The sequence below is a fragment of the Spirosoma sp. 209 genome, assembly GCF_002006735.1.
Taxonomy (GTDB): domain Bacteria; phylum Bacteroidota; class Bacteroidia; order Cytophagales; family Spirosomataceae; genus Spirosoma; species Spirosoma sordidisoli.
On record NZ_MVEC01000016.1, the window covers coordinates 1 to 115,343 of the forward strand.

Annotated in this window: 101 protein-coding genes, 1 other RNA gene and 1 pseudogene (1 of these 103 running past the window's edge); 55 read left to right on the forward strand and 48 right to left on the reverse strand. The window is 55.4% G+C overall.

Features of this window, described 5'->3' with window-relative positions; translation table 11 throughout:
* Positions 1-207: pseudogene (locus tag B1C80_RS28795) on the forward strand (IS110 family transposase); the annotation flags it as partial.
* Positions 208-630: 423 nt separating this feature from the next.
* Here B1C80_RS28795 and B1C80_RS21825 read toward each other — a convergent pair.
* The 4 genes from B1C80_RS21825 to B1C80_RS28455 form a co-directional block, all read right to left on the reverse strand.
* Entirely contained in the window at positions 631-1,038 is a 408-nt protein-coding gene (locus tag B1C80_RS21825) for a hypothetical protein (RefSeq protein WP_077923346.1), read from the reverse strand.
* Positions 1,004-1,252 (reverse strand): helix-turn-helix transcriptional regulator, encoded by a 249-nt coding sequence (locus B1C80_RS21830; protein ID WP_077923347.1) that lies wholly within the window; start codon positions 1,250-1,252, stop codon positions 1,004-1,006. The genes B1C80_RS21825 and B1C80_RS21830 overlap by 35 nt, the downstream gene beginning before the upstream one ends.
* A 3-nt stretch (positions 1,253-1,255) precedes the next feature.
* A complete protein-coding gene (locus tag B1C80_RS21835; protein WP_077923348.1) occupies positions 1,256-1,783 on the reverse strand; it encodes a DUF2975 domain-containing protein in 528 nt (175 codons plus the stop codon).
* Between the two features lie 124 nt (positions 1,784-1,907).
* A complete protein-coding gene (locus B1C80_RS28455; protein ID WP_161492802.1) occupies positions 1,908-2,141 on the reverse strand; it encodes a hypothetical protein in 234 nt (77 codons plus the stop codon).
* 481 nt (positions 2,142-2,622) lie between these two features.
* Between B1C80_RS28455 and B1C80_RS21845 the strand changes: the two genes are divergently transcribed.
* From B1C80_RS21845 to B1C80_RS21865, 5 genes are all read left to right on the forward strand, one after another.
* Positions 2,623-3,387 (forward strand): LytTR family DNA-binding domain-containing protein, encoded by a 765-nt coding sequence (locus B1C80_RS21845; protein WP_077923349.1) that lies wholly within the window; start codon positions 2,623-2,625, stop codon positions 3,385-3,387.
* Positions 3,388-3,512: 125 nt separating this feature from the next.
* Complete coding sequence (locus tag B1C80_RS21850; RefSeq protein ID WP_077923350.1) at positions 3,513-6,329, forward strand: pitrilysin family protein; 2,817 nt, start codon at positions 3,513-3,515, stop codon at positions 6,327-6,329.
* A 164-nt stretch (positions 6,330-6,493) separates the two neighbouring features.
* The gene (locus B1C80_RS21855) at positions 6,494-7,924 is read left to right on the forward strand and encodes a leucine-rich repeat domain-containing protein (protein ID WP_077923351.1); all 1,431 of its coding nucleotides are present in this window, start codon (positions 6,494-6,496) and stop codon (positions 7,922-7,924) included.
* 119 nt (positions 7,925-8,043) lie between these two features.
* Complete coding sequence (locus tag B1C80_RS21860) at positions 8,044-8,967, forward strand: EamA family transporter (protein WP_077923352.1); 924 nt, start codon at positions 8,044-8,046, stop codon at positions 8,965-8,967.
* 18 nt (positions 8,968-8,985) lie between these two features.
* Complete coding sequence (locus B1C80_RS21865; RefSeq protein ID WP_077923353.1) at positions 8,986-9,591, forward strand: DJ-1/PfpI family protein; 606 nt, start codon at positions 8,986-8,988, stop codon at positions 9,589-9,591.
* Here B1C80_RS21865 and B1C80_RS21870 read toward each other — a convergent pair.
* A complete protein-coding gene (locus B1C80_RS21870) occupies positions 9,588-10,382 on the reverse strand; it encodes an SDR family NAD(P)-dependent oxidoreductase (RefSeq protein WP_077923354.1) in 795 nt (264 codons plus the stop codon). The two genes, B1C80_RS21865 and B1C80_RS21870, sit on opposite strands and share 4 nt — an antisense overlap.
* A gap of 7 nt (positions 10,383-10,389) precedes the next feature.
* The gene (locus tag B1C80_RS21875; protein ID WP_077923355.1) at positions 10,390-12,096 is read right to left on the reverse strand and encodes an IlvD/Edd family dehydratase; all 1,707 of its coding nucleotides are present in this window, start codon (positions 12,094-12,096) and stop codon (positions 10,390-10,392) included.
* A 475-nt stretch (positions 12,097-12,571) separates the two neighbouring features.
* On the opposite strand from B1C80_RS21875, the gene B1C80_RS21880 reads away from it, so the two are divergent.
* The 11 genes from B1C80_RS21880 to B1C80_RS21930 all read left to right on the forward strand — a co-directional run bounded on the left by B1C80_RS21880 (position 12,572) and on the right by B1C80_RS21930 (position 25,207).
* Complete coding sequence (locus B1C80_RS21880; RefSeq protein ID WP_236648883.1) at positions 12,572-13,474, forward strand: helix-turn-helix transcriptional regulator; 903 nt, start codon at positions 12,572-12,574, stop codon at positions 13,472-13,474.
* 73 nt (positions 13,475-13,547) lie between these two features.
* Positions 13,548-13,901, forward strand: a complete 354-nt coding sequence (locus B1C80_RS21885; RefSeq protein ID WP_201723580.1) for a SnoaL-like domain-containing protein — start codon at positions 13,548-13,550, stop codon at positions 13,899-13,901.
* A 394-nt stretch (positions 13,902-14,295) separates the two neighbouring features.
* A complete protein-coding gene (locus B1C80_RS21890) occupies positions 14,296-14,916 on the forward strand; it encodes a class I SAM-dependent methyltransferase (protein WP_077923356.1) in 621 nt (206 codons plus the stop codon).
* 140 nt (positions 14,917-15,056) lie between these two features.
* Positions 15,057-16,655, forward strand: a complete 1,599-nt coding sequence (locus B1C80_RS21895; RefSeq protein ID WP_077923357.1) for a hydrolase — start codon at positions 15,057-15,059, stop codon at positions 16,653-16,655.
* 409 nt (positions 16,656-17,064) lie between these two features.
* Positions 17,065-17,550 carry a hypothetical protein gene (locus B1C80_RS21900; protein WP_129601546.1) on the forward strand — a complete coding sequence of 162 codons (486 nt, stop codon included), beginning with the start codon at positions 17,065-17,067 and terminating at the stop codon, positions 17,548-17,550.
* Between the two features lie 135 nt (positions 17,551-17,685).
* Positions 17,686-19,791, forward strand: a complete 2,106-nt coding sequence (locus B1C80_RS21905; protein ID WP_077923359.1) for a sensor histidine kinase — start codon at positions 17,686-17,688, stop codon at positions 19,789-19,791.
* Positions 19,792-19,796: 5 nt separating this feature from the next.
* On the forward strand, positions 19,797-20,537 hold the full coding sequence (locus tag B1C80_RS21910; RefSeq protein ID WP_077923360.1) for a LytTR family DNA-binding domain-containing protein: 741 nt from the start codon (positions 19,797-19,799) through the stop codon (positions 20,535-20,537).
* Between the two features lie 10 nt (positions 20,538-20,547).
* Positions 20,548-21,762 carry an amidohydrolase family protein gene (locus B1C80_RS21915; RefSeq protein WP_236648884.1) on the forward strand — a complete coding sequence of 405 codons (1,215 nt, stop codon included), beginning with the start codon at positions 20,548-20,550 and terminating at the stop codon, positions 21,760-21,762.
* 53 nt (positions 21,763-21,815) lie between these two features.
* Positions 21,816-22,328 (forward strand): SgcJ/EcaC family oxidoreductase, encoded by a 513-nt coding sequence (locus B1C80_RS21920; RefSeq protein WP_161492803.1) that lies wholly within the window; start codon positions 21,816-21,818, stop codon positions 22,326-22,328.
* 517 nt (positions 22,329-22,845) lie between these two features.
* Positions 22,846-24,165, forward strand: coding sequence for a sulfatase-like hydrolase/transferase (locus B1C80_RS21925; protein ID WP_077923362.1), 1,320 nt, complete (start codon positions 22,846-22,848; stop codon positions 24,163-24,165).
* A 43-nt stretch (positions 24,166-24,208) separates the two neighbouring features.
* On the forward strand, positions 24,209-25,207 hold the full coding sequence (locus B1C80_RS21930; RefSeq protein ID WP_077923363.1) for an ABC transporter substrate-binding protein: 999 nt from the start codon (positions 24,209-24,211) through the stop codon (positions 25,205-25,207).
* Positions 25,208-25,458: 251 nt separating this feature from the next.
* On the opposite strand, the gene B1C80_RS21935 is transcribed toward B1C80_RS21930, so the two are convergent.
* On the reverse strand, positions 25,459-28,134 hold the full coding sequence (locus B1C80_RS21935) for a permease prefix domain 2-containing transporter (RefSeq protein WP_236648885.1): 2,676 nt from the start codon (positions 28,132-28,134) through the stop codon (positions 25,459-25,461).
* 3 nt (positions 28,135-28,137) lie between these two features.
* Positions 28,138-28,473, reverse strand: coding sequence for a PadR family transcriptional regulator (locus B1C80_RS21940; RefSeq protein ID WP_077923364.1), 336 nt, complete (start codon positions 28,471-28,473; stop codon positions 28,138-28,140).
* A gap of 715 nt (positions 28,474-29,188) precedes the next feature.
* Between B1C80_RS21940 and B1C80_RS21945 the strand changes: the two genes are divergently transcribed.
* Entirely contained in the window at positions 29,189-30,034 is an 846-nt protein-coding gene (locus B1C80_RS21945) for a DUF1206 domain-containing protein (protein WP_077923365.1), read from the forward strand.
* A gap of 67 nt (positions 30,035-30,101) precedes the next feature.
* Here B1C80_RS21945 and B1C80_RS21950 read toward each other — a convergent pair whose 3' ends face one another.
* From B1C80_RS21950 to B1C80_RS21960, 3 genes are all read right to left on the reverse strand, one after another.
* Positions 30,102-30,884 (reverse strand): hypothetical protein, encoded by a 783-nt coding sequence (locus B1C80_RS21950; RefSeq protein WP_236648886.1) that lies wholly within the window; start codon positions 30,882-30,884, stop codon positions 30,102-30,104.
* Positions 30,885-31,131: 247 nt separating this feature from the next.
* Positions 31,132-31,455 carry a nuclear transport factor 2 family protein gene (locus B1C80_RS21955; protein WP_077923367.1) on the reverse strand — a complete coding sequence of 108 codons (324 nt, stop codon included), beginning with the start codon at positions 31,453-31,455 and terminating at the stop codon, positions 31,132-31,134.
* 63 nt (positions 31,456-31,518) lie between these two features.
* Entirely contained in the window at positions 31,519-32,307 is a 789-nt protein-coding gene (locus B1C80_RS21960; protein WP_077923368.1) for an SDR family oxidoreductase, read from the reverse strand.
* 128 nt (positions 32,308-32,435) lie between these two features.
* Between B1C80_RS21960 and B1C80_RS21965 the strand changes: the two genes are divergently transcribed.
* Positions 32,436-32,795, forward strand: a complete 360-nt coding sequence (locus B1C80_RS21965) for a helix-turn-helix domain-containing protein (RefSeq protein ID WP_077923369.1) — start codon at positions 32,436-32,438, stop codon at positions 32,793-32,795.
* Positions 32,796-33,277: 482 nt separating this feature from the next.
* On the opposite strand, the gene B1C80_RS21975 is transcribed toward B1C80_RS21965, so the two are convergent.
* Positions 33,278-33,910, reverse strand: coding sequence for an HAD-IA family hydrolase (locus B1C80_RS21975; RefSeq protein WP_077923371.1), 633 nt, complete (start codon positions 33,908-33,910; stop codon positions 33,278-33,280).
* A complete protein-coding gene (locus B1C80_RS28460) occupies positions 33,907-34,050 on the reverse strand; it encodes a hypothetical protein (RefSeq protein ID WP_161492804.1) in 144 nt (47 codons plus the stop codon). Before B1C80_RS28460 ends, B1C80_RS21975 begins: the two co-directional genes overlap by 4 nt.
* Positions 34,051-34,199: 149 nt before the next feature.
* Here B1C80_RS28460 and B1C80_RS28465 point away from each other — a divergent pair, with 149 nt between their 5' ends.
* Positions 34,200-34,358, forward strand: a complete 159-nt coding sequence (locus tag B1C80_RS28465) for a hypothetical protein (protein WP_161492805.1) — start codon at positions 34,200-34,202, stop codon at positions 34,356-34,358.
* A gap of 22 nt (positions 34,359-34,380) precedes the next feature.
* Positions 34,381-34,749: a hypothetical protein gene (locus B1C80_RS21980; protein ID WP_077923372.1), complete on the forward strand. Its 369-nt coding sequence runs from the start codon at positions 34,381-34,383 to the stop codon at positions 34,747-34,749.
* A 111-nt stretch (positions 34,750-34,860) separates the two neighbouring features.
* Here the strand turns inward: B1C80_RS21980 and B1C80_RS21985 are convergent, their stop codons facing one another.
* The 3 genes from B1C80_RS21985 to B1C80_RS21995 all read right to left on the reverse strand — a co-directional run bounded on the left by B1C80_RS21985 (position 34,861) and on the right by B1C80_RS21995 (position 37,749).
* Positions 34,861-35,040 carry a hypothetical protein gene (locus B1C80_RS21985; RefSeq protein ID WP_077923373.1) on the reverse strand — a complete coding sequence of 60 codons (180 nt, stop codon included), beginning with the start codon at positions 35,038-35,040 and terminating at the stop codon, positions 34,861-34,863.
* 108 nt (positions 35,041-35,148) lie between these two features.
* Complete coding sequence (locus B1C80_RS21990; protein ID WP_077923374.1) at positions 35,149-36,540, reverse strand: DUF4932 domain-containing protein; 1,392 nt, start codon at positions 36,538-36,540, stop codon at positions 35,149-35,151.
* A gap of 366 nt (positions 36,541-36,906) precedes the next feature.
* Positions 36,907-37,749 (reverse strand): S1 RNA-binding domain-containing protein, encoded by an 843-nt coding sequence (locus B1C80_RS21995; RefSeq protein WP_077923375.1) that lies wholly within the window; start codon positions 37,747-37,749, stop codon positions 36,907-36,909.
* A 155-nt stretch (positions 37,750-37,904) separates the two neighbouring features.
* Between B1C80_RS21995 and B1C80_RS22000 the strand changes: the two genes are divergently transcribed.
* The 5 genes from B1C80_RS22000 to B1C80_RS22020 all read left to right on the forward strand — a co-directional run bounded on the left by B1C80_RS22000 (position 37,905) and on the right by B1C80_RS22020 (position 43,019).
* Entirely contained in the window at positions 37,905-38,834 is a 930-nt protein-coding gene (locus B1C80_RS22000) for a YEATS-associated helix-containing protein (RefSeq protein ID WP_077923376.1), read from the forward strand.
* Between the two features lie 144 nt (positions 38,835-38,978).
* Positions 38,979-39,737: a lytic transglycosylase domain-containing protein gene (locus tag B1C80_RS22005; protein ID WP_077923377.1), complete on the forward strand. Its 759-nt coding sequence runs from the start codon at positions 38,979-38,981 to the stop codon at positions 39,735-39,737.
* A 501-nt stretch (positions 39,738-40,238) separates the two neighbouring features.
* Positions 40,239-41,051 (forward strand): ABC transporter permease, encoded by an 813-nt coding sequence (locus B1C80_RS22010; protein WP_077923378.1) that lies wholly within the window; start codon positions 40,239-40,241, stop codon positions 41,049-41,051.
* 92 nt (positions 41,052-41,143) lie between these two features.
* Positions 41,144-41,890 (forward strand): ABC transporter ATP-binding protein, encoded by a 747-nt coding sequence (locus B1C80_RS22015; protein WP_077923379.1) that lies wholly within the window; start codon positions 41,144-41,146, stop codon positions 41,888-41,890.
* Between the two features lie 118 nt (positions 41,891-42,008).
* Positions 42,009-43,019 carry an MlaD family protein gene (locus B1C80_RS22020; protein WP_077923380.1) on the forward strand — a complete coding sequence of 337 codons (1,011 nt, stop codon included), beginning with the start codon at positions 42,009-42,011 and terminating at the stop codon, positions 43,017-43,019.
* 3 nt (positions 43,020-43,022) lie between these two features.
* On the opposite strand, the gene B1C80_RS22025 is transcribed toward B1C80_RS22020, so the two are convergent.
* The gene (locus B1C80_RS22025) at positions 43,023-43,934 is read right to left on the reverse strand and encodes a hypothetical protein (protein ID WP_077923381.1); all 912 of its coding nucleotides are present in this window, start codon (positions 43,932-43,934) and stop codon (positions 43,023-43,025) included.
* Between the two features lie 97 nt (positions 43,935-44,031).
* Here B1C80_RS22025 and B1C80_RS22030 point away from each other — a divergent pair, with 97 nt between their 5' ends.
* The 3 genes from B1C80_RS22030 (at position 44,032) to B1C80_RS22040 (ending at position 48,127) form a co-directional block, all read left to right on the forward strand.
* Positions 44,032-44,694 (forward strand): outer membrane beta-barrel protein, encoded by a 663-nt coding sequence (locus B1C80_RS22030; RefSeq protein ID WP_161492806.1) that lies wholly within the window; start codon positions 44,032-44,034, stop codon positions 44,692-44,694.
* Positions 44,695-44,732: 38 nt separating this feature from the next.
* The gene (locus tag B1C80_RS22035) at positions 44,733-45,815 is read left to right on the forward strand and encodes a serine hydrolase (RefSeq protein WP_077923383.1); all 1,083 of its coding nucleotides are present in this window, start codon (positions 44,733-44,735) and stop codon (positions 45,813-45,815) included.
* Positions 45,816-45,949: 134 nt separating this feature from the next.
* Entirely contained in the window at positions 45,950-48,127 is a 2,178-nt protein-coding gene (locus B1C80_RS22040) for a glycoside hydrolase family 20 zincin-like fold domain-containing protein (RefSeq protein WP_077923384.1), read from the forward strand.
* A 13-nt stretch (positions 48,128-48,140) separates the two neighbouring features.
* Here the strand turns inward: B1C80_RS22040 and B1C80_RS22045 are convergent, their stop codons facing one another.
* A complete protein-coding gene (locus tag B1C80_RS22045; protein WP_077923385.1) occupies positions 48,141-48,881 on the reverse strand; it encodes an EcsC family protein in 741 nt (246 codons plus the stop codon).
* Between the two features lie 109 nt (positions 48,882-48,990).
* On the opposite strand from B1C80_RS22045, the gene B1C80_RS22050 reads away from it, so the two are divergent.
* The gene (locus tag B1C80_RS22050) at positions 48,991-49,719 is read left to right on the forward strand and encodes a murein L,D-transpeptidase catalytic domain family protein (RefSeq protein ID WP_077923386.1); all 729 of its coding nucleotides are present in this window, start codon (positions 48,991-48,993) and stop codon (positions 49,717-49,719) included.
* On the opposite strand, the gene B1C80_RS22055 is transcribed toward B1C80_RS22050, so the two are convergent.
* From B1C80_RS22055 to B1C80_RS28910, 8 genes are all read right to left on the reverse strand, one after another.
* Positions 49,689-50,903, reverse strand: coding sequence for a L,D-transpeptidase family protein (locus tag B1C80_RS22055; protein ID WP_077923456.1), 1,215 nt, complete (start codon positions 50,901-50,903; stop codon positions 49,689-49,691). The two genes, B1C80_RS22050 and B1C80_RS22055, sit on opposite strands and share 31 nt — an antisense overlap.
* Before the next feature lie 120 nt (positions 50,904-51,023).
* Entirely contained in the window at positions 51,024-51,263 is a 240-nt protein-coding gene (locus tag B1C80_RS22060) for a hypothetical protein (protein WP_077923387.1), read from the reverse strand.
* A gap of 59 nt (positions 51,264-51,322) precedes the next feature.
* Positions 51,323-53,974, reverse strand: a complete 2,652-nt coding sequence (locus B1C80_RS22065; protein WP_077923388.1) for a YncE family protein — start codon at positions 53,972-53,974, stop codon at positions 51,323-51,325.
* 135 nt (positions 53,975-54,109) lie between these two features.
* Positions 54,110-55,786: a RagB/SusD family nutrient uptake outer membrane protein gene (locus B1C80_RS22070; protein ID WP_077923389.1), complete on the reverse strand. Its 1,677-nt coding sequence runs from the start codon at positions 55,784-55,786 to the stop codon at positions 54,110-54,112.
* An 82-nt stretch (positions 55,787-55,868) separates the two neighbouring features.
* Positions 55,869-58,922 carry a TonB-dependent receptor gene (locus tag B1C80_RS22075; protein ID WP_077923390.1) on the reverse strand — a complete coding sequence of 1,018 codons (3,054 nt, stop codon included), beginning with the start codon at positions 58,920-58,922 and terminating at the stop codon, positions 55,869-55,871.
* A 402-nt stretch (positions 58,923-59,324) separates the two neighbouring features.
* Positions 59,325-59,930 carry a fasciclin domain-containing protein gene (locus tag B1C80_RS22080; protein ID WP_077923391.1) on the reverse strand — a complete coding sequence of 202 codons (606 nt, stop codon included), beginning with the start codon at positions 59,928-59,930 and terminating at the stop codon, positions 59,325-59,327.
* A gap of 225 nt (positions 59,931-60,155) precedes the next feature.
* Entirely contained in the window at positions 60,156-62,564 is a 2,409-nt protein-coding gene (locus B1C80_RS22085) for a gliding motility-associated C-terminal domain-containing protein (RefSeq protein WP_236648887.1), read from the reverse strand.
* A gap of 139 nt (positions 62,565-62,703) precedes the next feature.
* Positions 62,704-62,829 carry a hypothetical protein gene (locus tag B1C80_RS28910; protein WP_255376586.1) on the reverse strand — a complete coding sequence of 42 codons (126 nt, stop codon included), beginning with the start codon at positions 62,827-62,829 and terminating at the stop codon, positions 62,704-62,706.
* A gap of 500 nt (positions 62,830-63,329) precedes the next feature.
* On the opposite strand from B1C80_RS28910, the gene B1C80_RS22090 reads away from it, so the two are divergent.
* Positions 63,330-63,797 (forward strand): peptidylprolyl isomerase, encoded by a 468-nt coding sequence (locus B1C80_RS22090; RefSeq protein ID WP_077923392.1) that lies wholly within the window; start codon positions 63,330-63,332, stop codon positions 63,795-63,797.
* A gap of 92 nt (positions 63,798-63,889) precedes the next feature.
* A complete protein-coding gene (locus B1C80_RS22095) occupies positions 63,890-64,846 on the forward strand; it encodes an L-threonylcarbamoyladenylate synthase (protein WP_077923393.1) in 957 nt (318 codons plus the stop codon).
* Between the two features lie 462 nt (positions 64,847-65,308).
* Here the strand turns inward: B1C80_RS22095 and B1C80_RS22100 are convergent, their stop codons facing one another.
* Positions 65,309-66,721, reverse strand: coding sequence for a BNR-4 repeat-containing protein (locus B1C80_RS22100; protein ID WP_236648888.1), 1,413 nt, complete (start codon positions 66,719-66,721; stop codon positions 65,309-65,311).
* Between the two features lie 343 nt (positions 66,722-67,064).
* Here B1C80_RS22100 and B1C80_RS22105 point away from each other — a divergent pair, with 343 nt between their 5' ends.
* Positions 67,065-69,152, forward strand: coding sequence for a PAS domain-containing protein (locus B1C80_RS22105; RefSeq protein WP_077923395.1), 2,088 nt, complete (start codon positions 67,065-67,067; stop codon positions 69,150-69,152).
* A 25-nt stretch (positions 69,153-69,177) separates the two neighbouring features.
* Here B1C80_RS22105 and B1C80_RS22110 read toward each other — a convergent pair whose 3' ends face one another.
* Positions 69,178-70,128, reverse strand: a complete 951-nt coding sequence (locus tag B1C80_RS22110; RefSeq protein ID WP_077923396.1) for a 1-aminocyclopropane-1-carboxylate deaminase/D-cysteine desulfhydrase — start codon at positions 70,126-70,128, stop codon at positions 69,178-69,180.
* Positions 70,129-70,184: 56 nt separating this feature from the next.
* Between B1C80_RS22110 and B1C80_RS22115 the strand changes: the two genes are divergently transcribed.
* The 3 genes from B1C80_RS22115 to B1C80_RS22125 all read left to right on the forward strand — a co-directional run bounded on the left by B1C80_RS22115 (position 70,185) and on the right by B1C80_RS22125 (position 74,139).
* A complete protein-coding gene (locus B1C80_RS22115) occupies positions 70,185-71,222 on the forward strand; it encodes an RluA family pseudouridine synthase (protein WP_077923397.1) in 1,038 nt (345 codons plus the stop codon).
* A gap of 67 nt (positions 71,223-71,289) precedes the next feature.
* Positions 71,290-71,742 carry a GNAT family N-acetyltransferase gene (locus tag B1C80_RS22120; RefSeq protein WP_077923398.1) on the forward strand — a complete coding sequence of 151 codons (453 nt, stop codon included), beginning with the start codon at positions 71,290-71,292 and terminating at the stop codon, positions 71,740-71,742.
* 183 nt (positions 71,743-71,925) lie between these two features.
* The gene (locus B1C80_RS22125) at positions 71,926-74,139 is read left to right on the forward strand and encodes a transglycosylase domain-containing protein (RefSeq protein WP_077923458.1); all 2,214 of its coding nucleotides are present in this window, start codon (positions 71,926-71,928) and stop codon (positions 74,137-74,139) included.
* Here the strand turns inward: B1C80_RS22125 and B1C80_RS22130 are convergent.
* From B1C80_RS22130 to B1C80_RS22160, 7 genes are all read right to left on the reverse strand, one after another.
* Positions 74,136-74,552 carry a response regulator gene (locus tag B1C80_RS22130; protein WP_077923399.1) on the reverse strand — a complete coding sequence of 139 codons (417 nt, stop codon included), beginning with the start codon at positions 74,550-74,552 and terminating at the stop codon, positions 74,136-74,138. The two genes, B1C80_RS22125 and B1C80_RS22130, sit on opposite strands and share 4 nt — an antisense overlap.
* 136 nt (positions 74,553-74,688) lie before the next feature.
* Entirely contained in the window at positions 74,689-75,366 is a 678-nt protein-coding gene (gene trmD, locus B1C80_RS22135) for a tRNA (guanosine(37)-N1)-methyltransferase TrmD (protein WP_077923400.1), read from the reverse strand.
* Positions 75,356-75,940, reverse strand: coding sequence for a ribosome maturation factor RimM (rimM, locus tag B1C80_RS22140; RefSeq protein ID WP_077923401.1), 585 nt, complete (start codon positions 75,938-75,940; stop codon positions 75,356-75,358). The genes trmD and rimM overlap by 11 nt, the downstream gene beginning before the upstream one ends.
* 110 nt (positions 75,941-76,050) lie before the next feature.
* A complete protein-coding gene (locus B1C80_RS22145; protein ID WP_077923402.1) occupies positions 76,051-76,620 on the reverse strand; it encodes a 30S ribosomal protein S16 in 570 nt (189 codons plus the stop codon).
* Positions 76,621-76,789: 169 nt separating this feature from the next.
* An RNA gene (gene rnpB, locus B1C80_RS22150) (RNase P RNA component class A) lies at positions 76,790-77,173 on the reverse strand.
* 42 nt (positions 77,174-77,215) lie between these two features.
* The gene (locus B1C80_RS22155) at positions 77,216-78,640 is read right to left on the reverse strand and encodes a DUF4403 family protein (RefSeq protein ID WP_236648889.1); all 1,425 of its coding nucleotides are present in this window, start codon (positions 78,638-78,640) and stop codon (positions 77,216-77,218) included.
* Entirely contained in the window at positions 78,612-79,667 is a 1,056-nt protein-coding gene (locus B1C80_RS22160; RefSeq protein ID WP_077923404.1) for a Smr/MutS family protein, read from the reverse strand. The genes B1C80_RS22155 and B1C80_RS22160 overlap by 29 nt, the downstream gene beginning before the upstream one ends.
* Positions 79,668-79,927: 260 nt before the next feature.
* Here B1C80_RS22160 and B1C80_RS22165 point away from each other — a divergent pair, with 260 nt between their 5' ends.
* Positions 79,928-82,375 carry a helix-turn-helix domain-containing protein gene (locus B1C80_RS22165; RefSeq protein WP_077923405.1) on the forward strand — a complete coding sequence of 816 codons (2,448 nt, stop codon included), beginning with the start codon at positions 79,928-79,930 and terminating at the stop codon, positions 82,373-82,375.
* Between the two features lie 60 nt (positions 82,376-82,435).
* Here the strand turns inward: B1C80_RS22165 and B1C80_RS22170 are convergent, their stop codons facing one another.
* Together B1C80_RS22170 and fabG are read right to left on the reverse strand one after the other, a co-directional pair.
* Positions 82,436-84,565 carry a hypothetical protein gene (locus B1C80_RS22170; protein ID WP_077923406.1) on the reverse strand — a complete coding sequence of 710 codons (2,130 nt, stop codon included), beginning with the start codon at positions 84,563-84,565 and terminating at the stop codon, positions 82,436-82,438.
* 75 nt (positions 84,566-84,640) lie between these two features.
* Positions 84,641-85,387: a 3-oxoacyl-[acyl-carrier-protein] reductase gene (gene fabG, locus B1C80_RS22175; RefSeq protein ID WP_077923407.1), complete on the reverse strand. Its 747-nt coding sequence runs from the start codon at positions 85,385-85,387 to the stop codon at positions 84,641-84,643.
* 218 nt (positions 85,388-85,605) lie between these two features.
* Here fabG and B1C80_RS22180 point away from each other — a divergent pair, with 218 nt between their 5' ends.
* On the forward strand, positions 85,606-86,355 hold the full coding sequence (locus B1C80_RS22180) for a phosphatidylinositol-specific phospholipase C/glycerophosphodiester phosphodiesterase family protein (RefSeq protein ID WP_077923408.1): 750 nt from the start codon (positions 85,606-85,608) through the stop codon (positions 86,353-86,355).
* A gap of 63 nt (positions 86,356-86,418) precedes the next feature.
* On the opposite strand, the gene B1C80_RS22185 is transcribed toward B1C80_RS22180, so the two are convergent.
* Together B1C80_RS22185 and B1C80_RS22190 are read right to left on the reverse strand one after the other, a co-directional pair.
* Complete coding sequence (locus B1C80_RS22185; protein ID WP_077923409.1) at positions 86,419-88,950, reverse strand: ATP-dependent Clp protease ATP-binding subunit; 2,532 nt, start codon at positions 88,948-88,950, stop codon at positions 86,419-86,421.
* Positions 88,951-89,105: 155 nt separating this feature from the next.
* Positions 89,106-89,747, reverse strand: coding sequence for a WbqC family protein (locus B1C80_RS22190; RefSeq protein ID WP_077923459.1), 642 nt, complete (start codon positions 89,745-89,747; stop codon positions 89,106-89,108).
* A 122-nt stretch (positions 89,748-89,869) separates the two neighbouring features.
* Between B1C80_RS22190 and B1C80_RS22195 the strand changes: the two genes are divergently transcribed.
* From B1C80_RS22195 to B1C80_RS22220, 6 genes are all read left to right on the forward strand, one after another.
* Positions 89,870-90,742, forward strand: a complete 873-nt coding sequence (locus B1C80_RS22195) for a lysophospholipid acyltransferase family protein (RefSeq protein WP_077923410.1) — start codon at positions 89,870-89,872, stop codon at positions 90,740-90,742.
* A 28-nt stretch (positions 90,743-90,770) separates the two neighbouring features.
* Positions 90,771-91,796 carry an aminotransferase class V-fold PLP-dependent enzyme gene (locus B1C80_RS22200; RefSeq protein ID WP_077923411.1) on the forward strand — a complete coding sequence of 342 codons (1,026 nt, stop codon included), beginning with the start codon at positions 90,771-90,773 and terminating at the stop codon, positions 91,794-91,796.
* 22 nt (positions 91,797-91,818) lie between these two features.
* Positions 91,819-92,394, forward strand: coding sequence for a MarC family protein (locus tag B1C80_RS22205; protein WP_077923412.1), 576 nt, complete (start codon positions 91,819-91,821; stop codon positions 92,392-92,394).
* Positions 92,395-92,402: 8 nt separating this feature from the next.
* On the forward strand, positions 92,403-93,095 hold the full coding sequence (locus B1C80_RS22210) for a 16S rRNA (uracil(1498)-N(3))-methyltransferase (protein WP_077923413.1): 693 nt from the start codon (positions 92,403-92,405) through the stop codon (positions 93,093-93,095).
* A 36-nt stretch (positions 93,096-93,131) separates the two neighbouring features.
* Entirely contained in the window at positions 93,132-93,791 is a 660-nt protein-coding gene (locus tag B1C80_RS22215) for a DUF4159 domain-containing protein (protein ID WP_077923414.1), read from the forward strand.
* Between the two features lie 108 nt (positions 93,792-93,899).
* Positions 93,900-94,712, forward strand: coding sequence for an acyl-CoA desaturase (locus B1C80_RS22220; protein ID WP_077923415.1), 813 nt, complete (start codon positions 93,900-93,902; stop codon positions 94,710-94,712).
* Positions 94,713-94,778: 66 nt separating this feature from the next.
* Here B1C80_RS22220 and B1C80_RS22225 read toward each other — a convergent pair whose 3' ends face one another.
* Genes B1C80_RS22225 through B1C80_RS22235 form a run of 3 tightly spaced genes read right to left on the reverse strand, consistent with a single transcriptional unit; the run spans position 94,779 to position 98,090 of the window.
* Positions 94,779-95,306, reverse strand: a complete 528-nt coding sequence (locus tag B1C80_RS22225; RefSeq protein ID WP_077923416.1) for a 5'(3')-deoxyribonucleotidase — start codon at positions 95,304-95,306, stop codon at positions 94,779-94,781.
* Positions 95,303-96,784 carry a dihydrolipoamide acetyltransferase family protein gene (locus B1C80_RS22230; protein WP_077923417.1) on the reverse strand — a complete coding sequence of 494 codons (1,482 nt, stop codon included), beginning with the start codon at positions 96,782-96,784 and terminating at the stop codon, positions 95,303-95,305. Before B1C80_RS22230 ends, B1C80_RS22225 begins: the two co-directional genes overlap by 4 nt.
* 52 nt (positions 96,785-96,836) lie before the next feature.
* Entirely contained in the window at positions 96,837-98,090 is a 1,254-nt protein-coding gene (locus B1C80_RS22235; protein WP_077923418.1) for a competence/damage-inducible protein A, read from the reverse strand.
* Between the two features lie 145 nt (positions 98,091-98,235).
* On the opposite strand from B1C80_RS22235, the gene B1C80_RS22240 reads away from it, so the two are divergent.
* From B1C80_RS22240 to B1C80_RS22275, 8 genes are all read left to right on the forward strand, one after another.
* Complete coding sequence (locus tag B1C80_RS22240; protein ID WP_077923460.1) at positions 98,236-99,006, forward strand: DUF4197 domain-containing protein; 771 nt, start codon at positions 98,236-98,238, stop codon at positions 99,004-99,006.
* Positions 99,007-99,026: 20 nt separating this feature from the next.
* Positions 99,027-99,377, forward strand: a complete 351-nt coding sequence (gene gldC / locus B1C80_RS22245; protein ID WP_077923419.1) for a gliding motility protein GldC — start codon at positions 99,027-99,029, stop codon at positions 99,375-99,377.
* 72 nt (positions 99,378-99,449) lie between these two features.
* Positions 99,450-100,607, forward strand: coding sequence for a thioredoxin family protein (locus B1C80_RS22250; RefSeq protein ID WP_077923461.1), 1,158 nt, complete (start codon positions 99,450-99,452; stop codon positions 100,605-100,607).
* A 153-nt stretch (positions 100,608-100,760) separates the two neighbouring features.
* Entirely contained in the window at positions 100,761-101,318 is a 558-nt protein-coding gene (locus tag B1C80_RS22255) for an RNA polymerase sigma-70 factor (RefSeq protein ID WP_077923420.1), read from the forward strand.
* Between the two features lie 12 nt (positions 101,319-101,330).
* Positions 101,331-102,332, forward strand: coding sequence for a FecR family protein (locus B1C80_RS22260; protein WP_077923421.1), 1,002 nt, complete (start codon positions 101,331-101,333; stop codon positions 102,330-102,332).
* A 38-nt stretch (positions 102,333-102,370) separates the two neighbouring features.
* Complete coding sequence (locus B1C80_RS22265; RefSeq protein WP_077923422.1) at positions 102,371-105,793, forward strand: TonB-dependent receptor; 3,423 nt, start codon at positions 102,371-102,373, stop codon at positions 105,791-105,793.
* Between the two features lie 20 nt (positions 105,794-105,813).
* Positions 105,814-107,244, forward strand: a complete 1,431-nt coding sequence (locus B1C80_RS22270) for a RagB/SusD family nutrient uptake outer membrane protein (RefSeq protein ID WP_077923423.1) — start codon at positions 105,814-105,816, stop codon at positions 107,242-107,244.
* Between the two features lie 24 nt (positions 107,245-107,268).
* Positions 107,269-108,930, forward strand: coding sequence for an FAD-dependent oxidoreductase (locus B1C80_RS22275; RefSeq protein WP_077923424.1), 1,662 nt, complete (start codon positions 107,269-107,271; stop codon positions 108,928-108,930).
* A gap of 11 nt (positions 108,931-108,941) precedes the next feature.
* On the opposite strand, the gene B1C80_RS22280 is transcribed toward B1C80_RS22275, so the two are convergent.
* From B1C80_RS22280 to ispG, 4 genes are all read right to left on the reverse strand, one after another.
* Positions 108,942-109,496 carry a tetratricopeptide repeat protein gene (locus B1C80_RS22280; RefSeq protein ID WP_077923425.1) on the reverse strand — a complete coding sequence of 185 codons (555 nt, stop codon included), beginning with the start codon at positions 109,494-109,496 and terminating at the stop codon, positions 108,942-108,944.
* Between the two features lie 65 nt (positions 109,497-109,561).
* Positions 109,562-109,912, reverse strand: coding sequence for an MmcQ/YjbR family DNA-binding protein (locus B1C80_RS22285; RefSeq protein ID WP_077923426.1), 351 nt, complete (start codon positions 109,910-109,912; stop codon positions 109,562-109,564).
* Positions 109,913-109,930: 18 nt separating this feature from the next.
* Entirely contained in the window at positions 109,931-110,119 is a 189-nt protein-coding gene (locus tag B1C80_RS22290; protein ID WP_077923462.1) for a DUF6728 family protein, read from the reverse strand.
* A 77-nt stretch (positions 110,120-110,196) separates the two neighbouring features.
* Positions 110,197-112,230: a (E)-4-hydroxy-3-methylbut-2-enyl-diphosphate synthase gene (gene ispG / locus B1C80_RS22295; RefSeq protein WP_077923463.1), complete on the reverse strand. Its 2,034-nt coding sequence runs from the start codon at positions 112,228-112,230 to the stop codon at positions 110,197-110,199.
* Positions 112,231-112,504: 274 nt separating this feature from the next.
* Here ispG and B1C80_RS22300 point away from each other — a divergent pair, with 274 nt between their 5' ends.
* Positions 112,505-112,837: a hypothetical protein gene (locus B1C80_RS22300; RefSeq protein ID WP_077923427.1), complete on the forward strand. Its 333-nt coding sequence runs from the start codon at positions 112,505-112,507 to the stop codon at positions 112,835-112,837.
* Between the two features lie 26 nt (positions 112,838-112,863).
* Here B1C80_RS22300 and aroQ read toward each other — a convergent pair whose 3' ends face one another.
* Positions 112,864-113,286: a type II 3-dehydroquinate dehydratase gene (aroQ, locus tag B1C80_RS22305; RefSeq protein ID WP_077923428.1), complete on the reverse strand. Its 423-nt coding sequence runs from the start codon at positions 113,284-113,286 to the stop codon at positions 112,864-112,866.
* Between the two features lie 98 nt (positions 113,287-113,384).
* On the opposite strand from aroQ, the gene xerD reads away from it, so the two are divergent.
* Together xerD and B1C80_RS22315 are read left to right on the forward strand one after the other, a co-directional pair.
* Complete coding sequence (gene xerD / locus B1C80_RS22310) at positions 113,385-114,290, forward strand: site-specific tyrosine recombinase XerD (RefSeq protein ID WP_077923429.1); 906 nt, start codon at positions 113,385-113,387, stop codon at positions 114,288-114,290.
* Positions 114,291-114,359: 69 nt separating this feature from the next.
* Positions 114,360-114,926 (forward strand): pentapeptide repeat-containing protein, encoded by a 567-nt coding sequence (locus B1C80_RS22315; protein WP_077923430.1) that lies wholly within the window; start codon positions 114,360-114,362, stop codon positions 114,924-114,926.
* Positions 114,927-115,014: 88 nt separating this feature from the next.
* Here B1C80_RS22315 and B1C80_RS22320 read toward each other — a convergent pair whose 3' ends face one another.
* Positions 115,015-115,343, reverse strand: partial view of a hypothetical protein gene (locus tag B1C80_RS22320; RefSeq protein ID WP_077923431.1) — the 3' portion only. The gene runs 223 nt beyond the window's last position; 329 of the gene's 552 nt are visible here — the last part of the coding sequence; its start codon lies beyond the right edge, outside the window — the gene reads right to left on this strand; the stop codon is at positions 115,015-115,017.

Genomic DNA, 115,343 nt, shown 5'->3' on the forward strand with positions numbered 1-115,343 from the left:
CGGGTCTATGAACGGAGCGGCATCAAGATGAAAGCCTACGTGGCGGTTCAGAAGCGGTTGCTGCTGATGGCCTACGCCTTGTGGCGTCACGGGGTCGCTTACGACCCTTTGTATTTAGCGAACCGAACTGGTCAGGCAAAAAAAATAGTCCCGACCGGCGGGACTACCCAGGATCAAGTGGCCGAAGCCGAGTTGTCCTACTTGTAGTCCAAAGATATGAAAATAATCCTAACGTAAAACTTGACTTTCACGACAGTACCAGCAGGAGTTTACCCCGCCGAATGGGCTCCCCCTTTAGGGGGCTGGGGGGTGTAAAATTGGCTGTCTGAGTGGTTTTAACGGCTTAACCGACTTGCCCAAACACCTCCGGGAGACCGGGGTTAGTTTGTTGAGCCAATGAAAGTCAGAAAACGCCTGCCCAGCCTGCGCTAAAAACTGATGTTTCCTGTCCTTCCCCTTGGTGAGTTGCGACCTGAGGTCGTCAAACTCAGCTCCTGAGCTCGGCGGGGCCGTTTCTGAATGTAATCAGCGTGTTCATCGAATCGTCAGGTTGTCTTGTTTGTCTTGTACTGTGGGGCATTTGCGTTGGCTACCAGCACACGCCAGATTAGTGGCCGTTCTGCCTCCAGATTAGTACATCCTGTCGGCAGGCCCTATGACGGCTTGTCGTTCCAACCAGACCAGGCCACCAATCACCAGTATCTCCAGCGCGAAATACGCGAGACCCAGCCCCGTCAGGTCGCCGTAACGCCAGATAACCAGGCCCGCCGTAACGCAGCAGTACACCCCGTTCGCTACCGATAGAATAGCCATCAGGAGCCGCCAGCGCAGGCCGGCGAACCAGAAGCAACAGGCCGAGTACAGTGCCAGGCCAGAGGCTGGTGCAGCCAGCCCCCGCAGGATAGACGCTGGCATCCCGATGTATTTTTCGAGGGGTATCAGGACGGCCAGCAGCGTACATACCGTCAGGCACGCTCCCAGGCTGTCAAACAGAAACAGCCGCTTAGGGTTTCGGATACGTTTGCGGAATGGTTGCATGCGGCTGCTCATCTTTCTGAAACTCCAGAATATCACCCGGCTGGCAGTTCAGGGCATGACAGATGGCTTCGAGTGTGCTGAACCGGATGGCTTTGGCCTTGCCTGTTTTCAGGATAGACAGGTTTGATACCGTCAGATCGACCCTGGCAGACAGTTCGTTGAGCGACATCTTCCGTTTAGCCATCATGACGTCGAGGTTTATATTGATTGGCATGTACTATACAGTCAGGTCGTTTTCGGTTTGCAACTCGGTGCCTTTCCTGAAGACGATGGCAATGATGTAGATGACCCCGGCAAAGAACAGTATCTCGCCCGCCCCATAATTGGCAGGTATGTCAACACCCCGTTTCATCAGCCAGTCGCTGCTTCCGTTGGCAATCATAGCCAGAATACCAGCGCCCAAAGCCGTATGACTGATGGCTGCAATTAGCGTGCTAATGTCGGGGTTGAACGGTTTGGCGAGGTCGAACTTCATAAAGATTTTGACCACCAGATAAGCGATGTAGGCTTTCAGGCCATTCAACGCGATAATCAGCAAGGCCATATGGACGTAATACCACAGGTTGTAGTTATAGAGTTCCGATAAATTCAGGCCCATGTAGAGGTCGCGGGTCCCGGCCGGACTCACGAAGAGGCTAACGGAAAACGAAAACAGGAGGGCACCGGTTTTGATACAGAGACCAATGAAGATGATCCAGAAAAGCACATTCATGATTTTCAGAACCGTTATGTTCGTGGTTGACATTTGCGCTTATGGTTGATTAGGCAGCAAGTATCACTAATCATTTATTGATAAACAATAAAAATTTGATGAATGGCAATTAATTTAGATAGGCGTTTTATTTGAAGGTGGTAACCTGACTGGGAATTTATGGAAAGGACTGGTGGTGCGGTCGGATATCAATTACCAGCGATACGCCGGTTTGTCGGGCGGGTTTAACCAGCCGTATGCGCTCTGAAACGCCAGCCTTACCCAGCGGCTGTTCAAGCGTCAGAACGGCGAGCTGAAGCGGTCGGTCTTCGGCCTGCTTAATCAGAACAACAGCATCAGCCGGACCTTTTCGGAAACCTACCTGGAAGATAAAGGGAATGAAGACAACCACAAACTAAGGTCACTTGCAGTCTGGGTGATAACCCATAGTTGCAACCCCCGGCCGGGAACCAATCGATAAGATGACCCGAAAAGCTGCATTAACGATTTCACGTCAAGACCATGCGTATAAGAACTGAAAACACTGTATCAGATCGTATAAAATAAATAAGCACCCGACGTGCGTAGAGGATACAGTCCAAGGCCGTTTCAGGTGCTCATTCTAATAAGGCGATGCCCACAAAAAAGTTCAAGAGTCTGAACCAATCAATCGCTATTATGTAGTTTGGCAACGGCAAAGGGCTATTTGAAAGATAAAACTGAGTACACTGAAGGTTGTAGAATTATACATAACTCATTTAAACTTAATATCATTGCCTGTGCCTTTCTTCAGGAGTACACGTTACTCGGCGGATGTACGCGGAGCGACGCTCTTCCCAGAAACCGGTTAGTTTTGCAGCCAGAATCACGCCCCCGAAGCCGCTCGAAACGGTATGACAATCCTCCTCATTGAAGACGAACCACTGGTAGCCCGCCAGCTGCTGAAGCTGGTTAGCCAGGCCGAGCCAGCCGCCCGAATCGATGGGCCCCTCGGCAGCGTAGCCAGCGTGGTAGATTACCTCAGCCAGCACCGGCCCGACCTGATCATTGCCGATATTCAGTTGTCGGATGGGGTCAGTTTCGACGCCTTTCAGCAGGTGAACTTGAGCGTGCCCGTCATCTTCACCACCGCGTATGACGAATACGCCATCCGCGCCTTTAAGCTCAACAGTCTCGATTACCTGCTCAAACCCATCGATCCCGACGAGCTGGCAAACGCGCTGGCCAAATACCACCGCTGGCAACCGACAGGGGCCGATTTTGCGACCCATTTTCAGTCGTTCCTGAGCCAGCTCAACGCCCCCGCCCAGCCCACCTTCAAACGCCGGTTCACGGCCCACTACCTGCGGCAGATCATATCGATACCGGAAGAACGGGTCATCTGCTTCACCCGCGACGAGCTGATTTACCTCTACACAACCGACGGTCAAAAACTGGTAACCGACTACCGCACGCTGGACGAACTGACCGACCTGGTCGACCCCGCCTGTTTTTTCCGGGCCAACCGGCAGTTCCTGGTGAGCCTGCAGGCCGTGGCTGGCTACCGGCCCCACCATACCGGCCGCATCGAAATCATGCTGAAAAAACCGGGCGATCAGCTCGAACTGCAGGTCAGTAAAGAGCGGGCCGCCAGCTTCCGCCAATGGTTTGAGGGCTGATTGTCGCTTCAGCCTTACCGTTCATCCATTTTTTGGAAAAACCAGCACAAAACCGTTGACAAGGGTGTGACATCATCGTAACTATACAGATAGTTTTCACACTACCCAACTAACTGGTTTTCTCTATGACTACGCTTACTAAACGGGTTTACCGGGGGCTCCTCTCGGCCACCCTGCTGGCCGGTAGCCTGTTGCCCGCATCGGCTCAGGACAAACCGGCCGCTGTAGCCCTGCCTGCCGGGGTTACCAAAGGCGCTTCTGTGGAAGGCATTACCGAGTATACGCTCAAAAATGGCCTCAGGGTGCTGCTCTTTCCGGACCCGTCGAAGCCGACGATTACGGTAAACATTACCTATCTCGTGGGCTCCCGACACGAAGGCCTGGGCGAAACCGGTATGGCTCACCTGCTGGAACATATGGTTTTCAAAGGATCGACCAAACACCCCAACATTCCGCAGGAGCTGACGGCCCACGGCGCCCGCCCCAACGGCACCACCTGGCTCGACCGAACCAACTACTTCGAAACGTTTTCGGCCACCGACGAGAACCTGAAGTGGGCGCTGGACCTCGAAAGCGATCGGATGGTCAACTCGTTCATCAAGAAAGAAGACCTGGCTACCGAGTTTTCAGTGGTTCGTAACGAATTCGAGATGGGCGAAAACTCCCCCCAAAACGTGCTGAACGAGCGGGTGGTCTCCTCGGCCTACCTCTGGCACACCTACGGCAACTCGACCATCGGTAACCGCTCCGATATTGAAAAAGTACCCATCGAGAACCTCCAGGCTTTTTACAAGAAGTTTTACCAGCCCGATAATGCCGTACTGGTGGTAGCGGGTAAGATCGATGAAGGCAAGACCCTGGCGCTGGTCAACGAGTACTTTGGCCCTATTCCGCGCCCAACCCGGGTGCTGCAGCCAACCTATAGCATCGAACCGGTGCAGGACGGTGAACGGGCGGTAACCCTCCGGCGCGTGGGCGATACCAAAGTTGTGTCGGCCCTCTACCACATCATGCCTGGCTCGCACCCCGACTACCCGGCCATGGACGTGCTGACCGATCTGCTGACCAACGAGCCATCGGGCCGGCTGTACAAAGCCCTCATCGAAACCAAAAAAGCGTCGCAGCAGTACGGCTATTCGTTTACGACCAAAGACCCCGGCTACGTGTATTTCGCCGTCGAGATGCTGAAGGAGAAGTCGATCGAAGACGCCCAGGCCGCGCTGCTCAGCACCCTCGATTCGGTAACGATCAAAGCGCCCACCAAAGAAGAGGTGGAGCGGGCCAAGGCCAAACTTCTGAAAGACGTTGAGCTGAGCTTCAAAAGCGCCGAACGCGTAGGGCTGGCCATGAGCGAATACATCGCTACCGGCGACTGGCGGCTGGGCTTCCTCTACCGCGACGCCCTCGAGAAAGTGACGCCTGCCGACGTACAGCGGGTGGCCAAATTCTATTTCAAACCATCTAACCGCACCATCGGCCAGTTTATTCCGGAACCCAATCCGGATCGGGTCGAGGTACCCAACGCGCCGGATATTGCGGCCATGGTCAAGGATTACAAAGGCCGGGCACTGGTGGCCCAGGGAGAAGCCTTCGATCCCTCTCCGACCAACATCGACGGGCGGACGCGCCGGTCCGAGCAGCCCAACACGATCGAGCTGGCCCTGCTGCCCAAATCAACCCGTGGCAATGAAGTGAACGCCCGGCTCACACTGCGCTACGGCGACCAGAAAAGCCTGGCTAACAAAGGCACGATTTCGGCCCTGACAGCCTCCATGCTCGACAAAGGCACCACCACCCGCAGCCGTCAGCAGATCAAAGACGAACTCGACAAACTGAAGGCTCAGGTGAATGTGTTCGGGGGCGGCAACCAGGTTAACGTGGTCATCAAGACTACCAAAGAAAACCTGCCCGCCGTAGTGAAACTGGTCAGCGATGTGCTGAAGAATCCGGTCTTCGATGCCAACGAGTTCGAAAAGCTCAAGCAGGAACAGCTGGCCGGCATCGAGTCGCAGCGGTCCGAACCCCAGGCGCTGGCTTTCACCGCTTTCCAGCGGCAGATGAACCCCTACGCCAAAGATGACGTCCGCTACACGATGACACCCGACGAAGAGGTAGCCGCTATCAACGCCACCAAACTCGATGATCTGAAGCAGTTTCACAAAGACTTCTACGGGGCTCAGAACGCCACCATGGCCGTTGTTGGCGACTTCGACGAGGCTGCGGTGAAGAAGATGGTCAACAGTGAACTGGGCACCTGGAAAGCGAAGAAGACCTTCAGCCGGCTGGTATCGCCTTATAACGACATCAAACCAACGCCCCAGACCATCGAAGCACCCGACAAGGCAAATGCCCTGATGGTGGCCGGGGTTAACATCCCGCTGCGCGACGACGATCCCGACTACCCGGCGCTGGTACTGGGTAACTACATCCTGGGCGGGGGTTTTCTGAACTCCCGGCTGGCCGTTCGGATCCGGCAGAAAGAAGGGATCAGCTACGGCGTTGGTTCGCAGCTGCAGGCCAACCCGCTCGATAAAACCGGCATGTTCATGACCTACGCCATCTACAACCCGGAAAACGCCGAACGGCTCGAAAAGGCCTTCCGCGAAGAGCTGGACAAGGTGGTTAAAGACGGCTTTACGGCCGACGAGATTCAGGCGGCCCGGTCGGGTCTGCTCCAGTCGCGGGTGGTGTCGCGGGCGCAGGACCCATCGCTGGTGGGCACGCTCAACAACTACCTGTACCTCAATCGCACCATGGCCTGGGATGCCGATTTCGAAAAGAAAATGGAATCACTGACGCCTGAGCAGGTGAACGCAGCCATGAAAAAGCATATCGACCCGGCTAAAATATCCATCATCAAGGCCGGTGATTTTGCCAAGGCCGCTAAAAAGATTGCCGAACAACAGCCAGCATCGTCGGTAGGCAGCGGCAAGAAAAACTAATCGATAGCTTCCAGCCCCCCTGGTCTCAACAGCCGGTGGGGGTTCAGTAAAGACCGGATTCCTGACCAGAAACGCGAATACAAAGTAGATGGTGTGGAATCCGGTCTCTTTTTACATCAAACAAACTAAAAATATCGTTATATACCTAAACTTTCCGTTGTTCCATGAAAGCCATTTCGCTGATTGCTCTTTTCTGCTGGCTGGCGCTGACCGGGCAGGCGCAAACCCGGGTTGTTTTACTCCGCGACACCACCCGGCTGGGCCTGCCCCTAACCGAGCTGACGATGAAATACCCACCTGCCCTGGCCCGAAAACCCGGCGAGAAAGGCTTATTTGCGCAGCAACCCAAACGGTTCATCGACTCGCTTACCCGGGCAACGAGACAACTGTTCCAGTTTGGAGAAACCAATAAAAAGCGCTTACCGGTGCCGGGCATCATACTGCAAACCCGCGAGTTCGTCAACCCCGACGGCACCTATGCCTGGGTGTTCTGTTCGTTTCCGACTCCGGAGCTGACCGCCCGGCAGGAAGAACAGCTACTTGACGTTCTGCAGGAGTATTACGGTAAAAATCGATTTCCGCTCCGGACATCGACCGGGTTTCGCTGGGAGAGCGTACTGCAGGTAGGACACGTACCGGACAGGCGCACGGTTCGCCGGGGGGCCGGTATCATCAGCACACTCGAAGCCGCCGGGCAAACAACCCGCCCCGACACGGTAACCATGCTGGCGTTTAACCAGCTGAACCTGAAAACGATTCCGGCGGTGGTGTACCGCTTCCCGAAACTGAAGGAGCTGGACCTGTCGAAAAATAGCCTGACCGCACTGCCCGCCCGCCTGACGGCCGACATCCCCAGCCTGCAGCGGCTGAGTGTACTGTATAATGCCATTCCGGACGATAGCGTATTCATGACGCCCAATAAACACCTGATTTCGCTGAATCTACAGGGAAACAAGCTGACGCGTATACCAGCCTCCGTGCGCCAGAACAAACGGCTCGAAAGCCTGTGGATGGGCAACAACCAGCTGGCCAGCCTGGACGTGCAGCTGCTGAAAAGCCTGCGCCGGCTCAACGACCTGAACCTGTATAACGCCGGCCTGACTCGGCTGCCCAAACAGATTCGTCGGCTGAAACACATCCGGGTACTGGATCTGTACTACAACAAGTTCACCCAACTCCCCCGCCAGATCAGCCGGATGAAACGACTCGAACAGCTCGCTCTATCGCATAACGACCTGACCGAGCTGCCGGCCTCGCTGGCCCGACTCCGACGGCTGCAGGTGCTGTTTGCGCACCATAACCGCATCAGCCAGCTCCCCGCCGACTTTGCCCGGCTAAGTAAGCTGCGCGTTCTAGACCTTAGTTACAACTGGATAACGGTGGCTCCGCCCGTGCTGGCCGCGCTCCCCGCGCTGGAAGAGCTCGATCTCAGTAACAATAACCTACAGGAATTCCCGACAGTACTCACGCAGATCAGGTCGCTTCGGAAAGTGTATTTAAGCAGTAACCCGATGTTTGGGACAGAAGCGATGAAAAGCCCGTACGCGGGGCAGATCCGGGAGCTCCAGGCCAAAAACAAGGAAGTTTTTTATTAAACCCTAATTAAACCTTATCCTGATTTTATTAGACGGAATGAAGAAATCATGAATAATTGAGCCGACGGGGATAAAAAAAACGGGCGCTGGCTGTTACACCTGCAGTAAGCCGCCCCATTATGCAAGTTTCTACAACGCCAGTACCTGCTGCCTCGAATCGAACCACCCTCTGGATTGCGCTCGTTACCGTTTACATCCTCTGGGGGTCGACCTACCTCTTTGTTCATTTCATGACGGAGCGTATGCCCCCGCTCTACATGGCCGGTATGCGGTTTGTAGCAGCAGGCACCTTACTCTATGGCTACGCCCGACTGTCAGGCGCGCCCCGCCCTACCCTGTCGAACTGGCGGGCCACCGGCCTGTTGGGACTCCTCTTCCTGACCGTAGCCAACGGCGCCATCGGAACGGCGCTTCACTACCTGCCAACGGGCCTGACCGCGCTGCTGGTAGCCACATTGCCCGTCTTTGTACTGGTCCTGAACTGGTTGTTTTATGCGCGGGCACGGCCCACCAGGCAGGCGCTGGCGGGTTCGGCGCTGGGTTTATTGGGGGTGGTCATCCTGTTTCAGCCGGGCAAACTGGTTATTCCCGGAGGCTCTGACGGGCTGCTGATCGGGCTGTGTATGACCATGATTGCCAACACCGGCTGGGCGTTCGGTACCCTGCTGACCCCGCGGGTCAACATGCCGGCCTCGTCGGCCCTATCCAGCGGCATGCAGATGCTGACGGGCGGAACGGTGCTGATTCTGGCAGCCCTGGTCGTTGAACCGATATCGTTGCTCAGCATTCTCGACGCCCCGCCCAAGGCCCTTTACTCGCTGGTTTATCTGATCATATTCGGGTCGATCGTTGGCTTTTCGACCTTTTCGTGGCTGGCGCGTAACGCTCCGCCTACGCTGGCCTCGACCTACGCCTATGTGAACCCCATCGTGGCCATGTTGCTCGGCGCAGCGTTTGCCGGGGAAGCGATCTCCTCGCAGTCGCTGATGGGGGCGGCCGTTATTGTGGCCGGTGTCGTTCTGATTACACTTGGAAAAAAATAACCCGTCAGCCCACCCACTATGCGTAATGTAGCTATCCTTCTCTTTAATGAAATCGAGGTACTCGACTTCGCGGGCCCCTTCGAAGTGTTCGGTGTCGCCGATCGTAAAGCCGACCCGAAACCATTCCAGGTATACACTGTGGCGCAGCGGGGCCCCGTTTACGCCCGCAATGGCCTGTCCATTAACCCGTCCTATCTGCTCAATGACCACCCCAAACCCGACCTGCTGATCATTCCGGGCGGGGGTGGCTACCAGACCGACGGTACGCCCTTCGGTACCCGGCGGGAAGTCGATAACCCGGCGGTTGTGAACTGGATCCGGCGGCAGGCTGCCAGGGCCGAGCTGGTCCTTTCGGTCTGTACGGGCTCCCTGCTCCTCGCCAAAGCGGGTTTACTCGACGGCCTTTCCGCGACAACACACTACCTGGCTCTGGATAGTCTGGCGCAGTTATCTCCTACGACCACCGTACAACCCGCCGACCGCTGGGTCGACACGGGCCGTATTATCACGTCGGTAGGCATATCAGCGGGCATCGACATGTCGCTGTACGTAGTTGGGCGTCTACTGGGTAAAGACGTCGCCGACGAAACCGCCCGGTACATGCAGTACGACCACTGGGTCTAAACCGGCGGAATACCGACACTCGTCCAGCCACCATCGACCACCAGACTCTGGCCCGTAATATGGCGCGACATCGGCGAAACCAGAAACAAAGCCGCCTGGGCAATATCCTCGACCGTGGCCGGGCGCCCCATGGGGGTAATCCGTGACCAGATCGGGACATAGGTCGGATCGTCGAGGGTCCGTTCGGTCAGGGTTGCGCCGGGGGCAATCGCGTTGACCGTAATGCCCAGGGGCGACAGGTCAATGACGAGTTGTCGGGCCAGCATTTCGAGGCCGGCCTTGGTCATGCTGTACACCGGCAGGCCCGGGTGCCCCAGATGCCCAACCACCGACGACATGAACAGGATACTGCCCCCCGGCCCCCGAACGCCATCGGACTGCCTCCGCATCTGGCTGGCAGCCGCCTGCGCCAGGAAAAAACTACCCCGCAGGTTCAGGTTTACAATTGTCTGAAAGGCATCGGGCGTGGTGGTAAAAATGTCGCCGAAGACAGTGATGCCAGCGTTGGCAATGGCGATATCGAGCCGCCCAAACGTAGCCACGGCCGTTTCGACCAGTTGATGGATAAACCCGACCTCCGATGCGTCGCCGGCGTAGGCTATACACCGTCCGGCCCGGGCCTGATCCCGGCGGCTGGCTTCGGTAAGTGCTTCGGCGGCCTGCCGGGCCAGCGCTTCATCGAAATCGTTCAGCACCACGTTGGCCCCCTGGCTAACCAGCGCCCGGGCAATGGCAAAACCGATGCCCGTACCGGCACCGGTAATTACGGCGGTTTGTCCAGAAAAAAGCATAGGCCCGTTAATGCGAATCGCGACGAACCTCGCTACCCGAACCGCCCCGTAAAAAGTCAAAATCGGCGCCTTCGTGCGCCTGGGTCACGTGGCGAATGTAGAGGTTTACGTAGCCCCGGTCGTAGCCAAGATTGATGGGCTTGAAATGAACCAGCCGGGCTGCCAGCTCCTGGTCGGAGACGTGCAGGTGCAGGCTTCGGTTGGGCACATCGAGGGTGATCAGATCCCCCTGCTGGACCAGCGCCAGATTACCTCCCACGGCCGCTTCGGGCGAGACATGCAGTACAACCGTACCGAAGCCCGTTCCGCTCATCCGCCCGTCCGAAATCCGGACCATATCGTGTACGCCCAGCGCCAGAATTTTTGCCGGCAGCTGCATGTTCCCTACTTCGGGCATACCCGGATACCCACGGGGCCCCACGTTTTTGAGCACCAGCACACTGTCGGGATCGACGTCCAGGTCGGGGTCGTCGATGCGGGCTTTGTAGTCGTCGATATCTTCGAACACCACGGCCCGGCCCGTATGCTGCATCAGGTGGGGCGAGGCCGCCGAGGGCTTCAGCACAGCGCCGTTGGGACAGAGGTTGCCGCGCAGCACGGCTACCCCCGATTCGGGTTTGAAAGGCTGGTCGATGGTGGCGATAACGGCCGGGTCGTAACACTGCGCATCGGCACAGTTCTCCCCGATTGTATGGCCGTTGACCGTGATAGCGTCGGTATGCAGGTACTGACGAAGTTCGTGCATCACCGCGGGCAACCCACCGGCATAGAACAGATCCTCGACAAAGTGCTCGCCCGAGGGTTGCAGGTTGGTCAGCAGCGGAATTTTGGCCGACAGCCGGTCGAAGTCGTCGACCGTCAGGTCGACCCCTACCCGGCCGGCAATGGCCAGCAGATGCAGAATAAAGTTGGTCGATCCGCCCAGGGCCGCGTTGACGACAATGGCATTCTCGAACGCCTGGCGCGTCAGGATATCGGATGGTTTGATATTCTCGCGGGCCAGTTCTACCGCCCGTACACCGGTCATGTGGGCCAGTACCTTCCGGCGCGAGTCGGCGGCCGGAATCGTGGCATTGTCGGGCAGGGCCAACCCCAGCGACTCGACCATGGCGGCCATCGTGCTGGCGGTACCCATAACGGCACAGTGGCCCTGGCTGCGGGCCATGCTGGCCTCGGCTGCGATGAAGTCGCTCTGGCTCATCTCGCCCATTTTGTAGGCTTCGGCAAACCGCCAGAGGTCGCTGGTACCAATCTTCTGACCCCGGAACCGCCCGGCCAGCATCGGCCCGCCCGACACGACCATTGTTGGAATATCGACCGAACAGGCTCCCATCACCAGCGAGGGTGTCGTTTTGTCGCAGCCGCACATGAGAATGACCGCATCGAGCGAGTTGCCCCGGATGCTTTCTTCAACGTCCATGCTGGCCAAGTTGCGGAACAGCATGGCAGTCGGCTTGATCTGGCACTCGCCCAGCGACATCACCGGAAACTCGAGCGGAAATCCGCCTGCTTCCCATACGCCCCGTTTGATGGCTTCGGCCAGCTCCCGGAAATGGGCGTTGCAGGGGGTCAGTTCAGACCAGGTGTTACAGATTCCTATAACGGGTTTCCCCTCAAACTCGTGGTGCGGAAAACCCTGGTTTTTCATCCAGGCACGATATATAAAGCCGTCTTTACCGGTACGGCCAAACCAGTCTTGCGAACGAAGCGGCATGAGTTGACTAGGTAAGTTGCAGTGTACTGTTGGTGGGTAAAGCTAAGATGAATCCGGTTTTACTACGAACCCAAACCGATGATTTTTCCTAAACAACTATACTATGGACGTAGTACCCATAGTTTGACAACCAGATTAAGAAACACCATCGCATGAGCCAGCAGCAGGAAACGTATCATGACTATGGCCGCAAAGACGGTCAGTTTATCGGGCGGTTCTGGGAGACGTATGAGGGGCTCAACCAACCCTGAAGGCTGGGCAAACAGCGCGGTCCCTATCCGCGGCAAGCGGATAGTATGTCTTAGGGAATTGACCTGTCAGAAGCGGCCGACCGACCGGGGCATACTAATTCACGCGTCAAGGCAGAATATATCGTCTCGCTAATCCGCTCGTATCGAACGCATTGGCTATCCGGCTGGTTGTAGACGTTAGTCTGCTCCTGTATCGAACCAGTCAACCTGCAACCGACAAACCCGTGAATGCGCTTTTCCCTTTTTACGCCATTGGCCATTTTATCAATCAGCCCGCCAACCCGACCCAGTTTGAAATTACCCGGTTCGACACGATGGACGAGCCGGACGTGGACGACATTCATAAGCACACCTTCTACGAAATAATCTGGATTGAACGTGGCGAAAGCCGACAGGTGATCGACTACCAGGAATACGCGATGCGCGCCAATTCGCTATTTTTTATATCCCCTGGCCAGCTTCATTCGTTTGAGGAGTGGAAACCCGTGACCGGCGGCACGATTATGTTTACGGCCGATTTTTTTCTGCTCAATCATAGCAATCCCGACCGGCTTTTTGAGTTGAGTTTCCTGGATAATTTTTACGCCAACCCCTGCTTGCTGCCCGACCCGGATAGCTACGCCGAAATTAAACACACCATTGACCTGCTCGTGGCCGAACACCGCCGGGCCGACCGGTCGCTGCCCATTTGCCAGTCGCTGCTACACGTGCTGTTGCATCAGGTTCAACGGTCGATCAATACCCAGACCGGACAGGCCGTTTCTAAAAGATACTTTGTCATCTATAAAAACTTCAGAAATCTGGTCGATGCGCATTTTCTGGAAAATAGCACCGCCAGCACGTATGCAGCCCGGCTCAACATCACCCCGCACCACCTCAACGAGGTCACTAAACGCATAACCGGCAAAACCGCCACCGAAGTCATTCGGTCACGCAGCATTCTGGAAGCCAAGCGGTTATTAACCTTTACCGATCAGTCCGTTGCCGAGGTAGCCGCCAGGCTTAACTACTTCGATGGTTCCTACTTCGCCAAACTCTTCAAAGCTGAAGTGGGTCTGTCGCCCACGGCGTTCAAAGCCTCAGCACAGGCCATTGCCCGGGGAAAATCTCCGAATCCTACTCAATAAGTGCGGTTTTGTGTTACCTGGTCCGCCCCACCCTGCTGCACCTTTGTAGCATACATTTAACCGCATAAACAGGATGATGACGGAATCACAAATTACAACCGCCGTTGATGAACTCATTGCGCTGGTAGCTGAGGGCAAACCCATGGAAGCCTTTGCCAAGTTTTACCACGACGACATCGAAAAGACCGATCTGGATGGGGTAACTCACCAGGGAAAAACCCGGATTGATAAAATGGGCCACCAACAACTTGCCGACATTGTTATGGTGCGGGATTTCAGCGCCGTTGGCCGGATCGTTAAGGGCAATCGTAGCTTTATCGTCTGGTCGGTCGACCTCGACAACACCAGCGGGCTGCTAAAGGCGGTGGAAGTGGCCATTCAGGACTGGCAGGATGGTAAAATTATTCGGGAGCGGTATTTCGCCTAAGTCATTACCCGTCGGCGGCCGCTTGTTGGAGGGCGGCCACCGACGGGTACAGCCCCGACTGCCTATGGAACAGAAGGCATGGTTCATCACCGGAATGTCCAGCGGTCCGGGTCAGGCGCTGGCGCAGGACGTGAACCCGCCGGGCATCCGGGCAACGATTCGTGGAACCGGGGCCTTTCCGAACCAACGTCGTCAGTGCTGGATTTGGGCTGGCCACCGTCATTTTTTACGACGAATGAGGTGTTCAATCCGGCTCCTGCACCGAAACGGTGAACGACTTGAAGAACCAGGCTGAATCCGATTTCACGACGAACCCGAACCGATGATTTTTCCTAAACAACTATACTAGACACATGGTACACCTAGTTTACAAACTAGTAAGAAACGTTATACCATGAGCCAGCAGAAGGAGACGTATCACGACTATGTCATCAAAGACGGTCAGTTTATCGGACGATTTGACGAGATGTATCAGCAGTTCGACCAGCCCTGGATGCAGGATAAACAGCCCAACCCCTATTCGCGGCAGGCTGGCATTCTGCACCTCAAACAGTTCGGGATTCAGTCGGTGCTGGAGTGTGGCAGCGGCCTGGGGTACTACTCCCAGGAGATTTACCGGCAAACGGGCATTATTCCGCAAGGGATCGAACTGTCAGAAACGGCCGTCAGCCGGGCAAAGAGCCTGTTTCCGCACCTTTCGTTTACGGCTGATCGGGTCGAGAACCTGGCCCGGTACCCTCAGGTCGACGCTATCCTGTTTGCCGAACTGACCTGGTACGTGCTGCCGCAGTTATCGGACCTTTTCGCCATCATGGCCGAACACTTCCCCGGCAAATACTTTATCAACAACCTGGTCTTCTATAAAAATACCCAGCGCTACGGAACCGAGTACTTTACCAACCTGCGCGAGTTCATCGACTACGTACCTTTTCCGGTGGTCGGTTATTGCGAAGCTACTACCGAGAAGGACACCACGATCGAAACCTCGTCCATCTTCCGGATCGAGCCTAAATAAGCAGGCAGCGGAGCCAGTGCGTTGGAACCGGCGACGGCCTGTCGTTAACGTAATAGAAAGGTAACGATGACTTTGTAGCATAATTGGGGGGTTTTGGGCTATTTGCAAAAGTTTACACTTTACCCAATACACCCCTTTTTATGCTTCAATTACTAAAATTAAAACACCTGCTGTTAACGGGTGGCCTTACGAGTGCCTTTATTTTGGGTTGCCAGCCGGTTCAGGACCCTTCGCTGCTACCGGCCAGCCATCCGCTCAGTGGCGCCAGAGCGCTGGCCGTTTCTCTCACGGAAGGGTTTGACGTGGGCACGACCAGCCCCAAAACGGCCTATGACGTGTCGCCAGCCGGCTCGGCCAGTGGCGATAACGTGACGCTTCAGGCTAAATCCTGGAATCTGTACGATGGGGTTATCGGCAACCTGAGTGCCGACAAGCGGGTGGGCTCGTGGTCGGCCCGTCTGCGCAACACCGGCAGGCTAACCATGCTCTTCGATCAGTCATCGGGCATCAGTACGGTCAGTGTCAAACACGCGACCTACGGCACCGATGCGGCCAGCCAGTGGGGACTCTGGTACTCCACCAATGGCGGAAGCAGCTGGACCCAGGCCGGTGGGGCTATTACTACAACCGCTTCGTTACAGACCCAGACGTTTACCCTGAACGTGTCGGGAACGGTTCGGATCGAATTCAGGAAGCTTTCGGGGTCAACGAACCGTATCAATCTCGACGACATCGTCATCAATGACTATAGCGGGGGCGGAACCCCTCAACCGGGCACGGGCAAAAAATTCCTGTTCGACGCCAGCAAACGCGAAAACGCCGGGAATGCCGACTGGCAGATCGACGCCGACGGCACTGAATCGGTACCGACCTATACGGGTGGTACCACCGTCGAGACCAAAGCCCAGCGCTTCCCCACGCCTTCCTATACCGGCATTACCTCGTCGACGCCCGAAACGTACTGGAAAGGCGGTATGTCGGCCTGGGCGGTAGAGCTGGTCAAACGGGGCAACCTGGTCGAATCGCTGCCGAACGGCACGGCCATTACCTATAACAACACCAGCAATGCGCAGGACCTGAGCAACTACGATGTGTTCGTCGTGGTCGAGCCGAACCGGCTGTTTACGGCCAGCGAGAAAACGGCCATCATGAATTTCGTAGCCAACGGCGGTGGGCTGATGATGGTAGCGGATCATACGGCTCCGTCGCTGACCGGAACCGACCCCAACGGGTACCTCCCCTCCGACCGCGATGGCGACGGCTACGATTCACCCCGCGTCTGGAATGATCTGATGACCAACAATGGCATCAACAACAACCGGCCATTCGGCTTCACCGTCGACTACGTTGACATTGACGAACAGCCAACGACCCGGGTTTATACCGGCAGCAACGCCAACGCCCAGAAAGTACTGGCAGGGGTAGCCGGAACGGCCTCGAAGCTGGCTTTTTATGCCGGAACCACCGCCACCCTCTACCCAACTAACAATGCCACCGTTCAGGGGCTCTTCTGGCGGATGAGCCGTACCGTAGGCAGCACCACGGGCGCCATGGCCCTGCTCTCGACCTACGGCAGTGGCCGGATCGTATTCGTAGGAGACAGCTCTCCGTCTGACGATGGTACCGGCGATACGGCCGATAATCTGTTCAACGGCTGGTCGGGTGATGCCCCCTCCGGCTACACCTCCCACCCCGCGCTCCACATCAACGCGTCGCTCTGGCTGGCAAAACTGCAATAAACATACACCATACCTGAGCCGGTCCGGCATTTGACAGGACTGGCTGGACAGCGAAAACCTTTCGCGTTTAGTACCGTACGGCCTGAGCCGCGCGCGACTAACCGGAAGGTTTTCTTGCGTTCAAACGCGCCGAAAAAGCCTGGACCCGCCACCATCGATCAGTTACCCCCGGCTGATCAATGTGCGTTTCCGGCACGGTGAGCGCTTCTGGTACCGTATCGGGTTTGGCAGCAATTACCTGACTATCAGTTAACCGGCAAACAGGCCCACTTAGTAAACGAACGCCCCCAGCGGCTCGATGCGGCTTTTCCAGGCTTGTCAGGTGCCTTTACTTTGGGGTTAACAAACGCTCAACGCAAAGCGTCGGGCCGCAACGAGTCATTCTTTTTATCACGTCAACGAAAGCATCATGAAAAACAGATTCACAGGCCAACTGCTCCTGCCAGGCGTATGTGCATTGCTGTTCATCCTGGTTAGCTGCGAAAAGGAAGACACCCCCGTATCGGTCACCTACGAAGGGACATACACCACGACGAACGAGTTGCTCAATCCGGCGCCAATGCTGAAGCAGCGAACAACCGGAACCTCGCCCGCCAGGCCGCTCGACATTGCCCGGTTTGTCGCTACGGCTACGATTACCATCACGCCCCCTCCTCCCTTCGCCGTAGGGGGGGAAGCTACCTTTTATGCCGACAACGGCGATACGTTCACAACCACATTCAAGGGCACATCTACTCCCAATTCTGACGGCACATCAACCGTTGCCGTAACCCACACCATTGCCGGCGGAACCGGCAAATTCCGGAAAGCCAGTGGCTCTTTTGTCGGCAATGCCATAGCCAACCCGGCTAAACCGGCGGGCGAAATTACGTATAAGGGAATGATAACCTACTGAACAGACACCGCCCTTGACCAGACAATAATAAACTCGCAATCAGTAGGTTATTACCAATTATTACAGTAAACTAGATACGATTTTCGCGCAGCTGATCGAGTAGTTCCCTAACTGTTCCTCTAACTACGACTATGTATGCGAACTAGCCTGACCCTGCTGCTGCTGATACTGACGATACGGGGCTGGTCGCAAACAGCCGGCATCGATCGGCTACGGCGGGCGCTGCCAACCCTGGAAGGCCGGGCGCGGGCCGACAGCCTCAACGCCATGGGCTGGGCCTTTACCTTTTACGCCGTACATGCCGACTCGGCGCTTACATATGCGCGGCTGGCTTATGAGCAGTCTGTACGTACTGACTATCTGAAAGGGCAGGGCGTCGCCTTACTTACGCAGGGCGACGTAGCAGGTCGCTTGCTGGCCGATTATAAGCGCATGGTTCGCCGGAGCGAACAGGTCATCAGGTTACTGAACAACAAGAACGAACCGACCACGCTGTCGAGAGCGTATTACCTGCTGGCCATTGCGCGGGGGAGCCTCGGACAGTATAAGCAGGGCCTGCAAGCCGCCTTTCACGCCCGGCAGCTGGCCCTGGCCGCTCAGGATAAATCGGCTTTGGGCTGGGCCATACAGGCAACGGGCTATCAGTACTGCAAACGGGGTCAATACTGGAAAGGCTTTGAAAACCTGATTGAATCCCAGAAAATAGGCAAAGAGCTGAAAGACTCGGCGCTGACGGCGGTTTCGCTGGCGTTCATCGGGCGGTCGTTCAACCGGGTAGGCGACCCGCAGAAGGCGCTGGATTATTACCACCAGAGTTTGCCCTACTTCACGCCGTTTCTGTTGCTCTGGCCCCATCTGGAAGACATGGCCTACGCCCACCTGCAACTCCGTAACTACGACTCGGTGCTGTATTATCAGCAGAAACACCTGCGGAACCTGGCAGTACTGACCACCGACGAGGCCGTTCGGAACAAGTTCAGGGCCTACGTGTGGGGCTATTCGGTGGAGGTGCAGCTGGCCCGTCATCAATATGAGCAGGTCCTGGCCGATGTGTTGCCCCTGCTGGATGGCCTGCGCCAGAAGCGGGATGTGATACCGCTGATGCAATCGTTGCTGACGGTAGCCCGCGTATACGAGGGGAAACAGAAGTATCCGATTGCCCTGCGTTACGCCCGCGAACTACGCCAAACCGCTTCCCAGACGGCCAATCAACAGTACCTCAAAGATGCCAATGGACTTATGGCGTCCCTGTTCGAGCGGCTAAAGCGACCCGACAGCGCCTACGTGTACTTCAAGCAGTATACGATCATCAACGATTCGCTGGCTACCCGTCAGTTTGCTCAGCGGACGGCTTTGTACCTGGCGGCTGGGCAGGCCGAAAATCGTATCCGGCTGTTAAAGCAGGACAAAGCGCTGAAGGAGCAGCAACTGGTGGTAAAGCAACAGGAGTTGCAGCGGCAAACGCAGTCAACGACTATGCTGGCGGGCGGGTTACTGGCGCTGTTTGTGTGTTCGCTGCTGGTGATTCGAACGATAACCCTCAAGCGAAAAAACGAAGCCCTGCGCTACGAGCAGGCCCAGTCGAGCCTCAAACGCAAGGCCCTGGAGCTGGAGATGCAGGCTCTGCGCACCCAGATGAACCCTCATTTTATTTTCAATTGCCTGAGCGCCATCGATAACCTCATTCAGACCGGACAGCCTGACCGGGCCACTACCTACCTGGCCCGGTTCGCCAAACTGATTCGGCTGGTGCTCGACAGCTCCAAGAATAATCGGGTTCACTTTCAAAAAGATTTCGATACGCTGCGCCTGTACCTGGAGCTGGAACAGTTCCGGTGCAACCATAAATTCAGCTATTCGCTGACGGCTGATCCGGAGCTGATGGAAGGCGATTACAACGTGCCGCCGTTACTTATCCAGCCTTTCGTGGAAAACGCGATCCATCACGGTCTGCTCAATAAGCATGACAATTGTCGCCAGCTGGATATTGCCGCGCAACTGAGGGATGAATACATCATTTATTCGGTAGTCGATAATGGTATTGGCCGCACCCAGGCCGCCCGGCTGAGGGAGCTGAACCGACCCGGTCACCAGTCGTATGGCATCCAGATTACGCGGGAGCGCATTCAGCTTCACAACCGGCACAGCCGTTTGGCCGATGTTCAGATCACCGACCTGGAAGAAAACGGTAGACCAGCAGGTACCAAAGCAGTCGTAAGGATTAGTAGTGCTGAACCCTAAAGGCTATGCTGAACGCCATACTGATTGACGACGACCAGAGCAACCTGAGTTCGCTGGGTGAAAAGCTGGGTCGACATTGTCCGCAGATCCGAATCGTAGCCCGTTGCGATAACGCCCGGGATGGGCAGCAGGCTATTGATCGCCTGCAGCCGGATGTGGTGTTTCTGGACATCGAGATGCCGGTGATGAACGGCTTTTTGATGCTTCAGCACGTATCGTACCGACAGTTCGCGCTCATCTTCGTCACGGCCTATGACCACTACGCCATCAAAGCCATTCGGTACAGTGCCCTGGATTACCTGGTAAAACCGGTGGACATCGACGAGCTAAAGGCGGCCGTCGCTAAAGCCGAAGCAAACCGGACAAACCAGTCGGCCGAATCGCAGGTACAACTGCTGCTGGAATACGTACAGAAGAAACAACCCCGGCGTATCGGCATTCCTACCTTCGAGGGTCTGCAATTCGTCAACATCGATGACATTATTTACCTCGAAGCCAGCGCAAACTATACGTACATCCACCTGACAGGCTCCCTTACGTTTCTGGTGAGCCGCACCCTGAAAGAGTTTGACGAGTTACTGCCCACCGAAACATTCCTGCGTATTCACCACGCCCACATGATTAACAAGTCGTTCGTGGAGCGATACATCCGGGGCGATGGCGGTCAGGTGGTGATGAGCAACGGAGTAACGCTCGACGTGGCTAAACGAAAAAAAGCGGAGTTTCTACAGGCCATCAGTTTTTAACCAAACGACTATGTCTACCAAACCAAACGAAGGGAGTGCGCCGGTCAATCGCCGGACCGTACTGGCTCAGCTGTCGGCGCTTGCTACCGCTGGCGGGTGGCCCGAACCGGCCGGGGATCGTCCCTCTGGTGCCCAACGAAGAGCGGTCCCGGTTGTCGAAAAGCGGGTACGAAAGATTGCTACCGAAGAAGCGTTCATGATTCCCGAAATAGCTACGGCCGTGCGCGACCTGGCCAAACGGGGTGGCTCGAACCTGGATCTGAAACTCCTCAGCGCAATTTACGGCACCCCCGACCTGATGGCCTCCAAAGATCAGACGCAGGCGCCCCCTCCGGTGTCGAACCGGGACGCCAGTTCACGGCTGATGCTGCCCAAGCTGCTGGACCTAGATGCCGGTCGCCTGGCCGATATGGACGCGAACGGGGTCGACATGCACCTGCTCTCGCTGGGACTACCGGGTGTGCAGATGTTTGAGCCCGATCAGGCGGTGGGCCTGGCCCGGCTGGCCAACGACCGGCTGGCCGAGGCCATTCGCCGTCATCCGACTCGTTTCGCAGGGCTGGCCTGCTTTGCGCCCCAGAACCCGTCCGAGGCTGCCCGGGAAATGGAACGGTCGATTCATGCTCTCAGGCTGAACGGGTTTCTGGTCAACTCCCATACCGGCAACGGCTACCTGGATGAACAACGGTTCTGGCCTATCCTGGAAGCCGCCGAAGCCCTGGGCGCCCCACTTTACATTCATCCCCGCGCTCCGTCAGATGGCATGGCTGCCCCTTTCCGTGACTACCGCATCGAAGGGGCTATCTGGGGCTATGGTATTGAAGCCGGTACGCACGCTCTTCGGTTAATGCTGAGTGGGGTTCTGGATCGCTTTCCCCGCCTGCAGATTGTTCTGGGCCATATGGGCGAAGCACTACCGTTCTGGCTGTGGCGGCTCGACTTCATGGGCGCACCCGGCGCCCGGGCCGGTCGGGGAAACCAGCTCAAACCGAGCGAATACTTCAAACGTAACTTCTCGATCACCACCAGTGGTGTTGAAGACCCGCTGGCGCTTCGGTTCAGCATCGACAAGCTCGGCCTCGACTCGGTTATGTGGGCCATTGATTACCCCTACCAACCCACAACGCCAGCCGTTTCCTTTATCGAATCGGCAACGCTCACGGATGATGAACGGGCCAAAGTAGCGCATAGAAACGCCGAGCGCATCTTCCGGATTAGCGCCTAAGCGAACGGCATTTATGTAAACATTAAACCATAAGCTATATGAATCGCACAACGATGAAATCTCTAATCCTCATCAGTACCCTGACAAGTCTGGTTCTGCTTTTTGCGACGCCGATGCAAGCCCAACAAAATGCCGATTCGTTGGCTATCCAAACTATTCTTCAGGAAGAAGTCACGTCCTGGAACAGCGGAGATGCGGTTACCTACTCTAAACGGTTCGCCGAAACCGGAACGTTTACCAATATTCGGGGTATGTTTTTCACCGGGCACCAGCAGTTTTTAGACAGGCATGTGGAGATCTTCAAAGGCATGTTTGCCAATACGGTTTTACAGCAGCAGGTAGTCTCGTTCCGGTTTCTCGGTCCCGATGTCGCCGTTGTTGAAACACTCACTCAGGTTGCCGGATTTCCGAAAGGCGGTGGGCCAAAAGCTATTCACGTCGACGATAAGGGACGCCTGCATACCCGGCTGCTTCAGGTTTTCCAAAAGCAAACAGGCAACTGGAAAATTGTCGTCTACCACAATGTCGACCTAAAGCCAGACACGCCCGTTCCGGCACTCAGGTAGGGAACGAAATAGCCCCCTACGCAGCGTACCGGCAGATCAGGTATTTAGCTGACTTACAAACTAGTACCGCTTACACAGTAAGTGTATATGCGTAAAGGTATTATTCTTTTCTTCGTTAAGACGTGCAGATAAAAGGGTCAGTAGCCATCGATGCATACTCTTCCTTTGCTCTACGTATGGCTCAATCCAGACCGAAACAGCCATTGATGGAAGGTCATGGACAAGCTCTTGTACTACTGCCTGGCGGCCCATTCGACCTGACCGCGTGAACCGATCGCTCCAGGTTACTCGCGGATTCGATTGCAGCCATTCAACGTGTAGCATGCCAACTACAAGGGGACAGTTTATGGTGAAGACAGGCATGGTCGTTCCGTACTTCTTCGGTTTCGGATCCGGCCAGCTATGGAGATTACCAATAAGGCAAGGCCCGGTTCGTAAAGGTCTGTATAACTGACCTAGGGGTTAGTATAACCCGTGGTAGTCCGCTTAGTATCGATCACATGTTAACCAATGCGGTATGTTTCGTTTGGCTCATGCGTATTTCAGAAAGGTTGTCGTATTACTGCTGGTTACAGCTTCTGGTAATACGTATGCTCAGCGGCCCCATATTATTTACATCATGTCGGATGATATGGGCTATGGCGATTTGAGTTGTTATGGAAACAAAGACTACCCAACGCCTAATCTGGACAAACTAGCTTCTCAGGGGATAAAGTTTGTCAATGCCTATTCGGCGGCTCCGGTCTGCACGCCAACCCGCACCGCTTTTATGACGGGCCGGTATCCGGCCCGAACGCCGGTTGGGCTGAAAGAACCCCTGACTAAAAGCAAAAAGGATAGTGCCGTTGGATTAACCCAGGCCTATCCTTCGGTAGCCTCGTTATTGAAAGCGGCTAATTACGAAACCGCTTTGATCGGCAAATGGCACCTGGGTTTTCGGCCTGAACATAACCCGACAAAAAATGGGTTTGACTACTTTTTTGGCATACTCGCTGGCGCGGCCGATTATACAGCTCACAAGAGTGGCCCCCCTGGACAGCGGGCCCATGATCTGTATGAAAATGATACCCCTGTTTATCCCGAGGGGTACCTCACCAATCTATTTACACAGAAAGCAGCTGCCTTTATCAGGAAACCCCATGACAAGCCTTTCTTTCTGGCCATTATGTTCAATGCCCCCCATTGGCCCTGGCAAGGACCTTCCGACAAGGCTTATGCCGATACCATTGACTTTACAAAAAATGGCTCCCGCTCAACGTATGCAACCATGGTTAAACGTCTTGATGAAGGAATTGGTGAGCTGATGAAGAGCCTCGATGCGGCCCACTTGTCGGAGCAAACCCTTATCATCTTCACCAACGATAACGGGGGCGAACGATTCTCGGATAACGGCGGGCTATCTGAAGGGAAGATGACCTTGTGGGAAGGAGGTATCAGGGTACCGGCATTCGTTCGATGGCCAGGCCAGATTAAAGCGGGTACTGTTACCCAACAGGCTGCCATTACGATGGACTGGACAGCGACCATTTTATCGGCAGGGGGCGCCAAAGCCCCGGCAGCTTTCCCGTTGGATGGGATCGATTTGATGCCAGTTTGCAGAGGTGTCCAGAAAACCGTCGACCGAACCTTTTACTGGAAGCAATTTCATGGCAACAAACAGCAGGCGATTAAAGATGGCCACTGGAAATATCTACAGGATCAGCAGGGAGAGTACCTGTTTGACCTGGCGAATGACCAACCCGAAAAAAACGATCTGAAAGAAAGGCATCAGGCCATTTTTGCCCGGCTGAAACGAAAATACGCGGACTGGGAAAAGACGCTGCTGGTAGCAGACTAAAACCAGGGTCAGGTACTCCCTGAACTATAAGACGTCCTGATGCATGAATACCCTACTAACAAGACGGCGGTTTCTACAGGAGCTTTCGCGGCTGACGGTGCTGCCGACCGTAGCCCCTGTTATCCCCTATTTTAGACAGCAGGCCGTTCCCCGCATTGGGTATCTGGGTGGAGCGGGGGTTTTGGCCCTGGAAGACGTTTTTCGGCAGGAGATGACGACACTGGGGTATTCCGAAGGTAAAAACATTCATATTGAGCAGAGGCTGGCCCGACCCAACACGACCGATGCCGCAGCTATGGCGGCTGAGCTGGCGCAAATGGATTTATCCCTGATCGTTGCGGCTTCCCTTCCTTTCGCGCTGGAAATACGAAAAGCGAATCCAGCGATGCCCATGGTGATTACCACTTGTCCGGGCCTGGTCAGCAACGGTTTCGCCAAAACACTGGACCATCCCGGCGGCCTTTATACAGGCCTGGATGAACTGCCCCCGGGCCTTACTGCAAAGCGGCTTCAGCTGTTGCACGCCGTGGTGCCAGATGCCAAACGCATTGCCCTGCTGTCGACTACACCGGGCGTTGGTGGCCACGAAACCCAGGAAGCCGACGCCCGGCAAGCAGCGGCCGGTCTGGGCCTACAAGTCAGCGTCTACCGGGCAGCTTCATTGCCGGCTTTACAAAACGCATTAAGCGAAATACTGACCGATGGTATGAACGGCCTGTTGAGTTTTCAGGGCGCCGTGTCCCTTGCGAACCGCCAGCTCCTTGTCGACTTTGCTACGCAGCACCGACTGCCGGCCATCTATCAGGCAACCGCCTTTGTGCAAGTTGGCGGGCTCATGTCGTGGGCACCTGACCTACCGCAGCAGTTCCGCGAAGCCGCCCGCTACGTAGACAACATACTGAAAGGCGCTAAGCCCGGCGAGCTCCCGGCCAAGCATCCGGAGAAGTACTACCTGACGCTGAATAAAAAGGCCGCTAACCAGATAGGCATCAGCTTTCCCAACGAGTTACTGGCACAGGCAAACCAGGTTATGGACCGTTGAACAAGCATCTACACAATTACTGGCTTTCCCATATATAAACATATCCGGCAGACCCTCGTCAGCTTTCGGGTATGGATCCCCCGCTCTGGTTACTAGGATAAATAATCATTGAATTGCACATGTGCTAGCGACATGTACCCTGGTTTTCGCAACTCTTAATCAGTCGTTGCAGGGTCGGTCGTCATGGTGTCTCGGTACAGAATTCATTGTTTGGCCATCGTCAAAACCGACTAATGAATGGTTTACCATTTTCACTCGACTTTTAAAACCTTTACCGGTTCAATTTGCCCCGCTCGAATGGTTTGGGATAGAACAGTCAGTAGTCCAACCAGGGCAACAAAACCAAAGGCTATGCTTACATGTACAAGACCAAAATTCAGATAACTGCCCATCTCTTTTCTGAGTAAATCACCACAAAATAAGCCCGCTGGAACACCAATAAGGCCGGCAATAAGCATGAGAATGCCAAAATTCCTGGTAAGTATCCACACCAATTTCAGATTGTTTGCGCCTAATATTTTTCGTATACCCAGTTCTTTCGTGCGCGTTTCTACGGAGTAGCTGGCTATGCCTAAAATACCTAACGCAGCGATTATCAGGACAATCAGGGCAGAGCCTCCAAGAATTTCCATTTCTCCACTGATTTCTCCTGAATAGCGATACGCTTTCACATTATAAAGATTGGCTGTTTTCTCAGGAAAATAATCTTTCCATACGGCTTGAATGGCCTTGGTCGCTTCTATTTCTGTATATGGCTTTATTTTTATAGTCAAGGTGGTTATCTCATTGGGTAAGTACCGATAGAGTAACGGGCGTTGCTGGCCAATAATCTCATTGGGCAGGATGCCAATGACTTGTACAGAGGCAGAGTCCAGCAAGAGATTTTGCCCCACCAGGCTCACCGATTTAGATGTCAGTAATGTTGCGGCAGCTTCATTTACCAACACATATTGCTCCGTACTTTGGGGCATATGTTCAGGAAAATTCTGCCCGGCTAGTAAGCGGACACCTTCTGTTTCAAGGGTTCGCGGGTCAATACTTACGTAATTTATTGCCAGCGTTTTATTGTTTATCGTTACAGAATCCTTGCCCATTTTAAGGGGCTCATAGTACCAGTTCGTGGCCAGCGTCGTTTCTACCTGACTTAACTTAGTTATCTCGTTTTGCAGGTTCTGATATTTTTCACCTTTTAAATCCAGTGTCAGTACATTGGATGACACGGTTGAGTTGATGATTGCGTTGTTTTTTCGATCATAATCGGCTACTATGACAACCAGTATCATAAACAGGATGGTCACAGAAAATTGAACGACGATCAAACCTTTGTAAACAGCAACACCCCGGAACAGCTTTATATTCTTCATTTTACGCAAAACCTGTATCGGCTGAAACGCCGACAATAGCCAGGCCGGAAAAGCCCCTGCAACTAAGCCTGTGATAACGGCGTAGGTGATCAAGCCTACTATCAGGGCTATATCCCAGGAGAATATAACATCATCCATGTCGGGTATATAGTTGGCTAAAATAGTAACACAGGGCACGGTAAACAACAAAGCAAATAGGGCAACAAGGGTCGATTCCATTAAAAATTGACCGATAACCTGTCCTCTTGTTGCGCCTATGGTTTTGCGAACACCTACTTCCTGCGCCCGGGAGAAAGCACGCGCCAATGCCAAACTGATGTAATTGAAAGCAGCTAAAAGGGTTAACGATAGAATTATGAATAGCTGCGTTTTTACGTCTTCCCAACTAGTACCTGCATTAGGGTTATTTTTAAGATCAATTTTTCCAGGGGTAATATTTTCCAGGGGTTGGGCCAAAAATTGAAGTTGGCTCTTATCCAATTTCTGGGTATAGTTCTGGAGCGTTGTATTAAGTTGCTCTGCATTACTGTCTGATTGTAAACGAGCATAAATGGCTGAACTCTTGAACCCTCCCCAATCGTGTGAAGCACTACTTATTACTCCTTTTTTTTCAAGCAGCTCAGCAGAACGAATTGACAACATGGCCTCAATGGGCAGATGGGTTTCTAAAGGCGGGTCCTGGATTATTCCCCCAACGGTATAATAGCCTAAATTTTCAACTAGAACTGTATGCCCTAAGACATTGGTGCTGCCAAATAATTTCTCTGCTGTTTTTTGGGTTAAAAAAAGTGTGGAAGAATTGTTGCCAAGACTTTGTGCATTCCCTGACAACAGGGTAAAGCCAAAAACATCAAAAAAAGAAGGTTCTGTAAATTTTATGTCAATAGGTATATCACCCTTGTCGGTTTGCAAATTGTATTTTCCGGCCAGGCGTAGTTTTACCGTTCTCTCAACAAAGGAGACGCTGTCCAGTTGAGTCGCCAGGGGCAAGGGAGCGGTTGCCCAGTTGGTTTGTACCCCTTCGGTTGTTTCCTGGGTGAGTATGCGTACGAGTTGATTTAATTTTGGATGAAAATGGTCGGTATCAAACGTGGCTTTCAGGCCGGTAAACAGAATAACACCAACGGCCATACTGAGTGACAAACTGAGTATATTGACCAATGAAAAAAGTTTGTTTTTCCACAGGCTGCGCCAGGCGATTTTAACATAGTTGCGAATCATATCCGGATTAAGTAGAGATGGCGAGGGGTATTCAGGGGTAAAGTAAGGACGGGTGGTTGCCCGTCGCTTCGCGAAGAGCTCCTGTTGCCGGTTGGCCAGCCTGGCTACTCGACGCCGTAGGTAATAGGGTCGAATGACCTTCAGCGCTTCCAGGCCATACCACCAACGGGCTCGGCGGGAACCGACCTGGTCAACTCGCTGGACAAATTGCTCGTGCAGATCCCCCTGCAACTCTTCCAGCAGATCAGGGGGCGTCAACCAACTGAGCAGGCGGTCGGCCCAGCGGGGCGGCTGCCGGGACGACGGGTGCTGAGGTGTCGGGTCGGAGAAAGACTTGTCCATCGGTTAGGAAAAAAAAGGGGTGGGTAAAGCCTCCCAAAATCCCATCCGGAGTTGACGCATCTCCCGCAGTACCTGATGCCCAGCCGCCGTCAAGGTAAAAAAACGTTTGCGCCGTCCACCCCGGACCAGGGTAGCTCCCCCTAAGGCCGAGCCAACGAGGCCTTTTTCCTCCAGGCGATACAAAACCACATGCACTCCCGTCACGGACGTGGTTCGGTGGGTTCGTTGCTGGAGTTCGTCGGCAATCGTGACACCATAGGCTCCTGTGGGATGTTGTTGAAGCAGGGCCACAGCGAGTAAGACCAACTCTTCAAACTCGCCCAGGTAGGTTCTACTCATACCAAGTGGACTAAAAAAGTTATATTTCTTTAGTACTTGTTGAACAAATAGAGTGCCAATTATATAACTACCTATTTTTCAGCAATATATCCTGTAAATTAGTTTATACATGTCCGAAACCGTACAAATGCTGTCCGGTAGTAGGTATGCCTGGGCCGTTTATAGAAACTCTGATTTGCGCATTAGCACATTCTTCTAAATAGCTCCCCCTTGAGACGAAGCCCCTTCTTAGGCGAACCTGTAGGATTTAGTATAATGGGCTACCGCTTCGGCTTCTACCCGCTCGATTCACTCACTTTTGCACTGGCTGTAGGCCGTCGAGACCTGGCTATGAAGCCCCTGACAGCGGGCTTTCCTGAGATAGCGATTGATCCGATTGATGGACCGTGATCAATAGCTCTCCAAATACACCGGCTACTAATCTGCCTTCCTCTGTAGACAGCATGCTCCACCCAAGATTACAGACGACTCACTCTACCTTGTTCTGGCCCATCATAGGTCGCTGTTGGGAGCTAATTTTTAAATGAGCTAACTGGTGAACAGTGGTACAAATTACGAGTCAATAGCCAGTCTAAATCAGCGATCAAATTGCATTTACCACTAAATAGAATTAAAAACCCTCTCCGTCTTTTTGTGGACAAATTATGTTGTTCAAGACATGGGCTGGTCAATTTCAGTGAATTTGTGTGAGCGCCCAGTAAACCGAACGATATAGATGACAACCTTATCCAGCCTCTCTTCCCACATACCTTCCACTCAGCCCCAATGGGTTAAGCGTTTTGCTAAGTTTGGCCTGGCGGCCAAAGGAGTTGTTTACTGCCTGGTAGGTATACTCGCGTTTATGGCGGCCTTCGAAATAGGCGGTCGTTCGGAACGTAACCTCAACAAACAGGGGATATTTCGATTCATACTGGAACAACCGTTTGGACAGATTCTACTGGCACTGGTGGCCATCGGTCTGGTCTGCTACGCCCTCTGGCGGCTAACTCAGGCTTTCCTGGATAACGAGAACAAAGGAACCGACGCCAAAGGCATTGGTCGTCGGGTAGGTTATGCCTTCAGCGGGTTGGTCTATGGATTCCTGGCTTATGGATCGTTCCGGATGGTACTGGGTAGCCAGGCAAGTCAGGGCGGAGACACGCGCCAGACCCTCGTTCGGGAACTACTGCAGAAACCGTTTGGCCAGTGGCTCGTCGGCCTGATTGGCCTGAGTATCATTGGCGTCGGGCTGTACCAGATCTACCGGGCCCTATCGGGTAAATACCTGAAAAATGTTCAGACCTCTTCCATCAAAACGGAATTGAAGGAGATGATCATCCGGTCCGGTAAACTGGGATACATCGCGCGGGGTGTCGTCTGGGGAATTATCGGCTACTTATTCATAAAAGCGGCCATGGCGGCTAATGCCAGCGAAGCCGGCGGCAGTAGCCATGCGTTTGCCTTCCTGGAAAAATCCAGTTACGGTTCGTATCTGCTCGGCGCCGTAGCGGTGGGTTTGTTTTGCTACGGCGTATTCATGTTCGTACGCGCCCGGTACGAAGTTATCAACACGAGTAACTAAAGAACGCAGATGAGTTTGTAAGAGGCTGTTCGAAATAAGGTAGTTTTCAGCTTCAGCAGACAACCGCTCAGGGTACATAGAAAGCCGCTAGCTGCTTTAAACGCGGCTTGACCAGCGGGTTTTTCATGGGTTCGAATCGAGCTACTTCAACATTGTCTTTTGTGACAACCACATAAAACGGCTGCTTCAGGCGGGTAGTGAGGTGATAGATCGTCACCAGCTCGGCAATGTCTTCAGACCAGGCCGCCATACCATACAAGGACGGAAAAGGTGTTTGCGCAAGTTTCCGATACACGTCCGGAGCCATGCTGATTACCATCGGCCGACCACTCCGGAAACGGGTCTGCTCCAGCAGCGAATCGACGTATTCCTCAACAGGCGCGTTCATCGTGCGCCAAACCTCTTTGGTAAATGGTGTCGGTTCAACGAGTGCGTGTCTCTGCGAAGTTGGCGGGGTGATGCCCGTCACCGCATCGACGACATGCGTAGCCTCATGGAGCATTACGTAAAGGATGGCGTCCAGGCTCCCCCCTTCGACCCGCACAGCATAGCTGGAATCAGCGGTCCGGTTGAAGCAAGTATTTTCTTTCCACGATGCCCATTCGGAGATGGTCTCATTCAGCAAGCCCGCCCGAAACGTAATGTTGAACCGTTTCGGCCCGTCGCCTGAATCGAGCAGCGACGTCAATGCCGTGTTGGGCATGTTGTCCATGAAGCTGATGCTGTGCAGATGCTGCCTCAACAGTCGCTGATGTAACGGAGGCAACCGGGAAAAAGCCCTGCTCACCTTTTCGTTTTGGGCAGGTGTCAACTCGTGGTTAACGGGCTTCAGGCCAGCCTCGCGAAACATAGTAAAAACGCTTTCGGGGGCAATTTTTATTCGCTGAGATGGGTCATTATCGTACCTGGGGCTTACTGTTTGCGCCAGGGCAAGCCCTGAGCACACCAGCATTCCCAAAGCCGAAGCGGCCCATACCAAAACCGATTTGCCAATCATTGTATCGTCATTCGTTTAACTCAGGGTATTGCAGTTGGCTCATGTAGTGAGCCAACTGCAATACCCTGAGCCATTGGGAGTCAATTTTTGCGGGCTCCTTTTACCCTGAAATTCGTAAGGAACGGATAAGCGGGCCATCCAGTTCAAGGTGGTATTGCAAAACCGCCGGACTTCCGGGGAACGTGCCGCTCACTTCGACGGTCAGCTCGGCCGCGGGGCCGTTTTGAGTATAGTCAAGTGGTTTTAGCTGCATCTGGTACTTTTCGGACGCCTGCTGTATCCACTGCTTAATTTCATCCCGGCCCGAGTAGGATGATCCTTCGTCAGAGACCCGCGCTTCGGCGGTAAAAAACCCGGCAAAGGCGGTGCTGTTCAGGTCGTTCTGAGCCTTGATGAGGCCTGCTATGTTGTCAGGGAGGTTCATTGCTATACTGTTTATGGTTGAGTAAGCAGATTCAACAGGAATGTCGGTTTGGAGCATTCCGGACTATATGGTGGGTATGGTACCGCCGTCAATGACAAAGTCGGTGCCGGTCAGGTAAGCCGCCCGGGGCGATACCAGGAAGCCCACCAGTTCAGCCACCTCTTCCGGCCAGGCGGGTCGGCCGATCGGAATGCCGCCCAGAGCAGCCATTACCCCCTGAGCAGCCTGTTCGGCGGTGACGTCTGCGCTTTCGGCAATACGCTCCATCATTCGGCTCGACGCTGTGGTCATAATCCAGCCCGGCGATACGGTGAGCACGCGTACCCCTTTCGGAGCTACTTCGTTAGACAGGCTTTTGCTATAATTGACCAGGGCCGCTTTCGCAGCGGCATACGGCAGCGTGGCGTCATACAGGGGCAATTTGGCCTGGATCGACGCGATGTGGACAATAACTCCCTGCCCGCGCCTGACCATACCGGGCAGAAACCCGCGGTCCAGTCGCACGGGTGCCAGCAGATTCGTTTGTAACGATGACAGCCAATCCGCATCGGACAGTACGGCATACCCACCACCCGGCGTTTCGGAGCCACCCATATTATTAACCAGGATGTCCAAATGGCCGAATGTACTGAGTACTTCATCGATTACCTGTTGAGTGCCGTCCGGTTTGCTCAAATCGGCAGCGATGAAATGGATGTCATCCGGCTGGTCTTCGGGCTTGTTTCGGGCCGTACTGATTACCGTGGCACCTGCTTCTAACAGGCGATCGGCGATGGCCTTACCCGTTCCCTTGCTGCCGCCGGTAACCAGGGCAATTTTGCCCGCCAGTTCGTTGTCAATGGTAACCTTCATAACGCGGTTGTTTTGTTCAGGACAAATTTCGGGCGTACGACAGGCGCTGACAAGTACGGACTTACGAATCAGATAGGGACAAATTTATCCCTATTGACCTAGCCCGGACACCTGATTATCTTTGTCATATGTACGAACGGAAAACACTGCCCGAGCTGAACTGCGGCCTCGACCTGATTGGCGAAGTATTGTATGGAAAATGGAAGATGCGGCTTTTGTGGTTTATCCACGAAGGCTTTCAGCGCCCCAGCGAGCTACAGCGAAAAATTCCGGGTGCTTCCCGGCGCGTGCTGAACGTACAGCTAAAGGAGTTGGAAAGCCACGAACTGGTGGGGAAAGTAATCTACCCGGTTGTACCACCCAAAGTCGATTATTATCTGACCGATTTGGGCCAATCGCTCATACCCATTATTGGGGCCATCGGGCAGTGGGGCGACCAGCATGATCAGCGATTACGGACGCTCATTCTGAAGAGCATCCACCCCTAACCACCCGTATGGCTGCCATAGGCAGGTTCTACCGCTTGCCGAAGCCATCGGGCATATCGTTGTAACGGCCTGGTATCTGCTTCGTACAGATCAGCCATGCAGTGTGGGCTTCAGAGGGTGTTTCGGGAAGGAATTTTATGAATTCTCGCTGGCCGGAATGGCTACCTGTACCCCCCCAGTCCCTTCAGAGGAATTGTTTGGGGAAGTGTGGTCAAGTAGGAAAAGCTATGCAGAGACCGAATCTTACACCCCCCCCGCCCCTCAAACCGACTAAAATCAGCAGATTACTTCCCCAAACAAGCTCTGAAGGGCTCACTACGTTAACAAAGCTAGCCGAAGCCGACCTGCAGGTTGTGCTGGATAAGACCTATACGCTCAGTAACGTCAGGGAGACCTACCGCGAAGCCCGTCTTGGCAAAACGATTGGAAAGTCGGTGATTGTTCCTGATTGACCGCGTACAGGAATCGTATGGCTACTGCGGCTACGGCTCAAGCACGGTTCTGGCAATATCGGCCGGCGTATGAAACAGGCTGATTCCGGGGTAAGCGGCCAGCGCATCCGGGCGGGTATAGCCCCAGGTCACTGCGCCAAAGGCCACGGTGGCTTCCCGAGCGGCTTCTATGTCGCGCACTTCATCGCCAACACAAAGCGTCTCCTGCCGACTGGCGCCCATCTTTTCCATGGCGCGTTTGAATTTGCGCTGCTTGCTGAAAAGCGACGAGCCGCACCCGTAATGGCTGATCAGCGACGCGTTTACCGGGCCAAGTACCCGCCGTATGTTCTCCTCACTGTTAGAGCTGACGATCGCCAGCTTAACCCCCTGACCGGCCAACTGGCTCAACAGCTGAGGCACACCGTCGAATAAGTGAATCTGGTCGATATCCTGGCCCATGCGTCGGATGAATGAACTGACAATAAGCGGAATCTTCCAGGCGGGCAACCGGGCTCGTTTGATCATCTGGCGGGCATCGAGTCCCCGCAGCTGATCTACGTCCTGAGGCTGGATAACCGGAAAATTATAGGTGGTGGCGAGCGCATTCATGGTCCGCAGAAAATACGGGAATGAATCGGCGAGGGTACCGTCAAAATCGAAGATAATCAGCTTGAAGTTCATGGTAAGGATGGGTTTGTCAAGTTAGTCTGGTCCACGTCGGTTAACCGGCGGCTGGGCTGTTTCAGGAGGTGGTTGATGTACTGAGCTGCCACTAGTCCAGCAAAGGGTACGGTGGCCAGAAGAATCCGTCGGGCTTTCATGCGGTTGGGTTGTTTACAGGCATACCCAAAGTTGCTACCCGCCCGGCTGCACTCAAACGATCCTGTTATGAAGCGGTAAACTAGCCGATGAAACGCTAATTGTTTATTTTCGCTGACTCTACCTACTCCACCCAATACCTTCTTTCGCAATGACTTATGACCAGTGGTTCCTGCTTTTTACGGGAGCCGTGCTGGTTATGCTGATCGCTAACCTGATTCAGTGGGCCGTTTATCAGGAGCGCATCTACGGTCAGTACACGCTTTATATTCTACTTTGGATGACCGGGTTCGACCGGGTTCGGCGTTGACTATGTCCGCTTACCGCCCCACGTGCTCGCCTTCATACAAACCATTCCGCTATACCTGTTTTCGCTGGTTTATTTAGAGATAGCCCTCACCTTTCTGCCGGTAGCAGACCGGCCTGGTTTGCTGGTCTGCTACCGGCGGGTTCAATGGGGTATAGCTATCGTAGCACTACCGGAAGTGTATTTCAACCTGTTTTCATCGGCCTGGCAAACCGACTGGCACGATACGCAGCGCAACCTGATTCGAGTCCTCATTATCCTGGCCACTTACCTGACCATAGCGTATACCGTCTATGTCACACTCCGGAAAACGGATGTGCTGGCCCGTTTTTTCGTCGTCGCAACGCTGGGCCTGTTGATCAGCGAACTGCTGGGTATTCTGGTTATTGTCTAGCACGGCCAGGCTGGTATACGAGCTGGACTGTTCAACCTGCCCCTACCTATTCATCCAGGGTTTATCGGCCAGTTAGGGCTGTTGCTCGACATGGCCTGCGTATCGCTGGGGCTATCGTACCGCCAGCGACGCGAAACCCGCCGACAGATACTGGCCGAGCAGGAACTGCTGCGCGAACGGGAACACCGGCTGCGCCAGCAACTTCAGTCCGACCTGGCCCGTCAGCAACTCAACCAGCAACATACAGAAGCGCAGATGCGTGCCCTGCAGAGTCAGGTCAAGACGCGGCAACCGTTGGCTTGCTTCTGCTGGCGCCGGTGTTTATCGCTACGATGGCAAATCCTTTCATCATTTTACCACCAAAGAAGGACTGGCTCATGGCAACACTATTAAATTCCTTCACGGTACACGCTTTGCCCAGTCTAACAGCGGGCCATATAAATCAGCAATCGTTTGGGTGGCTTCTTTAGAGGCATAAAGCCGCTGTAGTTCATTCACGAAAGCCTCAAATCGATAAAAGCCACGCTGGCTGGCATTCAAGTCTACCCGCTCTTTGCGCACCAGTTCGTATACATTCAGCGGGTAGTTGTCTTTGATGTAAAGCAAATGTACGCCATGCGTCATGTATTCATTAAAGATCTCATAAGCATTGCCGTAGTGATCCGAATCGCCTTTTCGGGTCCACTTTGGCCGATCATTAAATACAGTGTTGATTGCCGTCAGATGCTTGTCACTGGTGGGGTTCACAAAGTTATGATCAACCTCGGTGAAGACGATGCTGGAGTACAACCCGGCAATCTCGGCGTCAGAAAGGGTGCTCTGATTGTACGCTTTCGCATCACAAATAAACATCAAGCTCTCCTGATACCCCCGATCGGCAAATTTCTGGGTTGCGTGAGCGCCACCAATCAGGGGCGAGAAAACAATACGCTGACTATTGTAATGAATGCCCGGGAATTGTCGTTCCAGCCACGTCTGCATTTGTTTAACCGGCAAGAGTTGTTTAACCCGGGCTATGTTCTGCTGATAAAACGGTTGATTGTTCTGGTAGAATTTTCGGAAACCGGATTTCTGTACGAAATCAGCCCACTGGTATGGGTATTCGGCCATGTCGTTTGCTGCCGGCCACATAGCCTTATAAACACCTCCCTGAGTTGGTATTCCTTGCCGATTCAGGACCATGATATACGCATTCTGGCGAACGCCCTGATAGACATTATAACCACCCGTCTTTAGCTGTTCATTCAGTCGCCGAATAAGCGGATGGTTGAGCTGGGGAGTAAAATACGCCTTCAGGCGGGTGAAATAACCGCCAGTCTGATCGATCATATTGGGGTCTTTCTGACCTGCTTCTGTTAAGGCCATAGCGATATTGGCCAACTCGAACGTTTCCGGAATTTCGTAGCTAACCGTACCGCCAAACCGCCGTTGGTAGTCAGCGGAAAACTGAGCGGATATATCGCCAAAAAATCGAATCTGAATGTATTTGGTGAGGGAGCCGTTGGTCAAAGCGATTCGCTGGGTGAGCAGCTTACCCTCGTTGTGGTCAACAGTAATTTGTTGATCACCCGTAGCAAGCACAAATGAGATGAGTTTTCCTTCGTATTTCTGGGGCGAGTTGAAGTTGTTTACCGAGTCCATTTTCGAGAAATGGAACACATCAGTTAAGTTGAAGCCATTGATTGTATAGCGAAGGGTGTCGCCCCGAATCTGAAGTCGATGGGTAATGGGCACCTGTGCGAAGCTGAATAAGGAAACAGCGAGCAGGCTGCTCATTAACGCAGTTCTCATACCGCAATCGTTGGCTTTCAAGGTAGGGCTGGGTGAAATAGTGACTAGTAACTCAACGAAAACGAAAGGAGCTGTCTACTTATAAGCTTCCTGGCGGTGGTGTGATTAATCTGAGTGGTGTAAAGTACTACAAATGGGGGGATTAATAAGCCGAATATGGCTCCAAACAATGCAACCATGCCGTTTTTCGAAAAACGGCATGGTTAATCGATGACTCTAAACCGATATGGTTTGCGTTCAGTTAAGCCATGTTCATGGCCCAATGGTTATCTCACGAATCGATTTCATCGGTTATGTGCCGCTTTAGCTGCCGTATTATCACGACCGACTCATCCTTTCTGCGCAAAGACCAGCCAACAACCGGCTCTATACCAGCCTGATGCCGGCATCCTCGATGGTGATTTTCCGGTCTTTGTAGAGTGTACCGATGGCTTTCTTGAACGTTTTTTTGCTCATTTCGAGTCGCCGGTAGATCTCCTCGGGCGCGCTGCTGTCCGTTAGCGGCAGGAAACCACCCTCCGACCGGAGTTCGGCCAGGATGCGCCGGGCGTTCGGCTCTACGTTTTCATAGCCCGGGCGCTGGAGGCTAACGTCGACCCGGCTGTCGTCGCGGATATGTTTGATGTAGCCGATGAGTGGGTCACCGGGGCGCACCGTCCGGAAAATCTCGTTATGGTAAACCAGTCCCTTGTAGCGGTTATTGATGATAACGTTCATACCCAGCTCGGTGGCTTCGTAGGCCAGCAGCTGCACCTCTTCGCCCACGTACAGATCGCTCACGTCGGGGTCGAGGAAGCGGTTGACCCGGCTCGATGCAACCAGCCGGTTCGTTTCTTCATCGAGATAGACAAACACGACGTACCACCGCCCGACCTGCATGGGGCGGCTCTGCTCCCGAAACGGCACAAACAGATCTTTTTCCAGCCCCCAGTCCAGAAACGCCCCCGCATCGGTTACGGCCATTACCTGCAGGGTCGCAAACTCATCGCGCTGCACGGCCGGAACGAGCGTAGTTGCCACGGGTCGCTCGAGGGAGTCGTTATACACAAACACATCGATGGTGTCGCCCACGGCCAGATCGCGGGGCACATACTTGTTGGGTAACAGAATGTCGTCTTTGGGATCACCAGTGGGCGTATCGTTCAGGAAAAAGCCAACGCTGGTTTCACGCAGGGCGGTTAATGTGTTGAATCGTCCGAGTTTGAGCATGGGGCATAAATCACGTACCGGGGGCAAAGGTCGGCGTTTTTGCGCTGATACACGACATACCGGTAGAAACCCATCTGAAATAGGGCGATTCCCTCATTGGTTCGGCGCCGGCATCTTCTTTTATTTACAAAATCAATTGACTATCAACCCCACCCATGACTATACCCTTCACTCCCGACCTCTGGACTGTGCTGCTGGTGATGCTTACCGGCGGCATTATTGGCGGCATCGTTAATTTTTTCTACGCCCCCCTGCCCAATGGACAGCCGAACTCGCTGGGTCGCTGCGTTATTCTGGGCATTGGAGCCTCGGCGCTGGTGCCCGTCTTTTTGTTCGTTACCCAGAGCAAAATTCTCGATAAACTGTTTTACCCCGCCGGGCCAGAGCTGTCAGCCGCCGACAAGGCCATCAATCTCCTGGTTTTTATCAGCCTTTGCTTACTGGCAGCCATCTCCTCGTCGCGCTTCATTGCATCGGTCAGCGACCGGGTCATCGCCCAGTTGAAAGAAGAGGTCAAAGAGGCTAAAGAGGAAATCGACCAGACCCGAAAGGATGTGCAGGCCACCCGGCAGACAGCCGCCGAGGCCAACCAGAAAATACAGGAAAATACCGCCACGCTCCGGGGCCTCAAGGAAGTGCAGAAAGCGCGAACCCTGGCCCCCGCACGTCGGTCGGCCGCGTCTGCCAGCACCCTCGAAGTCCTGAATCAGCCCACGTCCGCATCTCATCCCGACGATCCGCAGAAAGGACGCTGGGGCGGGCTGGCCGTTCGGGAGGGTTACCAACTGTCGGCAACGGTCGAAGCGGTGGACAACGACAACGATTTTTTCACGGTACATCTTCAGGTAACCGCACCCGACTCGGTTCAGCTCCCCGCCGACGCGATTGTGGTTTTCCACCTGCACGATAGCTTCACACCCGACGAGCACCGGGTCATGTTTCAGCAGCGGGCAGCCACGCTCGCCCTGTACGCCTGGGGGGCGTTTACGGTGGGCGCCGAAGCCCCGGGCGGCATTCATCTGGAGCTCGATCTGGCCGATCCGAACCAGGTTCCAACCGCTCCTCAAAGCTTCAGAAATCGCTGATTGTAGCCGTCAGTTTTCCGTCATATAAAGAACCCTTCGTGCAAAATGTTGATTATCAATAGACGATTATAAAGCCTACTTGCGTTATAGACTCATAACCATCTGAGTTTAGTCTTGATCAAACGCGTAGGATTCTCTCTGTTGATGGCTGCTTTTCGTCCGGCCGTCTCGGTAGCAGCCAAGTTTACTCAATCGCCTATCACCTCATTTCAAACGGCCACCAGCCCGGTTTTGCTACAGGCCGACGCAACCCGTACCAGTCTGTTCATTAACTCCTCAATGCCCGCGGGGTCGTCGGCGATATCGGCGGGCAACGAGCTTCCGATGCTCGACGTCAATTTTTGCGGAGAATGTCTTCCACTTGACCAGAGTGCCGTTGCTGACCGCTGGAAACACGTTTTCACCCTCTTCCGGAACAATACCAGCGATCTGGGCAGCCTCCAGAAACGAGCCGATGCGTTTTTCCCGATCATCGACCCTATTCTGGAGCAGTATGACATCCCGCAGGACTTCCGCTACGTGCCGCTGGCCGAGAGTGGGCTGAAGGCAAAAGCCGTGTCGCCGATGGGCGCTGCGGGTTACTGGCAACTCATGCCGGGCACGGCCCGCGAGCTGGGCCTGAAAGTGGGAAAAGGGGTTGACGAACGGTTCAACGTTCATAAAGCAACCGTAGCTGCCTGCAAATATCTGCGTAAATTATACGATCAGCTGGGATCCTGGTCGCTGGTAGCGGCCGCCTATAACGCGGGGCCTGGCTATCTGAAAAACCAGCTACGGCGCGACGCTCACCGCGACTACTACCGGATGAATCTCCCCCGCGAAACCCGTTATTACCTGTTTCGGGTACTGGTATATAAAGAAGTTCTGTCGCGTCCCGACGATTACCTGTCCTTTTTGTCGTAACGCACGATATGCCCCGGGCCAATTTACCCCCGCCCCTTTAGAGTTTATTTGGGGAAGGTATCTGCGGACTTTAGTCGGCTCGAGGGGCCGCCCTTTTTACCCCCCAGCCCCCTAAAGGGGGAGATAGCTCCGCCGAATGGGCTCCCCATTTAGGGGTTGTTTGGGGAAGATAGTTGCGGACGTTAGTCGGCTCGAAAGGCGGCCTTTTTCACCCCCAGTCCCCTAAAGGAGGAGCCCATTCGGCGCGGACGGCTCCCCCTTTAGGGGGCTGGGGGGTGAAACCACCCTCCCCAAAACAAGCTCCTGGGAGACTGGCGGTAACAATGACGAAACCAGATTCCCTACACAACCCATAGTCATCGTTACGGGAAAGGCCTCCCATTCCGGGTTTATGCCGGACCGTAGTCCGCTCATAGCTTTAATAAATAAACCCTGTTGGTCTAAATCAGTTATTAGCATACATTCGCCCCGCCATTTGCGGGCACTACACGTAGCGTTTGAATGCAAGCTGACACCAAATCAACGGACTCCCCACCCTCCCGCCCTTCTATTCCCCGGCGGTTTGAGCGGTTTTTCATTAATCTGGCCGATGTGGCGGCTTTTGTAGGTCGATTTTTCCGCGAAGCCCTCCTTCCCCCCTACGAATTCAAAGAAATTATCCGGCAGTGCTACGAAGTCGGATACCGGTCGTTGCTGCTGATCTCTACGACCGGTTTTATAACGGGTATCGTCTTCACGAACCAGTCGAGACCGTCGCTGACCGAATTCGGAGCTACCTCCTGGTTACCGTCGCTGATTGCCATTGCGGTCGTGCGGGCCCTGGGTCCACTGGTTACGGCGCTGATTGCAGCCGGCAAGGTAGGATCGAGTATCGGAGCCGAGCTCGGCTCCATGAACGTTACCGAGCAGATCGACGCCATGGAAGTCTCCGGAACCGACCCGTTCAAATTCCTGGTCGTTACGCGGGTGCTGGCTACTTCGTTTACCATTCCGCTGCTGACGATGTATACGATCTTCGTGGCCCTGATTGGTGCGTATATAAATGTAAACCAGAACGAGCAGACCAGCTTCACCTCATATATTCAGGAGGTCTTCGGGGCCATTACCTACCTCGACATTTTCATGTCGCTGATCAAATCCATTGCGTTTGGATTCACAATCGGGATGGTGGGCTGCTACAAAGGCTACCACTCGTCGAAAGGCACCGAAGGCGTGGGTAAAGCCGCCAACTCGTCGGTGGTAACCGCCATGTTTTTAGTATTCATTGAAGAGCTTCTCTCGCTCCAGATCGCCAACGCAATCCGCGGCAGCTAGGAAGCGTACGAGCATATGGGCCAACGTCTGAGCAGTCAGAAGCCCTGCCGTATCTGTTGCTCTGGCGTTTCTGATTTCTCTTTTACGGGTTTATGGATGAGTTAGTAATTGACATACAGGGACTGAAAAAGTCGTTTGGCGATCTGCACGTGTTGCGGGGCGTTGACCTGCAGGTACACCGGGGCGAAAACGTGGTGGTGCTGGGCCGGTCGGGTACGGGTAAGTCGGTGTTGATCAAGATCATTGTCGGACTGCTGAAGCCCGATGCCGGCGAGGTGCGCGTGCTGGGCCAGGACGTGACCCTGTTACGGGGCCGCGAACTGGACGACTTCCGCCAGAAAGTAGGGTTCTCGTTTCAGAGCAGTGCCCTCTACGACAGCATGAGCATCCGCGAAAACCTGGAATTTCCGCTGGTGCGCAACATTCGCAACCTGAGCCGGGCCGATATCAACCGCGCCGTCGAAGAAGCGCTCGATGACGTGGGGCTGTCGCAGACCATCAACCAGATGCCGTCTGAACTGTCGGGTGGTCAGCGCAAACGGATCGGAATTGCCCGAACGCTGATGCTGAAGCCCGAAATTATGTTATACGATGAACCAACCGCCGGTCTCGACCCCATCACCAGCATCGAGATCAACAACCTGATCAACGAAGTACGGCAGCGTACCGGCGCTTCGTCGATCATCATTACCCACGACCTGACCTGCGCCAAAACTACCGGCGATCGGGTGGCCATGCTCCTCGATGGCACCTTTGAACGGGTCGGTACGTTCGACGAAGTCTTTGCCGACCCCGATGAACGCGTACAGCAGTTTTATAATTACAACTTCGTGAATTGAACAGACGCCGTCGATTCGTGTTTGATGTTCGTGGCCTTGTCAGACAAGCCGGATGTCCCGCCCGGAAAGCGAACCCAGTTACACTCAACGTATACCACAACCACTACCAATAACACCAATGCCAACTGAATCGAATAAACGTTCTGTCATTGTCGGAATCTTCGTCGCCCTCGGTATCCTGATTTTCGTTGCCGGGGTGTTCGTTCTGGGCGGCCAGCAGAAACGCTTTTCCAGCAGCATAAAAATCATCGCGGTCTTCGACGATGTTGGAGGCCTGAAAGCCGGGAATAACGTCTGGTTCTCGGGGGTAAAGATCGGCACCGTGAAGCGCATTAGCTTCTTCGGCACCTCGCAGGTCGAGGTCGATATGAACATTGAGGAGACCTCGCGGCAGTATATCCGGAAAGACGCCAGCGCCACCATCAGCACCGACGGACTGATTGGCAACAAGATAGTACAGATCGTAGGCGGTTCTACCCGATCGGAACCCGTTGAAGAAGGAGACCGGCTGAAGACGCTGGCCGCCATGAGTTCTGACAAGCTGATGGAGACCCTGCAGGAAAACAACCAGAACCTGCTGAAAGTTACCAATGACGTTAAGGAACTGATTGGCAACATCAAACGGGGGAAAGGTACCGTAGGTGCGGTTCTGACCGACTCGGCGCTGGCCGACCGGTTCCGCTCCACGATGGTCAACCTGAGCCAGGCTTCGGCCAATGCCGTCAAAGTAACGGGGGCCGTAACCCAGTTTGCCAACAAACTCAACACCAAAGGGTCGCTGGCCAACGAGCTGGTTACCGACACCACTATTTTCAGGCGCCTGAGCCGGTCGGCCGGTCGGCTCGAAAGCGCAGCTGGCTCAGCCGACCAGACGGTGGCTAACCTGAACCAGGCCTCGCAGAAGCTGAACAATACTAACAGTCCGCTGGGGGTGTTACTGACCGATCAGGAAACGGCCAACAACCTGCGGACTACCCTGCGCAACTTAAACACGGGCTCCCAGCTGCTGAACGAAGATCTGAAAGCGGCTCAGAATAACTTCCTGCTGCGTGGCTTCTTTAAGAAACGCGCCAAAGAAGAAGCAAAACGGAAAGCCGACAGTACGGCCGCAGCCACACCCCAGCCCTGAGGCTTATTTGATCAGTTCCTGCCAGGAGATCAGACCAATAGCCAGCACGGCCAGAGCCAGTCCAATTTTATTAGCCGTTGATAGCCGCTCCTGAAAAAACAGGGCGGCTACCAGCGCGGCTACCAGAATGACGCCGATGTTATAAAGCGGATAGACAAGCGCCCCGTTACCGCCAAAAGCCGACAGCGCCAGCAGCAGCGTGTAGAAACTTAAGAAGTTAGGCACCCCCAGCGTAACCGCCCCAACCAGGCTTTTGGCCTGAAACGTTTCCCGACCCTGCACCAGCCGAACCACCAGCATGATATAACCGGCTACGATAGCCCCCAGAACCATAGTCAGGGTAACCTGCACGGTTTTATCGGTGGTGGGTATGTAGCGCAGGTTCATGTAGTTGATCATGGTGTTGGTGGTGCCGTAACACAGGAACACCGCTACCGGCAACAGTACCCCGGCTCCCAGCCGCCGGGTTGTTGGCTGACCCTCGACGGGTTCAGCGCTCTTTTTGTATGTACTCAGCCCGACCGCTACCAGGGCCAGTACCAGACCTACGTAGTTCAGCGCGTCGAACTGCTTGCTTCCCGTACCGAAGACAAACAGGCTGAAACAGACCGGAATGACCAGCGACAGGTTGTTAGCCAGTGAGGTAGCGGTAATACCCATACGCTGCGTACTGACGCCGGAAAGCAGAAATGTCAGGATGAAACCGACTCCCAGCGCCAGCGCCAGCCAGGTCCAGGTCTGGCTGAAATCGACCGAAAAGGTCTGGCCCGCCGGAAGCAGGGCGTACCCGGTCAGAAAACAAACGGTATAGTTGAAAACAATGGCCTGGAAGGTGTTAATGTCATAGCGCGGGAAGAGCCGGAAGTTCAGCAGCAGCACCACCGAAAGCAGAATACTCAGAAACAGAAGAAGCATGGGAACGCCTGCGAAGAGGTATTTTTCGGGCGAAGTTACACCGACCGACGGTTGCACGTGTATCTTTAACGGCTCGACCCGAAAAATGCCTTTCGTTATGAATCGGTTTCTGTATGCTTCCGTCCTCGCTTTCCTGCTTCCCCTGATTGCCGTTGCTCAAGCCTCCTGGTCCGTCTCCCCCACGGTTGCGCCTGTGTTTACCCGTACCCAGTTCGTACAGCGGGTGCTGTACCCGAACAGCGACGGTCAGCTGGTAGAACCCGTCTATCTGAACGGAGGGTTCTGGTCATCGGGGGTGATGGTGGGCGCGTCGATTCAGTATAGTTGGGCACCCGGCTGGTCGGTCAGTACGGGTGGGTGGTTCCGGTCATCGACCCTGCGTCAGAGCCGGCTTGCCAACGATGGCACCACTACGGTCAGACAGCGTAGCCTGAGGCTCCCGCTCCTGCTAAACGCCCGTACGTCGACCCGCCGATTGTCGCCCTATCTGACCTTCGGCACCCTGATCGACGTGCCCATGCAGGCACGGATCATCGTAAACCGAACCGACGAGCCTACCCAGCGGCTACGACTCGACACCGAACCAGGCCCCTATTTTCACGTGCTGGCCGGAGCCGGTGGCCATTATCAGCTCAACAGGCAGTATGCGCTCATCGTGCAGCCGCTGATTACCTACAACCTCGGCCGCTTCGGTGGCATCCGGACGCATAACCCTTCCAGTGACCTGGGTCTGCTCACCCAGCTAACGTACTCGTTTTAGCTCGATTTCGTCAACGCTTCCTCTTTCCAGCCCATCTTATGAAATCAACTTTCCTTATTCTGCTATGTCTGTCAGTTTGGGAGCCCGCTGTTATCGCCCAAAATCAGCCCCTCTCCACGCCGGCGGCCACCGACCGCTTCGTTACCCGGCTGATGGATAAAGCGGGCATTCCGGGCCTGTCCCTCGCCCTCATTCGCCAGAATACGGTAGTCTACAGCCAGGGATATGGCTTAACCAAAGCCGACTCGACCCAGCGGGTGACCCCGGCCACTGTTTTCGACGCGGCTTCGCTGAGCAAGCCGGTCTTTGCCTACGCCGTACTGCAACTGGTCGAAGCGGGTAAGCTCGACCTCGATAAGCCACTCTACGAATACCTGCCCTATGCCGACGTAGCAGCCGACGAGCGATACAAAAAAATCACGGCCCGGCTCGTGCTTAGTCATGCTTCAGGCCTGCCCAACTGGCGAAAAAACCGACAATCGAACCAGCTGGCAATGCGATACAATCCCGGCGAGCGGTTCGGCTATTCGGGCGAAGGCTTTGTTTATTTGCAGAAAGTCGTCGAAAAAATTACGGGGAAGCCGATCAATGAACTGATGATCGAGCGGGTGTTCAAGCCCTTGCAGATGACCCGGAGCAGCTATGTCTGGCAACCCGCTTTCGAGGCTGATTTTGCCTACCCTCACGACAAAGAATCCCAGCCAGAGGACAAAGGCCGATTTACGCAGCCCAACATGGCGTACTCGCTGCAGACAACCGCCGACGATTATGCCCGGTTCGTGCTGGCGCTTCTAACCGCAAATGGGCTCAAACCCGCTACGGTTGATCAGATGCTCTCGCACCAGCGCCAGCTGCCCAAAACGTTTTCGGGCACGGAACCGCTGTCGCCGGGTTTGTTCTGGGGATTGGGGATAGGCATCGAGAGTACCCCCACCGGCGACTATTTCTGGCACTGGGGCGACAACGGTACGTTTCGATGTTACGTTACTGCCGACCGCAAACGGGGTGATGGTATTGTTTACTTCACCAACAGCTTCAACGGGCTGGACATTGCCGACGACATGGTTCAGCAGTTCATTGGCGGGGAACATCCGGCTCCTCCCTTTCTGGGTATCGATTAACGACCAGTCGATAGTACCCGGCGAGCGTGTTGCCAGCCGGGTGCCTGATAGCGCAGCGTCGGTAGCCGCGTTCGGTTTTCGTCTTTCTCATTCAGGTTGTCGGCTCAGGGCCTGCCTTAACTCAAAACTACGCCATGAACAAACACGTCCTTGTGCTGCTATGGCTGCTCATCGGGTCCGCCCCGGCCGGTATAGCGCAGCGGGTTACCATCCGGCAGACTGACCAGTCGCCCCAAAGCCGGTATGCGGTAGCGCAGCTGACGAAGGCCCTCCGCAGCCGGTCATACAGCGTACAGACCGATAACCAGCCGACCGACTTCAGCATCCGGCTGGCACCGGCCAGCCCCGGACTGGGTGCCGAAGCCTATTCGCTCGACTGGCGTCAGAAACAGCTCACCATTACCGGTGGCGATGCGAGAGGGATGATTTACGGAGCCCTATCGGTTGTCGAAGACCTGACAAACGGGATGGCCCTGCCGCAGGTTAAACCCCGCAGCGAGCGGCCGCATCTGCCCCTCCGCGCCATTAAATTCGATCTTCCCTGGGATACGTACCGCCATAGTTACGCGCTCGACCTGCACTACGAAACATGCCGGGATACGCTCTACTGGCAGGCGTTTCTGGACATGATGGTGGCCAACCGGTTCAACGCACTCAGCCTCTGGAATCTCCACCCCTACCCGTTCATGATCCGGCCAACCAACTTTCCGGCGGCTACCCCTTTCAGCGAGACGCAGATGGCCGACTGGCAGCGTCTCTTCAAGGCTATCTTCCGCATGGCCAGTGAACGGGCCATCGAGACGTATCTGATTCCGTTCAATATCTTCACCAGCCCCGAATTTTCTAAAGCCTATAACCCCAATCCGGCCCTGAATAACCTCGACCATAAGCACTTCGTCGATGGCGATACCTCGGCCATTGTGAAGCGGTACACGCGCGAGTGCGTTACGCAGGTGCTGCAGGAGTACCCCGAACTGACCGGTTTTGGGTTGACCCTGGGCGAAGGAATGGGCGGCATGACACCCCAGCAGCGCGAAGACTGGATGAACCAAACGATTATTGAAGGTATGCGCCAGGCGGGCCGAAAAACCAAACTGGTCCACCGGATTCCGTTCTCCAGCACTACCGGTTCGCTCGGAATCACAAGCGTCGAGACCGAAAAACTGACCCGAAAATCCATCGAGCGCGAAGGGGCACTGGACTTTATCGAAGGGCCAATCTGGGCCGATCTGAAATACAACTGGTCGCACGCCCACTCCACACCGACGCTGGTCAAAGTGCACGGCGGCAAACTATACGACACCTATTTCAACCCGGTCCCGTCGGCCTATAAAGTGACCTGGACCGCCCGCAACGAGGATTTCTTCTGCCTGCGCTGGGGCGTGCCCGAGTTTGTACGGGCGCACGTCAGAGCCAACAGCCAGCCCTATGTCGGTGGGTATTTCCTGGGTTCCGAAACCTACATTCCGGCCCGAGATTACTTTACAGCCCCCGGCGGGCCAGTCGACTGGCGGTACGCGTTTGAGCGGCAATGGCTGTTTTACAAACTGTGGGGACGGCTGCTGTACAATCCGGCCACCGCCGATGCGGTGTTCCGGGCCGAGTTCGTGCGTCGGTACGGACCCAAGGCCGGCCCGTTGCTGGAGGCCTACGCGCTGGCGTCGACAACGCCACTCCGGCTGGCCTCGGTCTTCGACTTTACCTGGGATTTCTCGCTCTACAGCGAAGGGATGATGGCGCACGACGCCGACAAAAACGTATCATACATCTCCGTTAACCAGCAGATCACCCAGCCTACCCTCGACCCATCCTATGTGTCGGTCAGCGACTATGTAAAGACTTCCAACGCGGGTGGCACGTTCGACCTTGACAAAATGACCCCGGCCCGACTGGCCCGTTTGCTGGAGCAGGACTGCCAGAAAGCGCTGCAACTGGTGAAGCCCATCCCGACTGCCGCCAGCCGATCGCTGCGGTACGAAGTGGCCGACGTGCAGGCATGGGCCAATCTGGGTTTGCATTTGGCCGAGAAGCTGCGGGGTGCCGTTGCGCTGCAAACCTACCGCACTACCGGCAACGAGACCAGCAAGCAGGCCGCGGTTCAGCACCTGAAGGCCGCCCTTCGCTACTGGGATGCGGTAGTTGCCATTACTCGTCCGCTCTACAACGACATGCCGCTGGTACACCTGAGCGAACAGAAAGGCAGCACCTGGGCCGAAAACGACAAACTCCAGTTTCACTGGGCGAAGCTAAGACCCGCCGTAGCCGCCGACATCACCATTGCCGAGCAGGCCACACCCATTCGGGCAGACTAAGCTACGGGTAGGTTCAGTCGGCCAGCAGCGTTCGGTCTTCGGTGAGCAACCGCATCCGATACGCGTTCATGGCCGTACGACCGAGCTGATTGACCAGCCGGTAATTGACCACGATACCGACAGCGGCTCCGATGCCGGGAACAAGCTGCGCCATTTTAGCCAGGTCGATGTAATCGCGGTATTCCTGCTGGAAGGTCTGCCAGTCGAACTGGTTGATATCCTCCGGCAGTTCACGGCTGTGTCGGGGCCAGTCGGCCAGGTGTTTGTAGACCGCCTGCCGCCGTTCCTGACTCGAGAAGGCCAGCTGAAAAATGTACAGCATATATACCCGCTCGCGGTAGTCGCTGACCTGATACCCGTAGAGGGCTGCGATCTCGAAGAGCATTTTCATTTTCAGCGTCAGCAGCAACGGGAAGTCGGCCAGCCCGAGCAGCAGGCCACCTGCCCCCGTTACGCCCCCTTCGGCGGCACTGGCATTCCGATAAAACCGGATTCGCCCGGCAACAGCCGCGTCCCGCTCGGTCAACGTGAGCCCCTCGGCGGGTTTGCTGGTTAGAAATCCGGCGCCAAACAGAACGCCCCGGGTCATTTGTTTGATAGCGGTCGTGATGACATCATGCACACGCTGCGGAATCATTCGGTTGATTCGGCGCTGCCACTGGGCTGATAGTTTTCCGAAGCCGGATGGCGGGCGCTGCATCGCTAGCTGCCAGCGGGTTAGCTCAGTTCGGACGGCGGTTTCGTAGGGGGTCATGGCAGGAAAATTCAGACTTTTTCGTATCTTAAACGAATCTTTGCCGACTCCGGTGCGTTTTTTCTTTACATCTTTGTTATACCCAACCTTCTAACAGCCGCTTGTCCTTATGAAGAGAATTGTCGTGTCGTTGTCTCTGATTGCCTTGCTGAATGTAGCCAGCACCGCCCCCAGCGCTACCCGTACAGTTGCTTCTGCCACGCCCACATCGTCTGTAAAAACGGCCGCTTCCGGCAAATCCTTCGGTCATCTTGCGGTGTATGACCTGCTCAATCTGGGCCAGTCGGGTCTTCAGAAAGAGGTATTCGAATACGCCCTGCGTGGCTGGCAGAAAATGGGAGCCTCCAGGCCAATCCTATCTATTGTAGATCTGAGTCAGCCCTCTACCAAAAAACGGCTTTATGTCGTTGATCTGCTCAACAAAAAACTGCTCTTCAACACCTACGTGGCCCACGGTCAGCACTCGGGTGACCTGGTAGCCAGCCGTTTCTCGAACATCAATGCCTCGTTCCAGAGCAGCCTGGGTTTCTACCAGACGCTGAATACCTATATGGGGAAACATGGTCTGTCTCTTCAGCTCAAAGGGCTCGAGAAAGGCTTCAACGACCAGGTCTATAACCGCAACATCGTTCTGCACGGCGCCGATTATGCCTGCGAGGACTTTATTAAGAAAACCGGCCGGCTGGGTCGCAGCCAGGGTTGCCCGGCCGTACCTTATGCCGACTCGAAAAACATCATCCAGGCCGTTAAAGGCGGTACCTGTCTGTTTGTTTACGCCCCCAATCAGGACTACCTGAAACAGTCGGCTTACTTGTCGAATCCGTACACGTCTTTGTAGAACCGGAGCCGTCCGGCCGCGTCTACATCGGCCGTGTTGTAGGCGATGAACACCGGAAACGGTTTAGCCACGGCCATCGTCTGCGGTTTCTGATCGATCAGGCATCGGTTCATAAACCCTTTGTCGAACGTTTCTTTGCCCAGCACGAAGTTGGCCAACTCGACGGGCTTCTGTACCCGTACGCAGCCATGACTCCGCCAGCGGTCGGCGGTAAGGGTAAACATATCCCGCCCGTTCGTATCGTGCAGATAGATAGCCAGCGGATTGATCAGGTCGAACTTGATCAGTCCCAGCGCATTCTCGCAACCCGACGCCTGCCGGATGCGGTACGGAAAGTTGGTTTCTGACAGGCTGGCCCAATCGACATCTTCGGGATCGACAACCTTATTCCGTTCGTCCAGCACTTCCAGATTCTGATTATACAAAAAGGCCACGTCGCGCTGGATCTTGGGCAGCATTTCTTTGGTAGCGATGCTCTTCGGCACGTTCCAGTACGGGTAAGCCACGATGTTCTGGATGGCCGTTGTCATGCAGGGAGTCCGCTTGTCGGCCTTACCGGCAATGACCTGCATCGGCAGCAGACGCCGACCGCTCCGGTCAAATACATTGAGCTCGCCCGCCGGTATGTTGACCACAACAAACCGATCGCCCGCAAACCGGTTGGTGTATCGGTAGAAGTTGAGCGACTGCCGGATAATTCGCAGTGAATCGGCCATGGCGGGGCGGCTACCGGCCTGTTTCCGAAGTCGGTTATAATGGCCTACCAGCTGCTTGTAGGGGCCGAACGTAGCGGCACGGGCCAGCATATCATCGACCGACGCAGCATCGGCCTGGCGCGCCCAGGACGAATCTACGGCTTCTCTCAACCCGTTGAACTCCATGCGCGATGGCTTCTTGCCGTAACGAACCTCAAGCAACAGCCTCGCCCGCTTATCGTCAAGCTGGGCCAGGGATGGCTGTGCGCCGGCGGCAAAGCGACTGGTATCGATCCCGACAGAATCGGCATAGCGGCAAACCTGATGCAGACTTTGGGTAGCCGCTGCCAGTTTTTCGTTCTCCTGCTCAACCTGAGCCTGCTTTTCCCGGTCGGCGGCCCGCTGAGTAAGCAGGTAACGACCCACAAAAAACACAATAACAATCCCGGCAATGACGCCGATTACCAGTCCAATTTTATTTTTATTCATGTTCATACGTTGACTCTGCTCGTCTATTGATAACGCGTCGGACCGGGTATTGGTTATACAGACGCACTAAACGAACGAAGGCGTTCCTCTCGAAACGCCTTCTTCAGTACCCATTTGCCCTTAACTGTAGGGCGGTTTATCGATATCTACTTTACCATCGCGGTTCCGGTTGGGATGGGTGGTCGCCACATCATCCTCTTCGGCATCGTCGGCCGGGGTTGTATCCAGGCCGCTCACCGGCGTGTCTTCCGGAGAGTCATTACCGGGTAGTTGGGTCGCTTTGTCGGAGCGGTCGCCTAAGCCAGCGGGCGAAATTGCCTGTTTGGCACGCAGGATATCTTCTTTTTCGGGATCTTCCATACCGTTGTTCGTTTCGGGTTTCTATTAATCTACTACACCGATAGAACACTCACCGACCGCTATTGTTTGTCGGCAGCCATCCGAAAGCGAGGGTAAGGAGCGTTGCCTTTCGTGGCAAACCACAGAATTTCGTTCATCAGCTCGTCCTCGCCCGTGTCGATACCTTCCTCGGCCTGTTCAACCGATTCGCGGGCGTAGTGCAGCGCCCGGCCGCGTAGGCTCGACAGGGGTTTATTCATCTCGTCGAGCCGGACGCGGTTAGGCAGGGCGGTAAAGGGCGCCGGATTGGGCTGGTCGATAAAGCAGTCGAACATGGGTAGCGCCGTTGCGTCGATCACGTTCATGGGCGGCAGGCCCAGAATCTGTTCGATCGTCCGGATCATGGATGTCTGGTTATAATTGGTTCTGACGGTGCGTCGAAGGCGTGAATACGGACTGATCACGAAGCCGGTCGTACGGTAGGCCGACACGTGATCCCAGCCGGACTGGGAGTCATCTTCGGTAATGAAAATAACTGTATTGGCCGCGAACCGACTCCTGCTGATGGCTTCGACAATCCGCCCCACGGCCAGGTCATTGTCGGCTACCATGGCGCGGGGGGTCGGAAATTCGGGGCTCATCCCGGCCGTGTGATCGTTGGGCAGCGACATGACCATCAGGTTTGGCCATTCGTCGCCGGGGCGGGCACTGGCTTCGTTCAGTTCCCGGATAAACGCATCGGCCCGCATCTGGTCATTGATCGTTTCGTCATCGCAGCCGGGGAAGTCCATCGCCAGAATAGGCCTTACCCGCGAAATGGTGGTGGTATTGGTAAACGAAAACGGCTGTCCGGCCTGTCGCATCTGGTAGAGCTTTTGCCAGTCGTACTGTTTCTTATCGAATTCGCAGGTGCAGGCTTCGCCGTAGATCCGGACGGTTTTGCCGTGATCGAGGGCGTTGTTCCAGATCATTCCTTTTTTGTTGTAGACCAGCGCATCGTACAGCACGTGCGGATAGGATCGGAACCAGGCCCGTACGCTTTTCTCGGTATAGTCTGTAACCATAGCCGCATCGGCCCAGTGATGCCCCTCGGCCGACGACTTGCCCGATACGTAATAGTTGTCCAGCAGCATAAACTCGCGGGCCAGCTGGTGCTGGTTAGGTGTTACGCTGTCGCCGAAGACACAGAGCGACGGCATGCCTTTCCCCTCGCGCATGTCGCCCAGCACCTGATCGTAGGTTCGGTTTTCCTTGATGATGTACACCACGTGTTTGAAAACCGATGGCTCGCCGATACGCTCGGGTACCGGACGGGGAGCCCGGTTGGGTCTGGGCAACTGCTCCGCCAGGGCCAGCCGAAACTGGAGACTCATCCTGCGGACATCCGCCGTATAGTTCACCAGCTGGGCCTCCGTCGGCACGGCAATGCAGGAGAGCGTTGCCAGCTGCCGATGCGCTGTATACGCCTGCTGACCGGGCTTTTGTGGCTGAGCAGTCTGGCTCGTTCCCAGCTCGACGGCGGTAGCAATCCGAGCCCCATTTCCTTCGAGGTTGGCCACGTACAGCTCGTTACCCAGACACAGAACCCCGGCCGGGTAAGCCTGCGTCGGCACATAGCCCCGAACCCGGTTACTGTCGGCCAGCGACACGACAGCCAGGGCATTGTCGAGACCGTTGGCCACATAAAGTGTCGTTTCGGTGGGGTCGAGCGCCAGGGCGTTGGGGGTGCTGCCAATGTAGGCCGTCTGACCGCGAAACAAACCTACGGCGATCGAATCGGTTACCCGCCGGGTTTGCGCATCGATGACTGAAATGTTATCGCTGTTGCCATTTGCCACGTAAAGCACCCGACCATCGCGACGACTGATGATGGCATTCGGGTGCAGCCCTACCTCGATGCTGGTTTCTGGCTTTCCCGTTTTCAGGTCGATTACCGTTACCGACCCCCGGGCCATGGCACCGGTACGGGGATCGATATAGGCAGCGCCCCAGGGTACACCGGCCGTTTCGTGGGTACTGGTCGAGTCGGGCACGGGTCCGGCCCAGTTCGTTACGTAGGCCTGATCACCCGCCAGCGCCACCCCAAAAGGAGCAACGCCCGTTTGGGCCGTCCAGACCACCGATCGATCCGAAAACCGAACCTTGGCCAGCTGATTATTCCCGTTCAGCACCACGTACAGATATGTCTCCCCGCCTTCGGCCCGCACGGCTACGTCGTTGGCCAGCGCAATGGGAGCCGGCGCAACTGGCACGAACGGCAGCAGCTCCACCTTCCCTATGGTACCATCGGCCCAGGAAGCAATCATGAGTCCGGACTGGCCTTTTTCGCGCTCCGACGCGCCCCAGACGATATAGGTCTGATTCTGGTGGCTGAACACTTCTATACCAGAATAGGTACTCATCATGGCTTTGTAGGCCGGCACATCACGGAACGTCCACCGGTGCACGATCCGGCGGCTCGGCCGGTCCAGCACCGCAATGCCGTAGCGATCCTCAATGACCAGCTGCGTCTGGCCCGGCAGCAGCGCCATGTCCAGCGTATGGTTCTCGAGTTTCGGGTCGCCGTAACTCAACACGGTTCCGGCCGACTGGGTAAGCCGGTTATACGGCATAATGGCTGGCGAGCGGTCATTGAGACGTTGCTTATCCGACCGGTGTTTATAGGCTCGCGGCTGCGCGGCCGACAGGAAACTGAGCAGGCACAGACAAACGAAAAGAACAGGTGTTTTCATAAAAAATCAGGTAGCGGTGTTTGGGGAAGGGTGAATTTCGCCCCCCAGCCCGGTAGGCATGGCGTATAGCAAATAGTCATCAGGCAGCCCTGGCCACCTGATGACTATACACGCTAAAGCAGACGTTACGCGGAATTAATAACTGGCGTTCTGAGTCAGATAGCCCGGCAGGTTCGAAGCGCCATCGATGGCCGTTTGCGGAATGGGGAAAAGGCGCTTCTGCCGGTCGGCATTTGTCTTCTCCGTCCAGGTACCTTCGTACTTACCGAAACGGATCATGTCGGTACGGCGCTGGCATTCCCAGTACAGTTCAAACCCGCGCTCCCGGAACAACAGGTCCAGGTTCATACTGGTCAGCGCCGGTGCCGGTGTGCTGGCCGTACGGGAAGCCCGAACCGCGTTAACATCAGCCAGCGCCCCGGCCGCGTCGCTGCTCTTACGCAGTTTGGCTTCGGCCCGCATCAGATACACATCGGCCAGGCGTACAATGGGGATGTCGACATCGCCCAGGTTACGACCCGACTGCGATTTCGGGCTAAACTCATACTTCAGTACCCGATACCCGGTATTGTAGTTGCTACCCGCTACGCTGAAGTCGATCTGCTCGGTGAAATTGACCGGCAGGGTTGGCCGGTTGCGGGTGATGTGGACTAATCGGCCAACCCGGTAGTTACTGCCGCAGCGAACAAACGCGCCGTTTACCCGCAGCAGGCCATATTGCTGCCCGCGCAGGATACCCCGATCCATCACAACGCTACCCGCCGTCATGCAGGAGTCGGCCGGAATATTCAGGTTCTTCCGATAGAAACGCGGGTCGATGCCAGCCGGGTCCTGCGGAGCGTAGGCGTTTACCCACGTCCGGTAGAAATCAGGCGTAATGGCCGGGCCGTCGGTGCCGTTTGCCCCCGTGAAGGCGGGCAGCGGAAACTGATCGCCCGAGAGGGAGAAGTACGCCAGACGATTGTGTCCGTTCAGCTCCGCCCGTTGATCGACCGCAAAAATCAGCTCTTTATTCGTATGGTTGTCGGCATTGAAAACCGAGAAATAATCAGGCGCCAGCTGATACTGACCCGAGCTGATAATCTTATCGGTGTATTCGATCACCTTGTCCATGTCTTCGGTTTTGAAAGCGAACTGGGCTGCGTAGGGATCGCGGTATACAGCTGCGTTCAGATACAGGCGAGCCAGCAGGCCCCAGGCGCCCCCCTTGGTCAGACGACCGGGACCGACGGTGGTCAGCAGGTCGGGCTCGGCCGCGAGCAATTCGCTTTTGACGTACTCAAGCGCCTGCTCACCCCGCAGGATTTCCGAGGTGGCCTGCGGGTCATCTTTTTTGAATACCAGCCCGAACAGATCGAGCAGCATCATGTTGTAGTACGCCCGCATACCCCGGGCCTCGGCCAGGTACACCTTCGTGTTGGAGTCATTGATGGTCGGAAGGGTATTCAGCGCGGTAATCGAGCGCGAAATGCCCTGCGCCAGGATCAGCCAGGTATTGCGAAGGTTGGGATCGGTACTGGTTGGCAGGTGCTGGTGCAGCGCCAGGTAGATGCCGTTGTCGCCCCAGTCTGTGCCGCCCCGGTAGGGCAGAATCGCTTCGTCGGTCGAGATTTCCTGAACGGCGAAGTAGTTGGTATGGGTAAACAGATCCGGCAGGCGGGCGTATACCGGCGCCAGGTTCCCGTCCGCGGCCTGTCGGTCGGTCAGACCCGTCACCGACGACTCGTCCAGTACATTTTCTGTCAGATCGGTACAGCTATTCAAAACCAGCAGGCCGAACAGCATCAACGATGAAATAACTATCTTTTTCATACTATATCTTGAGTTACGGGCCAACAGCAGCCGGGGTTCGGACCGGACGATCCGGCACGGTCCGGCTGACGTTGACCATTGACTAAAAGGTTAAGTTCAGACCAAAAACGAACGAGCGCGCTTTCGGATAGCTGAGGTAATCGATCCCGTATGACGAAATGCCGTTCACGGTACGATCGGTATTTACCTCCGGATCGAAGCCATTGTATTTGGTAATCACGAACAGGTTTTGCCCCGTAACGGATAGCCGGGCGTTAGCAAACCAGCGCTTCATGCCGATTCGACTCGGATCGAGGTTATACCCCAGGGTCAGGTTGTTCAACCGGAAAAAAGAACCGTCTTTCAGGAATCGGGTCGACACCGGTGCCGCGTTGTTGATCGACTCGTTGGATTCGCCAATGGCTTCGGCGGGGCCGTTCAGGCCTTTCACCAGACGGGCTTTGTAGAATAGGGCGTTGGCGGTGTTGTCATATACTTTATTGCCGGCGACTCCGTTGAAGTTGGCGGTCAGGTCAAAGCCCTTATACGCCATGCTGGTGTTGATGTTATACTGACGCGTAGGCAAAGCGCTGCCCGCTGCAATCCGGTCTTTGTCGGTGCCGCCCTGGCCGTCGCCATCGCGGTCGGTGTACTTGCTCAGGCCCTTATCATCGATACCGATGTACTCCCGAAGGAAGAACGTACCGATGGGCTGCCCATTCACGTAGCCGTTGACGGTAGCGGACGTCAGGCCCGGGCCGGTTGCCGACCCCGACGTGATGACCGAGTAGGGCGAACCCTCGACCCGGTTCTTTATAAACGTAATATTTCCACCCAGATCGAACCGGAAGCCGCCCTGGCTCACGTACCGATAATTCAGATCCAGTTCCACACCCTGGTTGGTAATGGTCATATCGGGCACGTTGGTCCAGTAGGTAGCCGCCGGCTGAATGGGGTCAGCCGGGATGACTTCGAGCAGGATTTTGCCGGAAACCTTCCGGAAATAATCGACAGAACCCGTCAGGGCACCTTTCAGCAGGCCGAAATCCAGACCCAGGTCCGTTTGGGTCGATACTTCCCACTGAATATCTGGGTTAGCCAGTCGGGTGTAGGTCGTACCGGCCGGGTAGGTCGTCGAGTTATCGAGGGGATAGCTGGTCGTATTCGATACGCTCGAGGTAAACAGGGCCTGGGTAATCTTCGAGGGGATTTCCTGGTTACCGGTCCGGCCCCAGCCCGCCCGCAGTTTCAGGTCGGAGAAGGGTCCGTTTTTCAGGAATTCCTCTTCCGACAACCGCCATCCGGCCGAGAACGACGGGAACACACCGTACTTGTTGTTGGCGCCGAACTTGCTCGACCCGTCGGCCCGTACAGTAGCCGTCAGCAGGTAGCGATCGCGGAACTGGTAATTTAACCGGCCAAAAAACGACTGCAGCTCATTCTCTACCGCAAAACCACCCGGCCGGTTATTGGCCAGCGTCAGATCCTGGCCCAGTCCGGGGTTGTTAATGGGTTCGATGGGGCCGATCGGAAACTTGTTGACGCTCCAGTTGCGGCCACCCAGCGTAAATTTCTGGAACGAGTGCCCCAGCAAAGCCGACACGCTATGCTGCCCCCTGGCCAGCGTATAGGTGAAGTAGTTCTCGATCAAGACGTTCTGGTTGGTCGTGTAGATACTTTCGAGCCGTCCGTCCTGCTGAGGAACCAGACTGGCCAGCGACTGCTGGTCACGCGTCGAGGAGGCATTATCGACACCCAGATTGAGTTTATAGACGAGGTCTTTGGTGATTTTGTAGGAAGGTGATATCGAAGCCACCACCCGGTTGGTCGTGGTGATATCCTTTTGCAGATCGAGCGAAACCAGCGGATTGGTAAAGGCCTGGTAGCGGGCTGGTGCCCCCGTGGCGTCATAGGCCGGGAACGTAGGATTGGCCGAGAGGGCCGCGCCCAGTACACCCTCGATCGGGGGCCGCTCGTTGAACAGGCGCGACGCCGTCAGGTTCACGTCCAGCACCAGCCGGTCGTCCAGGAATTTCTGGGTGGCGTTGAACCGCCCGGTAAACCGGTTGAGTTTGCTGTTTTTGAGCACTCCCTCCTGGTTCTGCATACTGAACGAACCGTAATAGGTCAGCCGATCGGCTCCTCCGCCGAACGACAGGTTATAATCCTGGGTGATGGCCGTCCGGCTGATTTCCTTCAGCCAGTCGGTAGATGCTTTCTGGTCGTCGACAACGCCCCCTATGGCCGTCACCTGTCGCCGGAATTCGTCGGCGGTAAAAAGCGGTATGGGCCGGGCCATGTTCGATACGCCCACATTGGCAGAAACGGTCAGGTTCGTAGCCCCGGCTTTGCCTTTCTTGGTCGTGATCAGAATAACGCCGTTGGCGCCCCGCGCTCCGTAGATGGCCGTTGCCGATGCGTCTTTCAGCACATCGATGGACTCAATATCCTGCGGATTCAGGAAGCTGAGTGGGTTGGTAGCCCCTCCGGTGCTGGAGTTATCGAGCGGAATACCGTCCAGCACGAACAGGGGGGTGCTACCGGTCCGCACCCCGCCGGGGCCACGAACGGTGATGCTTTGCCGGGCTCCGGGCTCGCCACTGACCGAGGTCACGTTGACGCCGGCCACTTTGCCCTGTAGCAACTGCTCGGGCGAGTTGATGATGCCGCGGTTAAATTCGGTGCTTTTTACCGTTTTCAGCGCGCCGGTAGCGTCTTTTTTGGTCGTTGTACCATAGCCGATAACAACGACCTGTGCCAGCTCGGAAGCCGACGGCTTAAGCGCCACGTTTATGGTTGTGCGGTTGCCGACCCGTTCTTCCTGCGACACGAAACCAATGAAGCCGATGACCAGCACAGCCTCTTCGTTGGGCACCACAATCCGAAAGGCGCCGTTCGCATCGGTGGTGGTACCTTTCTGCGTACCCTTTACCAAAACCGTACAACCAGCCAGCGACTCGTTGGTAGATGCGTCAGTAACTCGTCCGCTTACGGTTATATCGGCAGGGGCCGACTGGCCCGAACGCTCACCCGACAGCCGGGCCAGTTGCTGAGCCTGCGCCGAACCGATCAGACTACAGCCCGCCAAGAGAACGAACAGCAATCGCCACCGGGTTGACAACGAAACGAGTGAATTGGGATGATAGAAATAAGTCATAGTTGATTAATTAATTGGTGATGCAAAGTTCTGCTTACGGCCCGTTAGAGAATTGAGTAATTGTGTATTTAAAGGAATGATAATAAACCCTGAGCAGCGCCCCCTGACCCCTTTTCCGGCGAATCAATTATCGCTCCGGTAAATACAACTCTTACCTATCCGGACGAACCCCAAGCAGTAATAGTTAAAAAATCTCCCTAAATAACCACAATTTTATATTATGCGTATGTTATTGGGCCATTGACGGACACAACGCCTGCGTAAAAGAGAAACTGCCTGCGTAATTATACTTACGTCAGCGCCATCGGTCACCTAGCCGATTATACCAGAGCCAATAAAAAACCCCTTGCCGTTGAGTACAGCAAGGGGTTCGCAGGCCTGTAAAGCCTGGTCAGTTGACTATTACTTCGCGCCGGCGGGCATCAGCACGGTATCGACCGAATGAATCATGCCATTGGTCGCTTCAATATCGGCCTGGTTGATAGTGGCTACGCTGCCCTGGCCGTCGGTAATCGTGATCGCATCGCCCTGCTTGCTAACCGTCAGGGTGCCTCCCGTTACTGTTTTCAGTTTCTGGCCGTCCTGCAGCTGTTCTGCCGAAAATTTACCTTTAACGACATGATAGGCCAGCAGCTTCACCAGTTTTTGCTTGCCTGCCGGTTTCAGCAGGGCGTCCAGCGATCCCTCCGGCAGTTTGCTGAACGCTTCGTTAGTAGGCGCAAATACGGTATAGGGACCTTTGCCGCTAGCCTGCTCCGTCAGCCCCGATACGCGCAGAGCCCGGAACAGAACGGTATGATCGGCTGATTTGGCCGCGCTGATGGTCAGATCACGGCCGGTTGCGCCCCCCGCTTTCATGGTACCTTCAGACGTAGTGGATGTTGTGGTCATGGTGCCCGAGGAATCAGCCCGACCGACGGCATTCTGGGTTTGGGCCGACACCAGCGCTGTCGATCCTACAAACAGTGACAGGGCCAGTGCCCATCCTAAATACGTTTTCTTAGTCATCTTGGGTTATGTTAAACGTTGAAACAACCAGTCTGCCGCGGCAGACCCGGAGCTACGCACTCCGACTACAAAGAGCGTTTACCCTGAACCGGCCCCGATGGTTCTGAAAATCGTACCGAATGGCAGTACAGTTCAGGAAAAGGCTCCCGATTGTTGAGTAAACGGTATACCGATCACTAAAAATTGCCTGAAAGTCAAAAAATGAGCGAGTGGGACAGCCGATTGTCAGTAGATGACCGTCAGTTGCCCCCGATAGGTGGTCGAATAAGGGCCCTCGCCGGTGTTGATCCGATACGTATAGACCCCTGGGCTGACCCGCTCCTGCCGGGACGTGCCATCCCAGGGTATGGTGTATCCTTTCGACTGAAAAATTACCTCGCCCCAGCGGTTATAGACCGCAACGTCGCAGTTGGGAAACTGACCGGCGTTCGGAATTACCCACACATCGTTCAGGCCGTCGCCGTTGGGCGAGAAGGCTGACGGAATATACATGGGCTCCACGACTTCGACCACAATGGAAAAACTGGTGGGACAGCCTACGGTACTGATCGCAGTGAGCTGGTACGGTGTTGTCACGAGTGGACTCGCTATTGGATTGGGCACGTCGGGACGGCTGAGCGACACGGGCGGGCTCCATATATACTGCCCGATTTCTTCGGTAGCCTGGGTTTTTATCTGTACGCTGTTTCCTTTGAACAGTATGTACGAGGGAGGGCCCGTTACTCTCGGGCCAGGCGACACGACGGCTATACGAGTCTGCTCGGCCCGGCAGCCCTGGGCGGAGGTGACCCGGTACGTAATCGGGTGACGCCCGGTGCCTGCCTGGGTTGGATCGAACCGGTTGCCATTCACCCCCGGGCCGCTGTACACCCCTCCGACCGGCTGCCCATTCAGGGTAACGACCGATTCGGGCGAGCCGCACAGAGGGGGGATCGAGTCCAGCAGGGCCGTGGGCTGTTCGTTCTGCCGGATGGTCAGCAGGGCCGATTCGGCCGAGCACCCACTCGGGTTGGTTACTTTCACCCGAAACGTGCCACCCAGTCGGGTTTGCACGCGGTTGATTGTATCGCCAAACGGGGTACCATCCCGTCGCCAGTCGAACCGACTACCGGGTTGATTCGTGGCGGTCAGCAGCACTGAATCGCCGGGGCATATATCAGACCGGGTCGCGCTGATGCGCGCTTCGGGACGGGGGAAAAACGTCAGGCTAAGCGAATCAAGCCCTTCACAAACGGCCGCACCCGGTCGGGCCAGCACTTCGTAACGCCCCGACTGGGTTACCCGTAGAGAGGCCGTTTCCTGAGCCGCCAGCACGGTCCCGTTCCGACGCCATTGGTACTGATAGCCGGGCTGTCCCTCCGCCTGGAGCACAATCGTATCGCCTGAGCAAAACGGTTTCGTTCCCTCCAGCCGTAGCTTTACGGTTGGGGGCGTAACGAACGAGACAGTCACCTGTTTTGACACGGTATCGTTAGCGCAGATCTTTGCCTGACTGGTCACCACCGTATATTTCCCAACGATTTTGACGTCGAGGGTATCGGCGTTGGCACCCGTAATATTCACCCCATCGCGTTGCCACTGGTAGCGGTAGTTTTCATTTTTGTCGACCCTGAACACCAGGGGCTGACTGCCACACCAGACCAGGTCTCCGCTCACGGGCCTATTGTTGACCGAAATGATGGCGGGCGTGGGTGTATTTTTAGAACAGTCGACAACGGGCAGCTGTATATCGCGCCGGACCACGCCAATGCGTTGCCCGTTCCGATACTCTTCGCACTGCACGGTGAACAGAAAAAGCCCTTCCCGATTGGCCCGCACGTTAACGATCCCGGTCGTGGTGTTGATATTCAGCGGAGGATTACCCGGTATGACGTTGGCCAGACTATACCCCCGATTCCAGGTGATAGGTGGGTAGCTGGCCCGGGGGGCATCGGACACACTAAACGGTACCGAACGGGTGGTGTACCCGTTAAAAGGCTGTACTATGGTGTACAGCAGCAGATCGCCATCCGCATCGGTCGCGCTGACGTCGTACGTAAACGGTTTATTCAGGCAGATGTAATCCCCGTTGGGTAATTTGAAGTCCGGTGATGAGTTAACAAACGGGCGCCCTCCGCGAACCATGGGTGGAAACTCGAGGTAAAATACCATTCCTACACCGGCAGCAATGGCCGAATTGGTGTTAGTCAGGTCGTCGTTGCGGCAGCAGCGCTCCCAGACAATGTAATACCCGCCGGGGTCGGTATACTTCTGGGGGTCAAACTGAACGACGTCGTAATAGCGCGCTTCGGTAAACTCGAGTTCCCGAAATTCCGCGCAGGCAGAATTGGCAAATTCGAGCGGCAGCGTTTCCTGAAGCTTAAGCGTAATGGCTTCGACAAATACCGGATTGTTTTTCCGATAGATCAGCAGGCGGACCGACGCATCGCGCGTATCCTTGCCGGTCTGCTTCTCATCCCAGTACTGATTGAGCTGTAGCCGAAACAGCCCGGGCTCTCCCCCCTGCTGCTGCATACTGACGTCGCCCCCAATGATGTGGGATGCTTCAGCCGCTTTGGGCAGCAGAAAAAATGAAATCAGCCATAAAAAACCCATCGGCAAACGAAGGGCACTCCACACGGAAAGTTGTCGCATAAGCAACCGGACAAAAGAGCTTGTTAAGCCACCTCTCTACCAGAAGTCGAACCCGACCGACTGATGCTGTATACCAAGTACTCAACAAAGGCTTGGGAATCAGTTCGGCATTAGTGGTCAACGTCGGCAGAACGGCCTGTTATTTCGACAAAATACCTTTCGCAATCAGATACGGAATGATCAGCCAGAGTAATCCTTTGATCAGGAAAAACAGAAACCCTGCCCAGCCGACCCGTTTGAGCCACATTCTGAATTTTTCATTCATATAGACAAAGATACTGTTCCGTGGCTGGTCAACAAAGCAGATGCCAAACGCTTTCTAAACGAACCATAGTGTTGTTCTAGTCAGCGGAGTCGGGTTATTCTTTGCGTCGGTCCCAACCAGCCTCTGCAGGTCGTTGCCGAGCCCGAATCCGATCAGGTCGGCCCGGTGTCTGGCGGCTTGTCTGTTCGGCAAAAAGCCGGTTCACTGATCGGTCGGCCGGGCAGGTCATACAGCCGGTCTGAACGGTCCGGATGATCAACCAATCGACTTTTCGACCCGGCCAGACGCTGTCTTTTTCTATGATAATGGGTTAATTTAAAGGAGAATTGCGTTCATTTACACCGCTAAGCTGAACGATCTGGCCCGATCTGGCAGGCAATTTCCTGCCTGCGGGGCAACACCGCCCAGCAGATCTGCCAAAAAAAAGAAGGCAAAAAAAGCCAATTTATTCGTTCAGTAGTTGTGAATACAAGACCAACCAGCGCATACAGAAGACAGTCATGAACATTACAAAACACAAGGTAGCGGCCATCCATTATACCCTGCGCGACGATGCCGGGAATGTACTCGATTCGAGCGAAGGCCGGGCCCCCCTGTATTATCTACACGGCGAAAACAACCTGATACCGGGTATGGAAGAAGGGCTGGAAGGCCGCGTGAAGGGCGATAAACTCAGCCTGGATGTGCCCCCCGAAAAAGGGTACGGTCTGCGCGACCCGCAGCTTATTGAAGAAGTACCACGCCGGGCTTTTGGTGGCCAGGAAGTGGAAGTCGGAATGCAGTTTGAAGCCAACGATGGCCAGGTCATTACGATCACCAGCGTTGGTCCGGAAACGGTTACGGTCGATGCGAACCACCCCCTCGCCGATCAGAACCTGCACTTCGATGTTGAAGTCGTTGAGGTTCGCAACGCTACCCCCGACGAGCTGGCCCACGGCCACGTTCATGGCCCCGGTGGCGTTCACTAATCTCCCCCAGCCCGCTGACCTCCAGTCAACCGTACAGGTCAGCGGGCCAGCTGTTACCATCAGGAGCCGCTCTTCTTGTATCTTTGTCGATTATGACGGCAGAAATTGGTACAGACATTGGTCGGGCAGCGGCTTTTCTTCAGGCGGGACAGGTAGTGGGCATTCCGACCGAAACCGTGTATGGTCTGGCGGGCAACGCCCTGGACGCCGATGCGGTGCTGACCATTTTCCGGGTTAAAAACCGACCGGCGTTCGACCCCCTCATCGTCCATACTGATTCGCTCGAGAAAGTTTCTCAGTTTGTCAGTACCATTCCCGCCCCCGCCCGGCAACTGGCCCAGGCATTCTGGCCCGGTCCGCTGACGTTACTCCTGCCGCGCCGGTCTGTCATTCCCGATCTGGTTACGTCGGGCCTGCCATCGGTAGCCGTCCGCATTCCCCATCATCCGCTCACGCTGGCCCTTTTACGCGCGCTCCCGTTTCCGCTGGCGGCTCCGAGTGCCAATCCGTTCGGCTACATCAGCCCCACAACCGCCCATCACGTTGCCGATCAGCTGGGCGAGCAGATTCCGTATATTCTCGACGGTGGCCCCGCCCAGGTTGGGCTTGAGTCGACCATCGTCGGATTCGATGAACAGGGGCCTACCGTTTACCGGCTCGGTGGTCTGGCTCTGGATCAGATCGAAGCCATCATCGGTCCCGTATCAGTCCGTACCCACTCGACCTCCAACCCGGCCGCTCCGGGCATGCTCAGCAGCCACTACGCGCCCCGCAAACCACTTATCTTACTGCCGCCCGGCCAGTCTCCGCCCCCTGCCGACCGGGTGGGTGCACTGGTTTTTCGAGAACCTTTTGGGGGTATACCGGCAGACCGGCAGCGGGTCTTATCGCCCGGCGGTAACCTGAACGAAGCGGCCAAAAACCTGTTTGCCCACCTCCGCGCCCTCGACAGCTTACCCGTCGATATGCTGTACGCGGAACCACTGCCGAACCAGGGGCTGGGCTTCGCCATGAACGACCGGTTACGACGGGCCAGCGTTCGGGAATAAACCTGCCTCCCTTCGGCGTTTTAAACAATATGTAAATCCTGGCTGCCTGTTCGATTAACGTACCAATAGCTGTCGCGGTGGACCGTAGCCCGCTTGCGGGCTCGGAATTTTACCACCATATGGGCCATTTTTTGTCGTACCAACAGCGGTGTCGATTGTCCAGTTGTCTGCCGTTAGTCCCCGCTGATGATGGTATTACTTACTCGGTGTGTTCGCTGAACAACCTGACTATACGGGCAGCTAGGGAACCAGTCAGATTCAGATGGGTATGCTCTCCAGAGATACGCCCTTTACCTGGGCCATACGCACAGACAGCCTGATTATCGATAATAAAGGATATGCCGTTCAAAACAGGCATTGGCTACATTCTCCGTGCCGATTCCGTCAAGTTTATTCTAGGCAAACAGCCCTGGTCGAAGCCGAAACCTGACGAATAAACGCTGTAGCCAACCTCTTCGGGGCCTACTTATTGGGTCTGCCGAAAACAGGAACTGGCTTTTCCTGGTCGGTTTTCATCGTAGGAGGCAACTGGTATACCTGCCCCGTTTCATCGCAGAAATACAGATAGGAAGCGGATTGCTGGCGGGCATTGCCATCTGCCCAGAACGCCACGAAGCCCGGCTGATACGCAACCGGCCGACGCGGATACGCATGGTTACGGGTACTGCCGGGCGTTAACTGACGACTTGGGCGCCAGGTTTTTCCCGCGTCGCGGCTTTCGAGCCGGACCAGACTCCCGCCCGTACCATACGACTGCGGCCCCGGCTCAACAGGGCCTATAATCTGCCAGTTGTTCCCGTTTATGTACAACGAACCCATATCGTAATTGTGGTCCGACTGCGCTACGTCATGAATCACCCAGTCGGCGCCAGTCCAGTGGGCAACGTGCCATTGGTGTGGGCCCTGCCCAGGACCGGGTTCGGGTCCTTTGCTGGTTATGTACAGGATAACCGGATGACCATCGGCGTCGAAGTTGAGATCACTGATGTACACGTTCAGGCCCGCCTGCTGGTAATCGTTGACCAGCGCCTTGTTTTTGGGCTCGGTGAGGGGCAGCGATACGGGTTCCTGCCCGGCTGTATGCCAGCTTTTGCCGAAGTCGGTGGTTTCAACGTAGTACAGGTTGGTCCGGTAATCGAGCCCGCTTCCCTTTTCGGTATCCGGATGAAAATTGAACGATGTACCAATGGTACCGCCACGCTGACCACTGGTCTGGTAATGCCCCTCCTGAATCTGGCCGATGTCCTGCCAGGCTGACCAGCTGATGCCGTCGGGACTGGTAATAAAGCTCATCGTCCGGCGCGGCTTGCTGGCTCCGTAACGGAGGACGCCCCGGTCGTAGTGGGTCATCAGGTTCAGGAAGCCATGCCCCGGCTGGTAATAGCTTTGTACGTACGAGAAATTGTCAAACGGTACCCGCTGCCCGACTTCGTTCTGCCGGGTGGCGGGTATCCGCTCAAAAGCCGCAATGTCGTACGGTTTCCGGCTCCGGTGAATATAGGATGGCCGTTCGGTACCGTGTGAGGTCGAAAAAATCCAGATGTATCCGTTGTCATCCAGTTGAATGATCGGATTGTCGTGGGCGTCGTCGGTTTGTTTGTTGAGCAGCCACGTTGGTTTCGACACCAGTTTGGTCCGATGATCGTAGACGCCAACAAAGTGCCCTAACTCGGTCGAAGTCGAATCGGTAACCCCGCCGTAGCAGAAGAACGTTTTCTGTACGGCCGGCGCATAAACCGAGAACGGATAATGATTGGCCGGATAGGTGCCCAGCCCGCCACTGTATTTATGCGCATAGGCGTTGCCGGTTTTCCCGATATAGTACCAGATGCCCCGGTAACCGTCAGCTTTCTGACCGACTGGCTGGGCATCCATTCTGTTTATGACCCCCAGCATTACCCAAACAACCAACCAGCGCATACGTAGTACTTATTACATCCGGAAACGACCCCAGACCATCTAAATTGCTAAGTCTACAGACTGGTCAATTTACTCAGTACCGGCTGCGTTTTAGGGGACGTACACCCCAGGCCGTTGCCTCACAATACCGTGTTACAAACAAATCCTGTCGATAAAGAGTATAGTACATCGCGGTGAGCCATTTCTGACAAACCCGACAGCGCGTATATTTGGGGCGCTATCTCTTTTTTTCCTCTCGTCAACAAGATAATTCGGGTGGTATCAGATCATGTCTGTCGTGATTTGCTCAACGTAATGTATGAATACTAGTGATGCTGTTGATTCGTACCCCTTTCTGGCCGGTGGGGGCGAAATGGGTACGTTGACCCGTTCTTTTGATTGGTCGAAAACCGAAATAGGATCTCCCGACGAGTGGCCGCAGAGCCTGCGCACAACGGTTAGTATCCTGTTAGCCTCCCGGTTTCCCATGTTTCTGTTCTGGGGGCCATCCCTGATCCAGTTCTATAACGATGCGTACCGGCCCAGCCTGGGCAATGACGGCAAACATCCTACGGCACTGGGCCAGCGCGCTGAGGAGTGCTGGCCCGAAACCTGGCCCATCATAAAACCCCTCATTGATCAGGTACTGGCTGGCGGAGAAGCCACCTGGAGCGAAGATCAGCTCATCCCGATTTTCCGCAACGGCAGGCTGGAGAACGTGTACTGGACGTTTAGCTACAGCCCTGTCCGGGACGAATCGGGTCAGGTAGGGGGCGTGCTGGTCGTTTGCACCGAAACGACCCAGGCAATTACGGTACTCCGCAAAGCCGAAGAAAGCGAAGAGCAGCTTCGTTTCGCTATCGACGCAGCCGAGCTGGGGACCTTTGACCTGAACCCCATCACCAACCGCTTTGTGGGCAACGACCGGCTGAAAGAATGGTTCGGTCTACCCCCATATGCCGAAATTCCATTACAAACCGCTCTCGATGTCATTATCGACCGGGATCGCCAGCGGGTGACGGATGCCATCTGGGAAGCCATGCAGTATGCGTCGGGCGGCCTGTATGATGCGGTCTACACCATTACCAACCCCCAGACCGGGATCGAACGGATCGTTCGGGCCAAGGGAAAAGCCTATTTCAACCCCGACCAAACCCCATACCGGCTCAACGGCACCCTGCAGGATATTACCCACGAGGTAACGATTCAGCAGCAACTGATTGCAACCAACGAAGAACTGGTCGACAGTATCCGGCAGTTTACCTTCGTAACGGATTTTATGCCCCAGATGGTCTGGGCTACCCAGCCGGACGGAACCCACGATTTTTACAACCGGCAGTGGTACGCCTTTACCGGCCTGACACCCGGCCAGTCGATGGGCGAAGGCTGGTCAACGGTGCTGCACCCCGACGATATAGCCCGCACGCAGGCCATCTGGCAGCACAGCCTGCAAACGGGCGATCCCTACGAAATCGAGTACCGCATGCGTCGGCACGATGGCGTGTATCGCTGGCTGCTGGCCAGGGCCCTGCCCATGCGCGACGCGGACCCCGATGGACAGCCCGGCCCGATTCTACGCTGGTTTGGTACCTGTACGGACATACACGATCAGAAATCCTTTGCTACCGATCTGGAACAGCAGGTAGCTCAACGGACCCGGGCCTTGCAGATTGCTAACCTCGACCTGCAGCGCTCAAACGAAAATCTGGAACGGTTTGCCTATGTCTCCTCTCACGACCTGCAGGAGCCACTCCGCAAGATTCAGTCGTTCGGCGATCTGTTGAAAACCAACTACGCCAGCCAGTTGGGCGATGGGGTCGACTTTCTGGAGCGCATGCAGTCGGCAGCCGACCGGATGTCGATGCTGATCAAAGACCTGCTTGCTTTTTCCCGCATCCGGAACCAGCCCGGCGCCTTTCGGTCCGTATCCATCCCACAGGTCATCAATGGTGTACTCAACGATCTGGAATTATCCATTCAGGAGTCAGGCGCCATTATCGAAGCCGGGCCACTGCCGACCCTAGAAGGCGACGGTCCCCAGCTGCGTCAGCTGTTTCAGAACCTGATTACGAATGCAATCAAGTTCCGCCAGCCCGGCGTGGCCCCGCATATCAGGATCAGTTGCGAGACCGTTTCGTCGGCCGACCTCCCCGAAGAACTACACCCCATCAGTACAGCCAGTCGCTTCTATCTTATCACAGTTACCGACAATGGCATCGGCTTCGATGAGAAATACGCCGACCGTATTTTTCAGATGTTCCAGCGGCTCCACGGCCGCAGCCAGTACGGCGGTACCGGCATCGGCCTGGCCATTGTTCAGAAAGTCGTAGATAACCACGGGGGCGCCATCCAGGCCGTCAGCCAACCCGGCCAGGGAGCGCAGTTTTGTATCTATCTGCCCGCCTGAACGCGGGGCAGCTGGCCTGCGCCGGTCATCGTCCTTTCATAATACGGTCGTTGCGACCCTGCAATCCACCGGTATGTATGGCCACGACGGCGGCATTGTCCGGGAAATACCCGCGCCTGGCCAGGTCAGATAGCCCGTACAGCATTTTTGCCGTATAAACGGGATCGAGCGGCACCCCCGTGTTGCGCTCAAATGCCTGGATGAAGTCGAGCAATGGCGGGGTGGTTTTGGCGTAGCCCCCGAGCGCATAGTCAAGTACCACATCAGCAACACCGGCCGGTCGCGCCTTGACCGCGGCCTGCACCGTCGGCAGCTGAGCCGCCCCCATCAGCACCCCGATCCCGAGCACGCGGGTTTGGGGCGATGCGGCAGCCACCAACCCGGCCCAGGTGCTGCCCGTACCTACTGGACAGACCACAAAGTCGGGCGCACGGCCCAGCTGTACCTGAATTTCCGGCATAATCTCAGCCACTCCCTGTTGTGCCAGTTCATTGGAACCACCCTCGGGCAGTATATAACAGCGGCCAAACTGACTGATCAGCTCAGCCTGACAGACCGAGTTGTCCTTATCCCGATACGCAGCCCGGCTGACAAACTGTAGCCGCATACCACACGACTCGCAGAACGACAGCGTGGGGTTGCGCGGCTGGCTGGCCAGTTCGTCGCCCCGCACGATACCGACGGTTTGAAACCCAAACGCCAGCCCGGCCGCGGCCGTCGCGTAGAGATGATTGGAATAGGCTCCGCCAAACGTAAGCAGCGTATCGTGGCCCTGCGCCCGGGCCGCCAGCAGGTTGTATTTCAGCTTCCGCCACTTATTACCCGACACCTGCGGGTGGAGCCGGTCATCCCGTTTGAGGTACAGCTGAACGGAGTTAACTGGCTCATTTAAACCGAGAGCGGCCCATGGATCAACGAGCCGTTGCAGGGGTGAGTCGGCTGCGAACGCGGCCAGTTGCGCCAAAATATCGCTCATCGTCGTATCTTCGTGGCTTGATTAACGGCTCAAAACTGCGTTAATCAGCGATACGGGTGACCAACGACCGCGAAGAAATTTTAGAAGACGAGGACGAACTCTACGAGCATCACCGCATTGTGGTGGACAAAGGCCAGAGCCCGTTGCGGGTTGACCGGTTCCTGATGGACCGGCTCCCCAACGCTTCGCGAACCAAAATTCAGGCCGGTATCGACACCGAATCGGTACGGGTCAATGACAAGCCTACCAAGGCCAGTTACAAGATCAAACCGCTCGATGTCATCACGGTATCGCTCCCCCACCCGCCCCGCGATACCGACATCCTGCCCGAGAACATTCCGCTTACCATCGTTTTCGAAGATGAAGATCTGCTGGTGCTGAACAAGCCGGCGGGTCTGGTTGTACACCCCGCTCATGGCAACTGGAGCGGTACCCTAGTCAATGCCCTGGTGTACCACTTCCAGAACCTGCCGACTACCCGCAACGGCACCATCCGGCCAGGACTGGTTCACCGCATCGATAAAGACACCTCCGGGCTGATGGTGATTGCCAAAACCGAATATGCCATGACGCATCTGGCCCGGCAATTTTTTGAACACAGCATCGAACGTACCTACAATGCGCTGGTCTGGGGACTGCCCGACCCCGCCGAGGGTACGATTACTGGCTACATTGGCCGTTCGGTGAAAGACCGGAAAGTGCAGGCCATCTACAGCGACGAGACCAAAGGCAAATGGGCCGTTACGCATTACAAAACCCTCGAATCCCTTCGCTACGTATCGTTGCTGCAGTGTAACCTGGAAACGGGCCGTACGCACCAGATCCGGGCGCACCTGAAACACATCGGCCATCCGCTTTTCAACGACGCTACCTACGGTGGCGACCGGATCCTGCGGGGCAACCCGGTCGGCAGCTACAAAGCCTTCGTCGAAAATGCCTTCAAACTCCTTCCTCGACAGGCTCTCCATGCTAAATCGCTGGGGTTTATTCATCCGCGAACCCGCGCCTGGCTGCAGTTCGACTCCGACTTACCCGATGATTTTCAGGCTGCTTTGGACAAATGGCGGAATAAAATAGTGAATGATGAGCGATGAACCGTTAATTTCGTTCGCCCACTAGCCCCCATTTGTTTTATCTCTATCATCATTCATTATTCCCTGCATGATTTCCATTCGCCCCGGCACGCGGGCCGACATTCCGCAAGCCTTTGATCTGGTCGTTGAACTAGCTGTGTACGAAAAAGCAGCCGACCAGGTAACCAACACCGTTGAGCAAATGGCTGAAGACGGTTTTGGTCCCAACCCGCTTTTTGGCTTACTCATTGCCGAAGATTCCGACAGCCAGAAGATCGTGGGCATGTCGGTCTATTACTTTCGTTATTCGACCTGGAAAGGCAAGCGGCTTTACCTGGAAGACATCATCGTGACTGAAGCCTTTCGGGGCTATGGCGTTGGTAAACTGCTGCTTGATGCCACCATCGAGATGGCCCATGAGACTAACTGCACCGGCATGATGTGGCAGGTGCTGGACTGGAACCAGCCCGCCATTGGTTTCTACCAGCAGTTCGGTACACGTTTCGACGATGGCTGGACCAACTGCCACCTCGACTTTTGAGTAAGGGGCAGGGGCGCAGCGCCGGACGTATAGGGACGGGGATCAGACCCTGACCGGATGGCCCATGAAAACGGCTATCCTGGGCCGCTGTACGGGCGGGCCTGCCCCCATACCCCTGCCATAAATCCCTTGCCCTTCCCCCCAAATTCCTATCTTTGCGCTTCCGAGCATTTGTTTCTCAGCATGACGTATCGTCAACGTAAAGCCCTCCGTATTGTCGGCTGGGTTTTCTTAGGTCTTTTTATAGTAGCTGGCATTGGGGCTGGTTACGCCTACTCCCGGCGTGAAAGCCTATTGCAAACCGCCCTCGACCGGGCAGTTCGTAAAGCCAAACGCGACTACAATCTCAACGTTCGTATAGGCTCAGCCCGTTTTACAGGTCTGACTTCAATCGCCTTTACCAACATTTCGGTCGTCCCTGAAGAGCGGGATAGTCTGGCCCGCATCGGCACGGTTGCGTTGAGCGTTCGTTTCTGGCCGCTGCTGGCTGGTAAAATCGGGCTCTCGGCTATGACGATGGATAACGGCCTGATTCAGGTTGTCAAACGGGACTCGCTTACCAATATCGACTTCTTGCTACGCCAGAAAAAGCGCGACTCTACCGAGACCCAAACCACGCGCCGGACCGACCTGGCCGACGTTGCCGAGAACCTCATCGACAACCTGCTGTCCAAGATTCCCGATAATCTCAGCGTACGGAATGTTGAGTTTCGGGGTATGGACAATAACGACACCCTTAGCCTGCTGACCCAGACGGCTACGATTCGTGATGAGGTCGTTAACTCTACGCTGCTGCTGAACCGGAACCTGGCCACCTGGCACATCACTGGAACCGCCGACCCCGCCGACCGCGAGTATAACCTGGCGCTGTTTGCCGAAGGCCCCGGAGGTCGGCCGAAACCGCTCGAACTCCCGTACATTCAGAAGAAATACGAGCTCAAACTGCAAACGGATACCGTTCGCTTTGAACTCCGCGACGTTGATCGTGAACGGGGCGAGTTCCGGCTCGAAGGTACGGGCTCGGTCCGGAACCTGCGCATCAACCACCCAGCCATTGCCCGTACGGATGTACTCGTACCGACCGCATCGATGAAAGCTAACGTATTTGTCGGCGAAAACTACGTGGGCATCGACAGCTCCTCTACCCTGCAGCTGGGGCAGGTTAGCGCCCGCCCGTTTGTCAAATACACGCTCTCGCCCAGCAAAATTTATGAACTGCAGCTGCATACCGATGCGATGGATGCGCAGGCCGTGTTCAACTCGTTTCCGCAGGGACTATTCGAGTCGCTGGAGGGTATGCAGGTGACGGGCAAGCTAAAATACGACCTGGCCTTTCAGCTCGATACCTCCCTCCCCGACTCCGTTAAGTTCAACTCGGGCTTAACTCCGCAGGGATTCCGTATTCTGAAAATGGGCCGAACCGATTTTGCGGCCATCAACCAGCCGTTTGTCTATACACCTTACGAACAGGGGAAGCCGATGCGCCCCATAACTGTCGGGCCAGAAAATCCGGATTATACCCCCCTGAACCAGATCGCCCCCGACCTGCGAAACGCGCTCCTCACTTCAGAAGATTATAACTTCTTTACCCACAAAGGCTTTAACGAAAAGGCGTTTCGGGTATCGATCGCGACCAACTTCAAAGAAAAGTCGTTCAAGCGCGGTGCCAGTACGGTTTCCATGCAGCTGGTCAAGAACGCGTTCCTGAGCCGGAACAAGACCCTTTCCCGCAAAGTCGAGGAAATACTGATTGTGTGGCTGATCGAGAACGAGCGCCTGATTCCGAAAGACCGCATGTATGAGGTGTATCTGAACATCATCGAATGGGGTCGCAACATCTATGGTATCGGCGAGGCAGCCCGTTACTATTTCGGTAAATCACCGGCCCAACTGGATCTGGGCGAGAGTATCTTTCTGGCGTTCGTAGTCCCCCGCCCCAAACGGGCGCTGGACTGGTTCCTGCCCGATGGATCGCTTCAGGTGCGCAACGTGCGTGGGTATTTCCGGATCATCGGCCGACTCATGGCCAAGCGGGGGCTGACCGAGCCCGATTCAGGCGCTTATGGCTTCTACGGTGTCCGGCTGCGCGAAGGACTGCGCCGTCAGATTGCACCCGTAGACAGTCTTTACCAGCCCGACAGCCTCATGACCGATCCGATGGAGGGCGAAGTAGAAGAGAGCGAAGGAATCGATGATTTCCTCCGGCGTATCTTCCGGGGTCGGCGCGAAGACGAACGCCGGAACGAATCGCCCCCCGCAACGGTACAGCCCGATGCAGCAACGGGTGAGGTAGCTCCGGCCGATACGGTAAAAACACGTCGGCAGCTGCGCCAGGAACGTCGGGAACGCAAACGACGGGAACGGGAACAACGGGCGCTGGAAGAAGGCGTTAATTAACGCGGGGACGGTTGGTTCCCGGTTAGAGCTAACTCAACAATAGCCGCCACTGTCTGGGCAAAGGCATCCAGCGAACTGGGCTTGATGATAAACTGGTTGGCCCCTTTGGCCAGGCAGAAGTTGCGATCGTCGTCGGCCGATGAGGTAGTCATGACGATCAGCGGAACCTGACTAAACCCATCAATGGTCCGTATCTGCTGCAGAAGGTCCCGACCCGAAATCCGGGGCAGGTTCAGATCCATGACAATGACGTCGGGGCGTTTGGTGCTCGTCTGCAGGTGCGACTCCACCCGATCGCCATCCATGATCACCTCCAGCTGACAGATGACCCGGTTCGAATGTAAGGCGTACTGGAATAACTCCACGTCGTCCTGATCATCTTCGATCAGTAAAATGTGCACTGTTTTGCTCACGAAATCGCTGAGTTTTTTACTGCTACATCAATAAAAAACCAGAATTTATACCTTCTGTTTAAGAAATATTAAACAGAATAGCCAATGAGCCGATCAGCTGCCCCTCGTGTACAGACCGAAATTTTAATGAATCAGGTCAGGATTCGAGTAAATCGGGCCGGCGGGCTCGGGTACGTTCCAGCGCCTGTTCATGCCTCCATTCGTCAATTTTGGCTTCGTGGCCGCTCAAAAGGATAGCCGGAACGCGGTGCCCTTCAAACTCGGCCGGACGCGTATACACCGGCGGAGCCAGCAGATTATCCTGGAACGAGTCGGTCAGGGCCGAGGTCTCATCGTTGAGCACGCCGGGCAACAGCCGGATAATGGCATCGGCGAGTACGCAGGCCGCCAGCTCGCCACCGCTCAGCACGTAGTCGCCAATGCTGATCTCTTTCGTTACGAACAGCTCACGCACCCGCTCGTCGACCCCCTTGTAGTGGCCGCAGAGAATGATCAGGTTCCGGCGTAGCGACAGCGAGTTGGTCGTCTGCTGGTTAAGCCGTTCGCCGTCGGGCGTCATATAAATAACTTCATCATACGTCCGGTCGGCCTGTAGCGCGCGGATACAGCGGGCAATGGGCTCGATCTGCATCACCATGCCCGCGCCCCCACCAAACGCATAATCGTCGACGCGCCGGTGTTTATCGGCGGTATAATCCCGCAGATCGTGCACCACCACCTCCACGTACCCGCCCGTCTGCGCCCGTTGCAGGATCGAGTGGGCAAAGAAACTGTCCAGCAGCCGAGGCAGGCAGGTAATAATATCAATCCTCATCGGTATCGTCGTCATCAGCCTCGGGTTTGGCGTCGGCTTTATCTTCTTCCATGTAGATATCGAGCAGACCAGCGGGCAACACCACATTCAACTTGCGAGCCTCCCGGTTTACGGTGCGAACGATGTCGCTGTTGATCGGGATCAGGACCTCTTTACCCTGATAATCCATAGCGATCAGATCCTGGGCATTCATGGCATACACGCCCTGTACAATCCCTAGTTCACCCGCTTCAGCATCGACCACCTGATAGCCAACGATCTCATGGAAATAAAACCGGGTTTCATCGGTTATGGGCTCCAGCTCGTCTAACGGCAGATACGCTCCGCAGTTGATCAGCCGTTCAGCCTGCTCGATGGTGTCCACGTCTTCAAAGGCCACAATAGCGCGGCTGCCCTTCACGATGGCAATCGATTCGATGAAATATGGAATCAACTCCCCCTTCACTTCCAGCAGCACCGTTTCCAGGTCAGCGTATTCGGCGGGGTTGTCGACATCCAGGTACAGGACCAGCTCACCACTGACGCCGTGCGTTTTGGTGATGTGGCCCAACTGATAACAATCGTCTTTAGTCATGATAGAACGCGGCTCAGCACCGCCACTGAGCGGCTTACCGGCCGCATTATGTACAGAAAGAGCCTGCTCGGTGTAGAGCAGGCTCTTTACTAACTATTTCTTACGAAAATCTATTCCGCAGCGGGAGTTTCTTCCGGAGCAGCCGCTTCTGTAGCCGGAGCTTCAGCGGTTACTTCTTCGGTCGTATCGGCAGCCGGAGCTTCTTCAGCTACTGGCTCTTCTACTTTGTTTTTCTTCGCGATAGCCTCGGCGCGGGCTTCGTTCACCTTACGCTCAGCTTCCAGACGAGCAGCACGAGCCTGCTCTTTGGTTTGCGTCTTGGTGTCAGCAGCACCGGCTTTCCGGTTCTCTTTGTCTTCTTTCCAGGTCGAGAATTTCTCGTCGGCCTGATCCTGGCTGATGGCGCCTTTGTTGACGCCTACCTGCAGGTGTTTCTTGTACATGATGCCTTCGTGCGACAATACCGAACGAGCGGTATCCGTCGGCTGAGCACCTACCATAAGCCAGTAAACGGCCCGTTCCGACTTCAGTACGACCGTCGAAGGGTCGGTGTTGGGGTTGTACGAACCGATTTTCTCGATAAACCGGCCATCGCGGGGCGAAGTAGATTCAGCCACTACGATGTCGTACATCGCCATCTTTTTGCGTCCACGACGCGCTAAACGAATTTTAACAGCCATTTGTGCTTGTAAGTTTTGATGGGAGGACGAACCCCCCGCGTAAAACGTGGCCGCAAAGGTACGAAATTATAGCCACTATCCTCCCTGCTGGCCATAAATAATAAACAATCGGGCTCACCCATCATGCCTGTTGCGGAGGGGTGAGCCCGATGAACTCGTTAAAAATCCCAATCAACCCAGACCGATAAGCCGGGTTCTGTCTCCGGACGGGCCGGATGCTTATCATTTATCTGGGATGCCGGTCACCCGACACCTCGTTCGACCTACCCGCGCTGGTGTTGGCCCTTTCGGGCCGCTGGCGACGAGCAGCCGCACGTCCAGCGCATATTTGGTCTTTCAGCCCCTAAGGTTTATCCTGCCCCGTCGGTCGCCCGCCGGGCGGTGGGCTCTTACTCCACCATTTCACCCTTACCTTTCGGCGGTATATTTTCTGTGACACTGGCTGTCGAACGGCCGTTCCCAGCCGTCCGCCTTCCCGTTAGGAAGTAGGGTGCTCTGTGCTGCCCGGACTTTCCTCGCCCGATCTCCCGGACGCGATAAGCTGGCCTGAATTGGTTGGGGACAGCAAAGGTACGGATTTTGTCAGCGATCGCGCCTACAGGCCGTCTACTTTGACGTCCAGACGACCCTGGGCGTGGACCACCGCCAGTAAGGCTGTCGGTGTCAGATAGACCTGATCGGGTCGTATTTCATCGATTCGGCCGTTGATAACCACTCCTTTGGCGAGCTGGTTGTTCCGGAGCTGCTGCTGTAGTTGCTTTTGTATATCGGCAATGTACGACCCGACCGGAAAGGTGAGCTGTTTCTCGAGCGTCCGCGCGAAGGTACCCTGCAATAACCAGCTGGCCGACCGTTGCAGTATATTCCGGGTGTCCAGATCGTACTTGAGGTCGCGGAGCGAAATCGTCTGCGTCTGGGCGTCGTAATACGGGCGGCCCCGCAGATAAATATCGCCCGTGATGGTACCGGTCAGCCCGGCTTTGATGATCAGGCTCTCGTTCTGCCCGTAAAGATCGATGTTCGTTACGGTAATGGCGTAGCGGTCATCACTGAACCGAAACGTTTTTCCGACAAACTCCTCTGTAGCGATCCGGGCGGCTTCGGGGTAGCTTACTTCACTCAGCAGGCCTATCTTAAAATCATCGTTGACCTGGGCAACGACGTTTAGATCGGGCAGGACCACGGCGGGTCGAACGTCGGGCCGGGCACCGGTGGTGGTGAGGGTAAACCCTTCGATACCGATCGTGGACCGAATGACCCGCTCTTCGAACCGCAACGGTGTGATCAGGATCCGTTTAGGTACCACCTGAATATAGGTTCGGTATTTTTCCGACACCAGATACGGCTCTCTCAGCGTGTTCCAGGCGCGAAGAACCGGGGTCTTCAAGTCCACATTCCGTCTAACCTGCTGATCGATCGCTTTGGTTATGCTGCCCAGATTTTTATCGATCATGCGTCCCACAAAGCTGGTAATCGGGATGTTGACGCCGATTACGCTAACGGTCGGCCGACGAACCCAGCCGTACCCATCGGCGGTAGTCTGGGTGTGAACCGACCAGTCACGCTCCAGATCGAAGCGGGTTTTGAACCGCAGATCGATGTCAAACTCGGTTTCTTTATAGGTCGTAAAACCCAGCACCGATACGCCTGCCTTCACCCAGATTTTTAGGGGAACGGTAAAGTGGAATAAACTATCGGCAGCCGACACGAGGATAGTGCCCCGTTTCCAGACTTTCGCCATGAACTGGTCGTTGCCGTTGTCGGTCAGACTGTTGTCCTCGTAGATCAGGCCGTTTACCTGGCTATTGATCTGCCGCTCCACGTCGTTCAGCGCTATCGAGACCGGCACATGAACCGTAGACAAAAAGCGTTCGTTACGAACTTCCATTTCGGTAGTGGTGTAGGCTTCTTTGGGCGCCTTCGGGTTCAGTCGGTTGGTGGTGGGGGGCTGACAACCGACGAGCAAACTGATCCAGCAAAGGAAAACGAAACTACTTAATCGTAACCTTGGTGGCTCCATAGCCGAACTTCTGTTTCTGGGCATCTTCAAAAAAACGAACGTTGGGATGCTGCCCCAGCCGCCGGTGTATCTCTGTCTTCAGGGCACCACTACCGACTCCGTGGATGAACGTGATGTCGTTCATACCACTGGCGATTGCGTTTTCCAGGTTTTTCTCAAAGTGGTGGAGCTGCACCGTGAGCAGGTCACTCGGTGTCCGGTTGCCGGGCCCGTTAGGTAATAGCGCTTCGACATGTAGGTCTACTACCGACGATGGCTTTTCAACGGACAGCGCCCCCAAGTCAGTTTTGGCCTTCAGCATTTCGGCTTTCAGCTCGTCTGGCCGGATGGTAGTGGGGCGAGCCGATGGCCGCTGGGGTACAGCACCCGCGGGCTGGGGGCGGGTTCCAGCCGGCGCCGGTGCGGTCGATTCGGCCTCGGCATCGAGCTGGGTCTGGAAACCGGGCTGGCTAAGGACAGGCACCGTAACCTTGTTTTTGAAGAACGTGCTGGCCCGGGCCTTGAACCGCTTCACCAGCGGAGGCCGCAATGACGACTTGCCCGCCCGAAACCACAAGCCCTGCACCACGAAGGTCGGCCAGTTCTCGAAGGTGGCGTGGGTATAGAGGTCGTTCATTTTCTGCTGCGACTTCGGCTTCAGCAACCCGCTGTGAACCCCCCGGAACTGAACGCCACCGGCGGGGGCGGCCGACTCTTCGCCCAGCGCATACGCAAATTCCCAATCCGTGTTATTGATCAGATGCAGGGTATACTCCCGATCGTTTACCGGCAAAAAAGCCAGGTAGATGCCCTGATTGGACAGTATGGCCGATGACGACGCAGACGCGGCTGGCTTCTGGGGCGCATAGGTATTGGTTTTCAGCAACCGCTCGGCCTCCAGGGGCGATACAGGCACTATTTCAGACCGCATGACCGGAATCCGGAACCCGTCCTCAATTTCAATTTCAATCATGTCGCCAGGCAGAAAGCGCGACACGACGCCCTGTTCTTTAGCCCGCAGTAAACGGACTTTATCACCGATATTCATAGTCTTACTAATAAAAGATTAGGCGGCTGTTTAGAGTCCGACTGGGCAAGGCGAAACGGCTACCAACAGCAAAAGCGCGCCAGAAAACGCCCGACTGTACACGTTTCCAGCCTTGCTCCGGCCGGACAATCCGTTTCGGCTTCCGCCCGTACCTATGTAACAAGTTTTTCCTGGCTTTGTCAGTCGAACGGTTCTAAAACGACTTTCGTTTTCAAAAGTACAACGATTAGCTTTGTCCGTTTCACTCTCGCCTTATCCGTATGCCTGCCGTAATTAACGAAAAACTTGAACTGGCCCACCAGTTTGTTCTACATACCAACCGGAATGTTTTTCTGACGGGAAAGGCCGGAACGGGCAAGACTACCTTTCTGCACCAGATCAGGCAGCTGAGCGCCAAGCGTCTGGCGGTTGTTGCGCCAACGGGGGTGGCGGCCATTAACGCCGGTGGTGTCACCATCCACTCGCTTTTCCAACTCCCCTTCGGTCCACTGGCGCCGGGAGTGGTGCAGCGCGAAGGTCGTCATTTCAACCGGGATAAAATCAGGCTGGTTCGTACGCTGGACCTGCTCGTGATTGATGAGATCAGTATGGTTCGGGCCGATGTGCTCGATGGCATCGATGAGGTTCTCCGGCGCTACCGGGGCAATAGCGCTCCCTTTGGTGGGGTACAGCTGCTGATGATCGGGGATATGCAGCAACTGCCTCCGGTTATTAAAGATGAAGAATGGGCGCTGCTCCGGCCGCACTACGATACAGGCTATTTTTTTGGTAGCCACGCCCTGCGGCAGACCCCGTATGTCTCGATCGAACTGTCACACATCTACCGCCAGTCCGATGCGCGGTTTATCAGCCTGCTGAACGGCATTCGCGAAAAAACCATCACCCGGGAGCAGCTTGCCGACCTCAATCAGCGGTACGTGCCCGACTTCAACCCCGACGATAATGAAGGGTACATTACCCTGTCTACACATAACCATACGGCGCTGGCCATCAACAACCAGAAGCTGCAGGCCCTTAAACCCAAATTATACCGGTTCGAAGCCACCGTAACCGGCGACTTCCCGGCCCACGCCTACCCGACCGAAGCGAGTCTTGAACTCAAAAAAGGAGCGCAGGTCATGTTCATCAAGAACGATATCTCGCGGGATAAACTGTACTATAACGGTAAGATCGGGCGCATTACCGACATTGACGAAGACGGCATTACGGTGCTGAGCGAGGGCGAAGCCATTCCGGTTGGCATGGCCACCTGGGAAAATATCCGCTACTCGCTCGATGCGGAGACCAAAGAAATCAAAGGCGAAATAATCGGTACGTTTGCCCAGTATCCGCTCCGGCTGGCGTGGGCCATAACGATTCATAAAAGCCAGGGACTTACCTTCGAAAAAGCCATCATCGATGCCTCTTCGGCCTTTGCACACGGACAGGTCTACGTGGCCCTCAGCCGCTGTAAGACGCTGGATGGGCTCGTTCTGCGAACCCCGATTCCGTCGCATAGTATCAAAACCGAGCAGACCCTTGAGGACTTCCATGAACAGGTGCAGCTCCAAACGCCCAACGAACAGCACCTGCACGAAGCTAAACGAATCAATCAGGAATGGCTGGTTGCCGAACTCTTCTCGTTCGAGCAGGCGCACTCGCTCGTGTACCGCTGCCGGCGGGTAGCCAATGAACATGCCGGCAGTCTGGATGGCGAAGTCGGCCCCCTGCTGAGCCAGCTTGCCGACAGCCTGATCGAAAAAGCTCGGGATGTGTCTCGCCGGTTTGTGGCCCAGCTGCCGACCTACTTCGGGTCCGAGCCGCTCCCCGAAGCCAACGAAGCCCTGCAGGAACGGATCCGGAAAGCGGGGGCCTATTTTCAGACCCTACTGGCCGACGACCTCCTGCCGCTGCTGCAACGCTGCCCCACCGACTGCGATAATAAGCAGGTTCGCGAGGCACTGCTGGAGGCCCTTGATGAACTGGAGAAAGAGCTGTTCAGCAAACTCCGATCGTTCGAGAGCGTTCGTACGGGTTTCGACGCGTTGGCGTACCTGCAGGCCCGCAACCGGGCTGAACTGGATTTCAAACCGGCCCGCAAACAGATCGAGACCGCCAGCAGTGACGATACGCCGAAAGGTGGTTTATATGGCGCGTTGATGAAGTGGCGCAACGACCTGGCCGGCGAATACAATACATCGGCCTATATGGTTCTCCCCCAGAAAACGATTGTTGAGCTGGCCCGGCTACGCCCCAAAACAACCGCAGAGCTCCTGGCGATAAAAGGTTTCGGCAAAACGAAAGTAAAACAGATTGGAGCCGATCTGCTGGCCCTTATTCAGACCTATACGGAGCAGCCCCGCAAAGCACCGGCTAAAGTGAAAAAAGCGAAAGAACCCAAGCCACCGAAAGAGGTAAAAACACCATCGGCCACGGTGACGCTGATGCTGTTTCAGGCGGGCAAATCCGTACAGGACATTGCGACCGAACGCAACCTGGCGACGACCACGATAGAAAGCCACCTGGCCGAATACATCCGAACCGGCGACTTATCGGTCGAAGCCGTTCTGCCCCCCGACCGGCTGGTCCTGATTCAGTCGTATCTGGAAAGCAACCCCTCACAAACGCTCAGCGAATCGAGAACGGGCCTGGGCGACAGCGTTACCTACAGCGAAATCCGGTTTGTTTATAATGCCATGCGCGTTGCCCAGGGCACTATAGACGACTAACCGAACATTAGGTTGTCCGTACTCGGGTGCTGCCGGATGTAAACGATGTTGACGAAGCGATTAGTAGCCGCCGTAAAACTTCCGCAGGCCCCACTCGATCGAGGCCAGGGTGAGGATCACGAAGAAGAGCCAGCGCCAGTTGATGATCTCGTTCATCTCTTCGGTACTGGTTAGCCGGGCCTGGCGCGGCCGATCGACCAGACTTTTCACCAGGTCATCGAGCCTGGCTGGGCTGTAGAACTGCCCGCCGGTTTGCTGGGATAGCTGCCGAAGCAGTCCGTGATCGGCCGTGGTGTTAACGGCCTCGAGTTGCAGGTCGCGCACGACAAACTGCCCCGATGACTGCTCGGTCCGGTTGTTCACGTTCACACTGGCTCTGAACCGATAGGCGCCATCGGGCAGGCGGCTTATCTCGAAGCGGCTGTTGGCAGCCGTTGGGGTGTAGGTGAATGACCGCGTAATTCCTTTCTCGTCGCTGATCTCGAGCCGCACGGGCCGGTCATACACGCGCTCGAAAATATCGTTGTACAACTCCGTTTCGAAAATAACTTTCTCCCCCGCAATAAATTCGTTTCGGATGGGGTACACCCGCAGCTTACGCCGGTCTTCTTTTACCGAAATGAGCTGAATCACCTTTTGTACCAGTTCATCAACTACCTCCTGCTTGTCCGTCAGGGCGTACTCTTCCAGCCGCCACTGCCATAGGCCTTCCCCAGCCAGGACGGCGGTTTTCCGCGGGCTTGTAACGTTTAGCGCCAGGAGTGGCTTGGTAGTTCGGACACTGCCTACCTGCTGATACAACACCACTTCACTACCAGGCTGCAGCCGGAAGTCGCCATACGGGGCCAGCATAGGCGGTAGTTTACTAAGCAGTTCGAGTCGGGCAGGATCAAAGTTCAGTTGCTTGAAATCTGCGTTGAATACGCCCAGCACCTTATCACTCTGATTGGGAGCGCCGGCAATCTGCATAACCGGGTTTGACGTGTTGAAGGGCCCCAGCGACGACTGGTTACCCAGCACAAATAGAACGGGTGTGTTTTTGGCCAGATACTTTTGGGCGAGCGCATTGCCAACGCCCCCATTGTCGGGAATCTGGTGCAGGATAACCAGATCATAAACTTTATCCGCCGGTGGAGTCGGATCCGTAGAGCCCGTCAGGATACGAATATCCAGTTCGTAGTTCTGGTTTTTCTCCAGAATGCTGCGCAGAGCCTTGATGTCGGGATGGGGAGTCAGGGCGAGCAGCAGCACCTTCTCTTTGCCATCGATCACATCGATATAGACATCCTGGCGGTTGTTGCGCGTACTGAATTCGCCGGGCTGGGGCAGCACATCAACGACATAATGCTGCACGCCCTTCTGCGTAGCGGTAGTTTGGAAAGTAAGTTGATTGAAGGTTTCAGCCTGGTTGAACGAAACGGACTGCCGGGCTAGTTCTTTCCCATTCTGCCGGAGTACAACGGTGCCGCTTCGGCCCTGAAATCCACTGCTAACGATCTCGGCCTGAATGGGAAACTGATTACCCAGGTACGCGATTCGGTTGGCTACGATGCCTTTTAGCTGAATATCACGTTTGGCAGTTGTATCGCCGAGACCGATGGTCTGTACGGCAAACGGATACTGCCCAAACGTTGGGGAGACGCCCTGGTTGAAAATGCCATCAGAGACCAGAATGACGTCGGTGAGGTTTCGGCCTTCGTAGTCAGACCGGATGCCGGCCAGGAGGCCCGACAGATCGGTAGTGCGCTGTGAGAAGGCAATTTGTGTCAGGTCCAGCTCGCCCGATGGCGTAGTACTGATCGTATCGCCCAGTCGGCGTACGGCCACCTCTAGCCCCCGTTCGGTGAGCCCGTTCCGGAGTTGCTGAAGTTTTTCGAGCGACTGGCTGAGCGCCGGCCGACCGGCAGCGGCCACCGACTCGGAATTATCGATGGCCAGCACGACGGTTGGTTTTTCGGTCAGCGTGCGCAGGCTTCTGATGAGCGGGTTGAGCAGGAGAAAGCAGAGCAGGCTCACCACCACAAACCGCAGCGCTGCCAGCCCATACGTCATTCGTTTGTCGAAGCCTCCTATCGTTCCTCCGTTTCCGGCCAGGCGCGGTAACGGCTGATACATGGCCAATGCGTACACTGCCCCCACGAGCAGACAAACCAGAATCCACCAGGGAGACGACTGAAAAATGACGTTCATTCTTGCGCAATAAGTTAAGAGCGACAGGTCATGAGCGATAGCCATGTCTCATACCCTATCGCTCATGATCACTTGCTAGGTAAGCATACCCCCGTCTACCTGCAACACCTGTCCGGTGATGTAGCGAGACAGGTCAGAAGCCAGAAAAACGGCACAGTCGGCCACCTCGTCGGGCTGACCACCCCGTTTCATCGGGATCTGCTGCTTCCATTCGTCAATGGCTTTTTCATTGATTTCGCCGGTCATTTCTGTCTCGATGAACCCGGGGGCAATGGCGTTGGAGCGAATGTTCCGCGAACCAAGCTCCAGCGCGACCGACTTCGTAAAGCCAATAATGCCCGCCTTGGAGGCTGCGTAGTTGGCCTGACCCGCGTTTCCCCGAATACCCACTACCGATGTCAGGTTGATGATAGACCCGGCTCGGGCTTTCATCATAGGCTTCGTGGCGGCTTTTGTGAGGTTGAAGACCGACTTTAAGTTAACGTTAATAACGGTGTCCCATTGTTCTTCCGACATCCGCATCAGCAGTCCGTCTTTGGTAATACCTGCGTTGTTCACCAGCACGTCAAGTTTGCCAAAGTCAGCAATCACCTGCGTAACCAGATCGTCGGCGGCCTGGTAGTTCGACGCGTCGGACCGGTACCCTTTTACCTGTCCGCCAAAAGACCGGAGTTCATCTTCCAGGGCCTGTCCTTTTTCAACGCTCGACAAATAGGTGAAGGCTACGGCTGCACCTTCCTGAGCAAATTTTTGAGCCATGGCCCGCCCGATCCCACGTGAGGCACCGGTAATCAGCACTACTTTTCCTGTTAACAAGTCCATTCTGTGTAATATAAAATAAGCCATGTATACAACCAGCGGAACAGTATCGAACAGGCCCGAAGGCCTTATTCACCTACATTACCCTACTGCCCCGCGGTCATTATGCCTGGCTCATTGTTAAGTGGCCAAAAATAGGAGTTTGGCAGCAAACGACAAGGTTGATAGCAGTTTGGTTTCCCCATAAGCCTGCGTTACTTTGTCAGAAATTAAAACGGACTATGTTGTATCGGATACTACTTGCGCTCGGTCTGACCAGCTCGGCCGCCCTGGCGCAAAAGATTCACGCCCACAATGATTATGCCCAACCTCGTCCGTTTGTGACTGCCTACGAACAACGGGCTGATTTCATCGAAGCCGACGTATGGTTGCAGAATGGCGAGCTGGTGGTAGCACATGACAAACCGCAGACGGCCGCTCCTACGCTCGACTCGCTGTACCTGGCTCCTATCGCACGACTTTTCGCTCAGTATAAAGACAAAGTAAGTCCCGATCGGACGTATACCTTTGCGCTGGTGATCGATGTGAAAGACAATTACGCCGAGGTGCTGCCCAAACTGATTGCCCGTCTGCAACAGAATCTGACCTGCTTCAACCGGGCCGCCAACCCCTATGCCGTCCAGGTTGTCATCAGCGGCAACCGCCCTAAACTCGACACCTACCTCGACTATCCCCTGCTTATTCAGTTCGACGGACGGCCCAGCGAAGTCTACGACCAGGAAACGCTGCAACGGGTAGCCATGATCAGCGATAATTTTCGGGCTTACTCACGATGGGATGGGGTCAGCGACCTGTCAGACCTCGACCGCGAAAAGCTTAAGCGGGTAATTAAACGCGCTCATAATGACAACAAGCCCATCCGGTTCTGGGCCATTCCCGACAACCCTTCGGCCTGGAAACAGCTGAAAAAGTTAGGCGTAGATATCATCAACACCGACAAAGTTGCCGAGGCCTCCCGCGAGCTGAAGTAAGCAGAAAGACACAAAAAAAGCCGGGCGTTTCCGTCCGGCTTTTTTTATATAGACATTGATCGTCTACTCGACAACGGCCTCTGGCTTCTTCACCGTGATGGTCAGGGTTTCGCCTTCGCCCGGGTAGTCGGCCTGGATCACATCGCCTTCTTTGAGTTCACCCTTCAGGATTTCCTCGGCAACGGGATCTTCGAGGTAACGCTGAATGGCGCGGCTCAGCGGACGGGCACCGTATTGTGGGTCATACCCTTTCTCCGACAGGAAGTCTTTCGCTTTTTCGGTCAGCTCTACGGTATAACCCAGGTTGGTTACCCGGCCCAGCAGTTTGCCCAGCATCAGATCGATGATCTTGTGAATGTCTTCGCGCTGGAGCGAATTAAACACGATCACATCGTCCAGACGGTTCAGGAACTCCGGCGAGAACGCTTTGCGAAGGGCGCTCTGAATAGTGCTCTTCATCAGCTCGTCCTGGCTTTCGCTCGAACGCTTGGTAGCAAACCCGATACCGGCTCCGAAATCTTTCAGGTCACGCACCCCAATGTTCGAGGTCATGATGATGATCGTGTTCCGGAAATCGACCCGGCGACCCAGACCGTCGGTCAGGATACCATCGTCCAGCACCTGCAGCAGGATATTGAACACATCCGGGTGGGCTTTCTCGATCTCGTCAAGCAGCACAACACTGTACGGCTTCCGGCGAATCTTCTCGGTCAGCTGACCGCCTTCTTCGTAGCCTACATAGCCCGGAGGGGCGCCGACCAGCCGGCTTACGCTGAACTTCTCCATGTACTCCGACATGTCAATCCGCACCAGCGCATCGTCTTTGTCGAAGAGATAAGTAGCCAGTACTTTCGCCAGTTCGGTTTTACCAACCCCGGTCGGGCCGAGGAAGATGAACGAACCGATTGGTTTCTTCGGATCTTTCAGACCGACACGCGTCCGCTGAATGGCTTTCACCAGTTTGTCAATGGCCGACTGCTGACCGATCACCCGACCTTTCAGCTCTTCGCCCATGTTCACCAGTTTCTTGCCTTCGTCGTTCGACACGCTCGTGACCGGAATACCCGTCATCATGGCGACTACCTCGGCAACGTTTTCTTCGTTAACCGTGTACCGGCGCTTCTTGGTATCTTCTTCCCAGGCCTGCTTGGCACGATCGAGCTGATCAATAAGTCGCTTTTCCTTGTCGCGGAGCTGAGCAGCTTCTTCGTACTTCTGGCTTTTAACGACCTGGTTCTTTTCTTTTTTGATGTTCTCGATTTGCTCTTCCAGTTTCAGAATATCTTCCGGAACTGTAATGTTCGAGATGTGAACCCGAGCGCCTACTTCGTCGAGGACGTCGATCGCTTTATCGGGCAGAAACCGGTCCGAGATATACCGCTCCGACAGCTTCACGGCAGCCTCGATGGCTTCCTTGGTGTAGTTGACGTGGTGGTGATCTTCGTACTTGTCCTTGATGTTGTTGAGAATCTCGATGGTTTCATCGATGGAGGTAGCATCGACCATTACCATCTGGAAACGACGGGCTAGCGCACCATCTTTCTCAATGTACTGGCGGTATTCGTCGAGCGTCGTAGCACCGATGCATTGGATATCGCCCCGGGCCAGCGCTGGCTTGAACATGTTCGACGCGTCGAGCGAACCCGATGCACCACCGGCGCCAACGATTGTGTGCAGCTCATCGATGAACAGAATCACCTCGGGCGACTTTTCAAGCTCGTTCATAACGGCTTTCATCCGTTCTTCAAACTGGCCGCGGTATTTGGTACCCGCTACCAGCGATGCCAGATCGAGCGTTACTACACGCTTGCCGAACAGGACCCGCGATACCTTCTTCTGCACGATACGCAGGGCCAGTCCTTCGGCAATGGCTGTTTTACCAACGCCTGGTTCACCAATCAGAATCGGGTTGTTTTTCTTACGGCGGCTCAGAATCTGAGCAACACGCTCGATTTCTTTTTCACGACCAACAATTGGATCAAGTTTGCCGACTTCAGCGAGTTTGGTCAGGTCACGGCCAAAGTTGTCAAGAACCGGCGTCCGCGATTTTTCGGAGCCTTTGTCTTTACCCTGGCCAGTACCGCTGCCACCACCGCCGAACATCCCCCGATCATTGTCATCATCATCGGTTTCGGGGCCCATCACCGGACGGCTTCCCGAAGATTGATATTCCAGCATCTCCTTAATGACTTCGTAATTGACATTAAACTTATTGAGAATCTGCGTAGCGACGTTATCCTCGTCGCGCAGAATCGACAGCAGCAGGTGCTCGGTACCGATGAGCGGGCTCTTGAAGATTTTGGCTTCCAGATACGTGATTTTCAGCGTCTTCTCCGACTGACGGGTCAGCGGAATGTTAGCCAGATTTTTCACATTATTGGTAGCCGTTCCCTTGGTTGCCTGCTCGATAGTAACCCGGAGTTCATCGAGTGATACGCCGAATTTCTTCAGCAACCCGATCGCCACACCTTCACCTTCACGAATCATACCCAGCAGCAGATGCTCCGTGCCGATGTAGTCGTGGCCTAGGCGCAAGGCTTCTTCTCGGCTCAGCGAGATAACTTCCTTGACGCGGTTTGAGAATTTTGCTTCCATTCGATTTAGGGGGTCTCCTTAGGTAAGCGTAATATAGGCTTAACGAAGAGTTTTAAGGATTTGTTCGCCTGCCGACGGTAAAGAGCGGATCGAGTCAGGGTAAGAAAATCAGCGTGGAGAACGACAGAATAAACGACTGTCTATGGTTTCGTTCTTTACCGGTTCAAGTACTCGCTCGCAGCTGGTCCCTGGCAAAACAACAGGTCTATAATGCTAAGGTTTGGTACAAAATCAACGCCAAAATTCTGCGTATAGGGTGCTGGTGAGTAAAATACATACGATTCAGCCCCCCCACGCGGATTTACCCTGGACCGGGCGTCAATTAGGCCGGATTCGGGTATTTTTTCATAGCAATCTGTCAGGTTTATGACGGGCTTAGCCCCCAGTAGTTTCAGACAAATTGTCAGCAGTTCAACGTTCAGGTCAAAGAGGAAGGTCCAGTCCCTTCGGTATACCGACACCAGCTCAGGCCAATAGTACTCGAAAAAAGGAGCCTTTCCATAGGCGGCCTGCAGGCATCGTTGATGATGAGCGGACCAGGCCTGATCATTATCAATCCGCAGCTCCCGAATCGGCTGGTGACGGGTCCCCTGTCGAACCGGTACCGTCAGCACATCAACCTTATTCGCCGTCAGGACGTAGCAACGATTTCTGTAACTTTGCTTCTGGTAATGCTCATGAGCCTCTAAACACACCCGACCAACCTGCAGCAAACCCGCCATATAATCCAGACAGGGCAAATAGTGCAACTCAATGAGCAATTCGTCGGTAAGCAGCTTAGACTGGTACTTTTCCAATAGTGTGACCTGTAACTGTTCACAAGTAAAGCAAAAAATCAATATCACCTATTGGTTTTAGCATTTTTTAATTTTTCGGATAAAACGTCGGTTCCGCCCGCTGTTTGTCACTCCTTTGCCAAATGTTCTTTTTTCGTTTGCTGTCGCGTTTGCCCCTCCAGTTCCTGTATGGCCTGGCTACTATATTGTATTTTTTATTGCTGCACGTAATACGGTACCGACGTCGGGTGGTGATCGAAAACCTGCGTCTTTCTTTCCCCGAAAAGTCACCACAGGCGATCCGGCTCATTGCCAGAGGCTTCTACCGTAATTTAACGGACCTCATCGTGGAGACCATTAAGATGCCCGACCTCACGGCCGACGAGCTGCGCCGGCGTGTTCGGTTCACGAACCCCGAACTGGTTCAGGATCGGCTCAAAGCCGGGCAAACGGTTATCGGCATGGCCTCACACCAGAGCAACTGGGAGTGGATACCGTCGGCCTCTGTGCTGAATGACATGCCGGTCGATAGTGTCTATAAACCCCTTACCAACCCATTTTTTGAGGAGCTGATGCGCGAAGTCCGGTCCAGCTTCGGGGCCGTACCCACACCTATGAACCTGCTGCCCCGCCAGATGGTGGCCCGCAAAAACGTACCCCGGATCATTGCGCTGGTAGCCGATCAGGTTCCGGACGTGCCGGAGCAGGCTTACTGGACCGACTTCCTGCATCGCGATACCCCCTTTTATCCGGGCACCGAACGACTGGCCCGCAGCCGCAATCTGCCGGTTTTCTACACGGAACTGGTTCGGGTGGGGCGCGGTCGGTATGAGGTAACGTTTACGCTGATTGGCGATCCACCCTATACAGATCTGCCGGCGGGCGCGATTCTGGAACGCTACCGCGATCAGCTCGAAGACACGATCCGCCGGCATCCGTCCGATTGGCTCTGGTCACACAAACGTTGGAAACACTGGCGTGGGAAATACGCCAAAGTAGGTGCAAAACTGGAATGAACGCATTCCCCCTCTTACCTTTACCCGCATGATTACCTTTTATCCCGGTCCATCTAAAGTTTATCCGCAGGTAGCCGACTACGCAGCCGAAGCGATTCGGACGGGCCTGACAAGCCTGAACCACCGTAGCCCGGGGTTTATGGAGATTGTACGCGAGACGATACACCTCCTGCACCAGAAACTGGATATCCCAGCCGACTACCACATGGCGTTCGTGTCGTCGGCTACGGAGTGTTGGGAAATTGTCGCCCAATCGCTGACAGCCGCCGGCAGTACCCATCCATATACCGGTGCGTTCGGCAAAAAATGGATGGAGTACGCCCACCGGATCACCCCCGCCACGTCAGCCCCCGCCGATACCCTTTGCCTGGTGCAGAACGAAACATCGACCGGTGCGCAGATTCCGATGGATGACCTGGCAGACTACCGGCAAACGTTCGAGGGATTGATAGCGGTCGACGCGGTGTCGTCAATGGCCGGCATCCGGCTCGACTGGCAACGGGCCGACGTCTGGTTTGCTTCCGTTCAGAAATGCTTTGGCCTGCCGGCGGGACTGGCGGTGCTGGTCTATTCGCCCGCTGCTCTGAAGCGAGCCCAGGCCATTGGCGAACGTAATCATTACAACAGCCTGCTGTTCATTCACGAAAACTTCTCGGCCTACCAGACGCCCTACACCCCCAATGGTTTGGGCATTTATTGTCTGATGCGAGTTCTGCAGCAGGTGGCTCCTATTGCCGAAATAGACGCCCGTACCAGGCGCCGGGCCGCCGACTGGTACGGTTTTTTCGACCAGGGTTTACCAGGCGCACCGGGCGCGTTCCGGCCTCTGATCAACGATACCGCCAAACGGTCTGACACAGTGATTGCCATTGAGGGTTCCGAGACGAATATCAAAGCGCTGAAGCTGGCGGCTCAACAGGCGGGCATCACCCTCGGCAACGGCTATGGAAACTGGAAAAACACTACATTCCGTATCGCCAACTTCCCCGCCATTACCGACGATGAGGTCGATCAGCTCAGGCGGTTTTTACACACCTATCGGACCGGCCAGTAAGTCTGTCTCTTTATCATTTACTATGTTCAACATCAAGGAAATTATTTCGGTAACGCTCATCTTGTTCTCAGTCATCGACGTGGTTGGCTCGTTGCCGGTCTTGATTGATTTGCGCAAGAAAGTCGGCAAGATCGAGTCCGAGCAGGCCACGGTCATTTCGGGCGTGCTGATGGTGTCGTTTCTGTTCGTCGGCGAGCGAATTCTAAACCTGTTCGGGGTCGACGTTGCTTCGTTTGCTATTGCGGGCGCGCTGATTATTTTCCTGATTGGGCTCGAGATGATACTGGGCCGAACCATTTTCAAGTCTGAAGTCAGTTCCGGCGGAGCCACGCATATCGTACCGATTGCCTTTCCGCTCATTGCCGGGGCCGGAACCCTGACGACCATTATCTCCCTGCGGGCCGAATACCAGACGGCTAATATCATTGTCGGCATCGTTATCAACCTGATTCTGATCTACGCCGTCCTGAAGTCGTCAGAATGGCTCGAAACCCGGCTGGGTCCGGGCGGGCTCGATGTGCTGCGAAAGATCTTCGGCATTATCCTGCTGGCCATCTCGATCAAGCTGTTCAAGACCAATCTGATTGCCGGTTTTTAGTTCGTCTCATGCACCTTTTCTACCAGCCCGAACCACTCGCCCAACTCACCGAAGACGACTCTCGCCATGCGGTTAAAACGCTGCGGCTGAGCGCTGGCGACAGCATAGCCGTTACCGACGGACACGGAAACCGTCATCTGGCCGTTATTACCTCGGCCGATGCGCGCCGGTGTGCCTTTCGGGTAACCGATACGCAAACCACGCCCCCACGCCCGTTTTCGGTCCGGATTTGTATAGCACCCACCAAAAATCTGGATCGAATCGAATGGTTTGTCGAGAAAGCAGTCGAAATTGGGATCGAACGCATCAGCTTTTTTATCGGCCAGCATTCAGAACGGCGCGTGCTGAAACTGGAGCGAATCGAGAAAATCGGCATAGCCGCCATGAAGCAATCGTTGCAGTCTTATCTGCCCCGGTTCGATGAAGCGACTTCGTTTACTGATTTGCTTAAAACCGTAGCCGAAGAACAGCGATTTATTGCCCACCTGCCAGCCAACGCGTCGCCCGCCAATCTGGCCAGTGCCGTTGATCCGGGCGGGCATTATGCGGTACTGATCGGACCGGAGGGCGACTTTTCTGCTTCCGAAATCCAACAGGCACAGGCGGCCGGGTGGACGCTGGCAACCCTCGGACCCAACCGGCTGCGAACTGAAACCGCAGCGTTGACGGCCTGTCAGTTGCTTAATTTCGTTAACTATTAACAGCCGGGGAAAACCCAGATCGACGTCTAAACTACGATGAAAAAAATCATGTTTACCGGCCTGTTGCTGGTCGCCTGCTGTCAGCTGGTATCGGCGCAGTATGCCTACAAAATCGCCAAGCTGAAATACAATGGCGGAGGAGACTGGTACGCCAACAAGACGGCGCTGCCCAACCTGATCAAATTTGCGAACGCCAACCTGCGGATGAATATCTTCCCCGAAGAAGACATTGTGGAACCAGGCAGCCCCGACATTTTCAGTTATCCGTTCGTTCACATGACCGGGCATGGCAACGTAACCTTCAGCGCGACCGACGTTCAGAATCTGCGCCGGTACCTCATGTCGGGTGGGTTCCTGCACGTCGACGATAACTACGGTATGGATAAGTTTATCCGGCGGGAGATGAAGAAAGTCTTTCCCGAGCTGAATTTTGTCGAACTACCCTTCAATCATCCTGTTTACCAGCAGCGGTTCAAATTTGCCGGCGGCCTGCCCAAAGTACACGAACACGACGGCAAAGCCCCGCAGGGCTTCGGCCTGATTTACCAGGGTCGGCTGGTCTGCTTTTACAGCTACGAATGTGACCTGGGTAACGGCTGGGAAGATCAGAGCATCTACAACGATCCGGAACCGGTCAGGCAGCAGGCCTTGCGCATGGGCGCCAATCTGTTGCAGTATGCGACCACCACAAATTAATTCCGGTATTATTTAGGGAACGCAAGCCAAACCGGCTTGTTTTTCGTTAGTTTTGTAGAAGTATTTATAGTTCTGCTTAAGTTGTTCACCCTTTAATCACTCTCCATTGTGATTGTACTGGCCGCATTCATCGGACATTGGTATCTGTCCCTGTTCTGCCAAACTTTTTTCCTGCACCGTTACTCGGCCCACAAAATGTTCTCGATGAGCAAATTCTGGGAGCGGTTCTTTTACGCCCTGACCTACATCTCGCAGGGGTCTTCATACCTGAGTCCACGAGCTTATGCCGTGTTGCACCGGATGCACCACGCCTTCAGCGACACCCCCCGCGATCCGCACTCGCCCCACCATACGCAGAACATCTTTACGATGATGTGGCAAACCAAAAACATTTACAATGCCGTTCTGCACCGGACGCAGCCCATCGAACGCCAGTTCGACAGAAACTACCCCGAGTGGAGCTTCATTGAGAAAGTAGGCGACTCCTGGGTCTCACGCGCCGGCTGGGGAGTTCTTTACAGCCTGTTCTACATTTTTGCGTTCCTCTATCTGGATATGCACTGGGCGTTTTTCTTTCTGCTGCCCGTCCATTTTGTAATGGGTCCCGTTCACGGCGCCATCATCAACTGGAGCGGCCACAAATACGGATACGCCAACTTTGACAATCAGGATAAGTCGAAAAACTCGCTGATTCTGGATGTCGTCATGATGGGCGAACTGTTTCAGAACAACCACCACAAGCGGCCAAATGCGGCTAACTTCGGTGCCAAGTGGTTCGAATTTGATCCTACCTTCCCGATCATCGGTGTGCTGCACAAACTACACATCGTCCGGTTAAGACCGGCCGCCGAAGCGAAGAAAGCCCAACAGGAAGTCGGCCACGATCGCCTGGTTGAGCGGGAACGCGAGATAGAAGCTTAGAAAAACCATATCAACAAAAAAGTCCCGGCAGTGAGTCGGGACTTTTTTGTTGATATCAAGGCTGGTCTACAGGAGCATGTCAGCGATATCCTGCCAGGATTTCATCCGCCGAAACTGGGTATCTTCGCGGTTATGGAGCGCATCGAACAGCAGGCCTTCGCCCTGGAACGTGCGCAGATTGCGGGGCAGATCATCGATCAGGTAGTCTGTATTGAGTACGCTCTTGTCGCCCATGAAGATGTAGTTGCGCCAGGAGATAGCCGGGAAGTGGGTTTGCAGCCAGTCCCATTTTTCACGCAGTGAGTTAGGGAACTCCTGCGCAGCCGAGGCTATGAACACATCGTACTTCGTCATCAGATCCGCAATAACGTCCTGCGCGCCTTCCATGACCGGAATATCGCTAAAGAAGCCGGGCTCGTAGACCCGCTGCGACAGGGCACGGTATTCATCTTCGTCGAACAGCTCATGAAACGACTTTTCCTTTAACTCTTCGAGCGTATAGCGGGGCATCTCCCCGGCCAGATAAAGCTGAATAAACTTACTATGGGTATCGGCCATGACATCGTCCATGTCGATGGCTATTCGTTGTTTCATATCGATCGGTTTACATCAAACTGTTCCAGATAATCGGCCACGCGCCGGACAAACTGCCCGCCCAGCGACCCGTCTACAACGCGGTGGTCGTAGGAGTGCGAGAGGAACATGAGTTGCCGGATGCCGATGAAGTCGCCCTGGGGTGTTTCGACCACGGCGGGTTTCTTCACGATAGCGCCGAAGGCCATGATGGCCACCTGCGGCTGGAGAATAATCGGGGTTCCCATCAGGTTGCCGAACGTACCGATGTTTGAGATGGTGTAGGTTCCACCGGCCAGATCATCGGCAGTCAGTTTGTTTTCGCGGGCGCGTTTGGTCAGGTCATTGACCCGTTTGGTAAGCCCGACCAGGTTATACTGATCGGCATCGTGAATAACGGGCACAATCAGGTTTCCGGAGGGCAACGCCACCGCCATACCGACGTTGATCGATTTCTTGACCAGAATCGAATCGCCATCGACCGACACGTTGATCATCGGGAAATCCTTGATGGCTTTTACAATTGCTTCGACCAGGATGGGCGTATAGGTCAGGTTTTCGCCGGTCTGCTGCTTAAACTGGTCCTTGATACGGGTACGCCAGGCCACCACATCGGTCAGGTCGGCTTCAACAAAGGAGCTAACGTGTGGCGAAATCTGCTTCGATTCCACCATGCGTTGCGCAATCATTTTTCGCATCCGGTCCATCTGAACGATGTCGGCCTGCCCGTTGATCGAAGCACTGGCTTTCCCGTTGACGACGGGGGTGGCAGACGGGGCGGTGGCAGGCCGAGAAGGCGTGGCCGGAGCAGATGCGGCAACCGGAGCCGGTTTCGACGGAGCTATCTGGCCCTCGGCCCGATCGATCACGTAAGCCAGGATGTCTTTTTTGGTAACCCGATTGTCGGCGCCCGAGCCCGGAATCCGATCCAGTTCGTCGCGGCTGATGTTTTCTTCTTTGGCAATGTTCAGCACCAGGGGTGAATAAAAACGATCAGCAAACACGGTTTCGTAGGCGGGCGCTGTCGGCATATCGGCCAGACTCGTAGCCGATGTAGCTACGGCCTTTGCCGGGGCCGATCGACTGCTCATCGCCTGAATGCTGGTTTCCAGTTCACGGGCAGATTCGGAAACCTCTTCGGGCTGGGCCAATCCAGGCTGGGCCACATCGCCAATACCGACGGGCAGATTGTCCGGTTCGGTGGCTTCGGCGTTTTCAGGGGTCCCGGACGAGGGCGTGGCGCTCCCGCTAACCGCTTCGTCGACTTCCAGGCGGGCAATGGGTGCTCCTACTGCCACCACATCGCCATCCTTGACGAGGATCTCTTTCAGGATACCGTTTTGCGGAGCGGGCACTTCGGTATCCACTTTATCGGTGGCTACTTCCAGTACCGATTCGTCTGCCTCTACCCGATCGCCGGGCTGCTTGAGCCAGCCGATGACCGTGCATTCCATTATACTTTCGCCCATTTTGGGCATGACCATGTCGATGAGTGCCATACAAATAATGATAAACCATGAATGATGAGCGCCGGTAGCTACTCATCATTCACTACTGGTTAAGTAATTCTTCCCGCAGCAAATTTAGCAGATAGGTTGTGGTTAGTTGAATATTCTGATCGCGGTATTGCCCCAGTTTGAGCAGGCGGGTCGTGATGCGCTGCCCGGTGGCGACCGCAATCCAGACCGTGCCGACGGGTTTGTCGGGGGTACCTCCGTCGGGGCCGGCTATACCGCTGGTGGCTATGCCTACGTTTGCCTGCAACGCCTGTCGAACGCCCTCCGCCATTTGCCGGATGGTTTCTTCACTGACCGCACCGACCTGTTGCAGGGTTTCCGGTTTTACGCCCAGCTGGTTTATTTTCACCTCATTGCTGTAGCTTACGATACTGCCCAGGAAATAGGCTGAAGACCCCGGCACACTGGTAATGCGCGAAGCTACGTAGCCACCGGTACAACTCTCGGCCGTGGCCAGTGTGAGCTGCCTCTCGGTTAGTATTCGGCCAACCACGCTTTCGAGGGTTTCGTCGTCATAGCCGTACACGTGCTGTTGTATCTGGGGCAACACCAACGCTACCTGTTCGTCGAGTTCCCGGCCCAGCGTATCATTGTCGACGCCGGTTGCCGTCAGCCGGAGCCGGACCCCGCCGAAGCTCGGCAAATAGGCCAGTCGGATATGCGGGGGCAACGAGTCTTCCCAGCTGGCAATCCGTTCGGCCAGGAACGACTCACCGATACCAGCCGTCAGGATCATCTTATGCCTGATAATTGGCGTCTGAAAATGGCTAAGCAGCCGAGGCAACACCCGGTTCGTCATCAGGTGCTTCATCTCGAACGGAACGCCCGGCAGGGAGACGTACACCCGGCCTTCGTGCTCGAACCACATGCCCGGGGCGGTACCCCAGTCGTTCTGAAGATAAACCGCGTTGGCGGGCAGATCGGCCTGCCCCCGGTTCAGATCGGTCATTTCGCGGCCCCGCTTCTCAAAGAAGCCCGTGACCAGTGCCAGGGCCTCGGGGTTCCGGACCAGGTTTACGCCAAAATAATCGCAGAGGGTTTTCTTGGTAATATCGTCTTTGGTGGGTCCCAGACCGCCGGTAATCAGAATAACATCGGCGCGCTGGTGGGCTTCGTGCAGCACCTCGAGAATGGCCTTGGCCTGATCGCCAACCGACGACTTCCGTACGATCCGGATGCCGATGTTCGTCAGCTCGGTGCCTATCCACTGGGTATTGGTATCGGTGATTTGTCCGAACAGAATTTCGTCGCCGATCGTAACCACTTCGGCACGGATGGTGTTGGTCATAGAGTAATGAATAAATACGTAATGAATAATGGGGTTCGTGATGACAGGTCAGGGCGCTGAAGCAGCCAGCCTGAAAAATTTCATCACCGTCCACTTTACATTATTCATTCTTGATGGTCAAAAGTACATAAAAACGATCCATTGCATGAACAAGATGATCTGGCTGGGGGTTTGCCTGGCCCCCTTATTTATCCAGCCTGCGTCGGCCCAGGATACAACTGGTCAGCAGTCGCAGCCACAGAAGCCACGCAAAACTATATTTGGACAGGTACTCGATCAGGTGCTGACGCCCGGCACATCGGGAGGGAGCCTGACCAACAGCGATATCGCCACGGGTCTGCGCGAGGCCCTGCGGGTCGGCATCAGCAAAGGTGCTGATCAGGCCTCGGCTACCGACGGCTATTTCAGGAATCCCCTCCTCCGGATCGCGTTCCCGCCCGAAGCGCAGAAAGTGGCAGCCCGGCTGCGGCAGTTGGGTTTCAATAAGCAGGTCGACCAGTTTGAGCTGTCATTGAACCGGGCGGCAGAAGACGGAGCCAAAGTAGCCAAACCCATTTTCTTGAAGGCCATCACCTCCATGAGCATCGGCGATGCCGTTACTATTCTGCGGGGCCAGAACGATGCCGCTACCCAGTATCTGCGCCGAACATCTGGCCAGCAGCTGGTGACCGAGTTCACGCCTATTATCGACAGTACGCTGAAGAAAAATCAGGCAACCCGCTACTACAGCGATCTGGTAACGACCTACAACAAGCTTCCGTTTGTGCAGAAAGTAAACCCGAATCTGACCCAGTATGCCACCAATAAAGCCGTTGACGGACTATTCATCCTGGTAGCTCAGGAAGAGAAGCGAATCCGCGAAAATCCGGCTGCCCGGGTGTCGGAGATTTTAAAACGAGTGTTTGGGAGTCGGTAGGGCTGCGTAACTTTGCGCCCATGAAAAAGTCTGATATTCATTTCTCAGTTGAGTTAGATGGGCAGAACGTTCCCGAAAAGATTTTCTGGGACGCTACCGACAATCCAAATGAAGGCCTGAGCGACACCCGGGCCATTGCCATTGCGCTTTGGGATCATTACCATAACAGCACCCTCAAAATCGACCTGTGGACCAAGGACATGGAGGTAGTCGACATGAAGCGGTTCCTGATCGAAATCATGAGCGGCATTGCCGACACAGCCATCAGTGCCACGGGCGATAAGAAAATGGCAACTGACATCGAGAATACCTGCCGGGTTCTGAGCAAACGACTCGAAGAAGAAATCAAAGAACAACAGAAGCAGCAGTAGAAGGTACCGATCCGGATAATCTGGTCGTTAATTTGCTAGAAACTGTCTGTAACAGACATGATTTCGTTCTTCATGAAAAAGATTTTAGTCGTTCTTCTGGCGGCTCAGGCCCTGCTGGTTTCTGTCGCTACGGCTCAAAAAGCAGGAATTCAGTTCCGGACCTCACCGATTGCTGCTGTCTTTCAGGAAGCCCGCCGTACGGGCAAGCCGGTGTTCGTCGAGATTTTTTCGCCGACCTGCCATGTCTGCGAAAGTTTCATACCGACGCTGGCCGACGCCCGGGTGGGTAAGTTCTATAACGGCAAGTTCATCAGTACCAAGCTGGACATCGGTCTGCCTTCAACGCGGGCCTTCCTGGATAGCCGCCGACTGTTTGTGCCATCGCTGCCGCTATTCCTGTATTTCGATCCGCAGCAGAACCTGATGCACTTCGCGCTCAGCAATAACTCGACCGACGAGGTAATCCGGCATGGTACCAACGCCCTGAATCCGCAGGTACGCAGCCAGACCATGAAGTCGAGGTATCAGCAGGGCGAACAGTCGCCTAATTTCCTGATCGACTACGCCATGCTTGGCCGGGTAACCAAAGATACGGTGGCCAACATAGCCGCTATGAACGACTACGCCCGCCAGCAATCGCCGTCCACCTTTGCGAACCAGACGAACTGGCTGGCGCTGCAGAAGCTGGTCCTCGACCATGAGAATCCGATGTTTCAGTACATGCTGAGTCACCTCGACCAGTACCGGAAGGCCTACGGCGCTGAACCAACCCGACAGGTAGCCGAAAACATCCTGATGTCGTCGCTGTATAGCGGACGCGGAGCCCAGTTCCCAATCGGCAAAATTCTGGATGTTCGCCAGGGGCTGGTCAAGATAGGTATCGACCCGAAGGTGGCTGCTAACCGCACCCTGCTGCCCGAAGTCAACGCCTATTTCCGGGCTAAGCAGACGGCAAAAGCCGTAGATCGCATGGACGACCAGGTAAGCGCCAATCAGCTGTCGGTACCCGAGTATCTGTACATCTCGCGTCTTTTCAACCGGTCGAGCCCCGACGCTACCGATGCGCCAACGGTTGTTAAGTGGATCAACAAAGCGCTGGCGCTGAAGCCCAGCGCCAAAGAGCAGGCCGACTTGTATACCGAACTGGCCACCGCCTACCGCCGAAGCGGCAAAACCGACGACGCCCAGAAAGCGGCTCAGAAAGCCAGAGGACTCGGCGTATCCCGCTAGTAGACAGTCTGACACACCCCTGACAAAAGCCCTCTGCTACCCGATAGCGGAGGGCTTTTTGCATTTATCAATTTTTTCTTACAATCATTTAGGGATTTTCCGCGCTAGATTGACTCTATGTAAACGCAGCGTATCTCCTACCCTACCTCTCGTATGATTAGTAGTCAAAGCAGCGATGACGAGTTGGTCAGCTGGCTCCAGAAGGGTCATGGCCGGGCCTTCGAAGAAATATACCGGCGGTACTGGTACAAGCTGTACAATGTGGCCTTCCAGCAAACGGGAACGCGCGAAGAAGCCGAAGAGCTGGTGCAGAACCTCTTCGAAAACCTATGGCACCGGCGCGACCAGCTGACCATCCGGCACCTGAGCTCCTACCTGATCGTGGCGATCCGCTACGCATCGACCAACTACCTTAAAGATCAAATCACACACCGCAAATTTCAGGAGTACCTGATTTTGCACGAGATCCGGCAGTCGTTCGGCACCGACGATCAGGTTCAGTTTACCGATCTGGCCAGGGCCGTTGACGACGCCATGAAAAAACTGCCCGAAAAATCAGGGGAGATCTTCCGCATGAGCCGGTTCGACGGGCAGTCGGTCAAAGCCATCGCCGACCGGTTAAACCTGTCGGAGAAGGCCGTTGAGTACCACATCACCAAATCGCTCAAAGTTCTCAAGGAGCAGCTGAAAGCCTATCACACCAACAACTAACCCACTCTCGTTATGACCCAGCACGACTTTCAGGAACTGGCCCGAAAATACCTGCAGGGCGATTGTACGCCCGAAGAAGAGCGACTGATGCAGGAATGGGCCGATCAAACCCTGACCCACGCCCCCCCCGCCCTGTCTGCCGCCGAAGAGTCGGCCACGAGTCAGCACCTCTGGCAACGGATAGCGGCCAGGACGACCCGTCCGCCTGTTCGCATCCTTTATAATCGCCGGCTGTGGGCCGGTATGGCCGCTACGGTTCTGCTGCTGGCGGTGGGCAGCTGGTGGCGATGGTCTACCTATTCCGGGTCGGCCCTGGCCGATCAGCCCGCTCATCTGCGCGGGGTGATCGACGTTAAAAACACCTCGGCCAAACCCCAGACCATTACGCTCGAAGACGGTAGCCTCGTGGTGCTGAAACCGAACAGCAGCGTGAGCTACCCGGAGCATTTCGGCAACAAAACCCGGAGCATTCTGCTGCGGGGCGAAGCGTTTTTTGCCGTAAAGCGGAATCTGACCAAGCCGTTCCTGGTCCATACCGGCGATCTGGTAACCGAGGTGCTGGGCACAAGCTTCACGATTAAGTCGTACGATGATGCCCCCGCCATCGAGGTGCTGGTCCGGACCGGGCGCGTGTCGGTTTACGAAGCCGAACGGAACGCCCCCCGCCGACGCAACGGGGTCATTCTGACGCCGAACCAGAAGGTCACGTTCGACAAGTCAACGAAAAAGCTGCTGCCGGGGCTTACCGACGCACCGACGCCCGTCAATCCGCCGGCCCACCGGCAAACGATGGTGTTTGACGATACCCCGCTCAACGATGTGATCAGTGCCCTCCAAAGTGCCTACGGTATTGAGATCGTCCTTGAAAACAGCCAACTGATGCGCTGTCGATTAACGGCCGACCTAAACGAGCTTGCCCTTCATACCCAACTCGACTTGTTATGCCGGTCGGTTGGGGCTTCGTACGAGCAGCGCGGCACGGTCATTTTTATCAATGGCGACGGCTGCCGCTGAGCACCCCGCCCCTTACCCAACTCCTTACCTGATTTATTATGCAAGCAAAATGGCTACTTCTTCGGCTGCTGTCGAGAACGCTCCGGCAGACGTTCATTCAGTTGTTTTTATCCGGTCTCTTTGCGGGTCTCTCGCTGGCCGACGGTGCCCGCGCCCAGGACATACTAAACCGGGGCGTGACAATACAGCGGGAGTCGGCGCAGGTCCGCAGCGTACTCAGTGAGCTGGAGAAACAGGCCGACATCCGGTTTGTTTACAGCTCCAACACCATTCCGGCCCGACAGCTGGTAACCGTACGCGCTACCAACGAGAAACTGATTAACGTGCTGAACACGCTGCTGGGCCCCCTTAACATTGCCTACGAGGTGGTGGGCACGCGTATTCTGCTGCGTCGGGCCGAAGCCGGGCAGTCGTCGGTGCCGGTACCTGATCGGCTCCAGACGCGTTCAATCACGGCCCCCGCCGACGTAACCATCCGGGGGCGGGTAACCGATGCCGAAAAAGGCGAAGCACTGCCCGGCGTCAGCGTTGTGGTAAAAGGCAGTACCCGTGGCACCACAACCGACGTCAACGGCAACTATCAGCTGTCCGTACCGGAAGGCAGCAGCACTACCCTGGTGTTCAGCTTTGTCGGCTACGAACGGCAGGAGGTCGCGGCTGGTAATCGAACCACCGTCGATGTGGTCCTGACGGTCGGCGATAAGACCCTGAACGAAGTTGTGGTGGTCGGGTATGGGCAGGTGAAAAAGAGCGACCTGACTGGTTCGGTCGCTACGGTGCCGGTAGAAGAAATTCGTAAGGTGGCGGTCACGTCGCTCGACCAGTCGTTGCAGGGTCGGGCTGCGGGCGTACAGATTACCCAGAACTCGGGCGCTCCGGGCAGCGCAACCACCATCCGGATTCGGGGTGGCAACTCGATCCAGGGCGACAATGAACCGCTGTACGTCATCGACGGAATTCCGTTCAAAAACGACGGGGCAGGCAGCGGGTCCAGCTTCAACGTGTTGAGTACGCTCAACCCCAGCGATATTGAGTCGATCTCCGTGCTGAAAGACGCCAGTTCAACCGCCATCTATGGGTCGCGGGGTGCCAATGGCGTGGTAATCATCACGACCAAGCGCGGCAAAGCCGGCCGATCAGTCATTAACTTCGACAGTTACTACGGCATCCAGTCGGTTCGTCGCAAGTACCCGGTTCTCAACGGTCGGGAATATGCGCAGTTTGTAAACGATGCCAACACCAACGAGGGCCGGAACCCGGTCTACACACCGGATCAGGTCAACGCTTTTGGCGAAGGAACCGACTGGCAGAATCAGATCTATCAGGACGCTCCGATTCAGAACTATCAGCTTTCGATCAGCGGGGGCGATGAACGGACGCAGTACGCCATAGCGGGTGGGTATTTCAAACAGGGTGGCATCGTGGTCAACTCGGATTTCGACCGGTACTCGTTCCGCATCAATCTGGATCGCAGGCTCACCGATCGGCTCAAAATAGGCAACAGTCTGACCGTAAACCGCACGGTCACCAACCAGTCCCGTACCGACGGCGACCTGGGCAGTGCGGGTCTGGTCACCATAGCCGCCCTGCAGTTTCCGCCCATCCTGCCCGTAACGAACCCCGACGGTACGTACCTGCTTACAAGTCCCGCGCTGAACTTCACCGCCGACAACCCGGTGGCGCTGGCCCGGGACAGCAAAAACCGAAACACCGCTTTCCGGACATTCGGGAACGTGTTCGGCGACTACCAGATTATTGAAGGACTGAGCCTGCGCGTTCTGCTGGGGATCGATGCCATTCTGCAGAAGCAGGACTCGTACCTGCCCCGTTCGGTAGCCAGCGGCCTGGCCCAGGGTGGTGTGGCGTCGCTGTTCAACAGCCAGGCCGTAACCTGGCTTAACGAAAACCTGCTGACCTATAACCGAACGTTTGCCAGTGTACACAGCGTTGGGGCGCTGGTTGGTTATACACAGCAGGCCAGCCGCAGCGAAAGCAACAACGCTTCGGCCCGCAACTTCGTCAACGACAATCTCGGAACAGGCAATCTGGGGGCGGGTTCGGTACCACTTACGCCTTCGTCGGGCATAGGCACCTGGGGGCTGGAGTCCTATCTGTCGAGGGTTAATTACGGCTATAAAGACAAATACCTGCTCACGGCCTCGTTCCGGGTCGACGGGTCGAGCCGCTTCGGCGCCAACAAACGGTACGGCTATTTTCCGTCGGTAGCCCTGGCCTGGCGGGCCAGCGAAGAAGCGTTTCTGCGCAACAACGCCGTTATCAACGATCTGAAGGTGCGGGCTACCTACGGCTCCACGGGCAACCAGGACGGTATTGGCAACTACCCGGCCTACTCCCTGCTCGGCACGCAGAATTATGTGTTCGGAAACGGCGTATCGACGGGTATCGGTCCGTCGCAGATTGCCAATCCTGACCTCTCCTGGGAAACGACCACCCAGGCCGACATGGGTATTGATCTGGGGCTGTTCAACAACCGGATTATCATTACGGCCGATGCCTATCTCAAACGGACGAAGGATCTGCTGCTGAGCGTGACGATTCCCAGCACATCGGGCTATTCGAGCGCAATCCGTAACCTGGGGCGGGTCGAGAACCGGGGCTTTGAACTGAGCATCACCTCGCGGAACCTTACCAAAGCCTTTAAGTGGTCGACCGACCTCAACCTGGCTACGAATCAGAACAAAGTGCTGGACATTGGCGGTGTACCGCAGATTTTTGCCGGGCAGGTGGCCAACATTGGTCAGAATCTCAGCTCGGGTATTATCCGGGTGGGCGAACCGCTGGGCTCGTTTTATGGCTACGTAACCGACGGGCTCTATCAGAACCCGGATGAGCTGGCGGCCATCGCCGATCCGCAGGCCCGCCGACCCGGCGATCGTCGGTATGCCGATCTGAACGGCGACAAGAAAATTGATGATAATGACCGGGCCATTATTGGACGCGCTCAACCCAAACTGCTGGGCGGCCTCAACAACACCTTCTCCTATAGCGGCCTGGAGTTAACGGTATTTTTCCAGGGTGTCTACGGCAATGACATCATGAATGCCAACCGCTTCGAGCTGGAGTATCTGAACGGCACCAACAACCAGTCGCGCGATGTGCTGAACCGCTGGACGCCCACCAATACGAACACCGATATCCCCAGAGCATCGACTACCCGCCCCGCCAACCGGATCTCAACCCGGCAGATCGAAGACGGCTCCTACCTGCGGCTCAAGAACATTCAGCTGGCCTATAACCTGCCCCAGTCTGTGCTGCGAACGTTGAAAATTCAATCGCTGCGGGTCTATGCCAGCGCGCAAAACATTCTCACGTTTACCAACTACTCGGGCTACGATCCGGAGGTGAACCGGTTCGGGCAGGACAGCCGGAGCCAGGGTTTTGATTACGCCAGCTACCCGGCGGCCAAAACCGTCCTGTTTGGTCTGAACGTTGGTTTCTAATTCCTAATCCTGACAGAACCATGAAAAAGAACATACTACTGGGCATCCTGCTGATGGGGGGTCTGAGTGCCTGCAACGTCCTGGAACAAACCCCTGAGTCTAACTTTACCCCTACCAATTTTTACCGGAACGCCGACGATGCCAAAGCCGCCGTCAGCACGGTTTACGACCCGCTGGCGTCGCCCAACCTCTACGCCCAGGTCATGTGGATCATTCAGGATCAGGCTACCGACGACGCCGAATGGGGCGGAGGACGGTCAACGGCCAACCAGCCTAAAAACGATCTCGATAAATACACCTTCACACCCGCCACCAGTACCTTTCAGTCCGTATGGACTACATTGTACCAGGGCATTAACCGGGCCAACACGGTAATAAGCCGACTACCTGCCATCCCGATGGACGAAGCGCTGAAAGCCCGCTACATTGCCGAAGCCCGGTTCATGCGCGGCTTTTATTACTTCACGCTGGTTCGCCTGTTCGGAGGAGTGCCGCTGATCACTACCGAAACCACCTCCCTGAACAACCTGACCGTTTCGCGGGCGCCGGTGGATGAGGTGTACCGCTTCATTGTTCAGGATTTCACCGAGGCCGAGACTACTTTGCCAGCTACGTACACGGGTATAGACCGGGGCCGGGCCACGAAGGGAGCGGCCAAAGCCTTTCTGGCCAAAGTATACCTCACCCGCCAGGACTGGCCCCGGGCTGCGGCCAAAGCAAAAGAAGTAATCGATCTGGGTATATATGACCTGTGGGCTACTTATAATGAAGCGTTTCTGATTGCCAACAAAAACGGGAAAGAGTCGGTATTTGAGATGCAGGCCCTGGGCGGTGGTTTTAACGAAGGCAGCTGGATGCAGGGCTACATGCGCCCCAATTTTGACCGGGTCAACGGGGTAGCTGGTTTCGGCGATGATCCGGTTACGGAAAACCTGTACCGGACCTTCAGCCCGGCCGACAAACGGCGCGACGTTACCATCCGGCTTTATTCAGCCACCTCTACGCCAGCCGCTCCGGCCAGTGTGCAGTTTCCCGGTTATGTGTATAAATACCTGGACCCTGCCGCAACCGCTAACGGCGACGGCAGTAATAACTTTCCCATTGTCCGCTATGCCGATGTGCTGCTGATGTATGCCGAAGCCCTCAATGAACAGGCAGCTGGGAATGCCGAGGCTTACGCGGCCGTTAACCGGCTGCGACGGCGGGCTGGACTGACCGACCTGACGGGGCTGAGCCAGGATCAGTTTCGGGATGCGGTCCTGCTCGAACGGCGGCTCGAACTGGCTTTTGAGGGGCATCGCTGGTACGATCTGGTGCGGACCAAACGGCTCATCACTGCCATAAAAGCGCAGAACCCGAGCATCAACGTGCAGGAGCGGCATTACCTGTTTCCCATTCCGCAGACAGAGCGTGACGTAAATCCCGCGCTGGATCAGAATCCGGGTTATTGATTAATCAGTTATAGATTCGTTTGTATGACTACCCTAAACTCCTTTTTCACTGCCTTTCTCGGACTGGTTTTACTGACCAGCAACACCCCGCCTGCCCATCGACCCACCGCCGTCCGGCGCGCCGACGTTATTATCTATGGCGGTACGTCGGCAGCGGTTATAGCCGCCGTGCAGGTCAAAAAAATGGGGAAATCCGTTCTGGTCGTTTCGCCCGATAAACACCTCGGCGGGCTTTCGTCGGGCGGGCTTGGCTTTACCGATACCGGCGATAAGTCGGTCATTGGTGGTCTGGCCCGCAACTTCTACCAGCGGCTGTATGACCACTACCAGAACGACAAATCCTGGAACTGGCAGAAGCGGAGCGAATACGGCAACAAAGGACAGGGAACACCCGCTATCGACGGGGCCGCCCGAACGATGTGGATTTTTGAACCGCACGCAGCCGAACGTGTTTTCGAGGAGTATGTCCGCGAAAATAAACTCACCATCTACCGCGACGAATGGCTCGACCGCACGGCCAGAGGTATCCAGAAAAAAGGCAGCTCCATTCAGTCATTCAGGACGCTGAGCGGTGCGATCTACGAAGGCAGGATGTTTATCGACGCCACCTACGAGGGCGACCTGATGGCGCTGGCCGGGGTAAAATACCACGTAGGACGCGAGGCCAACAGCGTTTACGGCGAAACCTGGAACGGCGTACAGCCCGAGGTTTTTCAACACGGCCATCACTTCAAAACCAATGTAAGCCCCTACGTAGTACCCGGCGATCCTAAAAGCGGCCTCCTGCCCGAAGTCTCGGCAGAGCCTATCGCGGCCAAAGGCTCGGGCGATACCAAGATCCAGGCCTACTGCTTCCGGATGTGTCTGAGTAACCATCCCGACAACCGGGTGCCTTTTCCCAAACCCGCCGGCTACGACCCCAAACGCTACGAGCTGCTGGCGCGCGTATACGCGAACGGCTGGACAGAAACCTTCAATAAGTACGATCCTATTCCCAACCGGAAAACCGACACTAACAACCACGGCCCGTTCAGCACCGATTATATCGGCAAAAACTACGACTACCCCGAAGCCAGCTACGAGCGCCGGCAGGCCATTATCAAGGATCACGAACTGTACCAGAAAGGGCTCATGTACTTCCTGCAGAACGACCCCCGGGTGCCGGCCGATGTACATGAGAAGATGCAGCAGTGGGGTCTGCCCAAAGATGAGTTTACCGACAACGGTGGCTGGCCGCATCAGCTGTATATCCGCGAGGCCCGCCGGATGATTGGCGAGTTCGTGATGAAAGAAGCCGATGCCCTCGGCAAAACCAATGTGCCCAACTCGGTGGGCATGGGTTCGTACTCCCTCGATGCCCACAACGCCCAGCGTTACGTGAAAGCAGACGGTTTTGTGCAGGACGAAGGCGATATTGGCGTTCATCCGGATAAGCCCTATTCCATTGCGTACGGCTCTATTGTGCCTAAAGAAGCGGAGTGCAATAACCTGCTGGTGCCGGTATGCATGTCGGCCTCACACATTGCCTACGGGTCTATTCGGATGGAACCCGTGTTTATGATTCTGGGACAGTCGGCCGCTACAGCCGCGGTGCTGGCAATCAACAACAAGGTATCTCCGCAGCGGCTCCCGTACGCTACGCTGAGACCAGTGCTGGAGAAAGACGGGCAGAAACTCACCCTGTAATCTAGTGAGGCTTATTTATCCTGATAGACCGGCCGCGTAAAGGGCGGCTGGCGCAGGAGATGGAAGGAATTCTCATCGCCCATGGAGACAGCCCGGCGTAAATCGCTTTCGGCCTGGGGCAACTGACGAACCTGGATTCGGGCCAGAGCCCGCCAGCGATAGGCATCGGCTTTCTCGTCGCGAAAATGCCAGACGGCTTTGTCAAACTCCCGGAAAGCGTCGGTATACTGCTCAATCTGATAAAAGGCAATACCCCGGTCGAGGTAACAGTCGGCCAGGGTATTGTCGCGATTTACGGCCTGGGTCAGGTCGTAAATCGCCGAGTAGTAGTTTTGCTGGGCCAGCTGGCATTTGCCCCGGCAGGCGTAGGCCAGCGCCGACTTCGGATACTGTCGAACGGCGTCGTCAAAATACCGGTGTGCTTCTTCAATCTCTCGCTTCAGGATCAGATCAATGCCTTTTTGAAACCGCTTACGGTCTTTATCGGTAGGCGTGTCATGGTCTACCAGATAATACCGGATGGTCAGATACAGCACGAACAAAACACTAACCAGTGCAACTTCCATAACACAGTCCGATTTTTACACCCTGCGAATTTAAAAAGTTAGGCCCGTACGGGCAAGCCGCCTGCTCACATTAACTGCTCCCGAACAGCCTTCGGCAGGCTTTTTCGGACCAGCTCGTACGAATGATCAATCCACTCCTGGATGTCACTGCTCCGAACCCGTCCGTCTACCGTTATCGTATTCCAGTGCACCTTATTCATATGATAGCCGGGCTGCACTGACTCATAGGTTTCGCGGAGCTGAACGGCCCGCTCCGGGTCGCATTTCAGGTTCAGCGTGGTGGGGCGGCTTTCGGTATCAAGCAGAGCAAATATTTTGTTGCCTACTTTAAAAACGAGCGTTGCCTCATCAAACGGAAATGACTCTGTAGTACCGGGTTTGGCCAGACAGTAGTCGCGCAGTGTTTCGGTATTCATAACCCAGTGAAAAGCAGACTACCGGGTGCAGGCCCGAAAAATCATGACGCCTACGCAGAACAGAAACATGATGATGGAAATCCGGTTGATGCCATGCATCATGCGCAGATTGACGTTGGTCGGGTGGCTGGGATCAGGCTTCCGGAATACCCGAAGGAAATACGCGAAAACAGGACCAATTTTGAGGTAATCTAAGATACGGTTCATAGGTTGTCGCAGTCGGGCCCGGCACGCATCGGTCACGAACCCGCCCTGTAGAAGAACAAACTTTACGGTCTGTTCGATCAAAATGTTTCAACTTTTTCGGGCTCTATCCACCGACTATCTTCCCGGATCAGCTCAATCAGTTCATCTACGGCGCGGTCGGCCGGCACCGACTTCTTGATGACCTGCTGCCCCCGATAAAGCGCAATCTTATCGCGCCCTATACCTACGTAGCCGTAGTCGGCGTCGGCCATCTCGCCGGGGCCGTTTACGATACAGCCCATAATCCCAATCTTCACCCCCTTGAGGTGATCGGTCCGCTGCCGGATCATGGCCGTTGTCTCCTGCAGATCGAACAGCGTTCGGCCACAGGATGGGCATGAGATGTATTCAGTTTTGGTAATGCGCGTCCGGGCGGCCTGTAAAATACCAAAGGCCAGTCCGTTCAGGCGTTTCAGGGTATCGGCTTCGGGCTGAGCAGCTACCGACAGCATCAGCCCATCGCCGAGTCCGTCAATCAACAGCCCACCTACATCCGTAGCTGCATATAGGGGTACGTTTTCTTCGGCTACGTCAGCATAGCCCCGCTCAATGACGACCGGCACTGTTATACCCTGGTTCATCAGCTCGACGAACAGCCGGCGCAGCTCAGGCATAGCTTGGGTATTGTCTGTATGAATGAGCAGGACTACCGTTTTATCGTCGCGCAGCTGAGCCAGCAGCGACGGCGACAGCTCAGCCAGGGTCAGCCGCACGATGTTGAGCCGGTTGTGCAAAGGGCCTGAACCCTGCCGGGCGGCCTGGTACTGCGCAACGGTCAGCAGGGGTACTATGTTAAGCAGGTCGCCTGCCGACTGCCAGATGGTATAGTCCTGAATTTCTTTCAGGCCATTGGGCAGCATAAATCCGGCGGGTCGTGAACCGGTGTAGACGTAATCGGCACCCAGGTCGTTCATGCGCCACTTGTCCGGAACGGGCAGGTAAAAATGACCGATGGGATGCAGCACGTCATGTTCCTGAACCGGCGTATGGCTGAAGTCCGCAATAACCCGCGGCACGTGCTGACCACCGAAGTTAGCCACATCGTGGGTGATTCGGCGGGCGTACTGAAACGGGTTGATTGGGTAGGTCGTTACCGGTGGAATGGGCCGGACACCCGTCGACGGATCCTGCGATACCCGGCTGGTATACCGGTCGATCAGGGCTTTGGCTACGGGGGCTTCGCGCTCCGGCTCTTCGGTCAGTGACACCCGAACCGTATCGCCGATGCCATCTTCGAGCAGGGTACCGATGCCGAGGGCCGACTTGATCCGTCCGTCTTCGGCTTCGCCGGCTTCGGTTACGCCCAGGTGGAGCGGGTACGGCTTCAGGCCTTCTTCGTCCAGCCGCTGCACCAGCAGCCGATACGCCTGTACCATCACCTGCGGGTTGCTGGACTTCATCGACAGAACGATGTTATAATAGTTCTCGTCTTCGCAGATCCGCAGGAATTCGAGCGCCGACTCAACCATCCCAACGGGCGTATCGCCGTAGCGGCTCAGAATCCGGTCCGACAGCGAGCCGTGGTTTGTTCCGATGCGCATGGCTGTGCCGTACTCCTTGCAGATACGCACCAGCGGTAGAAATTTCTCCCGAATACGGTCCAGCTCGGCCGCGTACGTAGCATCCGTGTACTCAATGAATTCGAAGCGCTTCCGGTCGGCATAGTTGCCCGGGTTGATACGCACTTTCTCAACGATCCGGGCGGCCAGCTCGGCTGCGTTCGGGGTAAAGTGGATATCGGCAATCAGCGGGGTGGTGTAGCCGCGGGCCCGCAGCTCTTTGCGAATATTCTCCAGGTTCTGCGCTTCTTTGACCGATGGGGCCGTAATCCGTACGTATTCGCAGCCAGCCTCGATCATTCGAATCGTCTGTTCAACTGATCCGGCAGTATCCATCGTATCGATGGTGGTCATCGACTGCACCCGTATCGGATAGTCGGACCCCATGGGCACGTTGCCGATGGTAACCGGAATGGTTTTCCGACGGGTGTATTGAGTCAGCGAAGGCGTGTAAAGCACCGGCGCATCGGGCGTGGCCGTGGCAATGGAGGGAGTAAGCAGCGAATCGAGCATACGAGTGTCGGCAGGGCCGTTTGTCAGGGCAAAGGTACGGAAAAGGGTGGTTTCCGTTTCGTTGCCCATCTGCCAGAACAACAGTAAGCTTTTCTGAAATGTTCGGTTCAGGCAATACGGCTAAACCCGGATATAAGGCTGTCGATTAAGCCGTTGCAGGGGTTTGGACAAACAATTGCCAAACGGCATCGGTTAAAACGTAAACAGGATGTCCCCGACTATGATTCGTATTTCTGGTTGGGAACGCTACCAAAGTCAATCAACTCAACACATTATGAAAACCAACGTATTTTCAGCACTGGTTCTGGTGCTTCTGATGTCGGCAGGTGCCTACGCCCAGGACAGCACCGGCATGACCCGCCGTGAACTCCGCAAACAGGAACGCATGGAGCGTAAAGCCCGGGTTAAAGGCTCGATGAAAGAAACCGGCCGTAATTTGGGCGATGCCGCTACCGAAGTAGGCCGTGGTGCCAAAGAAACCGCCAAAGATGCTGGCGATGCCATCAACCGGGGCGTCGACAAAGCCGGTAACGCCATCGAAAGCGAGGCCGACAAAGTGAAAGCCCGGCGCGAAGCCAAACGGGCCGCCAAACGGGATACCCTGTAAGTCTTTTACGCCTGCTGACGCTGTGCCTACAGCGTCAGCAGATACCGGATGGCCAGTTCGTAGCCAGTGAGGCCTAATCCGGCAATTACCCCTTTACACTTGGCCGACAGGTAGCTGTGATGCCGGAACGACTCCCGGGCGTGTACATTGGATATATGCACCTCTACCGCCGGTGCCGTTACTGCCGATAAAGCGTCCGCCAGGGCAATCGAGGTGTGCGTATATGCTCCCGCATTGATCACAATGCCATGGATATCAAAGCCCAGCTCGTGAATTTTGTCGAGCAGTTCACCCTCATGATTTGATTGAAAATAGCGCAGCTGTACATCAGGAAACAGCGGCTCAATACTTTTCAGGTAATCGACAAACGAGCGATTACCGTAGATATCCGGCTCCCGTTTGCCTAAGAGGTTCAGGTTGGGGCCATTAATGATTAAAATCGATTTCATACTGATTTTACGGGTCTGGGCGTTTGGTTGGCGGTTTCGCCGAATACTGCGTACTTCGTGACGGAGTCGCTGGTGCGGCTGTTAACCGATCGTTTCCTGTGTGGCAAAGTTATATAAACGCCTTTAAGAACTACCTCAAGCTTGAACGCTCCCTGGCCGAAAACTCAATAGAAGCGTATCTGCACGACGCCGAAAAACTACATGAGTACATTTTACTGACCGACCCCGCGCTGTCGCCCATGCAGGTGTCGGAGAAGCAGCTAATGAACTTCCTGAAGTATCTGGGTGAGCTTGGTCTGTCGGCACACAGCCAGGCGCGGATGCTGTCGGGGCTCAAATCCTTTTTCAAATACCTGCTGCTCGAAAACCTCATCCAGCACGACCCGACGCAGCTGCTGCAGTCGCCCAAGCTTGGCCGCAAACTGCCCGACACGCTTAGCTTCCCCGAAATCGAGTCCATTCTGGACGCAATCGACCTGTCGACACCCGGCGGCACCCGCGACCGGGCCATGCTCGAAGTGCTCTACAGTTCGGGATTGCGGGTCTCGGAACTCCTGAACCTGCGGCTTACGAACTGCTACTTTACGGAAGGGTTCATCCGGGTGCTGGGCAAGGGCGATAAGGTCAGGCTCGTACCTATTGGTCAGGATGCGATGCACTATACCCGTATTTATGTGGACCACGTTCGTTCGCAGCTGCCCATTCAGAAAGGAGATGAAGACACCATTTTTTTGAACCTGCGGGGCCGGCAGCTCTCACGCATTACGGTGTTTACAACGATCAAGAAACTCACCGCCGACGTAGGTATTCAGAAAACGATAGGCCCCCATACCTTCCGGCACTCGTTTGCCACCCACCTGATCGAAGGCGGTGCCGATCTGCGGGCCGTACAGCAGATGCTCGGCCACGAATCCATCACGACCACCGAAATCTACACCCACCTCGACCGTGATTACCTTCAGCAGACGCTGCGCGAATACCACCCCCGGAGCCGCCGACATTGAAAAACCCGGCAGGCCATCCAGTTCTACCGGCTATCATTCGTAAACCTGTTCCTAGTCTTTTAGCTACACATGGAATACTTCAACCAGCTTTTCGACCAGCCCGACCAGTTGCCAGTCCATTGGTACGATCACGAATTTGAGCAGTGTACGTTCAGGAAACTTGATCTATCGCAGCAGGTGCTGGCCCGGTCAAATTTCACCAATTGCCAGTTCGACACCTGCAATCTGGCCGGGTGCCAGGTGAAGAACACCAAATTCGACGATGTTCATTTTGCCCACTGCCGGTTGAGCCAGGTCGACTTCAGCTTTTGTAACGCCTTTGCCTTCCACGTCGATTTTGAGGAGTGTCAGCTCGACTACACGGTTTTTCTGGGCCGCAACCTGAAAAAGACGCGCTTCGTGAACTGCTCGCTGAAAGAAGCTCATTTTCTCAAGTGTGACCTGACGGGCGCGGTCTTTAAGCACTGCAATCTGGAACTGGCTAAGTTTGGCGAGAACAACCTGACTCAGGCCGATTTTTCAACCTCCTACAACCTGCGCATGAACCTGGACGACAATACGGTGAAGAAAGCCAGGTTTTCGCTCCACAACCTGCCGGGCCTCCTCGCCCAGTACAACCTCACCATCATCGAATAACCAATCATTCATCATTCAAAAAAAGTCCCTGCCATCGAATCGATAGCAGGGATCTCCCAACCTAACTAACCCAAAACTACATGAAATACTAGACCTCAGCCGTGGCTCTATCGCCTACGAACTGCTGGTGCTGATGTTTGAAAAGCAGATTGAACGAGGTCAGACTGCCGTATATTTTGGTGATATATTGTTGAATATTAATCTTCTGTTCGTCGTCCAGTTCGCTGGCGTTGACGCGCTGTTCAAGCACCCGCAACCGATCCCGGATCAGCACGATTTTGTGAAAAAATCCGTCTATTGGCATCTCTTTTGATGCCAGGTCTGCTCGTCCCGGCTTCAGAATGAGTTTACCGCCTTTCCATTTGTCTCCCATCGGTACGGTTTCCATCGACTCGGCTCCGGTTTGCGCCGACCAGC

What these genes read in the sequence shown, in the direction of transcription:
- B1C80_RS21825 (WP_077923346.1), bottom strand. Translation starts at nt 1,038, where the DNA reads ATGCAACCATTCCGCAAACGTATCCGAAACCCTAAGCGGCTGTTTCTG.
- B1C80_RS21830 (WP_077923347.1), bottom strand. Translation starts at nt 1,252, where the DNA reads ATGCCAATCAATATAAACCTCGACGTCATGATGGCTAAACGGAAGATG.
- B1C80_RS21835 (WP_077923348.1), bottom strand. Translation starts at nt 1,783, where the DNA reads ATGTCAACCACGAACATAACGGTTCTGAAAATCATGAATGTGCTTTTC.
- B1C80_RS21845 (WP_077923349.1), top strand. Translation starts at nt 2,623, where the DNA reads ATGACAATCCTCCTCATTGAAGACGAACCACTGGTAGCCCGCCAGCTG.
- B1C80_RS21850 (WP_077923350.1), top strand. Translation starts at nt 3,513, where the DNA reads ATGACTACGCTTACTAAACGGGTTTACCGGGGGCTCCTCTCGGCCACC.
- B1C80_RS21855 (WP_077923351.1), top strand. Translation starts at nt 6,494, where the DNA reads ATGAAAGCCATTTCGCTGATTGCTCTTTTCTGCTGGCTGGCGCTGACC.
- B1C80_RS21860 (WP_077923352.1), top strand. Translation starts at nt 8,044, where the DNA reads ATGCAAGTTTCTACAACGCCAGTACCTGCTGCCTCGAATCGAACCACC.
- B1C80_RS21865 (WP_077923353.1), top strand. Translation starts at nt 8,986, where the DNA reads ATGCGTAATGTAGCTATCCTTCTCTTTAATGAAATCGAGGTACTCGAC.
- B1C80_RS21870 (WP_077923354.1), bottom strand. Translation starts at nt 10,382, where the DNA reads ATGCTTTTTTCTGGACAAACCGCCGTAATTACCGGTGCCGGTACGGGC.
- B1C80_RS21875 (WP_077923355.1), bottom strand. Translation starts at nt 12,096, where the DNA reads ATGCCGCTTCGTTCGCAAGACTGGTTTGGCCGTACCGGTAAAGACGGC.
- B1C80_RS21885 (WP_201723580.1), top strand. Translation starts at nt 13,548, where the DNA reads ATGATGACGGAATCACAAATTACAACCGCCGTTGATGAACTCATTGCG.
- B1C80_RS21890 (WP_077923356.1), top strand. Translation starts at nt 14,296, where the DNA reads ATGAGCCAGCAGAAGGAGACGTATCACGACTATGTCATCAAAGACGGT.
- B1C80_RS21895 (WP_077923357.1), top strand. Translation starts at nt 15,057, where the DNA reads ATGCTTCAATTACTAAAATTAAAACACCTGCTGTTAACGGGTGGCCTT.
- B1C80_RS21900 (WP_129601546.1), top strand. Translation starts at nt 17,065, where the DNA reads ATGAAAAACAGATTCACAGGCCAACTGCTCCTGCCAGGCGTATGTGCA.
- B1C80_RS21905 (WP_077923359.1), top strand. Translation starts at nt 17,686, where the DNA reads ATGCGAACTAGCCTGACCCTGCTGCTGCTGATACTGACGATACGGGGC.
- B1C80_RS21910 (WP_077923360.1), top strand. Translation starts at nt 19,797, where the DNA reads ATGCTGAACGCCATACTGATTGACGACGACCAGAGCAACCTGAGTTCG.
- B1C80_RS21915 (WP_236648884.1), top strand. Translation starts at nt 20,548, where the DNA reads ATGTCTACCAAACCAAACGAAGGGAGTGCGCCGGTCAATCGCCGGACC.
- B1C80_RS21920 (WP_161492803.1), top strand. Translation starts at nt 21,816, where the DNA reads ATGAAATCTCTAATCCTCATCAGTACCCTGACAAGTCTGGTTCTGCTT.
- B1C80_RS21925 (WP_077923362.1), top strand. Translation starts at nt 22,846, where the DNA reads ATGTTTCGTTTGGCTCATGCGTATTTCAGAAAGGTTGTCGTATTACTG.
- B1C80_RS21930 (WP_077923363.1), top strand. Translation starts at nt 24,209, where the DNA reads ATGAATACCCTACTAACAAGACGGCGGTTTCTACAGGAGCTTTCGCGG.
- B1C80_RS21935 (WP_236648885.1), bottom strand. Translation starts at nt 28,134, where the DNA reads ATGGACAAGTCTTTCTCCGACCCGACACCTCAGCACCCGTCGTCCCGG.
- B1C80_RS21940 (WP_077923364.1), bottom strand. Translation starts at nt 28,473, where the DNA reads ATGAGTAGAACCTACCTGGGCGAGTTTGAAGAGTTGGTCTTACTCGCT.
- B1C80_RS21945 (WP_077923365.1), top strand. Translation starts at nt 29,189, where the DNA reads ATGACAACCTTATCCAGCCTCTCTTCCCACATACCTTCCACTCAGCCC.
- B1C80_RS21950 (WP_236648886.1), bottom strand. Translation starts at nt 30,884, where the DNA reads ATGTTTCGCGAGGCTGGCCTGAAGCCCGTTAACCACGAGTTGACACCT.
- B1C80_RS21955 (WP_077923367.1), bottom strand. Translation starts at nt 31,455, where the DNA reads ATGAACCTCCCTGACAACATAGCAGGCCTCATCAAGGCTCAGAACGAC.
- B1C80_RS21960 (WP_077923368.1), bottom strand. Translation starts at nt 32,307, where the DNA reads ATGAAGGTTACCATTGACAACGAACTGGCGGGCAAAATTGCCCTGGTT.
- B1C80_RS21965 (WP_077923369.1), top strand. Translation starts at nt 32,436, where the DNA reads ATGTACGAACGGAAAACACTGCCCGAGCTGAACTGCGGCCTCGACCTG.
- B1C80_RS21975 (WP_077923371.1), bottom strand. Translation starts at nt 33,910, where the DNA reads ATGAACTTCAAGCTGATTATCTTCGATTTTGACGGTACCCTCGCCGAT.
- B1C80_RS28460 (WP_161492804.1), bottom strand. Translation starts at nt 34,050, where the DNA reads ATGAAAGCCCGACGGATTCTTCTGGCCACCGTACCCTTTGCTGGACTA.
- B1C80_RS28465 (WP_161492805.1), top strand. Translation starts at nt 34,200, where the DNA reads ATGACTTATGACCAGTGGTTCCTGCTTTTTACGGGAGCCGTGCTGGTT.
- B1C80_RS21990 (WP_077923374.1), bottom strand. Translation starts at nt 36,540, where the DNA reads ATGAGAACTGCGTTAATGAGCAGCCTGCTCGCTGTTTCCTTATTCAGC.
- B1C80_RS21995 (WP_077923375.1), bottom strand. Translation starts at nt 37,749, where the DNA reads ATGCTCAAACTCGGACGATTCAACACATTAACCGCCCTGCGTGAAACC.
- B1C80_RS22000 (WP_077923376.1), top strand. Translation starts at nt 37,905, where the DNA reads ATGACTATACCCTTCACTCCCGACCTCTGGACTGTGCTGCTGGTGATG.
- B1C80_RS22005 (WP_077923377.1), top strand. Translation starts at nt 38,979, where the DNA reads ATGGCTGCTTTTCGTCCGGCCGTCTCGGTAGCAGCCAAGTTTACTCAA.
- B1C80_RS22010 (WP_077923378.1), top strand. Translation starts at nt 40,239, where the DNA reads ATGCAAGCTGACACCAAATCAACGGACTCCCCACCCTCCCGCCCTTCT.
- B1C80_RS22015 (WP_077923379.1), top strand. Translation starts at nt 41,144, where the DNA reads ATGGATGAGTTAGTAATTGACATACAGGGACTGAAAAAGTCGTTTGGC.
- B1C80_RS22020 (WP_077923380.1), top strand. Translation starts at nt 42,009, where the DNA reads ATGCCAACTGAATCGAATAAACGTTCTGTCATTGTCGGAATCTTCGTC.
- B1C80_RS22025 (WP_077923381.1), bottom strand. Translation starts at nt 43,934, where the DNA reads ATGCTTCTTCTGTTTCTGAGTATTCTGCTTTCGGTGGTGCTGCTGCTG.
- B1C80_RS22030 (WP_161492806.1), top strand. Translation starts at nt 44,032, where the DNA reads ATGAATCGGTTTCTGTATGCTTCCGTCCTCGCTTTCCTGCTTCCCCTG.
- B1C80_RS22035 (WP_077923383.1), top strand. Translation starts at nt 44,733, where the DNA reads ATGAAATCAACTTTCCTTATTCTGCTATGTCTGTCAGTTTGGGAGCCC.
- B1C80_RS22040 (WP_077923384.1), top strand. Translation starts at nt 45,950, where the DNA reads ATGAACAAACACGTCCTTGTGCTGCTATGGCTGCTCATCGGGTCCGCC.
- B1C80_RS22045 (WP_077923385.1), bottom strand. Translation starts at nt 48,881, where the DNA reads ATGACCCCCTACGAAACCGCCGTCCGAACTGAGCTAACCCGCTGGCAG.
- B1C80_RS22050 (WP_077923386.1), top strand. Translation starts at nt 48,991, where the DNA reads ATGAAGAGAATTGTCGTGTCGTTGTCTCTGATTGCCTTGCTGAATGTA.
- B1C80_RS22055 (WP_077923456.1), bottom strand. Translation starts at nt 50,903, where the DNA reads ATGAATAAAAATAAAATTGGACTGGTAATCGGCGTCATTGCCGGGATT.
- B1C80_RS22060 (WP_077923387.1), bottom strand. Translation starts at nt 51,263, where the DNA reads ATGGAAGATCCCGAAAAAGAAGATATCCTGCGTGCCAAACAGGCAATT.
- B1C80_RS22065 (WP_077923388.1), bottom strand. Translation starts at nt 53,974, where the DNA reads ATGAAAACACCTGTTCTTTTCGTTTGTCTGTGCCTGCTCAGTTTCCTG.
- B1C80_RS22070 (WP_077923389.1), bottom strand. Translation starts at nt 55,786, where the DNA reads ATGAAAAAGATAGTTATTTCATCGTTGATGCTGTTCGGCCTGCTGGTT.
- B1C80_RS22075 (WP_077923390.1), bottom strand. Translation starts at nt 58,922, where the DNA reads ATGACTTATTTCTATCATCCCAATTCACTCGTTTCGTTGTCAACCCGG.
- B1C80_RS22080 (WP_077923391.1), bottom strand. Translation starts at nt 59,930, where the DNA reads ATGACTAAGAAAACGTATTTAGGATGGGCACTGGCCCTGTCACTGTTT.
- B1C80_RS22085 (WP_236648887.1), bottom strand. Translation starts at nt 62,564, where the DNA reads ATGCGACAACTTTCCGTGTGGAGTGCCCTTCGTTTGCCGATGGGTTTT.
- B1C80_RS28910 (WP_255376586.1), bottom strand. Translation starts at nt 62,829, where the DNA reads ATGAATGAAAAATTCAGAATGTGGCTCAAACGGGTCGGCTGGGCAGGG.
- B1C80_RS22090 (WP_077923392.1), top strand. Translation starts at nt 63,330, where the DNA reads ATGAACATTACAAAACACAAGGTAGCGGCCATCCATTATACCCTGCGC.
- B1C80_RS22095 (WP_077923393.1), top strand. Translation starts at nt 63,890, where the DNA reads ATGACGGCAGAAATTGGTACAGACATTGGTCGGGCAGCGGCTTTTCTT.
- B1C80_RS22100 (WP_236648888.1), bottom strand. Translation starts at nt 66,721, where the DNA reads ATGGATGCCCAGCCAGTCGGTCAGAAAGCTGACGGTTACCGGGGCATC.
- B1C80_RS22105 (WP_077923395.1), top strand. Translation starts at nt 67,065, where the DNA reads ATGAATACTAGTGATGCTGTTGATTCGTACCCCTTTCTGGCCGGTGGG.
- B1C80_RS22110 (WP_077923396.1), bottom strand. Translation starts at nt 70,128, where the DNA reads ATGAGCGATATTTTGGCGCAACTGGCCGCGTTCGCAGCCGACTCACCC.
- B1C80_RS22120 (WP_077923398.1), top strand. Translation starts at nt 71,290, where the DNA reads ATGATTTCCATTCGCCCCGGCACGCGGGCCGACATTCCGCAAGCCTTT.
- B1C80_RS22125 (WP_077923458.1), top strand. Translation starts at nt 71,926, where the DNA reads ATGACGTATCGTCAACGTAAAGCCCTCCGTATTGTCGGCTGGGTTTTC.
- trmD (WP_077923400.1), bottom strand. Translation starts at nt 75,366, where the DNA reads ATGAGGATTGATATTATTACCTGCCTGCCTCGGCTGCTGGACAGTTTC.
- rimM (WP_077923401.1), bottom strand. Translation starts at nt 75,940, where the DNA reads ATGACTAAAGACGATTGTTATCAGTTGGGCCACATCACCAAAACGCAC.
- B1C80_RS22145 (WP_077923402.1), bottom strand. Translation starts at nt 76,620, where the DNA reads ATGGCTGTTAAAATTCGTTTAGCGCGTCGTGGACGCAAAAAGATGGCG.
- B1C80_RS22155 (WP_236648889.1), bottom strand. Translation starts at nt 78,640, where the DNA reads ATGGAGCCACCAAGGTTACGATTAAGTAGTTTCGTTTTCCTTTGCTGG.
- B1C80_RS22160 (WP_077923404.1), bottom strand. Translation starts at nt 79,667, where the DNA reads ATGAATATCGGTGATAAAGTCCGTTTACTGCGGGCTAAAGAACAGGGC.
- B1C80_RS22165 (WP_077923405.1), top strand. Translation starts at nt 79,928, where the DNA reads ATGCCTGCCGTAATTAACGAAAAACTTGAACTGGCCCACCAGTTTGTT.
- B1C80_RS22170 (WP_077923406.1), bottom strand. Translation starts at nt 84,565, where the DNA reads ATGAACGTCATTTTTCAGTCGTCTCCCTGGTGGATTCTGGTTTGTCTG.
- fabG (WP_077923407.1), bottom strand. Translation starts at nt 85,387, where the DNA reads ATGGACTTGTTAACAGGAAAAGTAGTGCTGATTACCGGTGCCTCACGT.
- B1C80_RS22180 (WP_077923408.1), top strand. Translation starts at nt 85,606, where the DNA reads ATGTTGTATCGGATACTACTTGCGCTCGGTCTGACCAGCTCGGCCGCC.
- B1C80_RS22185 (WP_077923409.1), bottom strand. Translation starts at nt 88,950, where the DNA reads ATGGAAGCAAAATTCTCAAACCGCGTCAAGGAAGTTATCTCGCTGAGC.
- B1C80_RS22195 (WP_077923410.1), top strand. Translation starts at nt 89,870, where the DNA reads ATGTTCTTTTTTCGTTTGCTGTCGCGTTTGCCCCTCCAGTTCCTGTAT.
- B1C80_RS22200 (WP_077923411.1), top strand. Translation starts at nt 90,771, where the DNA reads ATGATTACCTTTTATCCCGGTCCATCTAAAGTTTATCCGCAGGTAGCC.
- B1C80_RS22205 (WP_077923412.1), top strand. Translation starts at nt 91,819, where the DNA reads ATGTTCAACATCAAGGAAATTATTTCGGTAACGCTCATCTTGTTCTCA.
- B1C80_RS22210 (WP_077923413.1), top strand. Translation starts at nt 92,403, where the DNA reads ATGCACCTTTTCTACCAGCCCGAACCACTCGCCCAACTCACCGAAGAC.
- B1C80_RS22215 (WP_077923414.1), top strand. Translation starts at nt 93,132, where the DNA reads ATGAAAAAAATCATGTTTACCGGCCTGTTGCTGGTCGCCTGCTGTCAG.
- B1C80_RS22225 (WP_077923416.1), bottom strand. Translation starts at nt 95,306, where the DNA reads ATGAAACAACGAATAGCCATCGACATGGACGATGTCATGGCCGATACC.
- B1C80_RS22230 (WP_077923417.1), bottom strand. Translation starts at nt 96,784, where the DNA reads ATGGCACTCATCGACATGGTCATGCCCAAAATGGGCGAAAGTATAATG.
- B1C80_RS22235 (WP_077923418.1), bottom strand. Translation starts at nt 98,090, where the DNA reads ATGACCAACACCATCCGTGCCGAAGTGGTTACGATCGGCGACGAAATT.
- B1C80_RS22240 (WP_077923460.1), top strand. Translation starts at nt 98,236, where the DNA reads ATGAACAAGATGATCTGGCTGGGGGTTTGCCTGGCCCCCTTATTTATC.
- gldC (WP_077923419.1), top strand. Translation starts at nt 99,027, where the DNA reads ATGAAAAAGTCTGATATTCATTTCTCAGTTGAGTTAGATGGGCAGAAC.
- B1C80_RS22250 (WP_077923461.1), top strand. Translation starts at nt 99,450, where the DNA reads ATGAAAAAGATTTTAGTCGTTCTTCTGGCGGCTCAGGCCCTGCTGGTT.
- B1C80_RS22255 (WP_077923420.1), top strand. Translation starts at nt 100,761, where the DNA reads ATGATTAGTAGTCAAAGCAGCGATGACGAGTTGGTCAGCTGGCTCCAG.
- B1C80_RS22260 (WP_077923421.1), top strand. Translation starts at nt 101,331, where the DNA reads ATGACCCAGCACGACTTTCAGGAACTGGCCCGAAAATACCTGCAGGGC.
- B1C80_RS22265 (WP_077923422.1), top strand. Translation starts at nt 102,371, where the DNA reads ATGCAAGCAAAATGGCTACTTCTTCGGCTGCTGTCGAGAACGCTCCGG.
- B1C80_RS22270 (WP_077923423.1), top strand. Translation starts at nt 105,814, where the DNA reads ATGAAAAAGAACATACTACTGGGCATCCTGCTGATGGGGGGTCTGAGT.
- B1C80_RS22275 (WP_077923424.1), top strand. Translation starts at nt 107,269, where the DNA reads ATGACTACCCTAAACTCCTTTTTCACTGCCTTTCTCGGACTGGTTTTA.
- B1C80_RS22280 (WP_077923425.1), bottom strand. Translation starts at nt 109,496, where the DNA reads ATGGAAGTTGCACTGGTTAGTGTTTTGTTCGTGCTGTATCTGACCATC.
- B1C80_RS22285 (WP_077923426.1), bottom strand. Translation starts at nt 109,912, where the DNA reads ATGAATACCGAAACACTGCGCGACTACTGTCTGGCCAAACCCGGTACT.
- B1C80_RS22290 (WP_077923462.1), bottom strand. Translation starts at nt 110,119, where the DNA reads ATGAACCGTATCTTAGATTACCTCAAAATTGGTCCTGTTTTCGCGTAT.
- ispG (WP_077923463.1), bottom strand. Translation starts at nt 112,230, where the DNA reads ATGCTCGATTCGCTGCTTACTCCCTCCATTGCCACGGCCACGCCCGAT.
- B1C80_RS22300 (WP_077923427.1), top strand. Translation starts at nt 112,505, where the DNA reads ATGAAAACCAACGTATTTTCAGCACTGGTTCTGGTGCTTCTGATGTCG.
- aroQ (WP_077923428.1), bottom strand. Translation starts at nt 113,286, where the DNA reads ATGAAATCGATTTTAATCATTAATGGCCCCAACCTGAACCTCTTAGGC.
- B1C80_RS22315 (WP_077923430.1), top strand. Translation starts at nt 114,360, where the DNA reads ATGGAATACTTCAACCAGCTTTTCGACCAGCCCGACCAGTTGCCAGTC.